The following is an 88,822-nucleotide window of genomic DNA, read 5'->3' as shown; positions in this document are numbered from 1 at the left end:
CTACCGGAAAGTCACGACGCTGCTACCAAACAGCCGGTCGCAACATCGATTTGTCCACCGCCTAGAATCACTCCAGACTGCTCACCTTGAGCGCGGGGACTTTGCAGACGATCCCAGCGCGCTCCTAACAGACCGAGAGACTCTAAATTAGGTGTGCTGCCAGCCTAATGACTCGGGTATTCTATCTAACCCAACTCTGGACGGTATTTCACCACCACTTCGAAACTACTAAATAGCTAATTTGTCTTAATGTAGCCACCATACTTCGAAATATCGGTGGAAATGATCTTGGCGGGAACACCCGCAACAACACAATTATCAGGGACTGGCTTCGTCACTACAGCACCGGCGCCAACCACCACATTGCTACCAATGGTGCCACCGAGACAAACTGCACTAGGCGAAATGTAAACGTTATCCCCAATGATAGGCGGGTGAGTCTTTCCAGAACGCCCACCTAAAGTTACATTTTGAGAAATGACACAATCCTTACCTACCACCGACTTAGAAGGAAAGACCGTTCCTAAGCCTCCATATCCTAGACGCGTACCTTCTCCGAGTTGAACTGTGTAGGGCAAACGGCATCCAAATTTCACACGGATAACACTCTGCAAGTACCTCGCCCCCTCTTCCAAACCATCAATATGACAGGCACGAGACATCTTGTGAAGCTCAATAACGCCAAGCTTGTTGACAGCCCGTGAAAGCACATCATCAGCTCCTACGGTAAGAGTGAAGGTCTCTAAATCTGGAAACTGCCCTACAAAATTGTCTACGCCCACCACGCGTGCCCCACTTGGCACGCTTCCCAGCACGCGAAGGCCAAACACTGTTTGACCAACAAAACCACCGCTTGGGTCAAAAACTCCCAAAACAGTGGATTCCCGGGACAATAAGCGGGCGGCGAATACGCTAACTGGGTTAACCCCGTAAAGGACAGTGTCCGGTACCGCAGGCCGAGGAGGCAGCTTCGGGAACCCAGAAAAGTTCACCCCGTTTGACACACCCGACGAAATACCCGATTGAGTTCGCACGTACCCCTTGACGATATACCGCCCCGCCCCAGCTAAGAGCAATGAAAAAGTCGGACTCTTACCGTAACCCGTCTTATGAATCACTTTGCCATTTTTATACACGTAAAAGGCGAATGCATCACCGGGAGTTTCTATTCTTGCGTGGAGGTGAAAAAGTTACGAATCTCAGCCTTTACAACAATCATTTGTTACCGCGCTTTCCATCTCGACGATCTGCTATGTAATGCAATTGTTGATTGTCAACTCACCATTTTAGGGCGAGATATGACAGAAAGCTCTCTACTTTCGCCGTTTGCCAGCTGCCGTGTAGTTAAACGCATGAGTCCGGCCGAGCGCCGCCATGGCGAAGGCCACCTCACTACCGGTCAGCGGCAGCGCGCGAATAGTAACGACGTAGCTCAGACCGATAATGGCAATCATCAGACTACCAATGACGAAGCCGATGACCGTTCCAGCACACTCCGCCGTCTGCATCTAGTCGAAGGGCAAGATAAAGGCACCCCAGCCAATTGCCGCACCCAACGCCGTAGCGAAGCCCCACAAGGGCTTCATAGTTTTCCGCAGTGCCGCGTTTCCCGACTTCTGTTTTCATCCCTGACGATTCACCGCTTGCGCAGGTACTTGGCGACGCCGAGGTCCTCCCAACGGGATTCTGACTCACTAATTAGGCGTGCTGCAAGCCTAATGATTCGGGGATGCGAAACTAATCGCTACCCCAACTGTGGTCGGTACTTCTCCATGATCGCCTCAATGTCTCGGAATAAAGTCGGCCCATACTTCGGGTGACGCAGACCAAACTCCACGCTCGCTGGGATAAAGCCTGCAGGATTTCCTAGGTCATGGCGGATACCATCGTGAACAACCACATGAACTGGGTGACCTTCAGAGATTAGTAGATCAATTGCGTCAGTTAACTGAAGCTCCCCGCCCTTGCCCGGAGTAATGCGCCGCAGTGCATCGAAAATCGCACGATCCAACAAGTAGCGCCCAGTAGCTGCCAGATTTGAGGGTGCATCCTCCTTCGCAGGCTTTTCGATCATGCCCACGACCTTCTTTACGCGTTCATTGTCAGTGTCCTCAATATCAAACACTCCATAGTTAGATACATGGTCAGGATCCACCTCGACCGCAAGAAGCACCGAGCCGCCGTGTTCTTGACGCACACGAATCATCTCGCTCATAGCAGCAGTGGGCTCGATGACATCATCCGGAAGCATGACGGCAAAGAAGTCCTCGTCATCATCGAGCACACCCTCAGCCAGTCCAACCGCATGACCCAATCCCAAAGGCTTGTCCTGCACAACAGCCACCGGCTGAATAATCTGCGCAGCACGCTCAACTCTTACCGCCTGCTCATCCTTACCACGAGCTCGTAGAGTCTCCACGAGTTCTGGAAACTCATCAAAGTGGCGCATGACTTCGTCTTTGCGGGGCGAGGTTACAATTGCCAACCTCGTCGCACCGGCCCCTGCGGCCTCACCAGCAATCATTTCGATACCCGGAGTATCCACGACTGGCAGAAGTTCCTTCGGAACGGTTTTTGTTGCGGGCAAAAATCGCGTACCCATGCCAGCTGCGGGGACAACAACTGTGCGGGCAGTTGAAGCGTTATCCATAATAAAGCGCCACTTTCTAACAGGCCATATACTAATAAAACTGCAGCAATTTGGAAACAAGGCTCACACTAGCTATCAGTGGAGATTACTCGAAACTCTGGCAATTAAAACGTCCGCCCAGGGAATGAATGAAAGAGCTTCAAAAAGGAAATCACTTCACGCAGTTCATCCCAGTCGCGCGACCGATATGCCTCAACTCCTAACTCAGCCTTTCCACTTGCTATTTTAGCGGCAATTCGAGGCGGCACGTCCATTACGTTTTCAGTGTTGTCTCTCCAGTAAAAATCTAAAGAAAGATTCGTAAAGTTGTCCACAAGAGCTTGTGGCGCATCCATCCAATTCTTAGCTTTGCTACCCAAGAATTTGAACATTCCCGGCGCCAAAAAATCAGCAGCAAACGACGTTCCAATCTGAAGACATGAATCCCATTCCGGGGATGGAAGCGCCCCAGTGTCAATTGTCAGACCGTTACGTCGCTTTGATAACTCAAGCATCAACATCTTACGATAGAACTTTTCGCTTTTGACCGATGCCAAAGATAAAAGGGAATCAACAATCTGTTCTGGGTATTTTCGAACCGCTAAGTCCGCAGTAGCAAACTCAGATAGCCCAACTATGGGATTCACGGCGGTGAGTCCTGCTGCGTCAAAAACTGGGTGCGACCTTATACGGCCTGAGCGACTTAAAAAGTTCCATGGAGACGCTTCAAAGATCGACCCAAATGCAAAGTAATCCGCTCCGTAAAACTCTCGAAGCAGAATTACGCCGAGCCCCATAAAGGTCCAAGAACTCTCAAACTTCCGAGCATTTGTTTCAACCATCGCTGTCTCAAACTTAGAGAAGAACTTCCGCTCTCGCTCAAATCCGCCTCCAAAGTCAATAGAGACAAGATTTGCTGTCTCCCCCAAAACAGCCAAGGCAGCAAGCGAGTCGAACCCACCACTGAAGCTTAAAGCTATATTATCTCCACTGGTGGGACTGCCTTTGCAAATAGATGGCACCTTCCATTGAGTTTTCGTGGCACTACTCAATTTTTCAACGGCTCGAGTTGTTAGCGGCTCGTTGAATTCAATAACCTCAAAGCGGTTGCCAAACACTGCGCCAACGGCAGCTGCTACTTGATCGGAGTGAGGTTTGAATCCATGGGGAAGTTGAAACCACAATTCATCATCAATCTCGTTCGCCTTAAGACGCATCGACACCAATCCTGTGTCGGATTTCTCTAGATCAGAAACAACCAGGGTGTTGGTCATCAGATTCCTCCATCTTGCAAAATCAAACGAACGCCAGAACTGGTGATCCTACAGCTATCCTCTTGACAGTATCGATTGCTAAAGCTCATACTATAGCGCTGTTTGTAACCAATGCAGCACGCAATCATCAGCAAATCCGTTAGTTACGTTAGATTTTCGTGCCTTTGAAGTAGGCTACCGTCTTCTCTATCCCCTTCTCGATTGATATTTCAGCGCTCCACCCCAGTTGTTGCTCTGCCTTGCGAGAGTTCAGGCAGGATCGGGGGACGTCGCCAAGCCGGGCCGGTGCAAACTCGGGCTGATCCACAGCATCGGCTGCTGCCGCCACCATTGTGTGGAGCTCTCGGTCACTGGTCTCAACGCCAGTTCCGATGTTGAACCTCTCGCCATTAGGGGCATGGAGCCACGCAAGGTAGAAGGCGCGCGCTACGTCTTTAACGAACACGTAATCACGCGTGTTACCGCCGTTACCAAACACCTTGGTGGGCTGAGCATTGAGCAAGCGTTCTGCAAAGATGGCCACCACGCCGGCCTCACCATGCGGATTCTGACGAGGCCCGTAGACATTCGCCGGCGCGATAAACGCGCACTGCAGCTGTGGGTACAAGCGACAGAACATGCCTAGGTACAACTCCCCTGCTGCCTTGCCGGCCGCATAGGGCGATTCCGGCATGACGTCATAAGACTCATCGACGGGGAAAGTCTCAGGGCTACCGTAAATCGAACCGCCAGACGACGTGTGGATGATCTTCCGCACATTGTGCTTACGCGCGGCGTTAGCAATCTTGACGGTGGCGACCACATTAGTTTCGCAATCTTCTTCTGGAGCTTCGACCGACTTGCGAACGTCAATCTGAGCAGCAAGGTGGAACACTACATCTGTTGGAGCCTGCGCAAAGTGCTTATCAAAATCGAAACTACGAATATCATCCCGGAGAATTTCAACTTTTCCCGAGGCTAGCGCGTCTGCAAGGTTTTCTTCGCGCCCCGAGGAGAAATTGTCCAGTACGTCGACGTCGTAGCCTTCCGACACTAGGAGATCTACCAAGTGCGAACCGATGAATCCCGCACCACCAGTAACCAATGCCTTCATATTGTTACTGCCCTTCCAAAAGTAGATTTACCTTATTGACAAGCCTAGTCGAACTGCAGAAAGCAGCCTACGTAAAGAGATGAGTTGTTCTTCGCTCAAGTTGGCCTCAATCACAATTTCATCCAGCCCAAGATCTTCAGCGAAAAGCACACCCACACCGATAGTTGGGACGATGTCGGATTCGTGCCTCTTGAACATAAAGCTATTGGTTCCGATGGCCAACGACTTCATCGTACGAAGGGCGCCATTGAACTCATGATTGGGCAAATCGTAGATTGCAGGCTTCTCCACATCAGCAAACCCATCTAGCTGATTAGATACCGTCCCCGAAAAGGCTCCGATGGGAAGCCCCTTCGGGTAATACTCAATCGGGCCAATCGACGATGACGCACTTTCCGTAAACTCTCGAATCTCGTGCGCGGTGTTGGGGCCAATCCTTCCAGGAAAGGTCATCTCGTCTCCCGCCCACGGGGAGAAAAGTAAAGTGAGAGCAACAGCGCGACGATCGGGATGGATAACACAGGGAGCATGATCTGCGGTGAATGCCTGGGCTGGCGGAAAGGCATCGTACTCGGTCCGTTCCCATACAAGGCTGAACTGTCCAAGCCAGTTTGTTTGCTGCGTGAACTTCATCTATTTGACTCCAAAATAGTGTTGACCAAGTACATAGCTGCCAGCTGGCAGTTCAAAATCTTCACCCGAATCAATTAGCCGAACGCTGAAATCGAACTTCGAGTCCGCGAAAGTCGCAGACCCCTGAAGAAGCTCTTGCGTATCCTGATTGGCCGAAGCGTCACTGGGAAGCACTACTGCAAAAACATCGGGGCCTATCTTGCTCTCAAGCATCTTCGCTAGCGACTCCATCCAGCTTGCTTCCGATTCGTCGGAAACAGGCCGCGCAGTGAAATCGAGACCTCGTTGGCGCAGCCGGACAAGGTCCGCGAAGCTGGCGTGTCGTATCTCAGCGACGTGGGCAGTGCCTACGCCTTCCAGGGTTACGAAATGCGAATTTACATCGCCATCCCATCCGTCATGGGGAATTACCTCGTCAGACAGAACTTCAACGGTGCGCTGGCTCAAATGATCCGGCAAGTAAATTCTGGCTTGCTCAATCAAGGCTTCACGGCCCTCAATCTGTGGCCAAGCCCCCTCAGAGCTTCTCTGCTCCTCGAGCCGCTTCCTTGTCCAGCTGTTGAGGTTCCACTTGAAGAAGGCGAGCGCTGAATTCGCAGCCTCCGCCTGGTTCTTGTTATCAGTAACCGTGACTTGTCGAGAATGCTGACGGCGCAGAGTCACTGGCTTTCCGGTATGACCAAGCTTCGCACCGGAACGAAGCATCCTCAACATGATGTTGTTATCAACACCACTGGTTAATGTTTCGTCATATCTAAATCGGCGAAGCACATCCGTCCGAATAAACCAGGTACCGTGCCCGGGCGCCGCGCCTTTTTCAAACGCGGTGTAGACAGCGGGAATCATCGAAATTTGGAGTTCCAGCTCACCGGTTTCGTTCTGAAAGTTGAGGAACGATCCGACATTGCCGTCGAGACCTTCATCGAGCGACGCCAAGTGCCATTCAAGGCGGCGAGGATGCATGATGTCATCATCGTCGATGACGGCGGTATATAGGCCCCTCGAAACATCAAGTGCCTTATTTCTTGCAGCTGAGATACCTCGCTGTTCTTGGCTGAAGTACCGAATTCGCGAGTCGTTGAAACTATCCAGTACTTCCTCGAGATTGTCCGTTCCTCCGTCGTCCACGACGACGATTTCAAAGTCCTGGACGCTTTGGAACAACGCAGACTGAATCGTCTCACCGATGATGTCAGCGCGGTCCTTGGTGGCGATAGCGATCGTCACCAAAGGAGCTGCATCTTCCGGCCTGTACTGCCAGTTAAGGAAGTTCCGGACGAACGTCTTGTCGTTGTATACAACGTTGCGGTTATTCTCGACTGCCAAAACTCCTTCGGGAGTCTTCGCGACCACTTTGGCTGTCGGTGGATGCCACATGTGGTACATCCGGACTTGAGGATCCTCGATCCACATCGTTTTGAACCCGGCTCGGCGAGCTCGCTGGGCAAAGTCCAAGTCTTCGCCACCATAGGTGTGAAGTCTTTCATCGAAGCCACGAATAGCCTCAAAACCCACGCGCGAAATCGCCATCATGCCGCCCATTCCCCACCGAGGACGCAGCCTGCTTGCGGCTTCCATCTCAGCCCACGCGTCTGGGTTCTCATCCACCCATTCATCAGTCATATGCTCAGGCAGGTCTCTACACTGCAGAAAAAACGCTGAGTTCGGGTTAGACTGTGCTACCTCAACAATTCTCTCGAATGACTTTGGAGAGAAGACCATATCGGCATCGGTCGACACGAGGATATCACCCTTTGAAACTGCAAATCCTGCGTTGAGAGCGCGAGAACGAGACCACGGTCCATCTGTCGCGGTATACACGTATTGAATCCCGAGCTCCTTCGCGAGTTCTTCGCTTGCATGGCGATCGACAGAGCCGAAGTCAGACAGCACCACTTCGCCTTCGGAAGTTCCGAACGATTCTTTGATACTGGTAACTGCCAGTCTTAGTCGTCGAATTCCCCAATCACGAAAACCAATGACTACCGATACGTCCACGGCTATACGTCCTCTCCGACAATAGTGACCCGATTCAATCCCTGGTTTGCCAAACGAACACCTAAACGAAAGTCAGAGATTGCATCCGCCAAGTCTTTGGCCGCCCTGTTTTTGATTTCAATCACAATACCCCCCGCAGTATTGCCCCAGATAAATTCCCGTAGGCCTACCCAGCCAGTAGTCTTTCTGTTTCCACAATAATGGAAGAAAGTATTCAGTCCAGGAGACCAACTGAGATCAGTAGCGATTCCCGAGTCTGAATCGGGCAGATTTTCTCCAGCTGAGACACACACTACGAAATCTTTTGATTCCAGTGGTCGAAGAGTTTCCACAAGAACTGAAAACCCCAATGCTCCAGCAGGAACCGTAAATCTTTTCTTCAAGAAAAATCCTTAACCATCGACAATTTCCTAGACTGGGAGTCACGATGCCCAAATCGTGGAAAATAGAGAGAAAGTGTTCCGACGTTCGAAGGACACTTTAGCACTTCTGCTGGGAATTGCTTGCCTGTTCAGACAACTTTAAATACTCGCAATTCCCTCCTCTAGCACCAAAGTCAGTGTTGAGTCAATTCACAGTCAACTACCAAATCTACTAATCGTGGCCCGTTCGTCCGCACCAAAGAGCCCACAGAAAGCCATTTATAGTTAAGGCATAAGGGGATCAGTACCCGCTCTGGTTCAAATAGGGAACAGGCACACTCGAGACCGATATCTCTTGCTACCCATTACGTTGTTAGCAGTTCCCCTTGAAGGAGCCCAGGATTCGTACTCCTAGCCCCATGCTGGGGCAGGCTATGTTTATCTGCGTTCCTTCTGCCCTTGTGGCAGTGGAACTAGTCGCTGGCTTCGGTATGGCTTGTTTTCGTCCTTCCGGAATCCCTCCGCAGTGTCGACCGCGTCGAAGAAGCCTTCCTCCAGTTGAAAGTCCTCAACGGCATCGACGAAGACTTAGCACGCTCCTACACCAGGCTCATCAATCAGATTCGAAGTGCACTAGTTGGCTGCTACCCGCAATTCGAACAAGCCCTTCGCGGCCAGATAATCCACCGCAAATGGGTTCTGCACCTACTTGCACGCTACGGCGGACCCACCAAAATAAAGCGCCTCGGAAAAGCCAAAGCAGCTGCCTTCGCTCGACGCTATAAGGCACGCAATCCCGAGCCCGTCATCGACGCCATATTCGCTGCCATCTCTGAGCAAACAGCCGCCATTGCTGGTGCACAATATGCCGAAATGGGCATAGCAATGTCGGCGAAGGACGCGCTTTTAAAGCTCGAGCACCTCAAACAAATCGAGCAGGAAGTCATCGAGCTCATCGACGACATCCCCCACACTCAAATCCTGCTATCCATGCCAGGAATCGGGCCGAAGACGGCTGCCCAAATTCTCATGACCGCGGGCGACATGTCCGACTTCCCGACAGCTGGGCACCTAGCCTCTTACGCTGGCTTATCACCCCGAACGAATCAGTCCGGAACCTCAATCATGTCGAACTCACTGAACAGAGCTGGCAATAAAAAAATAAAGAACGCCCTATGGCAATCATCTTTTACATCCATCAGATTCCACAAGCGTTCACGGCAATTCTATGAACGAAAGCGCCGTGAAGGCAAGAGACACAACGCTGCAGTCGTAGCGCTAGCCCGCAGACGGCTCAACGTCCTATACGCCATGATGAGCAACCACGAGTACTACCGCGATCCCGACCAATCACAGGAAGTCGAAGCAGCCTAAACACCAAGAAACAAATAGCCGACTGGGAAACCCCAGTCGGCTAACAGCCATGCCAGAAAACAACACGGCCAAACAACCCCGGCTGAAAAATCAACCCCGGCTAATCCACCCGCGAGGTTGACAAACTATATAGGAACACCCCGGTACTGGGGGCAGCTATTTCCCACAATAATTGACCGGAACTAGCCTCCTAATACTGCCAGAACGGCCGACAAAACCCGTTTCTCGTCAAATCTTTCTACAGTTGCCATGAACTGATTGCTGTCATTCTCAGAACTCGAGTTAGTCACTGTGTCAAAAATTCGCTCAGCGATACCGCTTGAAGTACCAGCTAACCACGCAGTCGGATAGATCCGGTCCGCCCCCGGCCAGTTCAGAGCAAGAGGCAAGGCGCCGGACGCAGCGCCGTCGGCGATAGTCAAGTGGAATGACTCAAACTCGCTGGTAGAAAGTACGATACCCACCTTGGAATACCATTCAGCCATGTTAGGGCTAAACCCGTCGAAGACAACTGCACCCGGGAACCTAGCATTGATCTCGTCGATTCGTCTGTACTGCTGCTCGTAAAACCGCATTTCTTCAGGGCGGTTCTTCATCCACGGATAGTCCTCAGGAGTCTTCCCCTTGATTCGAAGCACGAATTCTGGATCGCGCTTCAACAGGTCCTCCAACACATCGAGGGCACGGTCTAGTCGTTTGGAACGCGGGACGATGCCCACGAAGCCAATGGTTTTCTCGACCCCCGGCTCCTTCGGGATCGCAAGGCTTTCAATGTCCACAGGATTCGGAATGATTACCGTTTTCTCCGGCGGGATACCATGGGACGTCACTGCGGCAGCACGGATGAGCTCTCCGACGAAGATAAACTTGTCGACGTTTTCAACAAACGTCTGCTTCAAATAGGGCCGGAAAAGCTCCTGTGAGTGAACACGTACGACAAGCCGCTGATCCTCGCGAACGTTTTGGGAGTACCAGACGGCATTACCCAATCCCCATTCGCAGAGAACAACATCTGCTTGTTTCAGCAACTCTAGGGAGTGCGCCTCATCATGCTTTGAGTGACTCTCCCACTGATCTATCAGCACTTCAGCGCCGGCGTCTTGCAGTGCAGCCAAAATCCCCTGCGCGAACTTTAGATCGTGGCCAGCAATTACAATTTTCTTGCCATAGAAGGCATCAGCGGCACTCGTCTCATCAGTTTGTTGCGTGGTTCGTGTGGCTGCAGGTGAATCCGCGTCGTTCCAGAACTCAATGTCGTGTTCAACCGGCAATGTCACGACAACGCGTGGGTAGCCCAGACTCTGGTCCCCGATACGCCGGGCGACAATCCCGTCCGAGGAACGACCAGCGGCCTCAGCATCCCCGAGGAGCTCGATGGTCGGATCGCTGATAGCAAAACTTTCGCTGTCGCGGACGTGAATCTCCTCGTAATCGCCGAACCGAGTCGGCAGCAGCACGTCTTCCGCAAAAGTACGTGCGGCTGGTTGAGCGAACGCGACCTCAAATAGATTTTCTGAGAGAGTTTCCGCTTCCTGCAGCGAATCGACGACGCGAATTCCGGCAGCCTCAATTTGCGACCGATCGGTATCGTTCAGGCTATTCGATAGTACTGCGAGCGGTAGACGAGATTGCGATAGAAGGGCGGTGATGATTTCGTCGCGGGTGGAGGCATCGCAATCAACAAGTTCGAGACGTGCGACATATTGGGCGAGGTGGAGACCGCTGACTGGAACTCCAGCTGTGCGGGCTAAAATGGCGAGCGCTGTCTCCGTGGTGTGAGAGCGGTAGATGGTGCGCATCTGACGCCAAATTTCCTCGAGACGACCAAGCGGGTTCGAGGTCCAGTCGTAAAGCCAAGCACGGTGATCGTCATCGCGGTTGGAGCACGCTACATTCGAGCCAAGAGTCTCTGTAATGCCACGACCGTAGGGGCTAAGCACCAAGCCACCACACGCTGGGATTTCCACCACACGACGGGAGAACATCGTCGGCGAGTTTAGAACAGAGTTCACGTTCAAATGCACTAAGTGGGTCCGGTAAGACTTGATGACCTCAGCATACGGGAGTGCGCCGCGAACGCTCGGCTGGTACTTCAATGGGAATTTATACGGTGAATCCGGGTTCTTCGCCTGGCGATCGTAAATGTCCAGCGGGTATCGACTCGCAGCCTCCAGCAGCATTTCGAGTCCCTTTGAGCGCTCCTTGTATCGGTCACCGTAGTAGGTACCGGCGTAGGCAATGGATTCATGGAACGGACGGTCCGTTGGCAACGGATTGTGGATCTCTGGCTGCGCGTAGAACGGCAATGCGGAAATCGTTTTGTTCACCTGTCCCGGAGTCGCGTGGTAGCGCGGGATGACGTTGGCATCAGTAGTAAACACGTGGTCGAAGAGCGCAGCGTTCGGGGCGAATCGCGCGAAGTGGACCGGATCCTCCTTGTTCCAGAACACAGTGGGAACTCCAAGTTCCTTCGCCAGATTCAATAGCCCACGGAGATCAGCGCTTTCCTCATCCGAATAGTGGCCGATACCACGGCTCCACTGTCCTTCGTTACCTTCCCACGCGGATTCGACGAAGATGAGATCGAACTGTCGGCCATTGTTCAGCTGGTCGCGCCAGCGTTCACGGTCGAGAAGCTCAACGTCAAATGCAGACTGCAGTGTCGTGCGAGTGAACTCGTCGCCGACGACACCGACGTGGAGCTCGCGAAGAGAACGTGAGTTAGCGGTGGCGTCCGCGTACAAGATCTCGGCTTGTTTATGAGCTTGGGCCATGAGCTCTCCGATGGAGGTCCACGAACGCTCTGTCACAGTCCATAAACGCGCGGTACGTCCCAGGTCAGCTCGAAGATCGTCGTCGACGATAACCTTCTCCAAGGCGCGTTCTAGGGCTTCAACGTTGTCAGCTTCGAACAGCAAAGCTCGGGAGTTGCCCTCCCCCGCGAGATCGACGTTGGGAGCAACATCGGAAAGTACGGTGGCCTTGCTTGTTGCAAACGACTCGAGTGGCTTCAACGGGCTTACAAGTTCAGTGACAATAGTCGACAGACGCGGGCAGCACACGATGTCAAACGTCGACTGTAGGCGCGGCATTTCCTCTTGTGGCAGACGACCGAGGAAACGGACCCAGTCTCCGAGCTCTAACACTCGAGCCTGTTCTTTGAGAGTATCCTCGGCGGCACCTGAGCCGGCGAACACAATCTGGTGCCCAATACCGCGCTGCTGTAGGCGTGACGAAGCCTCTAACAGGAGGTGCAGACCTTCGTACTCGACCATCGAGCCCGCAAAACCGATGATTGGAACTTCTGTGGAAATCCTCTTCGACTTCGCATAATCTACGTCGCGCGGCAGAGGAAGAAAAACGTCCTGATCAACGGCATTTGGAGCAACAACGATTTTGTCTGCCGGAACGCCCCGCGCAACAAGCTCTTGTTCCACCTGTCGGGTGATAGCAAGAACTACGTCGGCATTTTGTGCTACGAAAGTCTCAAGGTCACGCATGAGATTGAAGCGTTCGGTGTCCTTGAAGTGCGGCTTCGCCGAAACCTCGGTAAACTCCCACAGCCCACGGACCTCATAAACAAATGGAACACCAACGCGGCGCGCAGCAACAAGCGCCGGCAGCGCCGTGCGGAAATTAGAGGCCGACTGGATTACACGAGGTCGTTGGATACGCGCCTCACGCACCAGCGCATCCGCGCACTCAAGGACAAACAAGTCAAAGGGGTCTCGGTTTAGGTTTCCTCCAGGAAGATGGACGTAATCAACGCCATCCAACTCGACGGATTTTCGCAGCTCTTTTGGCTTTTTCACATCCGCCTTGGAGTCCCAGGGGTAACCGGCACGTCCTACGACAACCACATCACAACCAGCGGCCTTCAGACCCTTAGCCACTCCTCTAGTACGCGTGGAGTAACCATTAGAGTTGTACACTGGGGTTTGGTGTACGCAGTACATCACACGTCGCGGCTCCACAACGTATGCAGTGCCCTTACTACGTGCCGGTAAAAGCTGCTCCACATTCAGGGAGGCGGCACCCATGATACGTACAGCCAGTATCTGGCCCTTCTCCGACATATCCCCGCGGAGATCAGCATTCTCGGAGAGCAGCGCCGCAGTCTCCGTAATCGCACCCTCGATGTACCACTTATGGTTCATCAACCTCTCGAGTGCGCCTGCTGACTTATCTCGCGCAAAGGCCTCAGCCGGTGTCAGGTTCATCGCCGGTTTGAATGCTTGCGTCTTCGCTTCGGGTTTTCGTGCGGCCTGCGCCGCCCTATCCGGCCTCTTCAACTGGGGCCCATTAAAGTTGGAGCGAAGCTTCTTCCACGCCCTATTGAACTTCCTAGCCGTATCCTTTGAAGTTTTCTTCGGGCTTTTCACAAAACTACGGCCAAAGCGGGCCGGGCTGGTCACCGCCCGTCCTACGTACATAGAACGCGACTTCCGCAGCTTTTCCAAACGATCCTTCGCCAACTCTTGCTCGCGCTTCAGATCAGCATTCTCTTTCTGGAGCAGTTTAATCTTGCGGTGTGCCTCCGACACACGGCGCTTTAGATCTTGACGATCCCTTTCCATCTCGCGCATCTTCTTCGCCTGCGAAGGCCCCGACAGCGCCGCCAACTTCGCATACGCACCTTCCGGATCTGATACAGTCTCCGCGATGCGAAGCTGTCGCATTCCTTCACGACTTCTAAATTCGTCAAGATGCATATTCTTAATCCCGTACTTTCACTTCAATTCGGAGCCTTGGGCTGCAGTTTCTCGCAGAAAGCTACCCATTCAAAATTAACTACTGTCGTGGGAAGACTACCACTTCTAGGTTCTCAACGCATCGGATATCTGTTCCATAGCTTGGTAGAACAAAAAATGGTTCGCAGGGAACTGCGGTTCAATTAACCTCTCATACGCAGTTCTCGATCTGCACAAGTTAGCGAACGCTCGCCGATTGCACTAGTGCCCGACAGTCCCCTCGAGCAACGACGCCATACTCGATTGACGCATCGGAATATGACTAGCCAACAGGTCGAAGTACTCGAGACCCACTGTTTTCTCCGCACCGTATGCCAAAGCGTTTTGATCAATCATCCAAGAGCCATCCGCTTGAAGCCAATAGTCAAGATACTCCTGTACGCAAGAGAGGAACCGTTGAGTTTTTGGAGTACTTCTTAGATAAACATTTCCCGCTAAGAACCGCTTCCAGGGAAGAATTCCACCTAAGAAAGGAGACAAGCTAATTGCAATATCTGCCGTTTTGGGGATTCGTCCGATTATCGGGCGAAAATCACCATCCGGATAAAGGTCAATATCGTGAATCCAAAGACCCTTCGGGAATTTTTCAATATTCTGAGCGGCAAACAGATACCGCGCAGAGGCCAAGAATGAAACCCGATTCGGCAGATTTTCAGGAACCTCGGCAAATGACACCGACAAGCGATTTCGCGAAGCTTGGCGTTTAATGCTCGCCATTGCATTCCAAAGCTGCAGCATCTCATCGACAAACTCATTGGCTTCCTTACGAGGCCCGAGCAGCGAAAAGTGATAATGATACTCTTCGAACACGGTCATGAAATAGAAAATGCGGCCTAGATACGCCCGATAAAACTCGGGATTTCCCGAATACAAAATTGTGGTTTGCTTCGAACCAACAGCCGCTGTCGTTCCCACCAAATCATAAAACTGAACCCCCAAAGACGGGAAATCGTTCTTTATTTCGCCAAAGGTAAAAACCCCTGTTTCTGCGGAGTTCTGCGAAATATCAAACCGCGCTCGAACACGGTTCGCGATTGCTGACGCTTCACCTCTCTGCCCTAAAGCATCAGATATTCCCACACACAATGAACTAGTCAGTGGCATGAAGGGAAAGCTCATACCAACGCGCCGAATCCGTTCAAGTTCCGCTGAGTATTCTTGAGAAAGATGACCATGGACACGGTACGAACCAACACGGTGCTGCGAGAGTTTAAGGTCAAGAAGCAACTTTGCGTAAACCAACACATCGACAAGAGCGCAGTCATCTCGAGATGCATTGAGGAGCTTCAGCATTTCATCTAGCAGAATTCCACGAGCCCGAGCCCCCTGGGGCACACGCAACCGCGCGAATGCTGCTGCCATTGCCTGAATCCTGTTGCGAGCTGATTCCGTCGTAATCCATTGAGCTGTTTGAAATACGACTTTCGCTTGCCCCTTCCAGGCGTCACCTTCGGCAGAAGACTTGTAGAGTTTTTCGACGGGAAACAAACGTAGGCCATCAAGTACACCCAAACGAACCCGAGGTGAAATTTCGCTTACTGTTCCGTCCGGGCTGATTTTTTGTAGGTAAACTATCGTCTTGGTATCAACAAAATCAAATTGAGGATCATCGCAAAGAGAGCGATCATTTCCAGGAACGACACGAACCGACTTTTGCAACCCGGTAACAGTAGAGTGAAATCGAGCTACGAAAGTATAGCCGTCTTCAACATGTTGTTTTGGAACTCGTACTTCTAGACCAAGAGACATGTTTCAAAGATAGCATCCCAAGACCAAGAACGGCTCCGCCCTCGAAACGGTCAAAGCAGTTTTGCAGCCTCGGTATCAAAGAGAATCCTCGGAGCGACATAGTCTCCGGCCATCCTTCGAAGAATCTTGCCGGCCGTGACCCGATCATTTTCACTTACCGCTTTACTCCACTTGCCATACTGGGAAGAAACATAGTAAGCATCTCCATCGGCGATTACTTGACCCTCGTGGATCCAAATTGCCCGTGTACAGTTTTCACGAATCGTTGTCGGTGCGTGAGAGACGATGAATATTGTCGCAGCATCGGCCAAGAACTCATCCATTCGCTGTTTGGCTCGAGCAGCAAAAGCGGTATCGCCTGTCGCAAGTGCTTCATCAACCAACAAAATATCGGGTTTAACTGCCGTGGCAATCGAAAACTTGAGACGCGCGCCCATTCCAGAAGAATATGTATTCATTGGTCGGTGCACTGCATCACCAATGTCTGCCCAATTGGCGACAGAGTCTTCCACTTCTGACACCGCTTCTGGAGTTAACCCACTGGCCAACAGACCCAGACGAATATTCTCCATCCCTGTCAGGTGCTGTTGAAGCGCGGCACTGACAGTGAGTAGGGCCGGCTCTGAGGAAACTAAGATTTCTCCAGATGTAGGCTTTTCTTGTCCAGCGATCATCTTCAAGAGAGTGGATTTACCGGAGCCGTTCTTTCCAATAATTCCGATGGATTCCCCCTTTAACACAACAAAGTTCGTCGATTTAAGCGCTTCAACCTTCGTTCCGCGTCGCTTTAACCACAGACCATGTTCACTTCCGTCGCGATTAACTAGGTATGTCTTGGAGACATCACGTACGACGACTGAGGGCTCATTTAATGCTTGCATACTTATGCTCCGCCCTCCAGAAAATCCACAACCCAAATGCCAGCAAGCCAAATGACCAGGAAGCCAGGTATAGCCATTGGGTGAGCGACGGTACCACCCCGTCCAAGACACAGAGCCTGATCATAGTGAGAAATTGATGGACAGGGTTCCAATTAAGAATCGCCAGTATAGTCGGATGATGCACGAATCTTTGCACCGGCCAAAAAACTCCCGAAGTAAAGAACAAGATACGGGTCACGACGCTAATGAGTGACCGGAGGTCTGGAACGAACGCCGTTGCTCGAGCTATGACGAAGATCGTCCCCGCAATAAAGATCTGCATCAGTAGATAGATGGGGATAACCAACAAAATTGTCCAACTAGGCATCTGGTCAATCTGAAACAGCAATGCAAATACGACCGCAAGAACTGCCGAAACAGAGCCATCGAACGCACCTCGAAGCGTCGCCGAGATCGCCACAGCAGCTTTTGGAAAATTGAATGAGCTAATCAGCCCTCGGTTCCTCTGGACCAGTAATGCTCCAGCATTTAGTCCTGTCGTTATAAATCCAAAATAGACTACTCCGATTACAAGAAAGCCTACATAATTGTCCATCCCGCGACTGGTTTTGAGAAAAACGCCAAAAACCAACGCATATAGAGCAACTTGAATCGCGGGATTTAGAACAACCCAAATTACGCCCAGAAATGTTCCCCGCCCATCGGCGAAGGACCGGGCCCTCGCATCCATCACAATGAAATGACGTATCTTCCAGAGCTCTCGAAGATACTTTGTAAAAGGTGGCCGAGCCTTAAGTGTCCGCAGACCGCCTTCATCAACCAGTTGTAGATTGTCCAAACCGTCGCTCAACGTCAAAGGCCTTTCACCAGATGTTCGGTTTACAATTGCATTCCACAGTAATCAAGCTCGACTACTCGAGGAACAACCTGTCCAGTTCCTGCTCGCACATGATCGGTCCCTTTCAACCCTGGTACCAGACAAGAGCATCATGAAGGTTTTGAATCATTCGGAAAGCCGGACGTGAGTCCGGCATCTTCCTCACCAACGAATCAAGCGCTTCCAAACGGAAAGTTTTCGCCAGCACTTCTTGATCGATTTGTTCGAGAAGTTCGGCCATAACTCGCTGGTTATCTGCACAATTGGCAACGAAACGCGCAGGCATGCCGACCCGCTCTGCTTCCGCATGTTCTTGAGGAGTGATCTTACTGCTCACACTGCCCGGAATCCTGTGGACGGATCCTGGGTAGTGGTCTACAAATTTCGGGGAACCATCGAAAGAAAATTCCGCAGGGGAAAAGTCCATATTGTGCTTCAAGTACTCTGGCGAAATTCTTGGCGTATCGTACGGTAAGGCCATTAGTTTCGGATTAAATTTACGACCAAAATCCAGCTGAACAAAATTAAGAAAGCGCTTTTTGCGTTCACAGGAAAGCGACGCTCCAAAAATGGACTTCGCGTAGAGTGGGTCAAATCGATGAGCAAAGGCACTCATTGACCGGGTTGTTTCTCCTACAAAATACCTATTTTTCACTTGGAAATACATCAATTCAGGAAGCGCATCATCAGGCAACCCGAGTTCGACGTGAGAAGAAAGCACATCGTCAACCACTCGCTCTGTTCTCTCTACAACTTTATCTGAGAAAATTCCACCTGCTGCAATCCGCTTGTTGGTCGGGTCCCCCAATCCGAGAAGAATCTTCCGCAACCAAAGTCGCTTCTTATCCACACTCGAATCCACGGCGAATTCTCCAAAAACTCCTCGAAGGAATTCACCGTATCCACCACTTAGCACAACGGAATTGGGGTTTGCCCGGAGACCGATATTTGCAAGCCCAGAAAGCAAGCCACCGGTTTCGAGCATGCTCCATTGCGCACCCTCTTGAATGTTTGGCGGAGCGATTACAGTCGAGACCCCAGAGAACTGTGTAGCTCTGAGTCCAAGTTCACGCGTAATAGCGCGTGCGATAACCATATCGGGCGAAGTCGGGGCACCAGTTGTAAACGTGGCGTAACGGTTTAGATAGTCCGTAGCGGAAAGCGCAGCCAGAACCGTGCGCGAATCCATTCCCCCCGTCAACTGGCAAATATATGCCGAAGCTGGGTACTCGCTAACGCGATTGATATTTTCAATGACTTCATCACGAAGTCGTTCCAACTGGCATTCGTAGTATTCAGGACTACCTTGGCGTACGTCAAAAAACTCTTCACGAAAATTCGAGTAGTAAGCAATTTTAAACTGCTCTGAGCTACAAACGAAAAAGCCGAATTGTGGAAGCGCTTCAACCCCTTCGTACGAGGAAGGAAAAACTCCCCCGTGCCCAACCGCACCAAGAAGTGCCAAATATGACAACGACTTTTCGAGACGCACATTCTTAGAGGTAAGGACATTTTTGAGATCATTCAATGACGAAGAAATCGCCCACTTCGAGGAATCCCAGCTATCTACCCAATAGAATACAATTCCGCTCCCCAACGGGTCGGTGAGAATCACGCGATTGCCAGTTTTCGAATCCCAGAGATACACAGTCAATGACCCTCGGATACTCGCTCCAATTGATTCGGGAGAATTATGAGTGCGCCCAAGGGCTCGTGCGGCGTCTTCAGCGTTTGCGATCGCTCTGTCATTAAGGAGCCCGAAACCATGGACACCGAGAACTGTATATCGCCCTTGCGTACCTACTGAGATTTGATTAACGACGTCAAAATTGGCTTTCGAACCGGAATTTTCTCCGCTTAGAGAGCGACTTACAACTACAGGAACGCCAATAGCCATTTAATTAACCTTAACTCGAATCGGATTTGTGCCGAAGGCAAGCCGCTTGCCGTCAGGCGGAGTTTCGATGTAGACGCGGGCACGTACAATTCCGGATTGCGGAACCGTCCAGCGAACTGCCCCATTGATAATTTTCTTGGTGGGACCAAAAGGTTTACCGTCTATCTGTAGCTGGGCCATTGCCTGGTAGCCAACCGGTAGTTGTACGACAACCCCGTACTCTTGCGTCTTAGCGTTGTACGACGAAGCATTTGGCAAAACAATCTCAGTATCCGTAAGCGTCATTTTCGCAAACGACGAGACAAACTGCCGAAACGCCGCACCGAGCTCCCCGTGCGTCGTCCCGGGCAATAGCAACAAAGAGGCCCTATACCCTAAAGTCCTTGCCTGGTCCACGAGTGGAACAGCATGCTTCCTGTAATGGCCATCGCTCTCACCAACGACTATCACTAGCTCCGTCTGTCTAGCACCGGACATAAGGCATCTACGGACGATTTCGTCTGCCCACTTAACAGATTCCGCAGAACACGAGCCCGCCATGTATTTCAAGATGTTTGGATGAGGAGTTTGTAGGAAACTACCTACCCGAAATTGAGGACCTCCTGCATATACTTGCTGAGCCCCCAAGGCTACGCCATGGATCAGAGCCGCGGTGCCGCCTTTTGATGATCCCAATGTGGTCACGCTACTTGGTTTCAAATCAAGGCGTTGAAGGACACTGCGCAGCGCGCCCTGGACGCTCCGAAACTCCGCTTGCTCACGGTTTCCCGCCAAATAGTAGGCGCCCTGGTCGCCAAAGTCATCCAAAATGTACATAACTGCACCCGAGTAGTCCTTTAGTGACGCACGGTAGTTATAGGTGAAGTCCCCTACTGGATTTACAGCCGAAAAGACTACTAACAATCCGCCAGAAGCACGTTCAGCGTTTTCTAAGAGATACCGAACAGGCTTCTCACCATAAAAGGTCTCCCATTCCTCATTCCAAGGGTTAATCCCCCTCGGCTTTATGAGATAGCCGTGAGTTCTCATAGTCCATTCAATTTCGAGCCCAACCGCATCAAAAGTGTATTCGATGGCATACGATTCCGACTTTTTACCCATCCGCGGAAAGGAAAAGCCTTGGATTTGTGGGTGCTTACGCCCCTTGATTACCTCGACGGTCTTTGCCTCCCCGGATAAACAAGACAGTTCGCCAATTTTTTCCCGTTTATCAATGCTAAAAAATTCAACGATTGACCCACGCACTACGGGCACAACGGACTCGCCCAAGTGCCAAATAAACTTGTAAGAATGCCTCTCTGATGATTCGATTTTGTCTACAAACCGATAATGACCACTTTTTGACTCACGGTCTGTCTCCACCGTGCGTGACCAGTTTACCCCCTCGAAACGTTGGGTCGTTCCTCGTACGACAATTTTGTCATCGGAAGACAAGTCAGTCATGCAGGTGAGATTTGCCTTCTTATCAACTCTGGGAAGGCCCACCCCATCTACCATCAATGAATTATGTGCAGCGCTAGAGAACGCATACCGAGTAAACGGATCGTCGTATTGATAACCGTTTGGACCAGCCTCTGCAAGTAATGGGTGCCCATTTGCGAAAAGATAAACGCTTAGCTCGTCCGAGTGCTTGTGATAGTCGTCGTTGTACGCGGCGCTGAAGAACAACACACTATCGGACTGTTGCCAACCACTGCGCGCGATCAAATAGCCGCTCTCCTCTGCCACCATCGATTTCGATTCGGGGAGTGCGCCTTCGCTTCCGCCGGTCAGCGCACCAACAAAAAATCCATCGCCGTAGACTCGCCTGGCATTGCCCGCATTCAGCTTTCCAAGTTTGGTGTCGCTAATTGGGGGGAACGACAGGTTCGGCATCACGCAAAAAGCCGCAAACTTATCCGCCTTCTTGAGCAACTCATCCAATTGGCGGAGATTCGCTTTTTCCCCGATGACCGCCAAATATTGAGCGACGAGCCGTACATATTTCGACACCATTACGTGATACGTCGGATTATTTTCAGTATGAATTCCGTCGTGCGTAAAGCACGAATCGAAATACGCAATGAGGCGCTTAATACCCGTATTTTTTGCTTCAACATCGGCACAACCAAGGGCATGAGCAACCAGCAAGGCAATGTCCTGGAACATGCCGTGGTTGTTTTTCCCCGCATAAAAAGATTCCGACTTTAACAGGTCTATGTCTTCATTCAAATTCTTGACAAGCGAACAAAACCCAATCGAATCAATTTCTGGCGCAAATAGGGTACGGAAAACGGCAGTATTAATTACACGTTGCGCAGTGGTTTCATCATGGTAGGCCATTGAACCTAACGAATTGCGAGATTCAAACCACAGTGGAAGAAGACTCGCAAACTTCTTAACGATATTTAAGCGTTCCTCATCATCGAGAGCCGAGGCGGCAGAGTTCCATTCCCGCAAGAAGAACCAAGCATGAGCCTTACGCCCTTCAGAACGCTGACGCTCCGAAGCCCAGAAGCGTTCATCGAGAGATTCCAAAATGTCATGATCGAGGTTGACCAGCCCTTTAGTCAAAAATTGGCGCGTATATTCCGCAGAAGACTCGACTTTAAACTTTGGTACAAAGTCTCGGATTTCGCGGGGTAACTCCTGGATTCGCATGGTGTCTCATTCTAATACGAAGGGTCAGCAACACATTCAGGTGACAATACTACAGCGTGTCGGGTTGTAGTAGTTGGTACTGTGAGTCTGCGTAGTAGCTACTGGATCACGGGGTAGCTTCGGAAAGTATCCTAGATTTAGTTTCTACCTTCGCTCGACAGGAATCCAACTATGTCTAGATTGCTATCCGTTGAGCTCACGGAGAATGTAGTCTATCTGGTCGTTGAAATTGTCCGCTCAAGGCTTGCTCATTGCAACCTGCCTTCACCAACGTTGACGAGCTGCTTGGACTCAACCACACGTCGCAGGCTTGATACCGAAGAAGCGTCTCAATAGGTGGTAGTTCTGACGCGTCAGGCAGCGAACAATTAAGGAAGACTTGGGGCGCCTCGGCCGAGAATTCCGCGGTCTAAAGCAACCAACTGAATCTTTAAGACTCGTTCGGCCTTTCGGAGCGGAATTCGACCGCTCCACGACGAAATGATTTCCTACTTCGGCTCGTACGAAGATTGGTTTACTCTCGGGACCAATGGCAGGGTCTTTAAACAAGCAGATCGTGGATTCAGCCCCCCCTCACGCGTCAACCTCAAACCTACAACTCGTGTCCCCCTACTTAAGAGCATTCAGCGATCGGCTGCTCGTCCCAAAGGTTCAACGCGTATACGCGGCGAATTTTCTCGGTCTACGGAGTCCCCAAAATGTAGCACTCGGTGAACCTTAAAGCCATTCAAATTAGCCGCGACGAGACCGCTTGTTTAAGAAGATGGCGGGTGTGAGCGTACTCGAACGTGGACAAACCCGACGAACCACGGATCAGCCCGAAACTCCCCAATCATCACGCATACCGGGTGCAACGAAAGCTCTGTGCACAAGTATCAGGCAGGCTTTGGGCTACCTATTCTTCGTTATTTCGCACCCTGTCAAAGTTGGCCTAAACCACAGTTATCGTGGAAGCCTACAGCCGAAAACTTTTGGTATTGCTACACGCTCTAAGTTGCATACCGATTCAATGCCGTTCGAAGCCTTGCAGCAAGTGTTTACGGCTGCAATGCGAATCCATGGTAGCCAGCTGATTAGCCGATAGCGTTCAGAGCAGCCATTACGCGTCGCCAAAGCGTTCTAGGGATCAAGCTGAATTCGAAGCTCGACCAAGCGTAGGAACATACGGCGATTCTAATAACAACGTTCTAGCCGAGACATTCAACGGGGCGACAAAGCCGAACTGGTTGGTGCTAAGGGTCCTTAACCGTCAGTCACAGAGGTTGAGCGGATCTCCTCGCGGCGGGAGCATTGGTGGAACACCAAGCGGCTTCATTGAGCGTTGAGCTTCGCTACTCCACAGGAGGTAAAAGCCTGTTCCAATCACTCCGGGCCCGCTCAGCACAGGGCCGACTTTAAGCGGAACTAGCTCCAAGATGCTTCAAAGTCTCGTTCCCCGTTGGGAATGTCTCATCCACCAATTCAACTCGATCGACAAGAAACTGCAGCAAAAATTCCCGATTTCGTTCGAAGCTGACAGCGCACGCGATGCCTTCCGCGCGGATATAAAGTACGTTATCGTCGAAAAGCTCCGAACTTCGCAAACAAAAGCCATAAATACTTTACCGAAGTAACTCATCGTAAAGCTCTCGTACTCGCAAGGCATTAGCTAACCACGTATGCTCTGCAGCCCAACGGATTGCCTCAGAGTTCCTAGGCATGTCTCTCTCAACCTCAGAAAGCGCAATTGCGAGTTCTTCTGGGCACTCTGGAGCTACATAGGTGCCAAAATTTCCTGTAATCTCGCGCAACGCTGGCAGATCACTACATATCACTTCTATCCCGAGTGCTTGTGCCATTAAAGGCTTAATCGGTGTAACTGTTCGACACACTTCAGTGTTTCGTCGAGGCACAACAAACGCATCCAACGCTCCATACCATTTCCAAATTGAGTCATTAGACTGTCTTCCGGCAAAAATCACGCGATTAGCAATGTTGAGTTCATCGGCCAATGTTTCCAGCGCAGGACGTTCGCTGCCATCTCCTACAATCAGGACGGTTACCTTCGGTAGATGCGCTGAAGCTCGCAGCAGTGTGTCGAGGCCCTCATACCCGACAACTGAAGTAACTGTTCCAACAACAATTTCTCCGTTAATGCCTAACTCGGTTCTCAACTCGTTACGATCATGTTTCAGCCCGACGAATTTACTTTCGACCGCATTTGGAATTACGCGAATCTTTGAGGGCTCAATACCACGCGCAACTAGCTGTTTCCGCGATACCTCGCTTAGGACGATAACTGCGCCGGCCGCCTTCATACACTGTTCTTCTTGTTCTCGTGCCGCCTTGTAAAAGTCAGATTCCTTTAGTTCGGCTTGAAGGTCCTGAGGATGTCTCGATAGCCATGTCTTTTCCAATTCACCTCGGATTTCGTACACCCAGGGGATTCCGACGACATTTGCAGCTTCAGCAACCACCAACGCATTGTTGAAATCCGTGGTTGTGTGAACAACTTCGACCCGTAATTCCCGAAGCAAATCGACCAAGAGTTGAACAGACTTCCGATGACGATCGAGGAGAGAAGGCGGGTAATTAGCTGCCAGTTGACGGTAGTAGGAGATTCCTTCAATCTCCTCGGCTGAACTCTTCGGAAATCTTCCAACAACAAGCGGATAAGCAAAGCGGGTCATCATAGAAACAGATTGGCCAATTTCTCGCAATGCTTTCGCCATTTCGTGAGAACGAAAAGTGTAACCAGACTGTGTGTAAGGAACGCTATTTGTTAGGAAAAACGCTACGCGCGTATCCCTGATCTCACCCCCAAGGGCACTACGCCCGAGCGACTTAATAGAAGCCTTAACATCCCGATGAAGCAATTCCCAACGCTCACTGGCACGTAAAATCTTTCGCCGGTCCGAACGCGCAAATTCGCTAGCATGAGGGCCTTGACCTAGTGAAATAAGTTCCGTTAACGCACCTTCTCGAAAAAGACGATCAATTTGGCCCGATCCCTCGACCAGCCGCGACAATTTGGGAACCACAGCAGGGATCATTTTTCCGAGGCTCGACATCCGAATTCTCTCAGAGACCTTGAACAAGAAGTTCCGAGGATCGTCATGAATCATTTGCCACAAGGCTTCAGAAAGCATTGAACATGAAACCAAAAAATGCAATAACCGCTTAATCATTCGAACAAGCGCTCTCTAGGACGTCTCTTATGGTCTGCGGGACAAGGCTCTCTCGCTGATAAATAACCCATTCACGACCAGTGGGTCCTTTCTCGAGTCGACTAGGTTCCGCGGCGAGCTCTGTCCACAATTGCGCCAATTCATCTGGAGAGTTCGGTGACACTACATCCCCGACCTCTAGCTTCTGAACGATGCCAGCTGCTTCCCCTTTAACAACAGCGGAAACGTGGACACCCGTCTCCATAAGCTCGTAAAGCTTTGAGGGGACTGTCCGCGACAACGGTTCCCAATCAGCAAGATGGACCAATGCAGTATCCGCCCACTCATAGTACTTATCAAGAGTTTCTGCAGGAAACCTTGGCTCAAATTTGACCGCGGTCCCTAGAGAGGTTGCCTGCTCTCGTAAAGCATCCTTCGCCGCACCAGCTCCGACTAGACGAAGTTCGACCGCCACACCACGCCTTTTACAAATCTCGACTGCATTGAGCGCATTCTGAAGATCTTGGGCCCTTCCAATTGTACCTGCATAAAGTACCCGCAGAGCTGCACTTCCATCCCTAGGCTCAGGAGACTTTCGGAATTCGGTTGCCACAGGAAAGACATTTCGAATTGTGAAGATCGGAGGGATCTGCCCGCTCTTCCTCAATTCTTCTCGAGTGCGAAGGTCATCCGCAAGCTCGCTTGAAGTTGCAATAATCGCAGCCGAGTCACGCAACACGCGATTTAATACGCGCTTAGTTATCCAAGAAACTGCCTGCAACGGCCCCTTCGACAAAATCTTTTCCCGAAGCGAAACTTTGCCTACGCTGACGTTCCAACTTTCTGACTGATGCAACAGGTCGGGCCAGGCATCACGCAAATCGATCACATATGGCACACTAAATTTCTTCGCCGCAAGCCAGGCGACAACTGATGTTGGGAGTGCTGGCACAGTTCCAATTACTACTTCGGGGCGGTACCTTTTGAGCACGCCTCCCCAACGAGCAAATACAGCTACTTCAGCCAGTGCCACGAAAGCTTGATTTATCGCTCGGACCGTCAACGACCGTCCAGCAGGAAAGAATCCACTCCGAGCGATTCTTTCACCTGAGGCTCCTCTTTCCCACTCTCCTTGCGCCCGCCACTTCCGTTCGCGACGCCAAACTGAGAAGTCAATCTTTCGATCACTCTGAGGTGGAGGCGCAATCACCGATACAGAGTGGCCTTGTTGTTTAAGAAGCTCGCTAAGCCAAGCCCAGCGACGTTGCGGAACACCATTTTCCGGCAGCCAATACTGCGAAATAATTAGTACTTCCACTACGCCAACTTTCATCTTTGAGTCGCGGACAAGTTCTCACTACAAGTTACCACCTTCGGAGCACACGCTTTGAAAGGAGATGTTTGGGAAGCACCGCCTTCTCGGGATTCAAAGAATATGTCGATTGCGTCGCAGCTAGCGCCAAATGCCCTTCGTATCGATGACGGTCTTGCCCTGGAGCTTGGTGGTGTCCAGAGCAACGAACTCCTTGTGGTTCACCAGCAAGAGAATCAGATCCGCTTCTGCGATGGCCGTATCCAAATCCTGCTGCGAAACATTCGGGATAGAGGCAAGAGAATCTGGCAATGCATTTACGTTCGGTTCGACTACTCGAATATCTAGCTGCGGGTTCTCTTCTCCGAGCTGCTTCACAATGTTTAGCGACGGAGACTCTCGCAGATCATCAATATCGTTCTTAAAAGCAATGCCCAGCGCGGCAACGACGGCGCCAGGCTTTCCGTCGAGCGCTTCCTTGACCTTCTTAATCACCCACTCAGGCTTGCCGTCGTTAACATCGCGCGCCATCTTGATAATTCGTGCCTCCTCAGGCACCGAAGAAACAATGAACCAAGGATCCACCGCAATGCAGTGCCCACCGACACCTGGGCCGGGCTGAAGAATGTTGACACGCGGGTGATGATTCGCAAGCTCAATAAGCTCCCAAACATCAATTCCGAGCCGGTCGCTGATCAACGAGAGCTCGTTTGCGAAAGCGATGTTGACGTCACGGAATGAGTTTTCCGTCAGCTTTGCCATCTCAGCAGTGGTCGCATTCGTCTGCAGCAGCTCAGCAGTACAGAAGGTTCCGTACAGGTCACAGGCCATCTGCGTGCCACGGGGCGTCAAACCACCAATGACACGATCATTGTTCTCCATCTCTTCCATGATCTGCCCCGGAAGAACGCGTTCAGGACAGTGAGCAACGAAAATTGCATTCTCATCATTCTCATCCAAAGAAAGGTCGGGCCTCAGCTCAATAATTTGCTTGGCCATGGCCTCCGTCGTTCCGGGAGGAGAGGTAGATTCCAGAACTACGAGGGCGCCGGGGCGCAGGTGCGGTGCCATGGCCTCGGCTGCAGCGTTGATGTACTTCGTGTCAACCTTGTAGTCCTCGCGGAAAGGAGTCGGCACACAGACAATGTAGGCATCCGCCTGAATCTGTTCGGCTTGCGCCCTCAAGTACCCCTCATCGACAACGCGCTTAAGCAATTCCTCAAAGCCGGGTTCAAAGAAGGGAACTTCGCCCCTATTAATTGACTCGACGAAAGTGGGGTTCACATCGACGCCAGTCACTTTGACACCCTTGGAAGCGATGAACGCCGCAGTGGGGAGTCCAATATAGCCAAGTCCAACCACACAAACTGAATCAAACTTGGTCATAGACTCTTTTCCGGTAGTCATTACGACCCTTTCTCACATCATGCATAGGTACAGGTTTCTTCCATACTAGGCATTTAGTGCTGACTCCGCCGCCATAGGCCCGGCGAAAATTTTCTGCCCTCGCATATCATCAATGGTTCTAGCTACCTCTACCCGAGAAACCTCCTCAGATATAGCAAGTATGCAGGCGATTTGTACCAGATCAATTCAACCCTATATAGTTAAATCTCGTTGCAGCGAGCAATACTTATTGCTCAGCGAGCCGCACATATTCCTCCATAGCTCAGTTGGCAGAGCATTCGACTGTTAATCGAAGGGTCACTGGTTCGAGCCCAGTTGGAGGAGCAAAACTCACCGCCTGTTCGCAGGCGGTTTTGCGTTTTGCAGTGAGTCTGCGGAGCCCTACTGTTCACGTTTTCGCAACCTCCGCGCAAAGTCCTTCTTCTACCGTGGTGTGGTCTCCTATCCACCGTTTCTCACGAAGGACTTTTCTCATGCGCATTCGTGCTCTCGCCGTCGCTACTGCTGTTGCTTGTGCAGTCACCCCGGTACCCGCGCTGGCGGCTGACGGCGCTACCTACTACTCCACCAAGCAGCACTATGAGCCGCAGGGCTCCGAGTATGCCTCGGCACCGGAGGGCTTCCGCCAGATTTATACGTCCACTGTGGACCGCCACGGCTCCCGCGGGCTGTCCGGATTCAAGTATGACGACTTGGCGCAGCAGATGCTCACCTATGCCCAGGAGCATGGTCAGCTCACCGCGTTGGGTGAGAAGCTCATCCCGCAGGTCGAGGCCATGATCACCGTAAACAAGGAACTGACCGGTGGCACCGGTCAAGAGCCCGGTTACGGCAACTTGACGGTAGTGGGCCGTGAGGAGCTGCAGGGAGTTGGCGAGCGCAATGCCCAGCGCAACGCCGCACTGTTGGCGGATATCGACAAGGAGAACCTCAAAATTAAATACATCTCCTCTGGGGAGGACCGGGCCAATGACTCAGGATGGAACTTCGGCCAGGCGTGGCTGGAAAAGGAGCCGGAGCTCGCAGACAACCTAGTAGACGGCATGGAGGACGGGCACGTCAGCATTGAGGCACGCACGGACCTTATGTATGCCCACAAGGACAAGAATGTGCCGTCCTACGAGAGGTACTCCGAGTGGAAGGACTCGGAAGTCCTAGAGGCCAAGGTGGATGAAGCCTACGCCAAGCCGGCCTCCCAGAACGCGTCGCGCAGCCTTTTGCGCAAGATATTTACCGAGGACTTCATCGCGGGCCTTGAGGATGGCTCAATCAGCTTTGCGAGCCGCGAGAAGGAGGAGAAGACGGTGGAGGGCATCGTGGATGCGGCGCTGCAGTTCTACAACCTCTACATCATTGCTCCGGCCCTGGCACACGAGGACAAGACGCCGGCCGAAGGCTGGATTTTTGACCAGTACATGGATGACGCTAGCGGCCCGACCTTTGCCTACCTGCTCGACGTGGAGGACTACTACGAGAAGGGACCGGCTATTGCGGGACAGACGGTGTCCTACGACAACTACGAGCCACTGCTGAAGCACATGATCCAAGGCGTCAAGGACCGCGCAGCAGGCGGCGACGTGGCCGCCGAATATCGCTTCGGGCACGCGGAGACCATCATCCCGCTTGCAGCCCTGCTCAAGCTTCCGGGCTCTGAAAAGGGCACGCCTGCCGGCGAGTTGTACTCCTGGGAAAACTCCGACTGGCGTGGAGACACGGTCGCCCCCATGGGCGCGAACATCCAGTGGGATGCCTTCCAGAACGAGCGTGGGGACACCCTGGTGCGCATGCTCTACAACGAGAAGGAGATCGCCTTCCACGACGGCTGCGAGCCCATCGAAGAGGGCTCGACCTTCTACACCCTGGACGAGTTGGAGGCTTGCCTGCCGCTGGGGGCAACTTCAGATCACTCCAAGGCGCGCCTTGAGCAGCCGAAGCACCAGCAGGCCTCCCACTCCAGCTCCCTGTCCTCTAGCGCTACCATCTGGGGCATCATCGCCAGCTTGATCGGTTCTATTGCTCTCGCCGCGGGCGCGGTAGTCACCTTTGAGCCGCAGATTCGGGCTCTGGCTAAGCAGCTCGGCATTCCCCTGCCCTTCTAGCCGGTCTAGGCAGCCGAGCCACGTGTTGTAACGGCCTAGCGCTTGGTCACGTGCACGTCCACGCCCCCGAAGAGGCTGAAGCAGTTCACCACAATTTCGGGGGCGCTGGAGGGAAGGTCGGCGGGGTCGATTGCGCCGCCTTCAATGTGGATGTCGTGCCCGCCGAAGAGGTTGAAGCCGTTCACGCGAACGCGAAACCCTTCGGGCACCCACACGTCTACCCCGCCGAACGCAGCCACAGCCTGGATGGTGGTGACGTTCTCTTTGAAGGTGGCACCGCGCAGGTCCACGTCGGTGCCGCCGAAGATACCTAGCGTGGTGTGGTGGGAGGCAATCGGGGTGCCGCGGACAGTGGTACCGCCGAAGAGACCGATAGAAAGGCCCTGCGCGCCGTGAACGGAAGGATTGACCTGTGCTAGTGAGCTCTGCACCGGTGTTGCTGCCTCCTCGCTGACTTCGGTGGGCTCCTGTGCGGCACGCAGAGCCGGTGCGGACGTACCGAAGAGAATCTTGTCAGGGTCTTCCACCAAGTCCGCAAGGAGGTCAACAAGTTCGCCGCGCGTGGTGGCCGCCGCGCAGGCGGCGGAGCGTTCGTCAAACTCTGCAATCTTAAGCTGCCCCACCGAAAGGGCATCTGCCAAGACCTGTGAGGCCGTCAGTCGCTGCGTATCCGTGCACTTAATATCCCGTGTTCCCATGTCCCGTATTCTACGCAGCGTGCTGGGGTTTTACCGGGGTTGTGGGCCCAGACCGAGCCCCAGACGAGCCGGGGATGTGCCTGAAACTGCTTAGGACTCCGCGGAAGGATCGAAGTCCGGCAGGCGCTCCCCTACTTCTAGAAGCTCAGCAATAGCTGCCACGGCGCGCTCGGCAGCCTTGCCATCACCGTAGGGGTTTACGGCGTTGGCCATGGAGTGGTACGCGGCGTCGTCATCAAGCAACAGCTTGGCTTCCGCCACGATGAGGCTGCGGTTGGTTCCTACAAGCTTCACAGTGCCGGCAACAACAGCTTCAGGGCGCTCAGTGTTCTGTCGCATGACTAGGACCGGCTTACCCAGAGCCGGCGCTTCCTCCTGGACCCCGCCGGAATCCGTCAGGATGATGGTTGCGCGGTCAAGAAGCTTGGTGAACCGGTCATAAGGAAGTGGATTCGTGATGACGACATTGGGCAATGACTCCACTTCCGGAAGCACAGCTTCACGAACCTTTGGGTTCAGGTGCAGTGGAAGGACAAAGTTAATGTCCGAGTAGCTTTCCGCAAGGTCCTTGACCGCCCCGCCAATCTCCTTCATCGCTTCAAGGTTTTCACGGCGGTGGGTGGTGACCACCACGAGGCGCTTGCCAGATTCGGCTGCTTCCTGCAGGGCGGGATCCTCAAATTCGGTATCCCAGCTGGCGGCCTCCAGCAGTGCATCAATGACGGTGTTGCCGGTGACCGCAATGTCCTTGGAGCGCACATTCTCACGGCGCAGGTTTTCCATCGAGCCTGCAGTCGGCGCGAGGTGCAGCTCTGCCACCTGGCCAATGAGCTTTCGGTTGGCTTCCTCCGGGAACGGAGAGTGAATGTCACCGGTACGCAGACCGGCTTCGAGGTGAACGATCTTCACGCCTCGGTGGAAACCAGCCAGTGCTGCGGCCATTGCGGTCGAGGTATCACCCTGGGAAATGATGACATCAGGCTGTTCGGCATCAATGATCTCATCCAAGCCCATCAGCGCACGGGAAACAATCTCATTGAGCCCCTGACCGGGCTTCATAAGGTGAAGATCCAGCTTTGGCTCAATGCCAAACATGGTATTAACCTGTTCCAGCATTTCCTTATGCTGGCCAGTGGAGACGGCAACAGATTCGAAACGCTCGTCCTTCTCCAGAGCCTTGATGACCGGTGCCACCTTGATGGCTTCAGGGCGGGTACCGTACACGGTCATAATCTTTGGCTTAGACATAGACTTCCTTTGTTGACTACTGGGAGAGAATCTCCATAAGAGTCTACAATGCCCTTGCTTCGCGCACATGGCCCGGAGGTATCGAGAAGATGAACGCTAGTCCTCGCTCACGGTGACTTCGCGCGGCTCTTCAAGGCAATTGGTGCGGGGCTCAGCCGCCGCCGCCACGCTGGCTGTTAGCAGCGCTGACATGGCCACGGCTGCCGATACCGCATGCGTACGCTTCGAAGTCTTCACAGGTATTAAGTTAACTGAAGCGATTGCATTATGGGAAGAGTTCCTGTCATATCTATTCGGTATCCCTGTTCGCTCCGCTGCCGGAAGGCCACCTGCCCCGGACTGGTTTGGCAGGTAGGCTATTCATGAGAATTGCACGTTGCCCGTACGTTGTACGCAAACGCCGGCTGTTGTGCTGGCTTGAAGTAAGGGGATGACTAGTTTCCAATGATCCAATTTGTTGTGGGTGCTGCCGCCGGATACGTCTTTGGAACCAAGGCGGGGCGCAAGCGCTATCACCAAATTAAGGGTGCCTACGAGAAGGCCGTCAACTCCCCCGCCACCAAGGCCGCGGTGCGCTCCGCCCGAAAGGCCGTGGCCAACCGTTTGGACCCGGAACCACGCATGCGTGAGCTTAAGGATTACAACAAGGGGCGCCGCGGCAAGCGTGGCGCCGCAGATGGAGTGCAGCCGGACCGGATTTACGAGCCGGACGAAGATTAACGCGCACGCTAGAACGCGTGCGCGGGGGTGCGGATTAGTGCCTAGTGCTAGCTAGCGCACGCCGCGGAAAGCGCGGTCGTTGAGCTCGCGGCGGGCTTGCTCGAGGGCGACGAGGTCCGCGAAGAGTGAGTTGTAGGATTCCTCGTCGTCGGAGGGGCGCATGCGGCCCAGCTGCGCCTTGAGTTGGGCTACCTGGTCGCCCACGCGGGCCTCTTGGAGGCGGGAGAGCACGGAATCGGCGTAGGCCTCAAGGTCGGTATCGGGGTTGCCGGTCTCCCCTAGCTTGATGGGTTCCACGGCGAGCTCAGAAACGAAGTTGCGGGCCATAAGGTCCGGCATCTCACCCGCCACGGCCGCTAGCCATTCCACGCCGGGTTGTTCAGCACCGGCGGTGACACCACCGAGGGTGGAGATGGCGCGGCGGATGGTGCGGTAGGCCTCGTTGGAGTAGGCATCCTCCGTAATGCCGTCGAAATAGCTGCCGGCGATCTGCGGGTACTGCAGGGCCAGCTTGAGGGCCTCACGCTGTGGCCACAGGTGTGGCTCGCGGGGGCCGGGGATGTGCATGACGGGGGCATTGGTCTGCGCGGGCACAGACGAAGTCTGCTCCAGTGAGGCAAAGCGCGGGCGCTGCTCCTTCTTCGGCTTGCGCGCCTCCTGGCGTACCTGCCGCAGCACCTCCTCCGGATCGGGCCAGCCCACCCAGCCGGCCAGGCGGCGGGCGTATTCGCGCTGCAGAGGTTGGTCGCGAATTTGGGCCACCACGGGCACCGCACGCCGCAGGGCTTGGAGGCGGCCCTCCGCGGTATCGATGCTGAAGTCTGAGATGACGGAGCGGATGACGAACTCGAACATGGGGATACGGTCCGCCACCAAATCACGCACCGCGGCATCACCGCGCGCGAGGCGCAGATCGCACGGGTCCATTCCATCGGGGGCCACGGAGACGAAGGACTGGCCGGTGAACTTCTGCTCGCCCTCGAAGGCGCGCATGGCGGCCTTCTGGCCGGCCTCGTCGCCGTCGAAGGTGTAGATGAGCTCGCCGTGGAAGTAGGAATCATCCAGCATGAGGCGGCGCAGCACCTGCAGGTGATCCGCGCCGAAGGCGGTACCACAGGAGGCCACGGCGGTCTTCACGCCCGCGGCATACATGGCCATGACGTCCGTATAGCCCTCCACCACCACGGCCTGGTGCTGCTCCGCAATGTTGCGCTTGGCCAAATCCAGGCCGAAGAGCACCTTGGACTTGTGATAGAGCATGGTTTCGGAGGTGTTCATGTACTTGCCCAGCTTGTCATCGTCGAAAAGCTTGCGTGCGCCGAAGCCGATCACGTTGCCGGATAGGTCCTTGATGGGCCACAGCAGACGCCGGTGGAAGCGGTCGATGGGACCGCGCTTGCCCATCTTGGAGATGCCGGCAGCGTCGAGCTCCTCAAAGGAAAAGCCCATACGCAGCAAGTGCTTAGTGGCTGTGTCCCAGCCCTCCGGGGCATAGCCGCATTCGAAGGCGTAGATGATTTCCTTGGAGAAGCCGCGGTCAAGGAGGAACTCACGAGCAGTCGCGGCCTGTGGGGTCTCCAGCTGCTGGCGGTAGAACTCGTGCGCGGCCTTGTTGGCGGCGATGAGGCGGCGGCGAGTGCCGGGCTTTTCATCGCGCGCACCGGTGGAGCCACCTTGGTAGTTGATGTGGTAGCCAATCTTCTGAGCCACGGCCTCAACGGCCTCTGGGAAGGAAACCTGCTCCATCTCCATGAGGAAGCTGAAGACGTCCCCGCCCTTGCCGGTGGAGAAGCAGTGATAATAGCCGCGCTGCGGGCGCACGTGGAAGGACGGAGTCTTCTCATCCTTGAAGGGGCTCAAGCCCTTCAGCGAGTCATAGCCAGCGGGTTTGAGCTGAACGTACTCGCCCACGATTTCATCAATAGGCGCGCGTTCACGGATAGCTTGGATATCGCTGTCCGGAATTCTGCCTCGTGCCATGCGTACAGACTACCCCGCCCGCCGGAGCTACAGGTACCCACGGCTGGGTGGATCAGTGGCGCCAAGTCCCACATCCCCAAACAACCTGCAGTGGGGATTGGGAAAAGGCCTGGTCTGGATTTCTGTTTCAGGCCTTATAGCTGCAATGATGGGGCCATGCCCCAATCCTCCCCCTCCAAAAAGTCGCTGCCGGCCCTCATCGGTGGCGCGGTCCTAGTCCTCGTCGCGGGCTACTTCGGTATTGACCTTGGTAGCTCCAGCGATGGTGCGGACCAGAAGGCAGCGCCGTCTTCTGCTGCTGGTGCGTCCGGTGACAGCAATGGGGCTAAGAGGGAAGGCGCAAAGCAGGGCGAGTCAGGCCTGCCCACCTGCGCCATGGATTCCCTGCCGGAGGAAGCCCACGAGACCGCCGAGGACATCCTGGCCGGCGGGCCCTATGACTATCCGGATAATGACAACGTGCGTTTCGGAAACTATGAGGGCGTGCTGCCGCAGCAGGCGAAGAACTACTACCGCGAATACACCGTGGAAACCCCGGGGATTGGGCACCGCGGGGCCAAGCGCATTGTTACCGGTGGCGGCAGTGAGACCGACCCGGATGTCTGGTACTACACCGATGACCACTACGAAAGCTTCTGCAGTATCCCGGACGCGGAGGACTAAGGCATGCAACGCATTCTCATTACTGAACCCATCCGCACGCGCGAGGACTTCTATGGCGCGCTCGGCCGCCTGCGCGGCTGCACCTCCGGCGCGCCGCGCAACCTTGATGCCCTGGCGGACTTCCTGCGCGAGCAGCAGATCGTGGCGATTATCGCCGCGGACTTCGACATGGTTGAAGAAGACCTGGCCCCCATCAGCATGGTGCTGAAGGACCAGGGTGTCGCGCTCGTGCGCTAGTAAGGTGCTGGCCCGGCGCGTGGTGCCCCGGCGGGTGGTGGCCCAGCCGGGGCCTTAGGCCTTAGAGGCCGAGGGCGCGCTTGATGGTGTCGCGCACCTCCGGGGCGAGGTAGTTCAGCAGGCCGGCGATAACCGCGGTGGCGCCTGCGGCACCGAAGAGGGCGCCGAGGATGGCGGGGAGGACGCTTCCGCGGCTCGAGCTGTTGCTCGAGTGGTCGCTCGAGCCGCTGGAGCCACTGTTGCTCGATCCGCTGGAGCCACTGTTGCTCGATCCGCTGCTGCCCTCGCTGCTGGAGTCGCTGTTGTCGTCCGCGCTGCCGGCGGTGACTTCCACGACGCGGGAGGCCAGGGCCTGGTTACCGGCGGAGTCGGTCACGGCGTAGGTGACGGAGTACACGCCCGGCTTGGCGGTATCGATGTTGCCCACCACCTTCACCTTGTCGGTGAGGTCGCCGTCCTTATTGTCCTTGGCGCTAACACCTTCGAGGAGGTTGGCCTTTTCACCCTTGGTGATGGTGAGCTTGTCGCTCGGGACTGTGAGCTCAGGGGCTTCGTTATCCTTCTCCTGCTGCTCCTGCGCGGTGAAGACGCCGAACTGGCGCACGATGCCGGGCTTGGTGTCCTCCTTGGAGGAGGCATCGGCGGAGGTGGCGTACCAGCCATAGGCCTGGCCGGCCTTGACGTCCTTGTAGGTGACGCTGGCGGGCCAGCCGGACTTGGCGGTGTCTTTGCCAATCTCCTTGCCGGTATCGGTCAGGGCGAGCATGGAGTTCGTCGCAAAGCTGGTCTTGCGGGTCTGAAACTGGATCGGAACACGGAACTCGTCCTCGTGACCGTTGTAGCGCTGGCGGTCGTCGTACTCGGTGGCATTGTGGTCGTCGAGAAGCGGCGAATACGTATCCACGACCATCTCCGAATTCTTCAGGTCAAACTGCAGGAGGCGCAGGTAGCTGGAGCCAAAGCGCAGGCCGGTGTCACCGTCGTAGTCGCCGATCTCCGTCAGGCCCAGCTCATCGGAGCCGACCTCGTAGAACTGGTAGTCCGCGAGAAGCTCCACCACGTGGTTGTTGGTGTGACCAACGTCCTTGCGGGTGACAATGGATACGCCGTGCTCGTGGCCGGCCAGAACCAGGGCCACGTTGGGGTTCTTTTCAATGACGTTCTCATAGACCATCACACCGTCGTGGGAGAAGTCCGAGCCGCGGCCATCCGGGGTGGCGGAAGGCTTGAGGTAGGCGTGGGTGAGCAGGATGGCGTTGCGGTCGGAGTACTGCTTGAGCACCTTATCCGCCCACGCGGCTTCCTCCTCAGTGACGTCAAACCCCAGGTGCAGGGCGATGAAGTCCATGCCGTTGGTGGAGAACAAGTCATAGTGGTTATCGTTATCGCCCTCAGCATAAGGGTGGTAGGAGGCATCCTGCTCAGCCCACTTACCCGTGCCCTGCTGTGCTTCGTAGCGCTCCGGTCCGAAGTACTCGTTGTAGAGGTTGTCGGCGCCGACGTCCGCGCCGCTTTGGTTGTCGTGGTTGCCGGGCAGCACGCCGTTGACCACGCCGGCGTCCTCCAGAATCTTCTGGGCGTTGGAGGCTACCTCGAATTCCTTCTTGGCATTGGGGAGGTCATTGTCCTTGCCAATCCAGTTCTCGATGATGTCGCCGGTGTGGGCGGAGTAGGCAATCTTGCGCTTCTCGGCGTTGTCCGCGATCCACTGGGTGGCGGCGGTGTAGCCGTCTTCCCACTTCTTGCGTTCCTCGGCGGTGGCCTTTTCTACCGCGCCTTCGGAGAGGTACTGGGTATCGGTGTGGTGGGCGATGGAAAAGTCATAGTCGCTGGTGTCGGCGAACTCTTCGTTGACGGGCTCGTTGAGGTCATCGGCAAAGACGTCATAGCCCACCAGCATGGTGTGGATGCTTCCGCCATCGACGAAGTCCTGGTTGACTTCCGCGCTGAGGCTAACTTCGGCGTCGGCTGCGCCGCGGGTTTCTGCCAGCTTCTCCCAGGTGTTGGTCTTGGTATTCCAGGCCATGAGGCGAACCGAGCGCTTGGGGTCCACGGTGCCGGACCAGGCGAGGTCGTGGGTCTTCTTCTCTGCGTCCTTGACCTTCAGATCAAAGCGCTGGAAGGGCATGTCCTCCGTGGAGCCGGTCTCCTGGGCGTCCTCGTTATCCGGGTTGAGGGCCTTGTCAAAGTCCTCGCCGTCTTCGTACTCGAAGTCCAGTGTCTCCGGGATTTCGGTGACGGTGCCCTGGAAGCCCTTCTCCGCTACCGCCACGTCTGCTTCGGTGAAGGTGGTCTCCACCTCCCCGCCGCTCGGGTTATCCGCGCGGGCGGAGATGGTCACGCCCTCGCCGCTCGGCTCGGAGTCGGTGCCGGCGGCGCCCGGGAGGTTGCCGGAGGTGAAATCGATGGCCTGGGAGATGGGGTTGCCAAAGACATCGCGGCCCTCGACCTGGATGGAGTGGTTTCCTTCCTTGAGGCCGGTGCCGATTTCCTGCCCGCGCTCAATTTCCTCGCCATCCAGTGTGTAGGTGAGCTCGCGGGAGATGAGGGCGGCGTCGTTGAACTGGACGTCGAAAGTCACCGGGCCCGTCAGGTGCTGACCGGCACTCGGGGTGGAGCCGGTGATTTCCGCCTTCTTGTCGGTGCTCAGGTTGGAGTCCTCATAGAGGGCGGAAATCTCCTCCTCCCCTAACGGATCGGAGAAGATGCGGGCTTCGCTCACGACGGCGTCGGAGTAGAACTGGGCGGCGTTATCCCGGCCGGAGTCCGCGCCGATCATCACGGCGGTGGAGTTGGACTTGGGCTTGGTCACCTCACCGTTGATCTCGGTGTTCTCAGCCACCTTGGCGCCGTTGACATAGAGCTCGCTCTTGGTGCCGTCGTAGACGCCCACCGCGTGGTACCACTGGCCCGGTTCCACTTGCTGCTGGGCCTTCTTGTAGCCATCGCTGCCGTTGACGGTGAAGGTGAGCTGGTCGCCGTAGATGACCATGGCCCAGCCGCCGGCTTCCTTATTGGCGCAGAGGCTCTTTTCGTTGCCGTCGAACTCCCCGTCGTAGCGGAAGACGCATTCGACGGTGAAGCCGTCCTTGATCTGGTCAAACTTGTCCCCGATGTCGAAGCCGACGGCATCCTTGCGGCCGTCGAAGTGGGCCACGGGGCGCTCAAGGACGCTGTCTTGCTCCACGGTGGGCGCGCCGATGTTCAGCGGTGCGGCATCGGATGCGGAGTTGCTGATGGTCCCGTTCTCCAAGGACAAGTCCAGGATGTCTGCCTTGGGCAGGTCCTGGGCGGAGGCGAATGCGGGAGCAACAAGGCTTGAGCCAACGAGGCTGATGGAGGCGATCAGCGCGGCTTTATGCAGTTTTTTCTGAGACTTCTTTTGAGACACAAAAATTCCTTGACAGATAGCAAAATGAAGAGACTTCCGCTTCTGAGGGCTCCACAGGAGCCGCACAGTTTACGGCCCGCCCGAGGCTAGGCCGCGCGTTTAACAACGAGTTGTCAGGTGCATGACGTCAAAGTAAACGGTGTTCAACTATCGAGTGACGGATATCTCCCGCTTCGCCCGGCCGTTGCGAACAGCACGGCCCTGCCCCGCCTTCTGCCCGTGGGCAGGGTGCGCAGGTGCGCTAGCTCCGCCCTAGCTCAAGAAGCCGAAGAGCTCGGCGCTGCGCTGCGCCAGGCGCTCCAGGCGCGACTCCGTCATGGAGGCGATCTGGTCGATGATGGCGCGGTCACGCTCAAGATCAGTGTCGGCCTGGTTCCACCACAGGGCGAAGGTGGCGTCCAGCGAGCCCGGCGCGCCGGCCACCAGGTAGTCGTAGACGCGGTAGATGCGCTCGCGCTGGCGGTCCTGGCGGGCCAGGTGGGCAGGCTCATCCATGACGTAAAGAACCGCGATGGTCTTGAGCAACGTTACTTCTGCCACCGCGCCCGGCGGGACGGCGAGGTCACCGTTCATGCGGCCAAGCGGTTCGTCGTTAGCCGCGAGCGTGGCGGAGACGGTGGCGCCCACATAGCGGCCGACGAGCTCCGAGGTCATCTTCTTCAGGTTGGCATAAGCCCGCAGGGAGTAGTCGAAGTTGCCGATGGCGTTGATGACATCCAGCTGGCGCAGGCGGTCGGCGGCCTCGAGGAGCTCGTCGGCAGTACCGCCGAAGGCCTTGGCGCCTTTGTCCGCGAGGTTGGCCAGCTCCACCAGGTCCCAGAGCACGCTCAAAGAGATGCGGCGGGAGATGATGCCGTCTTCGACGTCGTGGACGGAATAGGCGATGTCATCCGACCAGTCCATCACCTGGGCTTCCATGGACTTGCGCTTATCGCTATGCCCCTGGCGCAGCCACTCCAGAATGTCCACGTCCTCGTCATAGGCGCCGTATTTGCGGTTGGTGGTGCCATCCGGGTTGGTCTTGGTCCAGGGGTATTTGCATGCGGCATCCAGGGAGGCGCGGGTGAGGTTCAAGCCATAGCTGCGCGGGCCCGCCGGGGTATCCAGGACCACCTTGGGCTCCAGCTTGGCCAGGATGCGCAGGGTCTGGGCGTTGCCCTCGAAGCCGCCGAGGGCTACCTCGTTGAGCGCATTCTCGCCGTTGTGGCCGTAGGGCGGGTGGCCGATGTCGTGCGTCAGACCTGCCATGTCGCACAGGTCCGGGTCCAGCCCTAAGCCAGCACCGATGCTGCGGGCGATCTGGCTGACCTCCAAGGAGTGTGTCAGCCGGGTGCGCGGGGTATCGCCATCGCGAGGGCCCACCACCTGGGTCTTATCCGCCAGGCGGCGCAGCGCCGCGGAGTGCAGGACGCGGGCGCGGTCCCGGGAGAAGGCGCCGCGGTGTTCCTCTGATCTGAGCAGGGCCGAGCCTTTGGGGGACTCGGAGGCGAGGCGGGCGACGTCTTCTGCGCGGTAGGAATAGCTCACGGGTTTTAAGTTTAGGCGGAGTCCTGGCCTTCCTGGGTCTGCCTCGCGCCAATGACGCGGTGGCGCAGGGCCTGGTTGGGGCGAATAATGCGCTCGATGCGGTAGAAGGCCGCGCGCACGCCTTCGGTGCGTTCCTCCCCCAGCAGGGTGCGCAGGCCCAGGTAGGCTAGGCCGCCGGTCTCGTGGGCCAGGTATCGCCACCAGGGGATGGAGAAGCGCGGGGAAGGATAATAGGGCGTGCCCAGCACCGTTGCATCAATCCCCTCTTGGCGGGCGATGAGGAAGGTGCGCAGGCGGTGGAGCGGATCGGTGATGATGACGGCCTCGGTCACGCCCAGCTTCTCGCGCGCGGCAATCAGCTCGCTGCGGGTGTCCAGGCCTTCTTCGAGGGCGGTGACGTTGAGGGGATCGTCGTCAAGCATGCGCTTAGCCACCCCGGCTTCGGTGAACCTATCGCCGGGCAGCTTCCCGCCCACGGTGATGATGGGCAGGTCGTGCGCGGCGGCGTACTCGGCGGCGAAGCGCACGCGGCCGCGAAGGATGCGGGAGGGGCGCCCGTCATACTGTGCGGCGCCGAGGATAATAACGTACTTCACTGGATGACCACTTTAGCGCTGGGTGGGAAGGTATCGTGGTGCGCATGACTATTGCTGCTCGTTTTGGTCGCGCCGCCCTTGCCGCTGTGGTGTTGGGGTTGGCCACTGCTAGCCCCGCTATGGCTGCGGACTATGTTCTTGCCGCGCCCGAGGCGGCCACCATTAAGGACAAGGTGACGGATGAGGCGGGGGTGCTCTCGAGCTCGGAGAAGTCCGAGTTGGAGGACAAGATTGCCGCGCTGCAGCAGGAGAACCACGTGGTGATTTTCGTGGTCTTTGCCTCCTCGCTGCCGGAGGGCGCGGAAAGCTATGCGGGTGAGATTGTAAAGGCCAAGGGCCCGAATTCTGCGGCCTATGTGGTGGGCGTGGATGATTCCACCGTGGGCGTGCAGACGGGCAATGACTGGCCGCGTGGGCGCCTGGATGCGATGTATGACGCGGCCTACGCCAAGCTTGCCGACGGCCACCAGTACGGCCCCTCCGCGCTTGCGCTTGTCGACGCTGCCGCTTCCGGTTCTGCGGGGTCTTCTTCTGGCGCTTCTGCTGCTTCTGATTCCGATGGCTCCGGAGGACTGTGGCTGGCTGGCGGCGCGGGTGCGTTGGCTTTGGCGGGTGGCGGAATCGCCGTGGCCAACAGGCGCAAGACAAAGAAGGACTCGGCGGCCACTCTGGAGTCCGCGCGCCAGATTGAGCCGGGCAATACCGCGCAGCTCGACCGCCTGGATATGGCTACGTTGGAGAAGCTGGCGCAGGAGGAACTGGTCTCCACCGATGAGTCGATCCGCCGCGGCAAGGAGGAGCTCGACATCGCGGTGGCCGAGTTCGGTCCCGAGCGCACCCGCCCGTTCACGCGCGCGATGAACCACTCCACGCTAACACTGCAGAAGGCATTCCAGCTGCAGCAGAGGCTGCAGGATAACCTGCCGGAATCGACTTCGGAGCGCCGCCAGATGCTGGTGGAGATTATCTCCTCCTGCGGGCAGGCAGATGATGCGTTGGATGAGCAGGCGGCGGACTTTGCCAAGATGCGGGACTTGCTCATCAACGCCAGCTCCAAGCTGGATGAGCTGACCCAGCGCACCGTCGATCTGCGCGGGCGTCTGCCGCAGGCGCGCACGACATTGTCCTCCCTCAGTGCTTCTCATTCCGAGGAGGCGTTGTCCTCGATTGCGGATAACCCGGAGATGGCGGAGGTCTCGCTCGACGAGGCCGAGAAGCTGCTGTCACGCGGCCGCGAGCTGCAGTCCCAGCCCGCCGGGCAGCAGGGGCCGTTGGTGGGCTATATCCGCGATGCCGAGCATGCGCTGGAGGTCTCTGACCGTCTGCTCAGCGCCGTGGAGAACGCCGAGAACTCGATCACCGCGGCGCAGGATAACCTGCCGGCGCTCATCGATGAGGTCGAGGAAGAAATCGCCGAAGCCCAGCACCTTGAGCAACAAGGAAAGGCCCAGGGCTCTCCTGCCGATTGGTCCGCGCTGGAGTCACTGCTTGTCCAGGCGCGGGAGGCGCTCAGTGCGGCTCGCCAGCAGGGCAAGGCCGACCCGCTGGGGCAGTACACCGCGCTGACGGCGCTCGATAGCAAGCTGGATGAGCAGCTCGACACAGTCCGCGAAACCAACGCCACCCGCGAGCGCCAGATTGCGCTCTACCGCCAGCAGATTGCCGCGGCCGAGTCCGCCATCCAGGCGGCAGAAGACTTGCTGTCCTCGCGCGGCCGCGTGGTGGGCCCCGATGCACGCGTCGCGCTTGCCGATGCCACCCGCCTCTTCGCCCAAGCCCAGAACTCCGCCTCCAAGGACCTGCGCGCGGCGCTCAACTACTCCCGCGATGCTGCAGCGGCCGCGCAGACTTCGCTCAACCGCGCGAAGGAAGACCTGGAGGCTTATCGCCGCCGGGAGCAGCGCCGCCAGGCCACCGATGCCGCGGGCAACATCCTCACCGGCATGGTCATTGGCCAGATTCTCGGCGGCGGCAGCTCCCGTGGTGGCGGTTTCGGTGGCGGCTTCTCCGGTGGCGGCGGTTTCGGCGGCGGAGGCTTCTCGGGCGGCGGAGGCTTCTCGGGCGGCGGAGGCGGAGGCGGTTTCCGCGGCGGCTCCTTCTAGCCGCCCTCTCCCCTGCTCCGATTCCTCGCCTTCTCCCCTTTTCCGCCGGCGGCTCCCCCAGCCGCCTTCCTTCTTCTCCCCTGCCCCGCGCCTAGGCCGCTAAGCCCACGGCCCACACCCGGCATCTCATAACCGGGGCGGTCCCGCATGGCATCTCGCAAAAGGCGCCTTGCACAAGGCATCTGTCAGATACCTTCTGCCGGATGCCATTTGTGAGATACCGTCTGCCACATTTTTTTGTGCACACATCGGGCGACTGGACCCCGGCTCGGTAGCCGGTCAATCAGTTCCTCGGATACGGGGTGGTGCACATACACGGTAGGTGGAACACGGTCATGCGCATGGTTCTCGTCAAAAGGCTTCTCTCACAAGGTTGCAGTCAAACGGTTTACTTGGGGGCAAGTAAACCTTCTGCACCGAGCTAGATGGTTCGTTTGGGGGCAAACAAACCTTATGACTGCAACCATCTAACTAGAACCCTCTACTGGCATACCAAGCCGAGCAAGGATGCTAGAAGAGCTCCCCTTTTAATGAAATCACCCAAGTTTCCACGCCAGTTCTGGTTATATCGCGGAAGGTAGGTTAGGTGCGAAGGGGGCGGGTGGAGCCGTCGAGAAGCAGGCAACAGTAGCTGGTGAAGGCGGCGTCCGCGAGGGGGAGCTCGCCCACCGCAACCTCGAGGTCGCGGCCCCGCGGGGCGGTGCGGGCGACCTCGATGGCGTCTGCGAGAGCGAGGATGCGGCGCTCGCGGCGGAAGGGGTTCGTGCGCTCGAGCAAGTACTCGCGGCCCTGACAGACCGCACGCAGCTTTTTCACCGTGAAGCTGGTCTGCTCCGCCGAAAAGTCGGGCCCGCGCACAGTAAAGCTGCGGGCGCCCGGGATGTGTTCGAAGGCGATGGTGGCGCCCGTTCCGGGCAGCAGCAGGCCCGTCGGTCTCACGCGGGCGATGACCTCACCCGCGCCATCCGCCAACGCCCCGTCGTGCCACACCCAGCGCTGCATCAGAGCAGCACCACAATGACCGCGACGATGGTCAGCAGCACCAACGTCGCGATGATCGGGATAGCGGTGCTCTGCGTCCGCGCCTCCAGAATCACACGCGTAAACCAGCTCAGCGCCGCAATCTCCGAATGGTTGAGGTCATCGGAATCATCGCTTTTCTCGCCCTCAAACTCCAGGATGGCCTTACGTACACCCGAGTTCTTCGAGGAGAACTGCGCGATTTTCAGCCCGTCGTGGTCCTCAACAATCCAGTCGCCGCCGGCCTCGTTGATGAAGGCAAACGTGCGCCCATCCAGGGACGCCTCCAGGCGCTTATCGCGCTTGGGGTTGCCCGCCAGGCGGTAGACGCGGTCATCCTCCAGCGTCACCGACGCGCCCAAATCATCGAGACCCAGGCGCCAGTGCTCGCCTTCCACGTCCGCCGAGCGCTCCTGGAACATGCCCAGCGACGCCGGCCCCTCCCCCACGAGGAGCACCGGGTTCTTGCGGTCGCTGCGGTCCCAGCTGGTGTAATGCATTAGCAGCCGATCAGTCGAGCGGCCAGGTAAGCCTCAAGCTCATCAAGCTTGACGCGCTCCTGCTCCATGGAGTCACGCTCACGCACGGTGACCGCGTTGTCCTCCAAGGTGTCGAAGTCATAGGTCACGCAGAACGGCGTGCCGATTTCATCCTGGCGGCGGTAGCGGCGGCCGATGGCGCCGGAGGTATCGAACTCCACGTTCCAGTTCGCGCGCAGCTTATTCGCCAGCTCGCGAGCCGGGGTGGACAGCGCTTCCTTCTTCGACAGCGGCAGCACGGCCACCTTCACCGGCGCCAGGCGGCGGTCCAGGCGCAGCACCACGCGCTTGTCGGTGCCACCCTTGGCGTTGGGAGCCTCCTCCTCGTCATAAGCGTCAACGAGGAAGGCCATCATGGAGCGGCCCAAGCCGGCAGCCGGCTCGATGACGTACGGGGTCCAGCGCTCGCCGGACTCCTGGTCAAAGTAGGACAGGTCCTCGCCCGAGCCCTTGGTGTGGACGGAAAGGTCGTAGTCCGTGCGGTTAGCCACGCCCTCCAGCTCGCCCCACTTGGAGCCCTTGAAGCCGAAGGCATACTCGACGTCCACGGTGCGCTTGGAGTAGTGGGAGAGCTTCTCCTTCGGGTGCTCGTAGAGGCGCAGGTTCTCTTCCTTGATGCCCAGGTCGACGTACCAGTTGTAGCGGTCATCGATCCAGTACTGGTGCCACTCTTCGTCCTCGCCCGGCTTGACGAAGAACTCCATCTCCATCTGCTCGAACTCGCGGGTGCGGAAGATGAAGTTACCCGGGGTGATTTCGTTACGGAAGGACTTACCAATGTTCGCAATGCCGAACGGCGGCTTCATGCGGGCCGAGGTCATCACGTTCTTGAAGTTCACGAAGATGCCCTGCGCGGTTTCCGGGCGCAGGTAGTGCAAGCCCTGCTCATCGTCGACCGGGCCGAGGAAGGTCTTGAGCAGGCCGGAGAAGGCCTTCGGCTCAGTCCAGTCACCCGGCTGGCCGGTCTCCGGATCGTTAATGTCAGCGAGGCCGTTGGCCGGCTCGTGGCCGTGCTTTTCCTCGTAGGCCTCGATGAGGTGATCCGCGCGGTAGCGCTTACCGGTGTGCTTGGATTCCACCAGCGGGTCGGTGAAGACCTCGACGTGGCCGGAGGACACCCACACCTGGCGCGGCTGGATCACGGACGTATCGACGCCCACGACATCGTCGCGGGACTGCACCATGTGACGCCACCACTGGCGCTTAATGTTCTCCTTGAGCTCGACACCGAGCGGGCCGTAGTCCCACGCAGAGCGGGAACCGCCATAAATTTCACCTGCCTGGTAGACCAAGCCGCGGCGCTTACACAGGCTGACGACGGTATCAATGACGGATGCCATAGCTAATGGGACTCCTCTGGTAGGGGACAGTCTTTATACAGTGCGGCCTAGTCTAGCGCGCCCCCTGACACCGCGTGCCCTCACCCCGAAACTGTGGTGCATTTTATACACTTTTTCGCATTCTTCAGCTATAGTACCTATATCTCTCTTTTTAACTCTCCCCCAATAGATATGGTTGAAGGTGAATGGTGTGACCAACACCCAGAAAGAAGCTCTCTCGTTCGATCCCGCGGCAGCCGCCACCGTCATTAGCGCTTTAGATTCGCCATTGCGCATCGACATCATCCGGCGCCTAGCTGAGCGCGATCACTACGTCCACGAGCTCGTGGCCGCCACCGGCAAATCCCAACCGCTTATCAGCCAACACCTGCGGGTTTTGAAGCGCGCACACATCGTCGACAGCGAACGCCTCGGCCGCGAAGTCCGATACTTTTTGGCGGCTCCAAAGGTGCTGCCACTGCTTCGCGACGCCTCACTGGCCACCTCTTAATGGAAGTGTGTTGATAAACTTTAGACCCATGGCCATTCACGACAGTATTCCCAAGCTCGGCGCTCGCAATACCCGCCAGCGCACCGCCGTCGTCGAAGTCCTGCGTAGTCTCGACAAGTTCGCCTCTGCCAAGGACATACACCAGGCGCTTATCGACGGCAACCAGAAAGTCGGCCTCACCACCGTCTATCGCACGCTCCAATCACTTTCGGAGATTGAAGCCGTCGATGCACTCCACATGCCTTCCGGCGAGACCCTCTACCGGCACTGCGAAAGCAATGCGCACCACCACCACTTGGTATGCACCAAGTGCGGCCGCACCGAGGAAATCGACGGCGGCCCCATCGAAGAGTGGGCCTCCTCGGTAGCCAAGGAGCACGACTTCGAGCTCACCGGGCACGATGCCGAAATCTTCGGCATCTGTGCCAACTGCTCCGCGGCGTCTTAGATTGCGGGCTACTTGACGCCGCCGAAGCGGCGGTCGCGCCGCGCGTACTCCTCCACCGCGGCGAACAAGTCATCCGGAGTGAAATCCGGGAAGAGCTTGTCCTGGTAAATCATCTCTGCGTAGGCCGACTGCCACAGCAGGAAATTCGAGGTGCGCTTCTCACCGGAGGGGCGCAAGAACAGATCCACGTCCGGCATATCGGGGTCATACATCACCGAGCTCACCGTCTTCTCATTGATGGAGCGCGGATCGAGCTCGCCGCGGGAGACTTGCTCGGCGAGATTCCGGATGCCGTCGACAAGCTCGGCGCGCCCACCGTAATTCACGCACATCACCAGGGTCATCTTGGTGTTGTCCTTGGTGAGCTCCTCGGCGGCCTCGAGCTCCTTAATAACGGAGCGCCACAGGCGGGGGCGGCGGCCGGCCCACACCACGCGCACTCCCCTATCGTTGAGCCAATGGCGCTGACGGCGCAGGACGTCGCGGTTAAAGCCCATAAGGAAGCGGACTTCCTCCGCGCTGCGGCGCCAGTTCTCGGTGGAGAAGGCGTAGGCGGAAAGGTAGGGAACGCCGAGGGCGAGGCAGGCATCGACGACGTCGAGAAGCACTGCTTCCCCGCGGCGATGGCCTTCGGTGCGCTTCATGCCGCGCTCCTCTGCCCAGCGGCCGTTGCCGTCCATGACCAGCGCGATGTGGCGCGGCAGGAACTCCTGCGGGATAGCGGGCGGATGAAGGACTCGGTTCGGGTCAGGCGTAATCACGCATTACAGTCTACTGTTCCATGATCCCCAGCGCGCCAACGGAGCGCTCGAGGTGCCATTGCAAGTGCGCGCGGGTGAGGCGATGGGCTTCTTGGGCTTGGGTGTTCGTCGGCTGGCTGGGGTGGCCGTGGGCGATAAGCCACATGTGGTGCAGGGTTTCCGGGTCCACCTCGGCGGCCCCGGGCGGGCGGCATTGGTGGCAGGCAGCACCCCCGACGGCTGGGTGGAAGGCGTGGTGAGGGCCGGGCCTTTGGCACTGGGCGCAATCGAAAAGGCTGGGTGCCCAGCCGGCGTGGGCCATGGCTTGGAGGAGGAAGGCGTCGAGAAGCATGAGCGGATCGCCGTGCTGAAGGTTGTCGAGGACGTCGACGCAGGCATTGTAGAGATAGGGGTCCCCGGGGGCATCGGCGGCGGCGAGGCGCTCGGCGGATTCGAGGGCAGCACACGCGGCGGTATAGCGCTCGTAGTCCTCGATGATGCGCGCACCGAAGTAGTCCACGGTATCGGCCTGGGAAATGGTGTAGAGGTTTCGGCCCGGGTAGAGCTGCACGTCGAGGTTGACGAAGAGCTGCAGGCGCGAGCCGAAGCGCGATTTGGCGCGGCGAACGCCCTTGGCCACCCCGCGCACGAGGCCGTGGTGGCGGGTCAAGAGCACGATGATGCGATCCGCCTCGCCGAAATCATAGGAGCGGATTACGAGGGCGCGGTCGCGGAAACTCTCCCGCATGTAGAAGCTCCCCCGCTTCTAGAAGCCCAGGCGGCCCAGCGCCTTCGGGTCCGACTGCCAGTTCTTGAGCACCTTAATGCGCAGGTCAAGGTAGACGTTCTGGCCGAGCAGCTGGATGATTTCCTTGCGGGCGGTGCCCACGATACGGCGGAAGCGGCGACCGTCCTTGCCCTCGATGATGCGCTTCTGGCCCGGGCGCTCCAGGTAGAGGATGGCGTGGACGTTGAGGACGTCGGGGCGTTCCTGGCTGGGCAGGATCTCATCGACCTCGACGGCGACGGAGTGCGGGAGCTCGTACTTCAGGCCGGACAGCGCAGACTCGCGGATAAGCTCAGCGATGCGCTTGGCCTGATCCTCGTCGGTGATGTGGTCATCGGGATAGAACTTAGGCCCCTCGGGGAGGTGGTCCACGATGACCTGGGTCAGCTCATCCAGCTGCACGCGCTCCGTGGCGGAGACGGGGATGACCACGGCGTCTGGGTTCTCCTCGGAGAGGAGCTCGTGAAGAGCTACGAGCTGGGCGCCGACTTGGTCCTTGGAGGCTTTGTCCAGCTTGGTGACGATGCCGATGATGGGGGTCTTCGGGGCGACCTTACGCACGTTCTCCAGAATCCAGCGATCGCCGGGGCCGAGCTTCTCATCGGCAGGGATGGTCAGGCCGATGACGTCGACGTCTGCGTAGGTGTCCTTGACCACCTCGTTGAGGCGCTCGCCGAGCAAGGTGCGCGGGCGGTGCAGGCCGGGTGTGTCGACGAGGACGATTTGCGCATCCTCGCGGTGTACGAGGCCGCGGATGGGGTGGCGGGTGGTTTCCGGCTGGTCGGCGGTGATGGCGATCTTCTGCCCCACCAGGGCGTTGGTCAGGGTGGACTTGCCGGTGTTGGGGCGGCCGACGAAGGACACGAAGCCGGAGCGGAAGCCCTCGGGCGTGTCGGTGTATTGCGAATAGTCAGCGGCGTTGGCTTCGCCCTCAGCCGGCAGGTCCGCGAAGGCGGCATCGAAATCAGTGCTCATATCGCCTCATATCATAACGCACGAGCTGCCGAGTCCCGTTCTTGTTGTATGGCCCTGCTCTGGCTCTCGACGTGCGGCCCATAGAGCTTCCTGCCGATGCGCTTAAGAATGGTCCTTTCAGTTTGGTCCTTCTACTCTGGTCCCTTCTCTGTGCAAAGGGACCATCTGGTGGTGGTTTTCGCGTACTGAAAGGTCCCTTTACCCTTAGTGTGCGAAGGGACCAGACTAGAGGGACCTTTTGTGCTCGCGCGAGGGTTATCCGCCCTGCAGATGGTTTGAGTCAGGCGGTTCTGGTCAGAAGGTTTCTTTGCCCCCAAACGAACCATCTAGCGACCTCCAGAAGGTTTGTTTGCCCCCAAGAGAACCTTCTGAGCCGAACCATCTGAGTAGAACCTTCTGGCTGGAAACGACATCGTTGAAGCAGGGCCGCGAAACAGCGATGAGGTGCGGGTGAAAGCTGATGGCGCGAGGTTATCCGCCGCATGGCGACTGCGAAAAAGCTTGCGCGAGGCCGGGGCCGGGGCCAAGGCAAGAAGACTAGAGCTCCTCCACCCGGAACTGCAGCTGCGGGTTAGCAAAGACATCCTGCGACTCGATGAGCAGCAGCTCCTGGGAATCCGCCTCGTAGGTGTTCTGGAGCAGGTCGAAGACGGAGGACGCGGTTCGCTTGAGGGCCAGCTTGGCGTCGTTGGTCTCCACGTAGTGTCCCGTAAAGAGCGAAGCCGTGACATCGCCCGAGCCGTTGCGCTTGAAAGGCAGCTTGGGGGTGGCCACCAAGAAGGCGCGCTCGCCATCAACGGCGAGCATCTCAATCTCGTCCTCGCTGGTCTCCGGGCGCTGCACCGAGGTCACCAGCACGGTCTTCGGGCCTATCTCCTGCGCGCGCTTCACCGCGGCGAGGGTCTGCTCCAGGGTGCCCACCTCGCAGTCCGTCAGGTAGCCCAGCTCAAACTGGTTCGGGGTGATGATGTCCGCGACCGGCACGACCTTATCGCGCAGCAGCGGCGGGATTTCGTCGGAGACGAAGCAGCCGGATTTGGCGTTGCCCATCACCGGGTCACACGCATAGAGGGCCTTGGGGTTAACCGCCTTGATTCGGTTCACTGCATCCACGATGGCGCCGGCAATATCCGGACCACCCTGGTAGCCAGACAAGATTGCATCGATGCGTGGGAAGGCGCCGCGCTTCTCGATGCCATCCACAATCGCCGTGACCTCCTCCGCCGGGATCATCGGCCCGCCCCAGTCGCCATAACCGGTGTGGTTGGAGAAATTCACCGTGTGAATCGGCCATACCTCATGGCCAGCGCGCTGAAGTGGAAAGACTGCTGCGGAGTTGCCCACGTGACCGAAGGTGACGTGGGACTGAATGGAGAGGATGTTCATAGTCCTCCATTGTGCTACGCCCCACGTAGCACCTCAACGTTTGGGCCGTTTTAGATTCCGCCGCCGGGAACTTCCTCATCGAGCTTCGCGCGCTCGGCGGCATCCGGGAAGGCCTTCGGGCCCGAGGGCTTGGGCTGGTAGCTCACGCCACGCGCCGCCAGGTCCTCGTACCAGTCCGCCAGCAGCTCGTTCTGCAGGCCGAACATTTCTTTCTCCTCCGCCGCAGTGGTGTGATCATAGCCCAGCAGGTGCAGGCAACCATGCACTGTCAGCAGGGCCAGCTCGTGGCCCAAAGAGTGGCCGGCCGCGGTGGCTTGGCGCTGCGCGAATTCCGGGCAGAGCACGATATCGCCCAGCATGGCCGGTCCGGCCTCGGCGGCGTCGGGGCGCCCGCCGGTAGCACCCGGGGTGAGCTCATCCATGGGGAAGCTCATCACATCGGTCGGGCCTTCCAGGTCCATCCAGCGCACGTGCAAGTCCGCGATGGTATCCAGATCCACGGCGGTAATCGTGCACTCGGCATCCGGGTTAACGTCGAGGCGGCCGAGGGCGTAGGAGCAGACGTCGATCAGCATCTCCTCGTTCACGCCGTCATAACCGGACTCGTTAATAAATTCGATGCTCATTTCTTCTCCTCCTGCTCAGCAAAGTTATCGTAAGCCTCCACGATGCGCCCGACCAGCTGGTGGCGCACCACGTCGGCCGCGCCCAGCTCCGCGAAGTGAATATCGGGCACGCCCTTGAGAATGCGGCGCACCAGACGCAGGCCGGAAACTTGCCCGCCCGGCAAGTCCACCTGGGAAATATCGCCGGTCACCACGATGGTGGAGCCAAAACCCAAGCGCGTCAGGAACATCTTCATCTGCGCCGGCGTGGTGTTCTGGGCCTCGTCGAGGATGACGAAGGCATCGTTGAGCGTGCGGCCACGCATATAAGCCAAGGGGGCGACCTCAATGATGCCGGCCTCCATGAGCTTCGGAATCATCTCCGGATCGATCATGTCCCGCAAAGCGTCGTACAGCGGGCGCAGGTAGGGGTCAATCTTGTCGTTGAGTGTGCCGGGCAGAAAGCCCAGCTTCTCCCCCGCCTCAACCGCCGGGCGGGTCAAAATAATGCGGCTGACCTGCTTGGCGCGCAGGGCCTGCACCGCCTTGGCCACCGCCAGGTAGGTCTTGCCGGTACCGGCCGGGCCGATGCCGAAGACAATCGTGTTCTCGTCGATGGCCTGCACATAGCGCGACTGGCCCACCGTCTTCGGGCGCACGGCCTTGCCGCGGCGCGAAACGATATCCGCCGCGAGCGTCTCAGACACAGACGCCGGGGCATCCACCGTGACCAGGTCCAGGGTGTGCTTCACGGTATCCGTGCTCACCGGGTGGCCGCGGCGGGCAATGGCCTCGAGCTCCTCTAAGACCTTGTGCGCGCGGGCCACCTCATAATCGGGGCCAGCAGCAGTAATGGTGGTGCCGCGAGCAAAGAGGTCCACGCCCAGAAGGTTTCCCAAAACGCGCAGGTTATCGTCCGCCGGGCCGAGCACCGTGGCCAGGTAGGCGGAATCGAGATCAAACTTGGTGGTGATAATAGGCACGCCCAAAAGGCTACCAGCGCGAGGTCAGGGTGCCGATGCTGGCCAACGCCACCATGCTTGCCGACGCCGTCCTCAACACCTCCGGCCCCAACTTGATCGCCGTCGCACCGGCGTCCTGCAAGCGGGCTAGTTCTTCCGCGCCGATGCCGCCCTCCGGGCCCACCAGAAGGTAGATGGTCCCGGCGGAGTCCAAACCACTCAGGTCCTTGAGCCGGACCTCGGCTTCCTCGTGGAGGACCAAGGCTCGTGCGCCCGCAATCTCCTGGCACAACTGGCGGGTGGTCAAAGGACCACGCACCGCGGGCACGCGCGCGCGGCGCGATTGCTTGGCAGCCGCCACGGCCGCGGATTCCCACTTTGCTAGCGCCTTCGGGGCCTTCTTCGCATCCCACTTGGACACGCAGCGATCCGCCTGCCAGGCGATGATCTCATCCGCCCCGGCCTGGGTGGCCAGGTCGACGGCGAGTTCGGCGCGCTCCGATTTCGGGATGGCCTGGACCACGACCACCCGTGGGGAGGGTTCGGGGAGGATCGCGAGGTCGTCGACAAGCGCGGCTAGCGTGTCCTTGCCCTGCGTCTCGGTGATGGTGGCGATGACGCGGCGCCCGGACCCATCAATCAGGACCAGGTGCTCCCCTGGGCCCATGCGCTTGACGGTGACCGCGTGGCGGCCCTCCGCGCCGTCGAGGCCCACGGGCTGGCCGACCTCGGCGAGGGACAGGTCCGGATGGAGGAAGACGGGCAGAGACATTAGCGGCGGAACTTGCCTCGGAGGCGGGTAAAGAGGGATTCGCCCTGATTGTCACCGGCGCGGTGAACCTCGGTGCCGCTGTGGCCGGCGGCGCGGACCTTTTCGAGGGCCTCGCGGGTCTTCTTATCCAGGTCCGTCGGGATCACCACATCCACGTGAGCGTGGAGGTTGCCATAGCCATCGGTGCGCAGGCGCGGCATGCCCTTGCCCTGGAGGGTGATGGACTCGCCCGGCTGGGTGCCCGGCGCGATATCGATGGTGAGCTCCTCGCCGTCGAGCTGCTCGACGGCGCACGAAGCACCCAGCGCGGCATCCACCATGGGCACGCGAACGGTCAGGTGCAGGTCATCGGCATTGCGCTCGAAGACGGGGTGCGGCTCGGTGTGTACCTCGACGTACAGGTCACCGGCGGGGCCGCCGCCGTGGCCGACCTCGCCCTGGGAGGCCATGCGGATGCGCATGCCATCACCAATGCCGGCGGGGATGCTCACCGTAATATCGCGGCGCTTGCGCACGCGGCCATCGCCGCCACAGTGGCCGCAGGGATCGGTGACCACTTCGCCAAAGCCGTAGCACTTCGGGCAATCGCGGGTAGTCATCATGTTGCCCAGCATGCTGCGCTGGACCTCCTGGACCTGGCCCATGCCGCCGCAATGGTCACAGGTGACCGGCTTGGACTTAGACTCGGAACCGGTTCCCTCACAGCGGTCACAGATCACGGCGGTGTCCACCTTGACCTGCTGCTTGACGCCGCTATAGGCCTCCTCGAGGGTAATGGTGGTGCGCAGGAGCGCATCATCGCCCGGCTGCACGCGGGAACGCGGGCCGCGGGAGGCCGCTCCCCCGCCGAAGAACTCGGCGAAGATATCCCCGAGTCCGCCGCCGCCGAAACCGCCAAAGCCGCCGCCTTGGGCCGCGCGCTCCTCCATGGGGTCACCACCCATGTCCACAATCCGGCGCTTCTGCGGATCGAGCAGAACCTCCTGTGCAAGGGAAGCCTCGCGGAACTTCTCCGCGGCCTCATCATCGCCCGGGTTGACGTCCGGGTGGTACTTGCGCGCCAGCTTGCGGTAGGCCTTCTTAATCTCGGCGTCGGACGCCGACTTTTCTACACCAAGAATGCCGTAGTAGTCACGAGCCACGTACTGTCATCCTTCTATTTCTCGTTGATACTAAATCTAATCCGACGGGCTAGCTTACTCGCCCGCCAGGATTTCACTCACATAGCGTGCAACGGCAGAGACCTTGGAAATTGTTCCCGAGTAGTCCATATACGTCGGCCCCACGACACCCAGCCCGCCGAGTGCCGCCGCATGCTCGCCGGTGCCAAAACCATAGCGCGTGGCCACGACAGAGGTTTGGCGCAGCTCGTCGGCTTCGTTCTCCTCGCCGATGGATACAGAGACGTTGCCCAAATCCGGCACGCGCGCCAGCAGCTTGAGCACGACGACCTGCTCCTCGAGGGCCTCGATGATAGAGGGCAGGCCCTCGGTGAGGGCCACGCGGGTGAGGTTGGAGGTACCCGCCATGATTAGGCGATCGGAGGGCTGTTCCACAAGGGTCTCGATCAGCGTCGTCGCGGCCTTGAGGAGGTGGGGGCGGATGTCGGCTGGGGAGTCGTCGACAAGCGCGGCCAGCTCCACCGAGGCATCGGTGAGCGTCTTGCCCTCCAGGGCGGTGTTGAGGATATCGCGCAGGCGGTGGGTCTGCTCGGGGTCGATCACGTCATCGAGCTCCACATTGCGCTGATCGACGCGCCCATTATCCGTGATGAGCACCAAGAGCAGGCGCACCGGTGAGAGTGCCACGACCTCGCAATGCTTGACGCGGGAGACCTTGAGGTTGGGCATCTGCACGACGGCTGCCTGCTTGGTCACCTGGGCCAGCAGCTGGACCGACCGGCGCAGCACGTCTTCCAAATCCACCCCGCCTTCGAGGAAGGTAAGCATGGCGCGGCGCTCGGCCTTGGAGAGCGGCTTGACGTCGTGCAGCGTGTCGACGAACTGGCGATAGCCCTTCTGCGTGGGCACGCGCCCGGAGCTGGCGTGTTCCTGGGCGATGAGCCCTTCGGCTTCGAGCACGGCCATGTCATTGCGGATCGTCGCCGAGGACACGCCCAGCTGGTAGCGCTCGAGCAGGGCCTTGGAGCCGACGGGCGATTGCGAGGCGATGTAGTCCGCGACGATGGCACGCAGGACCTCTTGGCGGCGGGCATCGGTGGAGCTGGACATGTCTTTAAGGCTATCCGTTCTGGCGGGCGATGAAGTCGTCAAAATTTGGCACAGTGTAGCTCACCCTGCCGTGTTCTGGAGCATAGATCAATCCTTTACTAATGAGCTTGGCTCGCACAGGACCCAGTTTCTTCGTGTCTTTACCTAAGATGTCCGCGATGTCCTTGCTCGAGATTTCCTCTCCGCCAACCTTTGCCATCGCGGTCAAGTAGTCCCGCTCGGCTGGAGTAGCGCGATCCCACCTGGCTTGGAAAAACCCGCGGTCCAACTGCTCAATTCCAAGCCGCGCGGCGCGTCGAGCTGCATCGGAATCCATAGGTGAAGTTCGCGCAGTGCGCCACATTTGTGCACCAAATTCCTGGATGAAATACGGATACTGCCCCGATACATTAGCTAGATATTCAACTGCTTCATCGTCAAATTCCACATTCTGTGTCCGCGCAGGTTCACGGAAGGCGGCAACTGCGGCATACATTTCGAGCCTGCCAATTTGGTGCACCTCGAACATTCGCTCTGCATAAGAGCGGGACTCCGCCAGAATCCCTGGCAGACTCGGGAGCCCAGCGCCAATAATGTAAAAAGGCAAGCCCAGCTGCGCTGCTTCATGTTGTGCAGAAATGAGTGCTTCGAGCAGCTCTTCATCAAGGTCTTGCATTTCGTCGATGAAGATTCCTAAAGCTTTATCCTCCTTGAGGAGCGTCGTAGTGATGGCCTCGATCACATCGTGCAGATCAAGCTCAAGGTTTCCTGTTGCCGGAGGAATGTCTCCTACTTCAACCCCAAGGTCAATAATGCTTTGTCCTACCGAGAGCGAAAAAGATTTTACGGCCGCAGCAATAAAGTGAAAACCCTCAGATACCTTGGCTTTCGTCCGATAGCGCAAAGAGGCTTTGGCTAAACCTTGCGCTAGAGCACGGCGGGCTCCTTCTCGTCCACGTGCCCCCTGCGAAGCCTCAAACTTAATCGTTAGCCAGTCGGCTTGGTCAGCCTTCCTTTTTAATTGGTTGAGCAGCACGGTCTTACCCACTCCACGCAAGCCAACGAGCAGCATTGGACGGCCAAGCAATCCGTTCTGGACGCGTTTGACAAGATTGTCAAACGCATGAAGGTCTCTCTCGCGCCCAGTAAGAACTGTCGGCGCGATGCCCGAGCCAGGAGTATAGGGGTTTAAGGCGTCATCCATGCCACTAATACTAGCAATATCGAGAGCGACTAACAGGTTTCTCGACGTGGAGAGAGAAACTAACACCGCTATCAAACTTCCCGACGACAGGGGCAAAACTAACAAATTCCCGGCGGAGCTAACTTTAAGTCCCCATGTCTCCTCGACGTCGAAAGGCCAAGGCCTAGCCACTTCTTCGCAGCTTCGCGGTTGCATCACACAGCTGGTTCTACTCAGATGGTTCAGGTCATACGGTTTACTTGCCCCCAAACGAACCTTCTAGCAGCCTAAGGAAGGTTTGTTTGCCCCCAAACAAACCTTATGACTAGAACCTTTCCACTAGAACCATGTGCGGAAGGCTGAGGACAGGCCACGAGCAGGGTACGGCCGCTAATGAGCCAGCTGATGCGGATCCGGAGGTCGGCCCGCAGGCGGGGCAAGCCCCTAGCGAGCGGTGCCTTCGGCGGTATCTTCGGCGACAAGGAGGTCGGTGATGATCCCATCCGCGAGCAGGCGTCCCGCCTTGGTCACGCGGAGGTGGTCGCCGGCGCGCTCGAGCAGGCCGCGCTCGATGAAGCGCGCGGCGACGGGCTCGGCGGCCGGCGCTAGCCACGAGGACGGGATGCCCTCGCGCAGGCGCAGGCCCAGCATGATGCGCTCGGTGTGGCGATCGGCGGCGCTGAGCTCCTCGCGATCCTTGATGGGCAGCTCCCCCTCGCCCACGGCCTTGATGTAGGTCCGCGGGTTCTTCACGTTGAAGAAGCGCTCGTTGCCCAAATGCGAATGCGCGCCCGGGCCCGCGCCCCACCAGTTGCCGTCCACCCAGTAGATGCGATTGTGCTGGCACTCCCCGCCCGGCTTGGCCCAGTTGGAGACCTCGTACCACTCAAAGCCTTCGGCCTCGAGCGTGGAGGAGATCATCTCATAGCGCCGGGCCAGCACGTCCTCGTCTGGGGCCGGAAGCAGGCCCTTCGATACCTTGCGGGCCATGCGCGTGCCGTCCTCCACAATGAGCGAATACGCACTGATGTGGTCCACCCCGGTCTCCTGGGCGCGCTCCAAGGTCAGGGCAACGTCGGTGTCTTCTTCAGTCGGCGTGCCATAAATCATGTCCAGGTTGACGTGCTCGAAGCCCGCGGCGATGGCTTCGCGTGCCGCATCGAAGGCGCGGCCCGGGGTGTGGGCACGCTCGAGCACTGCGAGCACGCCCGGTGAGGCGGACTGCATGCCAAGGGAGAGGCGGGTGAAGCCGGCGTCGAGAAGCCCGGCAAAGTACTCCGGCGAGGTAGATTCCGGGTTGGATTCCGTGGTGACCTCCGCGCCCGGGGCCAGGCCAAAGGTGTCGCGCACCCGATTCAACACACGGCCCAGCCCCTCGGCCCCCAGCAAGCTCGGCGTACCGCCGCCGATAAAAACCGTTTCGGCCTCACGGCCCACCTGCGCCGCCGCCATCTCCAGCTCCTTCTCCAGAGCATCCAGATAATCGCTGGTCAGATCCCCTCCCAGCTCACCCGGGGTATAGGTGTTGAAATCGCAGTAGCCGCAGCGCGAGGCACAGAAGGGAACGTGAATATAAAGACCGAAGGGATCCATGGGGAACAAAATAACCGACTACACCGTTGAAGCGGTAGTCTATAGTGCATATTTGCAATCCCCGAAAGTTAAGAAAGGCCCCCTTTTTCGTGGAACCTCCGAGTCGATGTCCCCGCCGCCAACTCAAGGCGGTGGGGTAAGCCGTGTTATCTGCCATCCTGATGATTGTGGCGGGTTTCGCCGTCATCGCTCTCATTATCGTGGCCAACGCGTACTTCGTCGCGCAAGAATTCGCCTTCATGTCCGTGGACCGCACGCAGCTGCGCCAGCGCGCCGCTGCGGGGGATAAACCAGCGGAGCGCGCGCTCAAGATCACGCAGAAAACCTCCTTCATGCTTTCCGGCGCACAGCTGGGCATCACGATTACGGGCCTGCTTATCGGTTATGTGGCCGAGCCACTCGTGGGCCAAGGCCTGGGCCAGCTGCTCGGTGGCGTGGGCGTGCCCACGGGCGTGTCCGTCGCCGTGGGTACGGTGACCGCGCTGGCCGTGTCGACGGTTCTCACGATGCTCTTCGCCGAGCTCTTCCCCAAGAACTACACCATCGCCGCTCCCATGAAGACAGCGCTGTGGCTGTCCGCGTCCACGATGTGGTACCTCAAGATCTTCGGCTGGTTGATCCACTTCTTCGAGTATTCCTCCAACGCCATCCTCAAGGTCTTCGGCATCGAACCGGTGGAGGATGTCGATTCTTCTGCCACCACCGATGACCTGGAATCCATCGTGGATGCCTCCCACGAGGCCGGCGACTTGGATGAGGACACCTACCTGGTGCTCGACCGCCTCCTCGACTTCCCCGAACACGACGTGGGACACGCCATGATTCCGCGCTCGCGCGTGGATGTCATCGAGCCGGAGACCACCATCGGTGAGGTCCGCGAGATGATGTCGGCGAACCACACGCGCTACCCCATCATCGACGATGAACATAATCCCATCGGCGTGGTGCACCTCTATGACGTGCTGGGCACCGAGTTGCCCGCAGCCACCCCGGCCCGCGAAATCATGAAGGAACCCGTGGTGGTTCCGGAGCTCATGCCGCTTCCTGACGTCGTCACGGAGCTTCGCGACGCCGACGAAAAACTCGCCTGCGTCATCGACGAATACGGCGGCTTCGTGGGCATTGTGACCATGGAGGACTTGGCCGAGGAGATCCTCGGCGATGTCACCGATGAGCACGACCTCGAAGAGACCGAGGAGATCACCGAGCAGGACGAGACGCACTGGATCGTCGACGGTGACACACCCATCGACGAGGTCGAGCGCGCCATCGGCCACGACCTGCCGGAGGGTGATTTCGAAACCGTCGCCGGCCTGCTCATCGCGCACTCCGGCACGTTGCCGGAGGAAGGCGAAGAGCTCGCCATCGAGCTGGAGGCAGAGCCTGAAGACTGGGTCGACGGCGATGAAGCCCCCACCCGCACGCTCAACGTGCGCGTCGAGGAAATCGACCGCCACGTGCCCTCCGTCCTAGCCCTAGAGCTGGTGGAGGAATTCCCGGAAGGAGACGATGACTAATGACTGATACTTGGTGGTTCAACCTCCTCATCACCATTCTCATCATTGCTGCTTCCGGCTTCTTCGTGGTCATCGAGTTCTCCCTCATGGGTGCGCGCCGCAACCGTCTGGAGGAAACCGCGGAATCCTCCGCTGCCTCGCGCGCGGGCCTTCGCTCGCTCAACGAGCTGACCATCATGTTGGCCGGCGCCCAGCTGGGCATTACCGCCGCAACCTTCGTCCTCGGTGCCGTGACCAAGCCGTGGGTCCATCACCTGCTCATGAGCCCGCTGGAGGCCCTCGGCTTGCCGCTGGGCGTTGCTGACGTCGTCTCCTTCCTCCTTGCGCTTTTCGTCGTGACCTTCCTGCACCTGGTCATCGGCGAGATGGCGCCGAAGTCCTGGGCCATCGCCCACCCGGAGACGGCCCTGCAGCTCATTGCGGTTCCTGCCCGCGGCTTCATCTGGCTCTTCCGCCCGCTGCTGATCTGGATCAACAAGATGGCGAACAAGCTGGTGCTCATGACCGGCGAGGAACCCGTCGACCGCGCCGGTGCGGCTGGCTATGACGCGGAGACCCTGCGCCACCTCGTCGAGCACTCGCGGCAGACGGGCACGCTTGACGACGACTCCGCGAACCAGATCACCGGCGTCATCGAGCTGGAAGCCTCCACCGCCGCACAGTTGGCTCGCGAGCACGGAGCGGAAATCTTGCCTTTGTCCTCCGATGCCACGGTGGCTGAGCTGCACGACCTCGTCGTAAACAAGTCCATCATGCGCGTGCTTGTCTACCCGCGCGCCTCGCGCATTCCGCGCATCGTCCACGTCCGCGATACTCTGATGGCGGATCCGGAAACCCCGGTGCTGGAATTCTCCCGCCCCGCGTTGGCGGTGAGCTCCTCCTCGACCGTGCAGAAGACTCTGGATCAGATGCGCGCCCGCAACGAGCAGCTCGTCATGGTGGGCAAGCCCACCAAGGACAAGACCGTGTGGATCCTGACCTGGGATGACATCATGGGCCAGCTGTGGCCGCAGATTACGGAGCAGCTGGACCAGGCCGCGCCGGCCGCCAAGAACCCGGGGGTTTAAACCTAAAACGGTTTAAACGTAAAAAGTGACACGGAAAGCTTGGCGTGGCACGCTAACTACGAAAAGCGCCACCGAGAGAGGGAATCTCGGTGGCGCTTTCCTTTTGTCCTTGTGTGTTGGCAACAAGGAAGTCTGTGATGCGGCTCCTTAAGCGGTCGTGGCGGCCTGCTTCTGGCGCTTGGCGCGCACACGGGCGACGACGGCGTCGATACGCGCGCGCTCCTCGAGGAAGGGCGGCGGGTTGTGCCCGCGCATGGTGCGCACGAAGGCGGGGTGCGCCTCGACGACGGTGTGGCGCCAGGCCTGCACGGCAATAAGGGAGGATTCTCCCGCGCGCTTGTACAGGTTCGGCAGGGAGACCACGTCGAGGTTGCGGGCCACGGCGTCGGTTTGTGCCAGCACGTACTCCACCAGCTCGCGCAGGTAGGCAGCGACGGCCGCGGTACGGCCGCGCAGGGTTTCTGCCAGCTCGGAGACCACGACAGGCGGGCCGGAGATGGGCAGGCCCTCAGCGAGCGCGCGGGCGGTGAGCTGTTTCGGTTCCTCGACGTCATTGTCGCCGGAGGAGGCAGCCGAGATAGTGCCGGACTTCAGGCCGGAGACCAGCGCCTGGCGCAGGCCGATGAGCTCGCCGACGCAGCGCCCGGAATCCACGCGGGCGTCTTCGACGATATCCCCCAGCTCGGCCAAGCAGTCGAGGGAGAGTTCATCGTCCCAGTCCTCGATGGCCTCGATGAGGTGCTCGATGTAGTCGACGACTTCATCGCCGATGTTATAGATTTCTTGGGTCAGCTCACGGTGGCGCAGCTCGGCTGCGATCTTGTGCATAGGCCGCCCTTCCCGTGAGAACCTCTAGTTGAGGTTTAGAGTTTTTCTGACCCCGCTGACTCTATTAGAGATCCTCGCATTCGGCTGCGCGACACTCCGAAGGAATTCACAGACTCCGTCCAGCCTTATTTCTTGCCGGCGTAGAGGCGCTCGATGTCGGCCGCATAGCGCTGGGCCACCACATAGCGCTTGACCTTCAGGGTTGGGGTGAGCTCGTTGCTTTCCTCGGTGAGGTCCTGATCCAGGATGACGAACTTCTTAATACCCTCCGCGTGGGAGACGGTGGCGTTGACCTGGTTGATGGCGTCCTGAATATCCGCGCGCAGCGCCGGATCGGCAGCTACCTCACGCATCCCCTTGGTCGCGGCGATGTTGTGGTCCGCCTTCCAGCGCTTGAGCGCGTCCTCATCCAGGGTGAGCAGCACGCCGACGAAGGGCTTGCCGTCACCGACTACCATGGCCTGGGAGATCAGCGGGTGGGAGCGCAGGATATCTTCCATCGGGCCGGGCGAGACATTCTTGCCGCCCGCAGTCACAATGAGGTCCTTCTTGCGGCCGGTGATAACGAGCTTGCCTTCTTCGTTGATCTCACCGAGGTCGCCGGTGTTGTACCAGCCATCCTGCAGGGCATTCTCGGTGGCTTCCGGGTTCTGCCAGTAGCCTTTGAAGACGATATCGCCCTTGATCAGGATCTCGCCGTCCTCGTTAATGCGCATCGTCGTTCCGCCCAGCGGCGGGCCGACGGTGCCGATGGACTGATCCACGAAGTCCACGGCGGCAGCCGCTGCGGTCTCCGTAAGTCCATAGCCCTCGTAGATGGTCACGCCGATGCCGCGGTACCAGTGCAGCAGATCCTGCGAGATGGCCGAACCACCGGAGATGCAGTACTTGACCTCGCCGCCCATTGCCTGGCGGATGGCGGAATAGACCAGCTTGTCAAAGGCCTTGTGCTTGGCCTTGAGGACTCGGTTGGGGCCCTCCGGTGTGTCCAGCGCCTTGGAGTATTCGATGGCGACTTTCTCCGCGCTGTCGAAGATCGCGCCCTTGAACGCGGAGGAACCATGCGCCTTGGCGGAGGCACCGTTGCGCACCTTTTCAAACACGCGCGGCACGCCGAGGATCAGGTTCGGGCGGGAACGAGCGAACTCAACGGTGATAGTGCTGAAGTCCGCCCAGTGGTTCTGGGACGCACCACCGATGGTGACGGCCAGTGACACCGCACGGCTGAAGACGTGCGCCAGCGGCAGGAAGGTCAGGACGTGTGCGCCCGGCACGGCGATGGCACCAATGGGGTTGGTCAGCAAGCCGCGGGCTTCCGCCAGCCAGTTACGGTGGGTCAGCATGCAACCCTTGGGGCGCCCGGTGGTGCCGGAGGTGTACACCAGGGAGGCGACGTCGTCAGTGTGCGTAGCTTCGATGCGCTGGTTGACGGTGTCGTCGCTGATGTCGCGTCCCTCAAACTTCAGCGTATCGACGGCCGAAGAGTTGATTTCCAGAACACGGCGCAGCTGGGAGGGGGAACCGTGCAGCTGCGGGGTGCCGTCCTCCTGCAGCTTCAGGTGCTTTACTAGTTCGGAGTGCTCGCGGGTTTCCGTGATGGCGAGGATTGCGCCGGAGTCTTCGATGATCCACTGAACCTGGGACATCGACGACGAGGGGTACACCGGAACGGAAACCGCACCGGCGGCCCAGATGGCGTAGTCCAGCAGGGACCACTCATAGCGGGTGGTGGAAATGAGCGCCACGCGGTCACCCTGCTCCACGCCGAAGGCGATGAGCCCCTTGGCCACCGCGTAGACTTCCTCGACGAATTCCTTGGCGGTGACGTTGACCCACTCGTAATTCGCCGGGCGGGTAAACAGCACGCCATGTGGGCGGGCGTGCGCCGTAGCCATCATGGCGGTAAGGCACGTTTCGCCGTCCTTGATCTCGAATTCCGCTTTGGTGTGCGCTTCATTCAAAGTCACAGTTGTGTCCTTTCCCACAAAAACTAAATTCCAGCCCACTCTACCAACCTGATTTATTACGCGCGTGGGGAGGGCGTGGCACAATTGGGGGATGTGACTACCCGTGATCTGCTTCAAGAACTTGCCCAACGCCACGGTGTGGCCTGCGAGTACACCGCCCAGAACGGACAGCCTGTGTACGTCAGCGAGGAGACAATCACCTACACGCTGCGCGCACTCGGCGTCTCTATCTCAGACCGTCCGGACGATGAGGAGCTAACTCAAGCCCTCTTCGAGGACTACCTCGCTCGGGCTTCCCGCCCGCTGCCGCCCTGCGTGGTGGCCCGCGAAGGCGCCGAAAAGTCCTTCGCCGTCCACGTCCACGACGGGGATCCGGTCGCCGTCACCATCGAATTGGAAAGCGGCGAGACCCGCCCGACTTACCAGGACCCCAACGATGCCCCGGCTGCCGACGTCTCCGGAACCATGTGGGGCGAGGCAAGCTTCCACGTCCCCGGCGACCTACCCCTCGGATTCCATAAGCTGCTCCTGTCCTCTCCCGGCATCGGAGAGCACGAGTGCCCGCTCATCGTCGTGCCGAACCACCTGAGCACGGCGGATCGCTACCTTGAGCGCCCCGCAGCGGGTGCGATGGCGCAGCTGTATTCGGTGCGTTCCGAGAAGTCCTGGGGCATGGGTGATTTCGGTGACTTAGCAGAGCTGGCAGAGGTCTTAGCACCGGACTACGACTTCCTCCTTATTAATCCGCTGCATGCTGGCGAGCCGATTCCGCCGGTGGAAGACTCGCCCTACCTACCCACCACGCGGCGATTCATCAATCCGATCTATATCCGCATCGAGGAAGTCCCGGAGCTGAAACTGCTCAGCCCGGAACTCCAGGATGACGTGGCCGAGCTGGCCGCCGAGTTCCGCGAGCGCAACCTGTCTGCAGAAGAGATTGATCGTGATTCCATCTTCGAGGCCAAGCTGCAGGTCCTCCAGGAGCTCTTCAACAAGGGGATGACCCCGGAGCGCCGCACCGCCTTTAGCGAGTACCAGCGCCGCGAGGGCCGCGGCCTGCGCAACTTCGCCCTATGGTGTGCAGAGACCGAACTCGAACGACACAGCGGCCGCCGCCACGCGCTGAGCCTCGACGTCAGCGAGTTGGCCGAGTTCTATTCCTGGCTGCAGTTCCTCTGCGATGAGCAGCTGGATGCCGCCCAGCGCCGCGCGCTCGACGCCGGCATGAGCATCGGGCTTATCACCGACATGGCCGTGGGCATCCACCCCGCCGGTGCCGACGCCGTCAATCTGGCGGAATACCTCGCCCCGCAGTGTTCGGTGGGCGCCCCGCCGGATGATTACAACCAGCAGGGCCAGGACTGGTCCCAGCCGCCGTGGCACCCGGTCCGCCTGGCGGAATCCGGCTACCAGCCGTGGCGTGACTTGTTGCGCACGATGCTGGGCAACGCCGGCGGCCTGCGCGTTGACCACGTGCTCGGCCTGTTCCGCCTGTACTGGATCCCGCGTCACTCCACCCCGCTCAACGGCACCTACGTGACCTATGACTGGGAGGCCATGCTCGGCATCTTGGCGCTCGAGGCTGAGCGCGCCGGCGCAGTGCTCGTGGGCGAGGACCTGGGCACCCTGGAGCCGTGGGTCCAAAACGCTCTGCGCGATATGGGTGTGCTGGGTACCACGATCATCTGGTTTGAGCACGCCGAGGACGGCCCCACCCCGCGCCCGCAGGATCAATACCGCCAGATGGCCATGTCCTCGGTGGGCACGCACGATCTGCCGCCGACGCTCGCCTTCCTGCGCGGCGACCACATCGCGCTGCGCGCCCGCTTGGGTCTGCTGACCCGCCCAGTGGCGGAAGAAGAAGCCGAGGACCGCGCGTGGCAGGAAAAGGTCAAGGACAACCTGCAGGCCTATGGCATGTTGGACAACCGCGAGAGCGAAAAGGACATGCTCGTTGCCCTGCACCGCTACATCGCGGGAACCCCGTCGGCGCTGACGGTGACCAACCTGGTGGACATGGTCGGTGACGTGCGCGCCCAAAACCAGCCGGGCACGACAAAGGACCAATACCCCAACTGGTGCATCCCGCTGTGCGATACCGCCGGCAAGCCGGTGTTGTTGGAGGATCTGCCGAAGCAGGAGCTCTACCAGCGCCTCGCCCAGGCCGCCACGAGGCCGGGTGCCGGGCGCTAGGGCTAGGAGGGGCGTCGGCAAGCGCGGCGCCCCTAGCGGCGTCTTCCCTTCAGGAAGACCCCCTTAAAAAACAACGCCGACGATGGCCACCACGACGATGAGCGCGATCATCAGCCAGAGGGTCACGCTCACTCGGGACTTAGGCAGTGCGCGTTTGCGGTGGGGAGGCTGCGGGCGCTCGGGGTCCCACAGGCCTTCGCGGTGATCATCGTCAGTCATGTTTCTTTATCCTAGTCGCGGGTGCTAGCCACGAATTCACACGGTCGATACCCCACATCAGCACCCACCCCATGACGGTCGCGGCCGGCACTGCGGTCACGGCGAGCACCGCCATCTGCGCCCACACTGGCGCCTGCACGAGCCATTCCATGCCCTCAGGGTAGCCTGTTGTCCATGAGCAGTGCACCTTTCGACGTCACCTGCCCCGCGGGCACCATCACCGGCTACCTCGATGGGGACGTGGCCCATTTCCACTCCATCGAGTACTCCCACATCCCGGGAGATTTCGACAACCCCGAGCCCGCCCCGCCGCGTGACCAGGACGCGCGCGAACCGCATCCGGAGAAGGTCGCGCTGACCATCACCGCCCCCGCGCCCGGCAATCGCACCGCCGCCCTAGCACCCACCCTGGTCTACATCCACGGCGGCCGCTACGAGCACGGCTCCCACGAGGACCCCCGGGCGGAGGGCACGCCGACTGCGGAGGCGGGCATGGTCCACGTGCAGCTGGGCTACCGCGTGGGCCTGCCGGGCCTGGCCCGCTTCCGCGATGATGAGCCCAACCACTACCGCGCCATCGAGGACCTGCAGCTGGGCTTGGAATGGATCCAGCGCAACATCGAGTCCTTCGGCGGCGACCCCACCAACGTCACCGTCGTGGGCCAGTCTGCCGGCGCTAATGCCGTTCTCTGGTTGTGTCGGCGCGATCACTACCGCGGGGCTTTTCGCCGCGCCGTGGCGCTCTCCCCGGGCTTCCCGCGGGAGAGCTTCGAGGAGCGCAAGGCCACGCTGCGCCAGGTGATGAAGAAGCCCATCACACGCTCCTCCCTCGCGGCGATGAGCCAAGAGGAGCTTGCGGCCGGCTACGCCAAGTTCCGCAAGAAGTACAGTCTCGATATGGCGCTGGGCCCCACCCCACTGGAGTGTGGGCAGCTTGCCGACGTCCCCCTCATCCTCGCCAGCACCCGCGACGAGTTCTACAACATCCCGGCCACGCAGAAGATCGATCGCTCCCCTTTCCGCAGCCTCATCCTGCGCTATGTGGCCCCGCGCTTTGGCTTTCCCCGCAACGGTTTTAAGCCGTGGTATCAGGTGGCACAGCACATGGATAAGGATCGCCCTATGGGCCGGTTGGTGGGTGATGCCATCATCCGCCGCTGGGCGGCCGAGGTGGCGGAGAAGGCACCAGGTAAGACCTGGATGGTGGAGTTCACCCGCTCCTCGGGCCCGGCCTTGCACTGCGAAGAGCTGCGCCCGCTCTTCGGGAACACGGAGCTAGCACAGTGGCTGCGGGACTTCGTGCGCACCGGCGAGCCCGGTTTCGAGGCCTACCGCCCCGAACACGCCATCTGGGAATACAACCTGGATAACGGCGAAAACCGCGTGGCCTATTCCAGCCTGGATTACATCTCGGCGGCCTTCGCCCAAGATGGCAGTCTGCTTTAGGCCAACAGGGCCTCGCGCAGCGGCTCGTGGGCCAGCTCTTCAACCATCCACGGGCTAAAGGCGAATGGCGTGGCATCGACAGCCGCGAGGACATCGCGCACCGGGACCCACGCGAAGGAGTCCACCTCATCCGGGTTAGGCGTGGGTTCGTCGGTGGTCTCAAAGAGATAGACCGGGCAGATCTCGTTTTCCACCACGCCGGAGGAATCCACGGCGCGGTAGGCAAAATCCGAAAGCACTAAGTGAGGGGTGCCGCTGAGGCCAAGTTCGAACTGGGCGCGGCGTATGACGGCGGCGGCAGTCGGCTCATCCGGCCCGGGGTGTCCGCAGAAGGAATTGGTCCACACACCAGGCCAGGTCAGCTTGGACAGTGCGCGGCGGGTCAGCAACAGCTCGCCTCCGCGCACCACCCAGGCGGAGAAAGCAAAGTGCAGCGGAGTATCCGCGGTGTGGACGGCGGCCTTCTCAGCTACGCCTGCGGGTTTGCCCTCGGGCGAGGCTAGAACGACGAGTTCCGTCATAGATTGAGGTCTCCTACAAAACGCACGTTGCCGATGTTGAAGCGCGCGTTCCAGAGGTTGCCGGGGGCAACGTCATAGACATACTGGAGGTTGGTGGACGCGCCTGCCCCCAGCGGGTGGTCCAAGCCCGGCGCGGCTACATCTGGGTGGACAGCGGGGTCAACATCAATCGAATCCACGGTAGCCCAGCCGCCGTTGCCATCGGCGCGCTCGAGGGTGGGTTCCGGGAGGGCGTCGGCAGGCATGGGCACCTCGTTGAGGTTGTGGATCTTCACCGTGAGCACCGTTCCACCGCCGCCGGAGTACAGGCCTTGCAGCTCATACTCCACGTTGAGGCCCTTGTCCTTGACGGGTGCCGCCAGGTTGGAGGTCACCTCTTCGGCGTCCACGTCTTTAGCCTCAAACGTCGGCGGCTCCGAGCTGGACACCACGATGTTGTCCTGCGGGCCCGTGTCCGGCGGCTGGAGGATGCTGCAGCCTGAGAGGGCAACCAGGCACAGCGGGGCACACGCTAGGGGGAGGTACTTCTTCACCGCGAATCCTTTTCCATCACGACTTCGGTTTCTCCCTTACCTTAGTCGACGGGTTGGATATTCCTATTAAGGGCGTAACATCGGCCGACGATGAACTCTATTCTCCGCATCGTCCGCAGCGCATCTGCGCTGTGGCCGTTCTATCTCGGCGTCCTAATCACCGCGTCAATCACCGCGATTCTCTCGCTGCTGACTCCCTTCATCCTCCGCGAGGCCACCGACACCGTCGTCGCAGGAGGCCCGCTGCGCACCATCCTCTGGTGGGTCGTTGCACTCTTTGTGGCGGATGCGCTGGGCAACGTGGTGAAAAACATCGGCGGCTATATCGGCGACGTCATGGTGGCACGCCTGCGCCAGATTCTGTCCACGCGCTACTTTGCCAAGCTGCTCTCCGTGCCGCAGGGCTATTACGACAACCAGGTCACCGGCACCATCATTGCGCGTTTGGACCGCTCGATTGCGAATATCACGCAGTTCCTGCAATCCTTCTCCAATAACTTTTTCGTCATGCTGATCCAGGCCGCGGCGGTGTTGGTCATCACCGCGGTGTACTACTGGCCGCTGGCCATCTTGCTGGCAGCGCTCTTCCCCATCTATATGTGGCTCACCGCGCTGACCTCGGAGCGCTGGCAGAAGTATGAGGGGATCAAGAACGAAAACATCGACGTGGCCAATGGGCGCTTCGCGGAGGTCATCGGCCAGGTGAAGGTGACCAAGTCCTTCGTCGCTGAGGCCCGCGAGTTGGCCTCCTTCGGTTCGCGCTACCGCACGGTGGTGGATACGACGAAGCCGCAATCGCACTGGTGGCATTCCATGGATACCGCGCGTGGCGCGGCCATGGCGCTGATCTTCTTAGGGATCTATGGCCTGATCTTCTGGCGCACCTTGGAGGGCCACTTCTCCATCGGTGACATGGTCATGCTCCTGCAGCTGGTGAACATGGCCAAGCAGCCGGTGTTCATGATGAGCTGGATCGTGGATGTCAGCCAGCGCGCCATTGCCGGCTCCAAGGACTATTTCAAGGTCATGGAGGAGACCCCGGAGCCGACGGTAAACCCGCAGCTGGTCGCCGCCGCTGACGCCTCCGACGTCCCCGAGCTCGATCTCACCCCGGCCGAGCCGCTGCGCCCAACGCAAGGCCCGGTCTTTGCCTTCGAGGACGTGTCCTTCTCCTATGAGTCGGAAAAGCCGGTCGTCGCCGATATTTCCTTCGCCGCCCAAGAGGGCCATAAGGTCGCGCTTGTCGGCGAATCCGGCGGCGGCAAGTCCACCTTGGTCAACCTGCTGCTGGGCCTGTACCAGCCCACGGAGGGAAAGCTGACGGTGCTCGGACACGACGCCGCGGAGCTTACCGCCGAGCGCCTGCGCGCCTCAGTCGGCGTGGTCTTCCAGGAGTCCTATCTCTTTTCCGGCACCATCAAGGAAAACATCGCATATGGCAAGCCGGGGGCGACGATGGAGGAGATCTTAGACGTCGCCAAGCGCGCCAATGCGCACGACTTCATCGAGGAATTCCCCGATGGTTATGACACCGTCATCGGTGAGCGCGGCCTCAAGCTCTCCGGCGGGCAGAAGCAGCGCGTGGCCGTGGCGCGCGCCATGCTGAAGGACGCCCCCATCCTCGTGCTCGACGAGGCCACCTCGGCGCTGGACACCAAGGCCGAGCGCGCCGTCCAGGCCGGTCTGGACGAGCTCATGAAGGACCGCACCACGCTCATCATCGCGCACCGCCTGTCCACCATCGCGGACGTGGACACCATCATCACCCTCGACCACGGCCGCATCTCCGAAATTGGTTCGCCGGCCGAGCTGGCGCAGTCCGGCGGCATCTACGCCGAGCTGCTGCGTTTGACCCAATCCGCCTCCGCCGCCGACCGCCAGCGGCTGAAAAAATACGGATTTGTGCAGCCCACCGACGAGTAAGGTGGGGCGCATGCATTTCCCTAGCCTGAAAGAACTTAGTGCCCGCGGCACCCGCAAGTGGACCGTCTATGACGAGGACATCATTCCGCTGTGGATCGCTGAATCGGACTTCCTCACCGCCCCCGCGGTGAAGGAAGCAATACAGGAGGCTGTCGACGCCGAATCCTTCGGCTACACCCCAGCCCCCAAGGCCTCCGAGCTCAACGCGGCCCTGGCGGATTTCTATGAATCGCGCTACGGCTGGCGCCCGGAACACGTCTTCTGGATTGGGGACGTCGTGCGCGGGCTGCTGCTCGGGGTGCAGTACTTTACTGAGGGCGCGGTGGCCGTACCGGTTCCGTCTTACCCGCCGCTGTTGGAGCTGCCGGAGACCGCGGGGCGCGAGAAGATAGAGACCTCGCTGGAGCTAGACGATATCGAGCGTGCCTTTAAGGCTGGCGCCGGCTCTATCCTGCTCTCCCACCCTTATAACCCGCTGGGCATCGTCTTCGACGAGGACTGGCTGCGGGGGCTCGTGGAACTGGCGGATAAGTATGATGCCCGTATCCTCTCCGATGAGATCCATGCCCCGCTGGTCTACGAGGGCCGCCACATCCCGCTGGGTGCTTTGTCCGACCGCGTCATCACCGTCACCGCCACGTCCAAGGCGTGGAATACCGCGGGTCTCAAGTGCGCGCAGGTGATCTTCTCCAACTCCGTGGACGTGGAGCGCTGGAATTCGCTGACCGGTGTGGCCAAGGACGGCACCGGCACGCTGGGCGTTCTGGCGGCGGAGTCCGCCTACCGCGACGGCGGGGAGTTCCTCGACGAGGAGATCGCGTACCTGAAGAAGACCCGCGACTGGCTGGTGGAGGAGCTGCCCAAGCGCGTGCCGGGCCTAAAGACTTCCCACCCGCAGGCCACCTACCTGCTGTGGTTGGATTTTTCCGAGACCGCTATTGGTGATGACCCGAAGCCCGCAGCGTGGGTTCGCGAGCACGCCAAGGTGGCTCTCAACGAGGGCGTGACCTTCGGTACGGGCGGCGAGCACCACGCGCGTTTGAACTTCGCCACCTCCCGCGAGCTGCTCGAAGAAGCGCTGGATCGGCTAGAGAAGGCCTTCAGCTAGAGTTTACATCTCATGTCATGGGCATTATTCTTAGAAAAATGTCCATTAATGACGCTCAGGCTCCCTCTCAGTCCGCCTCGAAGACGGGTTCTCCCATCGGCATCGTCATCGTTGCCTCACTCATGCTCTTCTCCATGTTCTTTGGAGCGGGCAACCTCATCTTCCCGCCGGAAGTCGGTGTCTCCTCCGGCACCAACTTCTGGCCCGCCACCTTGGGCTTCCTCGCCGCCGGCGTGGCGCTGCCGGTCTTGGCTGTGGTCGCGGTGGCCATTTCCGGCCAGTCCGTGCGGGACATCGGAAACCACGGCGGCAAGATCTTCGGCGTGGCCTTTTCCGTCATTGCTTACCTGGCCATCGGCGCCTTCTACGCCCTGCCGCGTACCGGCGCGGTGTCCATGGAAACCGCCATCACCCCGCTGCTGGGGTGGGAGGGGACCTTCGCCAACGGCGCCTTCAACGTCGTCTTCTTCCTTATCGCGTTGGCTTTGGCCTGGCGCCCGAATGACATCATCGACACCTTGGGCAAGTTCCTCACCCCGGCGCTGGTCATCCTGCTCGCGGTCCTCATCACCCTCGCTACCGTGGCGAATCCCCGCGTTCCCGGCACCCCGACCGAAGAGTATGCCTCCGCACCCTTCGTTACCGGCCTCTTTGAGGGCTATAACACCATGGACGCCATCGCGGGCCTGGCTTTCTCCATCGTCATCGTGACCTCCCTGCGCTCCAAGGGTTTTTCCAAGAACAGTGAGCTGCTGCGCGGAACCATTCTCTCCGCGGTCATCGCCGGCGCCCTGCTCGCCGCCATCTACCTGGGACTGGCGTGGATCGGCCAAACCATGCCGAACGGTGCCTCCTATGAGTCCGGCGCCGCCTTGCTTGCCGACGCCTCCAATCTCACCATGGGCAACATCGGCCAGGCCGTCTTCTCCGCCATCGTCATCCTGGCGTGCATGACCACCGCCGTGGGCCTGATTTCCGCCACCTCGGAGTTCTTCGCCCTGCTCGTGCCGAAGACCACCTACCACCTGTGGGCCTGCCTGTTTACCGCGCTGTCCATCGCCTTCGCTTTCCAGGGCCTGGACACGGTGCTTGCCATCGCGGTGCCCTTCATCGTGTTCTTGTACCCGCCGGCTATCTCGCTGATTGCACTGACTCTCCTGCAGCCGGTGGTCAAGAAGTGGGTCACCTTCTACTGGGGATTCCGCTTGGCACTGTGGGTTTCCGTGCTGTGGTCCGCCGCCACCTCCTTCGGCGCCCCGCTTGATTTCGCCCCTGGCCAAAACGTTGGCCTGGGCTGGGTGGTTCCCACGCTCCTCGCATTTGCCATCGGCGTTATCATCGACGTTGTATCTACAGGCTCGTCGAAGAAAAGTGAGTAGTTCATGACGTCCCGCGCCGCTTTGTCCGTCCTCGATTTCTGCACCATCTACCCGGGGGAATCTCCCTCCCAGTCCATGGCCAGGTCGGTCGAGCTGGCGCAACGCGCGGAGGCTTTGGGGTTTCAGCGCATGTGGTACACCGAGCACCACAACATGCCCTCCATTTCTTCCTCCTCCCCGGCGGTGCTCATCGCACACATCGGCGCGAAGACCGAGCGCATCCGCTTGGGCTCCGGCGGCGTCATGCTGCCGAACCACGCGCCCTATGTCATCGCCGAACAATTCGGCACCCTCGCCGAGCTCTACCCCGGCCGCATCGACCTCGGCCTGGGCCGCGCCCCCGGCACTGACATGCAGACCTTGGGCCGCGCCCTGCGCCGCGATGGCCACGCCGCCGAACGCTTCCCCGAGGACGTCAAAGAATTGCAGGGCTACCTCTCCGGAAAGTCCCTCATCCCCGGAGTGAAGGCCATCCCCGGCCACGGCACCAACGTCCCCATCTACATCCTGGGTTCCTCGCTGTTCGGCGCCTCGCTCGCCGCCAAGTACGGGCTTCCCTATGCCTTCGCCTCGCACTTTGCCCCGCAACACCTCGAGGCCGCCACGGCCTACTATCGCGAGAATTACCAGCCTTCCGAAGCCCACCCGGAGCCCTATGTCATCGCGGGTGTCAACGTCACCGCGGGTGATGACGCCGACGAGGAATTTGAAAAGGTCTGCTTCCGCCGCGTCAAGGCCTTTGCGGGTCGCGGCAAGCAGCTTAGCGACGCCGACGTTGCCCGCATCATCGATTCCCCGCAGGGCCAGCAAATCATCGGCATGCTGAAGTACTCCGCCGTCGGCAGTATCGAGCACGTGCGCGACTACCTCACGGAATTCCAGACGCTAGCCCAGGCGGATGAACTCATGATCTCCCTGCAATCCACAAGCCACGAGGCCGCCTTGGGTAACATGGTTAACCTGGCTCAAGCGTGGCAGCTGTAGGCGGACGCGCCCTCGCGCATCCGCGCTTCAACACATCACTACCCATCACAGCGTTTTCTACATAGAGGAGCATCACCGTGGCCCTTCGCGGTACACAGCAACACAGTATTATCGCTGACTATCTGCGCAATCTCATCCGCAGCAAGAAGCTTTCTCCCGGTGATTTCCTGCCCAGCGAGGCCGAGCTGTGCCAGCAATTCTCCTCGTCCCGCGGTCCCGTGCGCCAGGCCGTCGCGGCGCTGCGCTCGGAGGGCCTCATCTCCTCCGGCCGCGGCCGCCGCTCCGTCGTCCTCGGCCGTTTCACCTCGGAGTCCTTCGACTCCATCTACTCCGTAACGCACTGGCTGCGCGAGCGCGGATTCGAGCCCGGCGCCTCCACCCTGTGGCTGGGCCGCTGTCCCGCTACCGAAAGGGAGGCCGAGTTCCTGCGGGTAGAGCCCGGCTCCCCGGTTATCTTTGTGCACCGCGTGCGCAGCGCCAATGGCATGCCGATCGCCATCGAGCGCATGTTCTTCCCTGTCGACGTGGGCAGCCACATCCTCAACTTCGATGCCGATAATGAGTCCATCCACGATCACCTGCGCAAGCAAGGCGTGGAATTCGACAACGTCAACCGCGAGCTCTCGCTGGCTTCCGCCAGTGAGGAGGATGCGCGCTCCCTCAACGTCGAGCCCGCCACCCCGCTGTGGCGCCTGCACCTCGACATCTCGGATCACTCCGGGCATCCCGTCGAGTGCACCGAAATCCTGTACCTCGGGGACCGGCTCACACTTGGCATGACGAGCGTGCGGGGCACCACCTCCCCGCTCGAGGTCAAGCTGTCCGAAGGATGAAGGCCTGGTTAGGTGCGCTGGGGGTGGTGCTGGGGGCGTCGCTCAGCGCCTGCTCCGCCGGTTCCACGGCGCTTGTTGATTCTGATTCCTCCGCGCTGACGCTGGCCACGACGACGCCCGCGACGTCCCTGGATTTCACCACCGTCGGCGGCGCCGCCATCCCGGCCGCGCTCATGAGCAACGTCTACGAAACCCTGGTGCGCATCTCGCCTGAGGGAGAGATTGTGCCCGGCCTCGCCGAATCCTGGGAGGTGGACTCCACGCGCTACACCTTCCACCTGCGCGAGGCCTCCTTCTCCAACGGCGAGGCCTTCACCGCGCACACCGCCGCGTGGTCCATCAACGCTGTGAAAACGGAATGGACCAACGGGCTCAAGAAGCAGATGGACGTGGTGGAATCCGCCACGGCGGTGGATGATCACACGCTCGTCGTCGAGCTATCCCGTCCCTCCGCCGGCTGGTTGTGGTCCATGGGCACCGTCATCGGCGCCATGCGCACGCCCACCGAAGCTGTGGGCACCGGCCCCTTCGCCGTCGCCGGCTTCTCCCCCAACGAGTACATCGCACTGCGCGCCCGCCCGGACTACTGGGGAACCCCGGCGAAGGAAGACATCACCATCCGCTACTTCCCGGATTCCCTCACCGCGGTCAACGCCCTGCGCTCCAGCGGGGTCGACGCCGTGTGGGGCGTGCAGAACCCCGAGCTGCTCGACACCCTCGATGACTCCATCGAAACAGCAGTCGGCACCACGAACGGCGAGGTGCTGCTGTCCATGAATAACCAGGCAGCGCCTTTCGACGACCCCCGCGTGCGCCGCGCCGTGGCTTATGGAATCGACCGCCAGGCCGCCAACGACATCCTCTGGGAGGGCCGCGCGAAAGACACCGGCGGCGCTCCGGTGCCGCCGACCGACCCGTGGTTTAGCGCCAAGGACTACTACCCTTACGACCCCACGCGCGCCCGCGCGCTGATGGAGGAGGCCGGGGCCGTGGGCACGCCGCTCACGCTCACCGTGCCCAGCCTGCCCTATACGCAAACGCTCTCTGAGTTCCTCTACTCGCAACTGACGGAGATGGGATTCGAGGTCACGCTGGAAACCGCGGAGTTTCCCGCCGTGTGGCTGAGCCAAGTCATGGGGGCCAAGGACTATCAGATGTCGCTCGTCGCGCACGTCGAGCCGCGCGATATCCCCACCATCTTTGGCAACCCGGACTATTACATCGGCTATGATTCGCCGCAGACCCGCACGTTGTTGAAGCAGGATGACATGAAAGGGGCGGTCGACCAGATCATGGAAGATATGCCCGCCCTGACCTTGATGAATATGCCCAATATCGTGCTCTACCGCGAGGGCCTGACCGGCCTGCAGCCTAACCAGATCACCGATGCCATCGAGCTTAAAGGTGTGCAATGAGAATCCTGCGCTTCCTCGGCACCATGTGGGCCGCCTCCATCATCATCTTCCTGCTCATGCGGGCCGTGCCCGGCAACCCGGCGCGCGTGGCCTTGGGCGTCAACGCCACCGATGAATCCGTGGCGGAGCTGACCCACGCCATGGGCCTGGACCGCCCGCTTCTCGTGCAATACCTGGAGTGGATGAAAGGGCTGTTGACCGGAAACTTCGGCGTCTCGCTGTCCTCGCAGCAGGACATCACCCCGCTCGTGGTTGACCGCGCGCAGGTCACGCTGTTGCTCATCGGGCTGGCCATCGCCCTCGCACTAGCCGGGGCTATCCCCATGGGCATCCTGCTGGCCCGCTTTAGGCTCCCCGTGCTCAACGCCGCCACGCAGCTGGGCATCGCGGTGCCCAGCTTCCTGGTCGGTATTCTGCTCGTCGCCGTGTTCTCCGTGCACCTGGGTTGGCTGCCGGCCAACGGCTGGCAGCTACCGCGCGAGGGCCTCAGCCACCTTGTCCTGCCGGTTATCTCGCTGGCACTGGTGCAGGGCGCGATGCTCACCCGCTACGTGCGCGCCACCCTCCGCGAGGAGATGGACAAGGACTACATCCGCACCGCCCGCTCCCTGGGTGAATCCCGCACCGGGGCGCTCATCCGCCACGGCCTGCGCAACGCCGCCCTGCCGGTGCTCACCGTCACCGGCGTGCAGCTGAGCACCCTGGTGGTGGGCGCGGTGGTCATCGAGAACGTCTTCGTCATCCCCGGCTTGGGCTCGCTGCTTCTCGACGCCGTCTCCACCCGCGACCTCACCACCGTCCAGACCCTCATCATGGTCTTCGTGACCTTCACCCTGACCGTCAACCTGCTCACGGACCTGGCCTACCGGGTCATCGACCCGCGGCTGAAGGAGGCGCGATGAAACCCGGCTATATCCTGGTGGGCCTGACCATCCTGCTTGCGCTGGTCTCCCTGGTGTGGACGCCCTATGACCCCAACCTCATCTCCCCCGACCGCCTGGCCGGCCCCAGCCTGGAGCACCTCATGGGCACCGACCGCTTCGGGCGCGATACCTTCTCCCGCATCCTCGCCGGCGCCCAGATCACCGTGCTGGTGGGCGTCGTGGCGGTGGCCATCGCCGCACTCATCGGCGTACCGCTCGGCATCGTCGCCGGGATGCGCGGCGGCGGTTTCATCATGGCGGCCACCGACCTGCTGCTCGCCTTCCCGGCGCTGTTGCTGGCCATCGTCGCCGGCGCGGTGTGGGGCTCCTCGACGCTCACGGCCACCATCGCCATCGGCATCGCCGGCATCCCCTCCTTCATCCGGGTCACGCGCTCCGGCACGCTGCAAATCATGACGCAGGACTATATCGCGGCCGCGCGCATCTCGCGCGTGCCGCCGGCGCTCATCGCGTGGCGCCACGTACTGCCCAACCTCGGCGGCATCGTGGCCATCCAGGCTTCCGTCTACTTTGCGCTGGCCGTCCTCGCCGAAGCCGGTCTCTCCTACCTCGGCCTGGGCACTGCCCCGCCGACCGCCTCGTGGGGCCGCATGCTTCACGACGCCCAGCCCCTCCTGGCCACCCACCCCCTCCAGGCGCTGTGGCCCGGGCTGGCCATCGCCGGCACCGTCCTCGGATTCAACCTGCTAGGAAGCCATGCTGACCGTCACTGATCTGCGCGTGGGCCCTGTCGGCCCCATCTCCTTTTCCATCGCACCCGGCGAGCGCGTCGGTCTCATCGGCGATTCCGGCAGCGGCAAGTCCCTCACCGCCCTAGCCATCATGGGGCTGTTGCCCGACCACCTGCAGGCCACCGGCTCCATCCACTTCAACGGCCAGGAGCTGCTAGGCATGCGCGACCGCGACCTGCGCAAGCTGCCGCTGGCCATGGTCTTCCAAGAGCCCATGACCGCGCTCGACCCGCTGATGAAGGTGCCCGGCTTCAACCGCTTCCCGCACCAGCTCTCCGGCGGACAGCGCCAGCGCGCGCTCATCGAGATGGCCATGGCCCGTCGCCCCAAGCTGCTCATCTGCGATGAGCCCACCACCGCCCTGGATCCCTTCACTCAGGAAGAGATCCTCTCCACCATCGTGGATGCCGCGGACAGCGAAGACACAGCGCTGCTGTTTATTAGTCATGACCGGGACGTCGTCAAGCGCGTGTGCGACCGCGTCGTGCGCATCGGTGAGCTCACCGCTCCCGACCTCACCCCGCCGCCCATGCCCACTCTGGGCAAGCCCGTCATCGAGCTCAAGAACGTGACCAAGACCTACCGCGGGGTGACCGCGCTGGACGACGTCTCCCTCACCGTCCGCGAGGGCGAGCGCCTCGGCATCGTCGGCGGTTCCGGCTCCGGCAAATCCACGCTGCTCAAGCTGCTCACGGGGCTGACGGAACCCACCTCCGGAACGGTGACGGTGAAGAAGCGCGTGCACATGGTCTTCCAAGACCCTAAGGGCTCGCTCAACCCGCGCATGCCTATCTGGAAGATCGTGGCCGAGGGCGGCGGGACGCGCGAAGAAGCCGAGGCGGTGCTGCGGGAGGTCGGCATCGAGGGCTTCGAGCGCTATCCCCGGGACTTCTCCGGCGGGCAGCGCCAACGCATCTCGCTGGCGCGCGCCGTGGTGGGCAAGCCGGAGATTCTGCTGGCGGACGAGGCCGTCTCGGCGCTGGACGCCACTTCGCGGGCCCAGGTCCTCGAGCTTCTACAGCGCGTGACGAAGGACATGACGCTGGTGTTCGTCTCCCACGACATCGATGTCGTGCGTCACTTATGCCCCACGGTGGCGGTGCTACAGGATGGCCGGCTCGTGGATCGCGGCGAAACGAGTAAGGTGTTCTCCCGATATGGAACACCCACTGCCGCAACGTCCTAATGCACTTCAGCTTTTTACCGCCTTTAACACCTCCGCGCGCCGCTGGCCCGGTGCCCTGCGCGCGGCGTTGGCGATCATCATCCCCGGCGGGATCGCTGTAGCGACGGGCCACCCGGATGCGGTGCTGCTCATTTCCGCCGGCGCCTTCTCCGTCATCTACGGCGAGGGGCACCCCTACCGCACGCGGCGCCGCGTGATCCTCACCGCTGGCGGGCTGCTCACGCTGGCGGCTACGGCCGGTTCCCTCGTCGGCGTGCACGGCCTGGCACTGTCCGCGGTGTTTACGGTGGCTCTAGCAACCATCGGCGCGTTCGTGCAGAATGCGCTGCGGCTGCCGCCGCCGGGTTCCTTCTTCATCGTGATGGTGGCCGGTGGCTCCACAATGCTGCGCGGGGTTTCACCGTGGGAGGTGGCCGCGTGGAGCCTGGCCGGTGTGTTGGCCAGCTACGTGCTGGGCATGCTGCCGCGTTTCCGGGATCCGCATGGCCCGGAGACCCGCGCGGTGGCCGCGTTGGAAAAGGCCGCCGATGCCTTCGTGAACTCCGATAGCGATTTCCTGGCTCGCCACCACCAGGCGCAGTCCGCGATTTCCACGGCGTGGCAAGCGCTTGCCGACGCCGGCGTGATCCGCGGCCGCCGCATCCGCCGCCCCGCCCAGGCGGACTTGGTGCACCGCGCACTAGCGGCACAACAACGCATCGTGGCGCACCACAAGCAGGTGGGCGGCAACTCGGATCAGCTCTCTGATTCCCCCACCTACGTCGATCCTGACCGCACCGCCATCCCGCACACCAAGCCGACGATGCGCTACCGCTTCTACCGCGCCGCGGTGGGCAATTCCCACGCGGTGGTGACGGCTGAGAAGATCGCGCTTGGTGGCCTGGCGACCGCGTTCATTGGCATGGCGCTGGGGCTTAACCGCCCAGACTGGGGCGCGGTGTCGGTGCTCCTGCTCTTGCAGTGGGGGCCGGACCGGGTACCGGGAACGATTCGTGGAGTACAGCGCATGCTGGGTTCGGTTCTGGGCGTGTGTGTCTTCGCGCTCATTGCGTCGTTCAGCCCGCACGGTTGGGGGCTGGTGCTCGCGTTGGCCTTCTGCCAGTTCTGCGCGGAGATTCTGGTGGTGAAGAACTACGCGCTATGCGTTATCTTCTCCACCCCGCTGGCACTGCTGATGGGCAATTCCTCGGAGCATTTGGCCCACACCATCGGCTCGCGCATGGCGGAGATTGGGCTCTCCGTGGTCGTGGCGATGCTCTTCCTGTGGCTGTGGAAGCCGCGGGCCCAGATGACCAACCACTACCGCCTGCAAACGCGTTGCTTCGAGGCGATGGCAGCCTTGCTCGGTTCCCTGCTTATCAAGACCCCGGAGGAAGCGCTGGCGCAGCGCCGCGACTTGCACTACGAGCTACTCTCGGAGCGGCGCAGCATCCAGTCGCTGGCCACCAACCACTCCGATATCAGCCAGTTCTGGCAGCGCCACACGGCTCTGCAAACCGCCGGTTACTTCCTCCTCGACTTCTGCGTGGTCAACCCGCTCTCACAGCCCAGCCGCGCGGAGCTGGACACACTCATTGAGAAGATCACCGCAGCGGAAATGCGTCAATGACCTCATAGTGCGCACCCGCCGCGGAGTACTCGCGGGCGCACAGAAGAGGCGGATTATTTCACCGTGAACAGCAGGTTCGGATCGAGGACGTGTTCCTCCACGAGCTCAAAGAGGGCAAAGGCTTCCTCCAGCTCACGGACATTCTCATCAAAATTAGGCAGCGGCATGGCATTCCAATCGACGCAGAAATAAGTGCCTTCATCCTAGCTCACATCGCTGTCATTTCGCGCACCTGCGATAATTGTTGACGTGAACACTCGAAAATCTACCGGTCCACCCGTTGGCATCTATCCCCACAACATGCACCCGGGCTTGGTTCCCGGAATCGGTGTGGAAGACCAACGCAATGCTTTCACGCTGGACAAGGTCACCTTCTTCAGCACGGCTACGTTCGTCGTAGCCTTCATCATCTGGGGCATCACCTCACCGGAGTCCGTCTCCGCCGCCTCCTCCGCGGCCTTTTCCTGGGCCGCATCAAGCTCGGCACGGATGACGAGGAACCCGAGTTCGGCTGGTTCAGCTGGGTGGCCATGATGTTCGGTGCCGGCATCGGCGTTGGCATCTTCTTCTACGGTCCTTCGGAGCCGCTGTCGCACTACATCACCCCGCCTCCCCACACTGTCGACGGCAACAGCGTCGAAGCCCTCCACCAAGCAATGGCCCAGGCGCACTACCACTGGGGTGTCTCGCCCTGGGCGGCCTATGCCCTCGTCGGCGGCGCGATCGCCTACTCTTCCTACCGCCGCGGCCGCGTTCCGCTGGTGTCCTCGATTTTCAAGCCCCTGTTTGGCTCCCGCGATACCGATGGGCCGCTGGGCAAGCTTATCGACATCCTCGCACTCGTCGCCACGCTCTTCGGCACCGCCGCCACACTGGGGCTTTCCGCGATCCAGATTGGCCAAGGAGTGTCCATCATCCGCGGCGCAGGTCCGTTGACCAATGCCGTGCTCATCGCGATCATCGCCGTGTTGGGGTGCGGGTTCATCATCTCTGCGGTCTCTGGTGTCTCCCGCGGCGTGCGCTACCTGTCCAACTTCAACATCACGCTCACGCTCGGCCTGGTCATCTTTGTTTTCTTCACCGGCCCGACCTTGCTCCTGCTCAACCTCGTGCCCTCCGGCATCGTCACCTACATCGACCAGCTTTTGCCCATGATGGCCAAGGGCCTGTCCTGGGGCGATGAAACCATCGAATTCCAGTCCTACTGGACCGCCTTCTACTGGGCGTGGTGGATCGCGTGGACGCCCTTCGTCGGCATGTTCGTCGCCCGCATTTCCCGTGGCCGCACGCTGCGCGAATTCACCGCCGTCACCGTCTTCGCGCCCTCCCTCATCCTCATTTTGGCCTTCACCATCTTCGGCGGCACGGCCATCACCTTCCAGCGCGAGGAACTACCGAACTTTGATGGCTCTGCCTCCGGCGAGCAGGTTCTCTTCGCCATGTTTGACCACCTGCCGCTGAGCAGCATCACACCATTTGTTCTGATCGTGGTGCTGGCGGTCTTCTTCATCACGTCTGCCGATTCCGCATCGGTCATCATGGGAACCATGTCTTCCAAGGGCAATCCCGCGCCGAACAAGTTCATCGTCATCTTCTGGGGACTGTGCATGATGGGCATCGCCATCGTCATGCTGCTCACCGGCGGCGAGGACGTGCTCACCGGCCTGCAGAACCTCACCATCCTCTCGGCGCTCCCATTCTGTCTGGTGCTGCTGTTCATGATGGTGGCCTTCATCAAGGACCTGCGCTCCGACCCGATGTTCATCCGCCGCGCCTACGCGCGCGCCGCGGTGGAAAACGCCGTCGTGCGCGGCATCGAGGAGCACGGCGATGACTTCGAGCTCACCGTCGAGCATGCCGACGAAGGCCGCGGTGCAGGCTCCGACTTCGACTCCTCCGCCCACCGCTACACGGACTGGTACCAGCGCACCGATGAAAAGGGCGAGAACGTAGACTACGACTTCGACACCGATACCTGGGCCGACGGCTACGACCCGAACACTGAGCAGAAGGAGAAGTAAATGGGAATACCGGACGACGTCGTCCTTGAGGGCTATACCCTCATCGAGCAGCACGAAATTGACCACGAGTTCCTCATCAACGGCTCCCCATTCGCTGCGGTAACTCCCCTGCTATTCGCTCTCACCATCGCCGGCATGCTCCTCGTGGCAGCCAGCTTCTTTCTGCGCGGCAGTCGCCGCATCATCGCTGGCCTGCTCGGCGCGGTCCTCACTCTCACAAAGTTGTGGTGGATGCCCATTGCACTTGCCCGCCAGTTCAACGACAGCCAGGTCTTCGGCTACGCGCTGAAGTACTACCCCCAGTACTGGCCGGCGGCGTCCATCATCGTGATCGTCATCGCGCTGCTCGGCCTCGCCTCCGCGTTTATCCGCCGGCGCTAGCGCGCTTCCAACACCGCAATCGCGATGTGCACCCGGTTGGTGCCGCCCAGCTTGTCCAAGATGTGCTTGATGTGGGTCTTCACCGTGGTCACGGAGACGTAGAGCTGCTCGGCGATTTCCTGGTTGTCCAGGCCCTGGGCCACCAGCTGCGCCACCTCGTTCTCGCGCTGGCTTAAGCCCTCCAGCGGGCGGGGCCCAGGCGCCTTTGTCTCTGCCGGCGCGGGCTCGGGGTGCTTGAGCGCCAGCAGATTCTTCAGGGCCTTCGGGCTCAGCAGCTGCTGCCCCGTGGCCGCAGCGCGCACCGCCGAGACCAGGCCCTCCGGCTCGATGGTCTTGAGCAGAAAGCCCATCGCGCCGGCGTGCAGCGCATCCACGATGAACTCATCCGTATCGAAGGCGGTGAGCATGACCACCGGGATATCCGGCGCGCTCGCGCGCAGTTTCCCGGCCGCCTCGATGCCATCCATGACGGGCATGCGGATGTCCATGAGGACGACGTCCGGTTGCAGGTCCAGCACGCGGGCCACGCCATCGCGCCCATTGCTGGCCTCGGCCACCACCTCGATGTCTGCGGCGCCCTCCAGGATGAAGCGGATGCCGCGCCGCAGCGCTTGCTCGTCATCGACCAATACCACTGAAATCATTACGCACGTGCCTCCTCAGGGAGTTCGAGGACCCAGGTGAAAGTGGAGGCGTCGTCAAGCACTCTGAAAGTACCTCCCGCCAGCCGGGCGCGTTCCTCCAGACCCAACAAGCCGTTGCCGCCACCGGACTCTGGCTGCGCAGCCACTTTCTTGTTCTGCATGGTCACCCGCACCTTATCCTCCTCGTTCTCCACGGTGAGCGTCACCTTCTTCCCCGGCGCGTACTTGCGCGCGTTGGTCAGCCCCTCCTGCACGGCGCGGCCCAGCGTGTGGGCGGCTAGTGTGCTCAGCTTATCGACGTCTCCCTTGACGTAGCGCACCTTCGTCCCCGCCGCGCGTGCGCGCCCGATGTGCTCCTCGATGCTCGCGCGCGGATCCACGCGGTCATCCACGCGCAGCGCCTTGATCACCCCGCGCAGGTCCTCCACGGCGGCCTTGGCCTCCGTCTGGATGGTGTCTGCCGCCTCGGCGACCCGCTCCGGGTCGGCGTCCTTGCGGTAGCTCAAGCCTCCCGCGTACACGGAAATAAGGCTGAGCCGGTGCGAAAGGGAATCGTGGATATCGCGGGCAATGCGGTTGCGTTCCTCCAGGCGGGCGCGCTCCTCGCGCGAGCGCAGCTGATCCTCGTTGAGCTCCGCCAGGCTCACCAGCGTGACCTCGCGCTGGCGGCGCTGCGCGCGCACCGAGCCCGTAATCCAAGCAACGATGAGAAAGAGGCTTCCATAGAACACGTAACCAAAGGGATCGAAGATGTTCATCCGAATGTAAGGCACAGAGATAATGGTCACACACGAGGCCACGAAGACCGCCGTCCCCGCCAGGGACCACCGCAATCGGCCGCGCGAGATGATTGAAATCAACACCACCAGCACTGACAGCGACAGTGGGCGAAACCCGCCTAGTACCAGGACGAGCAGAGCCGCAATCAGCACCACCGGGTGGCCGGGGTACTCCTCGTGGATGTTGCGCTCCCGCCGTGAGTGGTGCAGGGCGAAGGGCAGCAGAATCCACGTGGCGAAGCTAAATAGACCCATCAAGCCCAAAACAAGGGCTTCCTGATCCGTCCCCTCGAAGTTTTCGATATGGGGGATCCATGCCGCCAAATCCGCCACCACGCAGAGGAAAATGAGCAGCACCGTGATCCACAGTGGTCGCGTCTTTCTCGTCATGGTTGCCACGATAGTTCTCCCTGCGTTCCGGAAAATCCTCCCTGCGGAGGATACCGGCACCCCAGCTCCAGTTCATAGCCTAAAGCGCATGAGAAGAACACAGACTTTGTACGAACTGCTCACCGCCGCTGGGCTGGTGTACGTCGCTTATGATTTCTCCCACGGCGCTTTCGTGCCCACAAGTGCGCTCGCCGCGGTGGCCTACGCCGCTGTTGCACTAGGCCTCACGCTGCTGATTCTGCGCAAGCACCCAGGCATTGCGCACGGGGTGGTGTGGGGCATTGCGGTCTCCACTCTCGCCGGCCAGCTCAACGAGAACATGTACCACCTCCTCGTCCGTACGGTCCCGGACTGGCTGGTCATCGCTGGAATCGCCCCACTTAACGAGGAAGTCCTCAAATTCCTCGGCGTCGTCTTCATCTGCACCTGCGTCATCCGGCCCCGTCACTGGGCGGACTACGTCTTCGTCGGCGTGGCCGTGGGCATGGGCTTTAGCGTGACCGAGAACGCCATCTACTACACCAACATGACACTGGAGAACCTCGATTCTGATCTCAAGGGAACGCTTCTGGGGCTCCTTGCCCGATTCATCGCGAACCCGCTCATGCATTCCTTCTTCACCTCAATCGCGGCTTACGGGCTCTCCCGCCGGCAACCGGTGCGCTGGTTGCTCATCGCCATGGCGGTGCACTTCACGGCTAATTTCGGCCCGTCTATCTCTACCGCGTTTGACGACGCCCTATGGCCCATCTTCCCCACCTTCCTCATCCTCATCGGCCTGTGGGTGGCCATGATTGTCAGCATTGTCAAACTCCGCAAAATCCTCCCTGCGGAGGATACCGGCGCAAAACCGCAGCTCGTAGGGTCGAAAGCATGAGAAACACACTGATTTATTCCTGCATCGGCGTCCTCGCCGCAGTACCGCTTGCCGACGCCCTCCTCCCCGACCCCACTCCCGACACCACCCCCGTGCGCGGTATCCCGGGACTGGAGTGCCCGGAGGATCCGTACGCCTCCTCGCAGACCTGGAACTGCGGGAGCGCAACCATCATTTCTGAGGAAGGCAGATCCTCCCGCGAGGTCGAGACGTACCTGCCGCGCCAGCACCGCTCCTTCAACGGGACCAGCGCGCTCACCGACGCCCCCATCACCACCCAGGCTGCCGAGCTCTACCGCATCGAGGACGGCGACGGCATCACGCTGTCTCAGCGGCACAACAACACCATCTCCTTCCTCCACATCTACGGACCGAAGGCACGTGACTTCGCCGACCGCGTGCAGCCGGAGGACGCATGAAGTACCTGTACTACCTGCTGACCCTCGGCGCGCTGGCCGTCACCGCCTTCCACTACGCGGGCGAGCCCTTCCTGCCCGCAAGTGCTCTGGCCGCCGTGGTCTTCGCCGCCGTACTCGTCCCCCTCGCGCTGTTCTTCCTGCGCCGCCGGCCGGGAATTGCACACGGCGTGGTGTGGGGGTTCGCGGTTTCCGGGCTCGCGGTGGAACTCAACACGAACATGTCCCACCTCCTCACCCGCGCGGGCCTGGACTGGCTGGGCGCTGCGGGGTATGCGCCGCTCATCGAGGAGGTGCTGAAGTTCCTCGGCGTGCTGCTTATCTGTACCTTCGTCATCCGGCCCCGCAGTTGGCTCGACTACGTCCTTGTGGGCGTGGCCGTGGGTATCGGCTTCACTGTAGGTGAGGACGCCACCGCCTTCGCGCGCATGACGGCGGATAACCTCGACTCGGATACCGCTGGCGCAATCGGGGCAGGCGTCATCCGCCTGGCCTCCAACCCGCTCTCCCACTCGCTGTTCACTGGTCTTAGTGCCTATGGCCTATCCCAGAAACAGCCGGTGCGCTGGCTCATTATCGCCATCGCGGTGCACGCCACGAAGAACCTCTTCCCGTCGTTAAGCACTGCGCTCGACGACGCCATCTGGCCCCTCCTCGCCGGTATGGTCGTCGTGCTCGCCGAGTGGGTAGCCACCATCTGGGGCACTATTGCGCTGCGGAAGAAGGCGGCTGCGCATCCGCCCCTGTCCCCTGCACCGGCGCACGCATAGCCTTCGTGGCCGGCGAGGGGTGGGCGTCCTCGGCGGCGAGGCGCTCAAAGGCCACCGCCGCCAGGGCTGCGGCTTGGTCTCCCAGAACGGAATCATCGAAACGCACCTGCGGTGAATGGTTCCACTCGCGCATGTGCTCCGGGGTGTGCGGATCCCCCGTGCCGAACCACATGAACGTGCCCGGCACCTGGGCGAGCACCGCGCCGAAGTCCTCTGAGGCCATCATCGGGGTATCCATGGTCAGCACGTTTTCCGCGCCGAACATACCCGCCCACAACGACGCCGCGAACTGGTCCTCGCGCGGTGAGGTCTTGGTGGCCGAGTACAGGACCTCGAAGTCCACCTTCGCGGTACAACGATGGGAAGCCGCCACGGAGCTCGAGACCTCGATGATCATTTGGCGGACTGCGTCGATGTGTTCGTCGCGAAGCACGCGCACCGTCGCGCCCAGCTCCGCCTTGTCCGGGATGACGTTGACCGCGCCATCGCCCGCGCGCAGGTTGGTCACCGTGATGACAATCGGCGAGTTCGCATCGAAACGCCTGGTCAGCGCCACTTGCAGCGCCATCTGGATCTCCGCGAGGGCCGCAACGGGATCGATAGCATCGTGCGGGCGCGAGCCATGCCCACCCTTGCCGTAGACGGTGATCCCCAGATTGGACGACGAGGCCATCATTGGGCCAGCAATATGGTGGAAGGTGCCCTTATCCTGCGGGCCGACGTGCAGACCGTAGGCGGCGATGGGCCGGCGGCCGGCGGCGTCGAGCACGCCCTCATCGATCATCGGCTGCGCGCCGCCCGGACCTTCCTCGCCCGGCTGGAACATGAAGATGACATCGCCCAACAGCTCCTCGCGGTGGCGGCACAGCATCTTCACCGCGCCAATCAGTCCGGCCGTATGCAGGTCATGGCCGCAGGCATGCATGTTGCTATTCGTCGAGGCAAACGGGCTGCCCGTTTGCTCACGCACCGGAAGGGCGTCCATATCCGCGCGCAGCAGCACCGACACGGGGCGCTCGCCGCGCTTGCCGCCGCGCAGCACCGCGACGACCGAGCTGAGGTCACGGCCGAGATGAATCTCCAGCGGTAGGCCTTTAAGGGCTTCGAGCACCTTCTCCTGGGTGCGCGGCAGATGCAGCCCCACCTCCGGGTTCTGGTGCATATCGCGGCGGAAGGCCTGCAACTCCGGAAGCAGCTCCCGGCCTTCCTCCACGAACACGTGGCTGGCCAACCGCTCCCCGAGCTTGGCCGAAACCATCGGAAGCGGTGGCAATTGCTGACGGTGGCGCGGGGCCATCTTCATGGTGTCATCCTTTCCGAGCATGTGCGCCGAGCATACCGGAAACTGCTGTGCTGTCAGGTCGGTTTGGACTCAAGCTGATGGGCTACCCATGCCCGCTATCCCGATAGCGAACCTCCTGCGAGGCTGTGTGAAATGGTCTCAGGAGGCTCTCGTTTCGACCGGCTTTACCGAGAGGAGAAAGGTTGGGCAGCAGCATATGGCGAATTCAATCGGTATGCGAACCAGCCAACTCAATCTAGGGGCTTTTCTCGTACCAGCCCCATTAACCAGGAATTTTGTCCCTCCGGTTGCGGGGCCCACGGTGCTGTTTTAGTCTCTGTGCCCATGGGGGATATCGAAACCTACATCCGCCTACGCAACTCGGGGATTGCGCTGGTGGAAAACATTCCTGGCTCACCCGATGAGCTTCGCACGCTCGGAGCTTCTGCTTCCGATGCCACTGAGCTTGCACGCCTTAACCAGGTTTATTTCGGCCCCACCCGCTTTAGCGGCAAACAACGCAAA

At 59.6% G+C, this 88,822-nt stretch carries 70 protein-coding genes, 1 tRNA gene and 5 pseudogenes; 30 read left to right on the top strand and 46 right to left on the bottom strand.

What is annotated here, in order from left to right:
• Positions 1 to 236 precede the first annotated feature (236 nt).
• The 8 genes from HMPREF2604_RS14340 to HMPREF2604_RS13970 all read right to left on the bottom strand — a co-directional run bounded on the left by HMPREF2604_RS14340 (position 237) and on the right by HMPREF2604_RS13970 (position 8,010).
• Positions 237 to 1,118 (bottom strand): serine O-acetyltransferase, encoded by an 882-nt coding sequence (locus HMPREF2604_RS14340; protein ID WP_141746452.1) that lies wholly within the window; start codon positions 1,116 to 1,118, stop codon positions 237 to 239.
• A 195-nt stretch (positions 1,119 to 1,313) separates the two neighbouring features.
• Complete coding sequence (locus HMPREF2604_RS08350; protein ID WP_070564850.1) at positions 1,314 to 1,508, bottom strand: hypothetical protein; 195 nt, start codon at positions 1,506 to 1,508, stop codon at positions 1,314 to 1,316.
• A gap of 236 nt (positions 1,509 to 1,744) precedes the next feature.
• Positions 1,745 to 2,650: a UTP--glucose-1-phosphate uridylyltransferase gene (locus tag HMPREF2604_RS08345; protein WP_070564847.1), complete on the bottom strand. Its 906-nt coding sequence runs from the start codon at positions 2,648 to 2,650 to the stop codon at positions 1,745 to 1,747.
• A 104-nt stretch (positions 2,651 to 2,754) separates the two neighbouring features.
• A complete protein-coding gene (locus HMPREF2604_RS08340) occupies positions 2,755 to 3,903 on the bottom strand; it encodes a hypothetical protein (protein ID WP_070564844.1) in 1,149 nt (382 codons plus the stop codon).
• 148 nt (positions 3,904 to 4,051) lie between these two features.
• Positions 4,052 to 4,996: an NAD-dependent epimerase/dehydratase family protein gene (locus HMPREF2604_RS08335; RefSeq protein ID WP_070564841.1), complete on the bottom strand. Its 945-nt coding sequence runs from the start codon at positions 4,994 to 4,996 to the stop codon at positions 4,052 to 4,054.
• A 27-nt stretch (positions 4,997 to 5,023) separates the two neighbouring features.
• On the bottom strand, positions 5,024 to 5,629 hold the full coding sequence (locus tag HMPREF2604_RS08330; RefSeq protein ID WP_070564838.1) for a hypothetical protein: 606 nt from the start codon (positions 5,627 to 5,629) through the stop codon (positions 5,024 to 5,026).
• The gene (locus HMPREF2604_RS08325; protein WP_083299220.1) at positions 5,630 to 7,627 is read right to left on the bottom strand and encodes a glycosyltransferase; all 1,998 of its coding nucleotides are present in this window, start codon (positions 7,625 to 7,627) and stop codon (positions 5,630 to 5,632) included.
• A 2-nt stretch (positions 7,628 to 7,629) separates the two neighbouring features.
• Positions 7,630 to 8,010 carry a hypothetical protein gene (locus HMPREF2604_RS13970; RefSeq protein WP_141746451.1) on the bottom strand — a complete coding sequence of 127 codons (381 nt, stop codon included), beginning with the start codon at positions 8,008 to 8,010 and terminating at the stop codon, positions 7,630 to 7,632.
• A gap of 486 nt (positions 8,011 to 8,496) precedes the next feature.
• On the opposite strand from HMPREF2604_RS13970, the pseudogene HMPREF2604_RS08320 reads away from it, so the two are divergent.
• A pseudogene (locus HMPREF2604_RS08320) lies at positions 8,497 to 9,363 on the top strand (IS110 family transposase); the annotation flags it as partial.
• 2,828 nt (positions 9,364 to 12,191) lie between these two features.
• Here HMPREF2604_RS08320 and HMPREF2604_RS14525 read toward each other — a convergent pair.
• The 6 genes and pseudogenes from HMPREF2604_RS14525 to HMPREF2604_RS08285 all read right to left on the bottom strand — a co-directional run.
• Positions 12,192 to 13,319 (bottom strand): annotated as a pseudogene (locus HMPREF2604_RS14525) (glycosyltransferase family 4 protein); the annotation flags it as partial.
• Between the two features lie 996 nt (positions 13,320 to 14,315).
• On the bottom strand, positions 14,316 to 15,863 hold the full coding sequence (locus HMPREF2604_RS13965; RefSeq protein ID WP_141746449.1) for a hypothetical protein: 1,548 nt from the start codon (positions 15,861 to 15,863) through the stop codon (positions 14,316 to 14,318).
• Between the two features lie 50 nt (positions 15,864 to 15,913).
• Positions 15,914 to 16,744, bottom strand: a complete 831-nt coding sequence (locus tag HMPREF2604_RS08305; RefSeq protein ID WP_083299218.1) for an ABC transporter ATP-binding protein — start codon at positions 16,742 to 16,744, stop codon at positions 15,914 to 15,916.
• On the bottom strand, positions 16,728 to 17,594 hold the full coding sequence (locus tag HMPREF2604_RS08300; RefSeq protein WP_141746448.1) for an ABC transporter permease: 867 nt from the start codon (positions 17,592 to 17,594) through the stop codon (positions 16,728 to 16,730). Before HMPREF2604_RS08300 ends, HMPREF2604_RS08305 begins: the two co-directional genes overlap by 17 nt.
• A 112-nt stretch (positions 17,595 to 17,706) precedes the next feature.
• A complete protein-coding gene (locus HMPREF2604_RS13960; protein ID WP_141746447.1) occupies positions 17,707 to 19,518 on the bottom strand; it encodes an asparagine synthetase B family protein in 1,812 nt (603 codons plus the stop codon).
• Complete coding sequence (locus HMPREF2604_RS08285; RefSeq protein ID WP_070564818.1) at positions 19,519 to 22,158, bottom strand: heparinase II/III domain-containing protein; 2,640 nt, start codon at positions 22,156 to 22,158, stop codon at positions 19,519 to 19,521.
• A gap of 171 nt (positions 22,159 to 22,329) precedes the next feature.
• On the opposite strand from HMPREF2604_RS08285, the pseudogene HMPREF2604_RS14335 reads away from it, so the two are divergent.
• A pseudogene (locus HMPREF2604_RS14335) lies at positions 22,330 to 23,473 on the top strand (IS3 family transposase); the annotation flags it as partial.
• Between the two features lie 286 nt (positions 23,474 to 23,759).
• On the opposite strand, the gene HMPREF2604_RS13680 reads toward HMPREF2604_RS14335, so the two are convergent.
• The 3 genes from HMPREF2604_RS13680 to wecC form a co-directional block, all read right to left on the bottom strand.
• Complete coding sequence (locus tag HMPREF2604_RS13680; protein WP_083299216.1) at positions 23,760 to 25,325, bottom strand: glycosyltransferase; 1,566 nt, start codon at positions 25,323 to 25,325, stop codon at positions 23,760 to 23,762.
• Entirely contained in the window at positions 25,318 to 26,622 is a 1,305-nt protein-coding gene (locus HMPREF2604_RS08275; RefSeq protein WP_070564812.1) for a glycosyltransferase family 4 protein, read from the bottom strand. Before HMPREF2604_RS08275 ends, HMPREF2604_RS13680 begins: the two co-directional genes overlap by 8 nt.
• A gap of 135 nt (positions 26,623 to 26,757) precedes the next feature.
• Positions 26,758 to 28,023 (bottom strand): UDP-N-acetyl-D-mannosamine dehydrogenase, encoded by a 1,266-nt coding sequence (gene wecC, locus HMPREF2604_RS08270; RefSeq protein ID WP_305764409.1) that lies wholly within the window; start codon positions 28,021 to 28,023, stop codon positions 26,758 to 26,760.
• A gap of 251 nt (positions 28,024 to 28,274) precedes the next feature.
• Here wecC and HMPREF2604_RS08265 point away from each other — a divergent pair.
• Positions 28,275 to 28,347 (top strand) — tRNA-Asn (locus HMPREF2604_RS08265).
• Positions 28,348 to 28,496: 149 nt separating this feature from the next.
• The gene (locus HMPREF2604_RS08260) at positions 28,497 to 30,122 is read left to right on the top strand and encodes a histidine-type phosphatase (protein WP_070564806.1); all 1,626 of its coding nucleotides are present in this window, start codon (positions 28,497 to 28,499) and stop codon (positions 30,120 to 30,122) included.
• Positions 30,123 to 30,157: 35 nt separating this feature from the next.
• On the opposite strand, the gene HMPREF2604_RS08255 is transcribed toward HMPREF2604_RS08260, so the two are convergent.
• From HMPREF2604_RS08255 to HMPREF2604_RS14115, 3 genes are all read right to left on the bottom strand, one after another.
• Positions 30,158 to 30,820 (bottom strand): DUF1707 SHOCT-like domain-containing protein, encoded by a 663-nt coding sequence (locus tag HMPREF2604_RS08255; RefSeq protein ID WP_070564804.1) that lies wholly within the window; start codon positions 30,818 to 30,820, stop codon positions 30,158 to 30,160.
• A gap of 90 nt (positions 30,821 to 30,910) precedes the next feature.
• Positions 30,911 to 32,068, bottom strand: coding sequence for a non-hydrolyzing UDP-N-acetylglucosamine 2-epimerase (wecB, locus tag HMPREF2604_RS08250; protein ID WP_070564801.1), 1,158 nt, complete (start codon positions 32,066 to 32,068; stop codon positions 30,911 to 30,913).
• A 96-nt stretch (positions 32,069 to 32,164) separates the two neighbouring features.
• Positions 32,165 to 32,305 carry a hypothetical protein gene (locus HMPREF2604_RS14115; RefSeq protein WP_168162998.1) on the bottom strand — a complete coding sequence of 47 codons (141 nt, stop codon included), beginning with the start codon at positions 32,303 to 32,305 and terminating at the stop codon, positions 32,165 to 32,167.
• A gap of 207 nt (positions 32,306 to 32,512) precedes the next feature.
• Between HMPREF2604_RS14115 and HMPREF2604_RS08245 the strand changes: the two genes are divergently transcribed.
• Positions 32,513 to 32,788, top strand: a complete 276-nt coding sequence (locus HMPREF2604_RS08245; RefSeq protein WP_070446667.1) for a hypothetical protein — start codon at positions 32,513 to 32,515, stop codon at positions 32,786 to 32,788.
• 51 nt (positions 32,789 to 32,839) lie between these two features.
• Here HMPREF2604_RS08245 and dnaG read toward each other — a convergent pair whose 3' ends face one another.
• Positions 32,840 to 34,768 carry a DNA primase gene (gene dnaG, locus HMPREF2604_RS08240; protein ID WP_070564798.1) on the bottom strand — a complete coding sequence of 643 codons (1,929 nt, stop codon included), beginning with the start codon at positions 34,766 to 34,768 and terminating at the stop codon, positions 32,840 to 32,842.
• A 156-nt stretch (positions 34,769 to 34,924) separates the two neighbouring features.
• Between dnaG and HMPREF2604_RS08235 the strand changes: the two genes are divergently transcribed.
• Entirely contained in the window at positions 34,925 to 35,431 is a 507-nt protein-coding gene (locus HMPREF2604_RS08235; RefSeq protein WP_070564795.1) for a guanyl-specific ribonuclease, read from the top strand.
• A gap of 3 nt (positions 35,432 to 35,434) precedes the next feature.
• Positions 35,435 to 35,668 (top strand): barstar family protein, encoded by a 234-nt coding sequence (locus HMPREF2604_RS08230; RefSeq protein ID WP_070564793.1) that lies wholly within the window; start codon positions 35,435 to 35,437, stop codon positions 35,666 to 35,668.
• Between the two features lie 61 nt (positions 35,669 to 35,729).
• On the opposite strand, the gene HMPREF2604_RS08225 is transcribed toward HMPREF2604_RS08230, so the two are convergent.
• The 3 genes from HMPREF2604_RS08225 to HMPREF2604_RS08215 all read right to left on the bottom strand — a co-directional run bounded on the left by HMPREF2604_RS08225 (position 35,730) and on the right by HMPREF2604_RS08215 (position 41,182).
• A complete protein-coding gene (locus tag HMPREF2604_RS08225; protein WP_070564790.1) occupies positions 35,730 to 39,059 on the bottom strand; it encodes a LamG-like jellyroll fold domain-containing protein in 3,330 nt (1,109 codons plus the stop codon).
• A gap of 252 nt (positions 39,060 to 39,311) precedes the next feature.
• Positions 39,312 to 40,586 carry a deoxyguanosinetriphosphate triphosphohydrolase gene (locus HMPREF2604_RS08220; RefSeq protein WP_070564787.1) on the bottom strand — a complete coding sequence of 425 codons (1,275 nt, stop codon included), beginning with the start codon at positions 40,584 to 40,586 and terminating at the stop codon, positions 39,312 to 39,314.
• 11 nt (positions 40,587 to 40,597) lie between these two features.
• On the bottom strand, positions 40,598 to 41,182 hold the full coding sequence (locus HMPREF2604_RS08215) for a YdcF family protein (protein ID WP_070564785.1): 585 nt from the start codon (positions 41,180 to 41,182) through the stop codon (positions 40,598 to 40,600).
• Between the two features lie 44 nt (positions 41,183 to 41,226).
• Between HMPREF2604_RS08215 and HMPREF2604_RS08210 the strand changes: the two genes are divergently transcribed.
• Complete coding sequence (locus HMPREF2604_RS08210; protein WP_070564782.1) at positions 41,227 to 43,284, top strand: TPM domain-containing protein; 2,058 nt, start codon at positions 41,227 to 41,229, stop codon at positions 43,282 to 43,284.
• 582 nt (positions 43,285 to 43,866) lie between these two features.
• Here the strand turns inward: HMPREF2604_RS08210 and HMPREF2604_RS08205 are convergent.
• From HMPREF2604_RS08205 to HMPREF2604_RS08195, 3 genes are read right to left on the bottom strand one after another with little or no spacing between them, the layout of a single operon-like run.
• Positions 43,867 to 44,286 (bottom strand): hypothetical protein, encoded by a 420-nt coding sequence (locus HMPREF2604_RS08205; protein WP_070564779.1) that lies wholly within the window; start codon positions 44,284 to 44,286, stop codon positions 43,867 to 43,869.
• Positions 44,286 to 44,804, bottom strand: a complete 519-nt coding sequence (locus HMPREF2604_RS08200; RefSeq protein WP_070564776.1) for a hypothetical protein — start codon at positions 44,802 to 44,804, stop codon at positions 44,286 to 44,288. The genes HMPREF2604_RS08205 and HMPREF2604_RS08200 overlap by 1 nt, the downstream gene beginning before the upstream one ends.
• Positions 44,804 to 46,183 (bottom strand): glycine--tRNA ligase, encoded by a 1,380-nt coding sequence (locus HMPREF2604_RS08195; RefSeq protein ID WP_070530241.1) that lies wholly within the window; start codon positions 46,181 to 46,183, stop codon positions 44,804 to 44,806. Before HMPREF2604_RS08195 ends, HMPREF2604_RS08200 begins: the two co-directional genes overlap by 1 nt.
• A gap of 190 nt (positions 46,184 to 46,373) precedes the next feature.
• Here HMPREF2604_RS08195 and HMPREF2604_RS08190 point away from each other — a divergent pair, with 190 nt between their 5' ends.
• Positions 46,374 to 46,673, top strand: a complete 300-nt coding sequence (locus HMPREF2604_RS08190; RefSeq protein WP_070564773.1) for an ArsR/SmtB family transcription factor — start codon at positions 46,374 to 46,376, stop codon at positions 46,671 to 46,673.
• 28 nt (positions 46,674 to 46,701) lie between these two features.
• The gene (locus tag HMPREF2604_RS08185) at positions 46,702 to 47,121 is read left to right on the top strand and encodes a Fur family transcriptional regulator (RefSeq protein ID WP_070530236.1); all 420 of its coding nucleotides are present in this window, start codon (positions 46,702 to 46,704) and stop codon (positions 47,119 to 47,121) included.
• 8 nt (positions 47,122 to 47,129) lie between these two features.
• Here the strand turns inward: HMPREF2604_RS08185 and HMPREF2604_RS08180 are convergent, their stop codons facing one another.
• From HMPREF2604_RS08180 to hemW, 11 genes are all read right to left on the bottom strand, one after another.
• Positions 47,130 to 47,882 (bottom strand): isoprenyl transferase, encoded by a 753-nt coding sequence (locus HMPREF2604_RS08180; RefSeq protein WP_070564770.1) that lies wholly within the window; start codon positions 47,880 to 47,882, stop codon positions 47,130 to 47,132.
• Positions 47,883 to 47,892: 10 nt separating this feature from the next.
• Complete coding sequence (gene recO / locus HMPREF2604_RS08175; protein WP_070564767.1) at positions 47,893 to 48,609, bottom strand: DNA repair protein RecO; 717 nt, start codon at positions 48,607 to 48,609, stop codon at positions 47,893 to 47,895.
• 18 nt (positions 48,610 to 48,627) lie between these two features.
• Positions 48,628 to 49,623: a GTPase Era gene (gene era, locus HMPREF2604_RS08170; RefSeq protein ID WP_070564764.1), complete on the bottom strand. Its 996-nt coding sequence runs from the start codon at positions 49,621 to 49,623 to the stop codon at positions 48,628 to 48,630.
• 537 nt (positions 49,624 to 50,160) lie between these two features.
• On the bottom strand, positions 50,161 to 51,009 hold the full coding sequence (pdxY, locus tag HMPREF2604_RS08165) for a pyridoxal kinase PdxY (protein ID WP_070564760.1): 849 nt from the start codon (positions 51,007 to 51,009) through the stop codon (positions 50,161 to 50,163).
• 50 nt (positions 51,010 to 51,059) lie between these two features.
• Positions 51,060 to 51,635, bottom strand: coding sequence for an rRNA maturation RNase YbeY (gene ybeY / locus HMPREF2604_RS08160; RefSeq protein WP_070530222.1), 576 nt, complete (start codon positions 51,633 to 51,635; stop codon positions 51,060 to 51,062).
• Positions 51,632 to 52,597: a PhoH family protein gene (locus HMPREF2604_RS08155; protein ID WP_070561478.1), complete on the bottom strand. Its 966-nt coding sequence runs from the start codon at positions 52,595 to 52,597 to the stop codon at positions 51,632 to 51,634. Before HMPREF2604_RS08155 ends, ybeY begins: the two co-directional genes overlap by 4 nt.
• Before the next feature lie 10 nt (positions 52,598 to 52,607).
• Entirely contained in the window at positions 52,608 to 53,348 is a 741-nt protein-coding gene (locus HMPREF2604_RS08150) for a 16S rRNA (uracil(1498)-N(3))-methyltransferase (protein ID WP_070564757.1), read from the bottom strand.
• Complete coding sequence (dnaJ, locus tag HMPREF2604_RS08145; protein WP_070564754.1) at positions 53,348 to 54,490, bottom strand: molecular chaperone DnaJ; 1,143 nt, start codon at positions 54,488 to 54,490, stop codon at positions 53,348 to 53,350. The genes HMPREF2604_RS08150 and dnaJ overlap by 1 nt, the downstream gene beginning before the upstream one ends.
• 54 nt (positions 54,491 to 54,544) lie before the next feature.
• The gene (gene hrcA, locus HMPREF2604_RS08140; RefSeq protein ID WP_070530209.1) at positions 54,545 to 55,579 is read right to left on the bottom strand and encodes a heat-inducible transcriptional repressor HrcA; all 1,035 of its coding nucleotides are present in this window, start codon (positions 55,577 to 55,579) and stop codon (positions 54,545 to 54,547) included.
• Positions 55,580 to 55,589: 10 nt separating this feature from the next.
• Complete coding sequence (locus HMPREF2604_RS08135) at positions 55,590 to 56,762, bottom strand: ATP-binding protein (RefSeq protein WP_070564853.1); 1,173 nt, start codon at positions 56,760 to 56,762, stop codon at positions 55,590 to 55,592.
• A gap of 423 nt (positions 56,763 to 57,185) precedes the next feature.
• Positions 57,186 to 58,334: a radical SAM family heme chaperone HemW gene (gene hemW, locus HMPREF2604_RS08130; protein WP_070564751.1), complete on the bottom strand. Its 1,149-nt coding sequence runs from the start codon at positions 58,332 to 58,334 to the stop codon at positions 57,186 to 57,188.
• Positions 58,335 to 58,477: 143 nt separating this feature from the next.
• Between hemW and HMPREF2604_RS08125 the strand changes: the two genes are divergently transcribed.
• Complete coding sequence (locus HMPREF2604_RS08125) at positions 58,478 to 59,851, top strand: hemolysin family protein (protein ID WP_070564748.1); 1,374 nt, start codon at positions 58,478 to 58,480, stop codon at positions 59,849 to 59,851.
• The gene (locus HMPREF2604_RS08120) at positions 59,851 to 60,918 is read left to right on the top strand and encodes a CNNM domain-containing protein (protein ID WP_070564745.1); all 1,068 of its coding nucleotides are present in this window, start codon (positions 59,851 to 59,853) and stop codon (positions 60,916 to 60,918) included. Before HMPREF2604_RS08125 ends, HMPREF2604_RS08120 begins: the two co-directional genes overlap by 1 nt.
• Positions 60,919 to 61,065: 147 nt before the next feature.
• Here the strand turns inward: HMPREF2604_RS08120 and HMPREF2604_RS08115 are convergent, their stop codons facing one another.
• A complete protein-coding gene (locus HMPREF2604_RS08115; RefSeq protein WP_070519581.1) occupies positions 61,066 to 61,746 on the bottom strand; it encodes a hypothetical protein in 681 nt (226 codons plus the stop codon).
• Positions 61,747 to 61,871: 125 nt separating this feature from the next.
• On the bottom strand, positions 61,872 to 63,713 hold the full coding sequence (locus HMPREF2604_RS08110) for an AMP-dependent synthetase/ligase (protein WP_070519578.1): 1,842 nt from the start codon (positions 63,711 to 63,713) through the stop codon (positions 61,872 to 61,874).
• Positions 63,714 to 63,806: 93 nt separating this feature from the next.
• Here HMPREF2604_RS08110 and malQ point away from each other — a divergent pair, with 93 nt between their 5' ends.
• Positions 63,807 to 65,906, top strand: a complete 2,100-nt coding sequence (malQ, locus tag HMPREF2604_RS08105; protein WP_246818401.1) for a 4-alpha-glucanotransferase — start codon at positions 63,807 to 63,809, stop codon at positions 65,904 to 65,906.
• A gap of 63 nt (positions 65,907 to 65,969) precedes the next feature.
• On the opposite strand, the gene HMPREF2604_RS14110 is transcribed toward malQ, so the two are convergent.
• Positions 65,970 to 66,125, bottom strand: a complete 156-nt coding sequence (locus HMPREF2604_RS14110; RefSeq protein WP_167595632.1) for a hypothetical protein — start codon at positions 66,123 to 66,125, stop codon at positions 65,970 to 65,972.
• A 174-nt stretch (positions 66,126 to 66,299) separates the two neighbouring features.
• Between HMPREF2604_RS14110 and HMPREF2604_RS08100 the strand changes: the two genes are divergently transcribed.
• Complete coding sequence (locus HMPREF2604_RS08100; RefSeq protein ID WP_070564739.1) at positions 66,300 to 67,571, top strand: carboxylesterase family protein; 1,272 nt, start codon at positions 66,300 to 66,302, stop codon at positions 67,569 to 67,571.
• On the opposite strand, the gene idi is transcribed toward HMPREF2604_RS08100, so the two are convergent.
• Positions 67,568 to 68,092 carry an isopentenyl-diphosphate Delta-isomerase gene (idi, locus tag HMPREF2604_RS08095; RefSeq protein WP_070564736.1) on the bottom strand — a complete coding sequence of 175 codons (525 nt, stop codon included), beginning with the start codon at positions 68,090 to 68,092 and terminating at the stop codon, positions 67,568 to 67,570. The two genes, HMPREF2604_RS08100 and idi, sit on opposite strands and share 4 nt — an antisense overlap.
• Positions 68,089 to 68,625: a hypothetical protein gene (locus HMPREF2604_RS08090; RefSeq protein ID WP_070564733.1), complete on the bottom strand. Its 537-nt coding sequence runs from the start codon at positions 68,623 to 68,625 to the stop codon at positions 68,089 to 68,091. Before HMPREF2604_RS08090 ends, idi begins: the two co-directional genes overlap by 4 nt.
• 90 nt (positions 68,626 to 68,715) lie before the next feature.
• On the opposite strand from HMPREF2604_RS08090, the gene HMPREF2604_RS08085 reads away from it, so the two are divergent.
• From HMPREF2604_RS08085 to HMPREF2604_RS08030, 12 genes and pseudogenes are all read left to right on the top strand, one after another.
• Positions 68,716 to 70,548: an ABC transporter ATP-binding protein gene (locus HMPREF2604_RS08085; RefSeq protein WP_070564730.1), complete on the top strand. Its 1,833-nt coding sequence runs from the start codon at positions 68,716 to 68,718 to the stop codon at positions 70,546 to 70,548.
• Positions 70,549 to 70,558: 10 nt separating this feature from the next.
• On the top strand, positions 70,559 to 71,656 hold the full coding sequence (locus HMPREF2604_RS08080) for a MalY/PatB family protein (protein WP_070564727.1): 1,098 nt from the start codon (positions 70,559 to 70,561) through the stop codon (positions 71,654 to 71,656).
• 38 nt (positions 71,657 to 71,694) lie between these two features.
• The gene (brnQ, locus tag HMPREF2604_RS08075; RefSeq protein ID WP_070564724.1) at positions 71,695 to 73,035 is read left to right on the top strand and encodes a branched-chain amino acid transport system II carrier protein; all 1,341 of its coding nucleotides are present in this window, start codon (positions 71,695 to 71,697) and stop codon (positions 73,033 to 73,035) included.
• Positions 73,036 to 73,038: 3 nt separating this feature from the next.
• Entirely contained in the window at positions 73,039 to 74,019 is a 981-nt protein-coding gene (locus HMPREF2604_RS08070; protein WP_070564721.1) for an LLM class flavin-dependent oxidoreductase, read from the top strand.
• A 77-nt stretch (positions 74,020 to 74,096) separates the two neighbouring features.
• A complete protein-coding gene (locus HMPREF2604_RS08065; protein WP_070564718.1) occupies positions 74,097 to 74,852 on the top strand; it encodes a GntR family transcriptional regulator in 756 nt (251 codons plus the stop codon).
• Positions 74,849 to 76,267 carry an ABC transporter substrate-binding protein gene (locus HMPREF2604_RS08060; RefSeq protein WP_070564715.1) on the top strand — a complete coding sequence of 473 codons (1,419 nt, stop codon included), beginning with the start codon at positions 74,849 to 74,851 and terminating at the stop codon, positions 76,265 to 76,267. Before HMPREF2604_RS08065 ends, HMPREF2604_RS08060 begins: the two co-directional genes overlap by 4 nt.
• Positions 76,264 to 77,169, top strand: a complete 906-nt coding sequence (locus HMPREF2604_RS08055) for an ABC transporter permease (protein WP_070564712.1) — start codon at positions 76,264 to 76,266, stop codon at positions 77,167 to 77,169. Before HMPREF2604_RS08060 ends, HMPREF2604_RS08055 begins: the two co-directional genes overlap by 4 nt.
• The gene (locus HMPREF2604_RS08050; protein WP_070519554.1) at positions 77,166 to 77,924 is read left to right on the top strand and encodes an ABC transporter permease; all 759 of its coding nucleotides are present in this window, start codon (positions 77,166 to 77,168) and stop codon (positions 77,922 to 77,924) included. Before HMPREF2604_RS08055 ends, HMPREF2604_RS08050 begins: the two co-directional genes overlap by 4 nt.
• Positions 77,908 to 79,128, top strand: a complete 1,221-nt coding sequence (locus HMPREF2604_RS08045; RefSeq protein ID WP_070519551.1) for an ATP-binding cassette domain-containing protein — start codon at positions 77,908 to 77,910, stop codon at positions 79,126 to 79,128. The genes HMPREF2604_RS08050 and HMPREF2604_RS08045 overlap by 17 nt, the downstream gene beginning before the upstream one ends.
• Entirely contained in the window at positions 79,100 to 80,737 is a 1,638-nt protein-coding gene (locus HMPREF2604_RS08040) for an FUSC family protein (protein WP_070519549.1), read from the top strand. The genes HMPREF2604_RS08045 and HMPREF2604_RS08040 overlap by 29 nt, the downstream gene beginning before the upstream one ends.
• Before the next feature lie 300 nt (positions 80,738 to 81,037).
• Positions 81,038 to 82,758 (top strand): annotated as a pseudogene (locus HMPREF2604_RS08035) (BCCT family transporter).
• A complete protein-coding gene (locus HMPREF2604_RS08030; protein WP_070519547.1) occupies positions 82,759 to 83,139 on the top strand; it encodes a cell division FtsX domain-containing protein in 381 nt (126 codons plus the stop codon).
• Here HMPREF2604_RS08030 and HMPREF2604_RS08025 read toward each other — a convergent pair.
• Both HMPREF2604_RS08025 and HMPREF2604_RS08020 read right to left on the bottom strand, forming a co-directional pair.
• On the bottom strand, positions 83,136 to 83,783 hold the full coding sequence (locus HMPREF2604_RS08025; RefSeq protein WP_070564709.1) for a response regulator: 648 nt from the start codon (positions 83,781 to 83,783) through the stop codon (positions 83,136 to 83,138). The genes HMPREF2604_RS08030 and HMPREF2604_RS08025 overlap by 4 nt on opposite strands.
• Positions 83,783 to 84,952, bottom strand: coding sequence for a sensor histidine kinase (locus tag HMPREF2604_RS08020; protein ID WP_246818400.1), 1,170 nt, complete (start codon positions 84,950 to 84,952; stop codon positions 83,783 to 83,785). Before HMPREF2604_RS08020 ends, HMPREF2604_RS08025 begins: the two co-directional genes overlap by 1 nt.
• Before the next feature lie 88 nt (positions 84,953 to 85,040).
• Here HMPREF2604_RS08020 and HMPREF2604_RS08015 point away from each other — a divergent pair, with 88 nt between their 5' ends.
• Genes HMPREF2604_RS08015 through HMPREF2604_RS08005 form a run of 3 tightly spaced genes read left to right on the top strand, consistent with a single transcriptional unit; the run spans position 85,041 to position 87,015 of the window.
• Positions 85,041 to 85,829, top strand: coding sequence for a PrsW family glutamic-type intramembrane protease (locus HMPREF2604_RS08015; RefSeq protein ID WP_083299215.1), 789 nt, complete (start codon positions 85,041 to 85,043; stop codon positions 85,827 to 85,829).
• Positions 85,826 to 86,248, top strand: a complete 423-nt coding sequence (locus tag HMPREF2604_RS08010) for a hypothetical protein (protein ID WP_070519541.1) — start codon at positions 85,826 to 85,828, stop codon at positions 86,246 to 86,248. Before HMPREF2604_RS08015 ends, HMPREF2604_RS08010 begins: the two co-directional genes overlap by 4 nt.
• Entirely contained in the window at positions 86,245 to 87,015 is a 771-nt protein-coding gene (locus tag HMPREF2604_RS08005) for a PrsW family glutamic-type intramembrane protease (protein ID WP_070530176.1), read from the top strand. The genes HMPREF2604_RS08010 and HMPREF2604_RS08005 overlap by 4 nt, the downstream gene beginning before the upstream one ends.
• Here HMPREF2604_RS08005 and HMPREF2604_RS08000 read toward each other — a convergent pair.
• Complete coding sequence (locus tag HMPREF2604_RS08000) at positions 86,951 to 88,318, bottom strand: M20 metallopeptidase family protein (protein ID WP_070519537.1); 1,368 nt, start codon at positions 88,316 to 88,318, stop codon at positions 86,951 to 86,953. The genes HMPREF2604_RS08005 and HMPREF2604_RS08000 overlap by 65 nt on opposite strands.
• 324 nt (positions 88,319 to 88,642) lie before the next feature.
• Here HMPREF2604_RS08000 and HMPREF2604_RS07995 point away from each other — a divergent pair.
• A pseudogene (locus HMPREF2604_RS07995) lies at positions 88,643 to 88,822 on the top strand (HNH endonuclease); the annotation flags it as partial.

It is taken from the genome of Corynebacterium sp. HMSC055A01, assembly GCF_001809405.1.
Taxonomy (GTDB): domain Bacteria; phylum Actinomycetota; class Actinomycetes; order Mycobacteriales; family Mycobacteriaceae; genus Corynebacterium; species Corynebacterium hesseae.
Note: the sequence above shows the minus strand (reverse complement) of the source record. Positions and strands in the feature narration are given on the sequence as shown.

Coding starts and splice junctions, on each gene's coding strand:
- HMPREF2604_RS08350 (WP_070564850.1), bottom strand. CDS start 1,508: ATGCAGACGGCGGAGTGTGCTGGAACGGTCATCGGCTTCGTCATTGGT.
- HMPREF2604_RS08345 (WP_070564847.1), bottom strand. CDS start 2,650: ATGGATAACGCTTCAACTGCCCGCACAGTTGTTGTCCCCGCAGCTGGC.
- HMPREF2604_RS08340 (WP_070564844.1), bottom strand. CDS start 3,903: ATGACCAACACCCTGGTTGTTTCTGATCTAGAGAAATCCGACACAGGA.
- HMPREF2604_RS08335 (WP_070564841.1), bottom strand. CDS start 4,996: ATGAAGGCATTGGTTACTGGTGGTGCGGGATTCATCGGTTCGCACTTG.
- HMPREF2604_RS08330 (WP_070564838.1), bottom strand. CDS start 5,629: ATGAAGTTCACGCAGCAAACAAACTGGCTTGGACAGTTCAGCCTTGTA.
- HMPREF2604_RS13965 (WP_141746449.1), bottom strand. CDS start 15,863: ATGTCTCTTGGTCTAGAAGTACGAGTTCCAAAACAACATGTTGAAGAC.
- HMPREF2604_RS08305 (WP_083299218.1), bottom strand. CDS start 16,744: ATGCAAGCATTAAATGAGCCCTCAGTCGTCGTACGTGATGTCTCCAAG.
- HMPREF2604_RS13960 (WP_141746447.1), bottom strand. CDS start 19,518: ATGGCTATTGGCGTTCCTGTAGTTGTAAGTCGCTCTCTAAGCGGAGAA.
- HMPREF2604_RS08285 (WP_070564818.1), bottom strand. CDS start 22,158: ATGCGAATCCAGGAGTTACCCCGCGAAATCCGAGACTTTGTACCAAAG.
- HMPREF2604_RS13680 (WP_083299216.1), bottom strand. CDS start 25,325: ATGATTAAGCGGTTATTGCATTTTTTGGTTTCATGTTCAATGCTTTCT.
- wecC (WP_305764409.1), bottom strand. CDS start 28,023: ATGACTACCGGAAAAGAGTCTATGACCAAGTTTGATTCAGTTTGTGTG.
- HMPREF2604_RS08260 (WP_070564806.1), top strand. CDS start 28,497: ATGCGCATTCGTGCTCTCGCCGTCGCTACTGCTGTTGCTTGTGCAGTC.
- HMPREF2604_RS08255 (WP_070564804.1), bottom strand. CDS start 30,820: ATGGGAACACGGGATATTAAGTGCACGGATACGCAGCGACTGACGGCC.
- wecB (WP_070564801.1), bottom strand. CDS start 32,068: ATGTCTAAGCCAAAGATTATGACCGTGTACGGTACCCGCCCTGAAGCC.
- HMPREF2604_RS08245 (WP_070446667.1), top strand. CDS start 32,513: ATGATCCAATTTGTTGTGGGTGCTGCCGCCGGATACGTCTTTGGAACC.
- dnaG (WP_070564798.1), bottom strand. CDS start 34,768: ATGGCACGAGGCAGAATTCCGGACAGCGATATCCAAGCTATCCGTGAA.
- HMPREF2604_RS08235 (WP_070564795.1), top strand. CDS start 34,925: ATGCCCCAATCCTCCCCCTCCAAAAAGTCGCTGCCGGCCCTCATCGGT.
- HMPREF2604_RS08230 (WP_070564793.1), top strand. CDS start 35,435: ATGCAACGCATTCTCATTACTGAACCCATCCGCACGCGCGAGGACTTC.
- HMPREF2604_RS08210 (WP_070564782.1), top strand. CDS start 41,227: ATGACTATTGCTGCTCGTTTTGGTCGCGCCGCCCTTGCCGCTGTGGTG.
- HMPREF2604_RS08205 (WP_070564779.1), bottom strand. CDS start 44,286: ATGCAGCGCTGGGTGTGGCACGACGGGGCGTTGGCGGATGGCGCGGGT.
- HMPREF2604_RS08200 (WP_070564776.1), bottom strand. CDS start 44,804: ATGCATTACACCAGCTGGGACCGCAGCGACCGCAAGAACCCGGTGCTC.
- HMPREF2604_RS08195 (WP_070530241.1), bottom strand. CDS start 46,183: ATGGCATCCGTCATTGATACCGTCGTCAGCCTGTGTAAGCGCCGCGGC.
- HMPREF2604_RS08185 (WP_070530236.1), top strand. CDS start 46,702: ATGGCCATTCACGACAGTATTCCCAAGCTCGGCGCTCGCAATACCCGC.
- recO (WP_070564767.1), bottom strand. CDS start 48,609: ATGCGGGAGAGTTTCCGCGACCGCGCCCTCGTAATCCGCTCCTATGAT.
- era (WP_070564764.1), bottom strand. CDS start 49,623: ATGAGCACTGATTTCGATGCCGCCTTCGCGGACCTGCCGGCTGAGGGC.
- pdxY (WP_070564760.1), bottom strand. CDS start 51,009: ATGAACATCCTCTCCATTCAGTCCCACGTCACCTTCGGTCACGTGGGC.
- ybeY (WP_070530222.1), bottom strand. CDS start 51,635: ATGAGCATCGAATTTATTAACGAGTCCGGTTATGACGGCGTGAACGAG.
- HMPREF2604_RS08150 (WP_070564757.1), bottom strand. CDS start 53,348: ATGTCTCTGCCCGTCTTCCTCCATCCGGACCTGTCCCTCGCCGAGGTC.
- hrcA (WP_070530209.1), bottom strand. CDS start 55,579: ATGTCCAGCTCCACCGATGCCCGCCGCCAAGAGGTCCTGCGTGCCATC.
- HMPREF2604_RS08135 (WP_070564853.1), bottom strand. CDS start 56,762: ATGGATGACGCCTTAAACCCCTATACTCCTGGCTCGGGCATCGCGCCG.
- hemW (WP_070564751.1), bottom strand. CDS start 58,334: ATGGATCCCTTCGGTCTTTATATTCACGTTCCCTTCTGTGCCTCGCGC.
- HMPREF2604_RS08120 (WP_070564745.1), top strand. CDS start 59,851: ATGACTGATACTTGGTGGTTCAACCTCCTCATCACCATTCTCATCATT.
- HMPREF2604_RS08115 (WP_070519581.1), bottom strand. CDS start 61,746: ATGCACAAGATCGCAGCCGAGCTGCGCCACCGTGAGCTGACCCAAGAA.
- HMPREF2604_RS14110 (WP_167595632.1), bottom strand. CDS start 66,125: ATGACTGACGATGATCACCGCGAAGGCCTGTGGGACCCCGAGCGCCCG.
- HMPREF2604_RS08100 (WP_070564739.1), top strand. CDS start 66,300: ATGAGCAGTGCACCTTTCGACGTCACCTGCCCCGCGGGCACCATCACC.
- idi (WP_070564736.1), bottom strand. CDS start 68,092: ATGACGGAACTCGTCGTTCTAGCCTCGCCCGAGGGCAAACCCGCAGGC.
- HMPREF2604_RS08085 (WP_070564730.1), top strand. CDS start 68,716: ATGAACTCTATTCTCCGCATCGTCCGCAGCGCATCTGCGCTGTGGCCG.
- HMPREF2604_RS08080 (WP_070564727.1), top strand. CDS start 70,559: ATGCATTTCCCTAGCCTGAAAGAACTTAGTGCCCGCGGCACCCGCAAG.
- brnQ (WP_070564724.1), top strand. CDS start 71,695: ATGTCCATTAATGACGCTCAGGCTCCCTCTCAGTCCGCCTCGAAGACG.
- HMPREF2604_RS08070 (WP_070564721.1), top strand. CDS start 73,039: ATGACGTCCCGCGCCGCTTTGTCCGTCCTCGATTTCTGCACCATCTAC.
- HMPREF2604_RS08060 (WP_070564715.1), top strand. CDS start 74,849: ATGAAGGCCTGGTTAGGTGCGCTGGGGGTGGTGCTGGGGGCGTCGCTC.
- HMPREF2604_RS08055 (WP_070564712.1), top strand. CDS start 76,264: ATGAGAATCCTGCGCTTCCTCGGCACCATGTGGGCCGCCTCCATCATC.
- HMPREF2604_RS08050 (WP_070519554.1), top strand. CDS start 77,166: ATGAAACCCGGCTATATCCTGGTGGGCCTGACCATCCTGCTTGCGCTG.
- HMPREF2604_RS08045 (WP_070519551.1), top strand. CDS start 77,908: ATGCTGACCGTCACTGATCTGCGCGTGGGCCCTGTCGGCCCCATCTCC.
- HMPREF2604_RS08040 (WP_070519549.1), top strand. CDS start 79,100: ATGGAACACCCACTGCCGCAACGTCCTAATGCACTTCAGCTTTTTACC.
- HMPREF2604_RS08030 (WP_070519547.1), top strand. CDS start 82,759: ATGGGAATACCGGACGACGTCGTCCTTGAGGGCTATACCCTCATCGAG.
- HMPREF2604_RS08025 (WP_070564709.1), bottom strand. CDS start 83,783: ATGATTTCAGTGGTATTGGTCGATGACGAGCAAGCGCTGCGGCGCGGC.
- HMPREF2604_RS08020 (WP_246818400.1), bottom strand. CDS start 84,952: ATGACGAGAAAGACGCGACCACTGTGGATCACGGTGCTGCTCATTTTC.
- HMPREF2604_RS08015 (WP_083299215.1), top strand. CDS start 85,041: ATGAGAAGAACACAGACTTTGTACGAACTGCTCACCGCCGCTGGGCTG.
- HMPREF2604_RS08010 (WP_070519541.1), top strand. CDS start 85,826: ATGAGAAACACACTGATTTATTCCTGCATCGGCGTCCTCGCCGCAGTA.
- HMPREF2604_RS08005 (WP_070530176.1), top strand. CDS start 86,245: ATGAAGTACCTGTACTACCTGCTGACCCTCGGCGCGCTGGCCGTCACC.
- HMPREF2604_RS08000 (WP_070519537.1), bottom strand. CDS start 88,318: ATGAAGATGGCCCCGCGCCACCGTCAGCAATTGCCACCGCTTCCGATG.